General features: G+C 72.7%; 93 protein-coding genes and 1 pseudogene. 33 read left to right on the plus strand and 61 right to left on the minus strand.

What is annotated here, in order from left to right; all coding sequences use genetic code 11:
* From E1266_RS01130 to hflX, 4 genes are all read right to left on the minus strand, one after another.
* Positions 1-452: SLBB domain-containing protein (locus E1266_RS01130; protein WP_207945357.1), on the minus strand; the 452-nt coding region annotated here is incomplete at its 3' end.
* A 69-nt stretch (positions 453-521) separates the two neighbouring features.
* The gene (locus E1266_RS01135; protein ID WP_132042748.1) at positions 522-1,364 is read right to left on the minus strand and encodes a DegV family protein; all 843 of its coding nucleotides are present in this window, start codon (positions 1,362-1,364) and stop codon (positions 522-524) included.
* Positions 1,365-1,385: 21 nt separating this feature from the next.
* Positions 1,386-2,600 (minus strand): imidazolonepropionase, encoded by a 1,215-nt coding sequence (hutI, locus tag E1266_RS01140; protein ID WP_131974101.1) that lies wholly within the window; start codon positions 2,598-2,600, stop codon positions 1,386-1,388.
* A gap of 449 nt (positions 2,601-3,049) precedes the next feature.
* Positions 3,050-4,426: a GTPase HflX gene (hflX, locus tag E1266_RS01145; protein ID WP_243718171.1), complete on the minus strand. Its 1,377-nt coding sequence runs from the start codon at positions 4,424-4,426 to the stop codon at positions 3,050-3,052.
* 305 nt (positions 4,427-4,731) lie between these two features.
* Between hflX and aceB the strand changes: the two genes are divergently transcribed.
* The 5 genes from aceB to E1266_RS01170 all read left to right on the plus strand — a co-directional run bounded on the left by aceB (position 4,732) and on the right by E1266_RS01170 (position 11,200).
* On the plus strand, positions 4,732-6,339 hold the full coding sequence (gene aceB, locus E1266_RS01150) for a malate synthase A (RefSeq protein ID WP_132042752.1): 1,608 nt from the start codon (positions 4,732-4,734) through the stop codon (positions 6,337-6,339).
* Between the two features lie 97 nt (positions 6,340-6,436).
* Positions 6,437-7,885 (plus strand): FAD-linked oxidase C-terminal domain-containing protein, encoded by a 1,449-nt coding sequence (locus tag E1266_RS01155; RefSeq protein WP_243718172.1) that lies wholly within the window; start codon positions 6,437-6,439, stop codon positions 7,883-7,885.
* Positions 7,885-9,081: an FAD-binding oxidoreductase gene (locus tag E1266_RS01160; protein WP_132042756.1), complete on the plus strand. Its 1,197-nt coding sequence runs from the start codon at positions 7,885-7,887 to the stop codon at positions 9,079-9,081. The genes E1266_RS01155 and E1266_RS01160 overlap by 1 nt, the downstream gene beginning before the upstream one ends.
* A complete protein-coding gene (locus tag E1266_RS01165; RefSeq protein WP_132042758.1) occupies positions 9,081-10,367 on the plus strand; it encodes a heterodisulfide reductase-related iron-sulfur binding cluster in 1,287 nt (428 codons plus the stop codon). The genes E1266_RS01160 and E1266_RS01165 overlap by 1 nt, the downstream gene beginning before the upstream one ends.
* A gap of 107 nt (positions 10,368-10,474) precedes the next feature.
* A complete protein-coding gene (locus E1266_RS01170) occupies positions 10,475-11,200 on the plus strand; it encodes a hypothetical protein (RefSeq protein ID WP_132042760.1) in 726 nt (241 codons plus the stop codon).
* Here E1266_RS01170 and E1266_RS01175 read toward each other — a convergent pair.
* The 4 genes from E1266_RS01175 to E1266_RS01190 form a co-directional block, all read right to left on the minus strand.
* Positions 11,197-12,735, minus strand: a complete 1,539-nt coding sequence (locus tag E1266_RS01175) for an ABC transporter family substrate-binding protein (RefSeq protein WP_243718158.1) — start codon at positions 12,733-12,735, stop codon at positions 11,197-11,199. The genes E1266_RS01170 and E1266_RS01175 overlap by 4 nt on opposite strands.
* Before the next feature lie 110 nt (positions 12,736-12,845).
* Positions 12,846-14,699 carry an ABC transporter ATP-binding protein gene (locus E1266_RS01180; protein ID WP_132042764.1) on the minus strand — a complete coding sequence of 618 codons (1,854 nt, stop codon included), beginning with the start codon at positions 14,697-14,699 and terminating at the stop codon, positions 12,846-12,848.
* Positions 14,696-15,523 carry an ABC transporter permease gene (locus E1266_RS39180; RefSeq protein WP_243718159.1) on the minus strand — a complete coding sequence of 276 codons (828 nt, stop codon included), beginning with the start codon at positions 15,521-15,523 and terminating at the stop codon, positions 14,696-14,698. Before E1266_RS39180 ends, E1266_RS01180 begins: the two co-directional genes overlap by 4 nt.
* A complete protein-coding gene (locus E1266_RS01190; protein ID WP_132042766.1) occupies positions 15,520-16,503 on the minus strand; it encodes an ABC transporter permease in 984 nt (327 codons plus the stop codon). Before E1266_RS01190 ends, E1266_RS39180 begins: the two co-directional genes overlap by 4 nt.
* Before the next feature lie 502 nt (positions 16,504-17,005).
* Between E1266_RS01190 and E1266_RS01195 the strand changes: the two genes are divergently transcribed.
* A complete protein-coding gene (locus E1266_RS01195; RefSeq protein ID WP_132042768.1) occupies positions 17,006-18,970 on the plus strand; it encodes a sensor histidine kinase in 1,965 nt (654 codons plus the stop codon).
* A gap of 285 nt (positions 18,971-19,255) precedes the next feature.
* On the opposite strand, the gene dapF is transcribed toward E1266_RS01195, so the two are convergent.
* Positions 19,256-20,074, minus strand: coding sequence for a diaminopimelate epimerase (gene dapF / locus E1266_RS01200; protein ID WP_132042770.1), 819 nt, complete (start codon positions 20,072-20,074; stop codon positions 19,256-19,258).
* Positions 20,075-20,104: 30 nt separating this feature from the next.
* Positions 20,105-20,995, minus strand: coding sequence for a tRNA (adenosine(37)-N6)-dimethylallyltransferase MiaA (gene miaA, locus E1266_RS01205; protein ID WP_243718173.1), 891 nt, complete (start codon positions 20,993-20,995; stop codon positions 20,105-20,107).
* Positions 20,996-21,155: 160 nt separating this feature from the next.
* Between miaA and E1266_RS01210 the strand changes: the two genes are divergently transcribed.
* On the plus strand, positions 21,156-21,452 hold the full coding sequence (locus E1266_RS01210) for an antitoxin (RefSeq protein ID WP_132042774.1): 297 nt from the start codon (positions 21,156-21,158) through the stop codon (positions 21,450-21,452).
* On the opposite strand, the gene E1266_RS01215 is transcribed toward E1266_RS01210, so the two are convergent.
* On the minus strand, positions 21,440-22,147 hold the full coding sequence (locus E1266_RS01215) for a class III extradiol dioxygenase subunit B-like domain-containing protein (RefSeq protein ID WP_132042776.1): 708 nt from the start codon (positions 22,145-22,147) through the stop codon (positions 21,440-21,442). The two genes, E1266_RS01210 and E1266_RS01215, sit on opposite strands and share 13 nt — an antisense overlap.
* A gap of 75 nt (positions 22,148-22,222) precedes the next feature.
* Positions 22,223-23,764 carry a tRNA (N6-isopentenyl adenosine(37)-C2)-methylthiotransferase MiaB gene (gene miaB / locus E1266_RS01220; protein WP_132042778.1) on the minus strand — a complete coding sequence of 514 codons (1,542 nt, stop codon included), beginning with the start codon at positions 23,762-23,764 and terminating at the stop codon, positions 22,223-22,225.
* Positions 23,765-24,034: 270 nt separating this feature from the next.
* Between miaB and E1266_RS01225 the strand changes: the two genes are divergently transcribed.
* The 5 genes from E1266_RS01225 to E1266_RS01245 all read left to right on the plus strand — a co-directional run bounded on the left by E1266_RS01225 (position 24,035) and on the right by E1266_RS01245 (position 29,750).
* Complete coding sequence (locus tag E1266_RS01225; RefSeq protein ID WP_132042887.1) at positions 24,035-24,757, plus strand: amino acid ABC transporter ATP-binding protein; 723 nt, start codon at positions 24,035-24,037, stop codon at positions 24,755-24,757.
* Between the two features lie 106 nt (positions 24,758-24,863).
* The gene (locus tag E1266_RS01230; RefSeq protein ID WP_132042780.1) at positions 24,864-25,733 is read left to right on the plus strand and encodes a glutamate ABC transporter substrate-binding protein; all 870 of its coding nucleotides are present in this window, start codon (positions 24,864-24,866) and stop codon (positions 25,731-25,733) included.
* A gap of 146 nt (positions 25,734-25,879) precedes the next feature.
* Positions 25,880-26,563: an amino acid ABC transporter permease gene (locus tag E1266_RS01235; protein ID WP_132042782.1), complete on the plus strand. Its 684-nt coding sequence runs from the start codon at positions 25,880-25,882 to the stop codon at positions 26,561-26,563.
* Entirely contained in the window at positions 26,560-27,555 is a 996-nt protein-coding gene (locus E1266_RS01240) for an amino acid ABC transporter permease (RefSeq protein ID WP_132042784.1), read from the plus strand. Before E1266_RS01235 ends, E1266_RS01240 begins: the two co-directional genes overlap by 4 nt.
* Before the next feature lie 167 nt (positions 27,556-27,722).
* Positions 27,723-29,750, plus strand: coding sequence for a prolyl oligopeptidase family serine peptidase (locus E1266_RS01245; protein WP_132042786.1), 2,028 nt, complete (start codon positions 27,723-27,725; stop codon positions 29,748-29,750).
* Between the two features lie 82 nt (positions 29,751-29,832).
* Here the strand turns inward: E1266_RS01245 and rny are convergent, their stop codons facing one another.
* From rny to recA, 3 genes are all read right to left on the minus strand, one after another.
* Entirely contained in the window at positions 29,833-31,404 is a 1,572-nt protein-coding gene (rny, locus tag E1266_RS01250; RefSeq protein WP_132042788.1) for a ribonuclease Y, read from the minus strand.
* 341 nt (positions 31,405-31,745) lie between these two features.
* Positions 31,746-32,297, minus strand: a complete 552-nt coding sequence (locus tag E1266_RS01255) for a regulatory protein RecX (protein ID WP_243718161.1) — start codon at positions 32,295-32,297, stop codon at positions 31,746-31,748.
* Positions 32,298-32,465: 168 nt separating this feature from the next.
* Complete coding sequence (recA, locus tag E1266_RS01260) at positions 32,466-33,578, minus strand: recombinase RecA (protein WP_132042790.1); 1,113 nt, start codon at positions 33,576-33,578, stop codon at positions 32,466-32,468.
* Positions 33,579-33,823: 245 nt separating this feature from the next.
* Between recA and E1266_RS01265 the strand changes: the two genes are divergently transcribed.
* On the plus strand, positions 33,824-34,693 hold the full coding sequence (locus tag E1266_RS01265; RefSeq protein WP_132042792.1) for an ATP-grasp domain-containing protein: 870 nt from the start codon (positions 33,824-33,826) through the stop codon (positions 34,691-34,693).
* A 33-nt stretch (positions 34,694-34,726) separates the two neighbouring features.
* Here the strand turns inward: E1266_RS01265 and E1266_RS01270 are convergent, their stop codons facing one another.
* Together E1266_RS01270 and E1266_RS01275 are read right to left on the minus strand one after the other, a co-directional pair.
* Positions 34,727-34,921, minus strand: a complete 195-nt coding sequence (locus E1266_RS01270) for a DUF3046 domain-containing protein (RefSeq protein ID WP_132042794.1) — start codon at positions 34,919-34,921, stop codon at positions 34,727-34,729.
* Positions 34,922-34,949: 28 nt separating this feature from the next.
* On the minus strand, positions 34,950-36,248 hold the full coding sequence (locus tag E1266_RS01275; RefSeq protein ID WP_132042796.1) for an alpha/beta hydrolase: 1,299 nt from the start codon (positions 36,246-36,248) through the stop codon (positions 34,950-34,952).
* Between the two features lie 128 nt (positions 36,249-36,376).
* Here E1266_RS01275 and E1266_RS01280 point away from each other — a divergent pair, with 128 nt between their 5' ends.
* Positions 36,377-40,969 (plus strand): ATP-dependent helicase, encoded by a 4,593-nt coding sequence (locus tag E1266_RS01280; RefSeq protein WP_132042798.1) that lies wholly within the window; start codon positions 36,377-36,379, stop codon positions 40,967-40,969.
* 26 nt (positions 40,970-40,995) lie between these two features.
* On the opposite strand, the pseudogene E1266_RS01285 reads toward E1266_RS01280, so the two are convergent.
* Positions 40,996-41,937: pseudogene (locus E1266_RS01285) on the minus strand (DMT family transporter); the annotation flags it as partial.
* On the opposite strand from E1266_RS01285, the gene E1266_RS01290 reads away from it, so the two are divergent.
* Positions 41,924-42,568 carry a TetR/AcrR family transcriptional regulator gene (locus E1266_RS01290; RefSeq protein WP_243718162.1) on the plus strand — a complete coding sequence of 215 codons (645 nt, stop codon included), beginning with the start codon at positions 41,924-41,926 and terminating at the stop codon, positions 42,566-42,568. The pseudogene E1266_RS01285 and the gene E1266_RS01290 overlap by 14 nt on opposite strands.
* Before the next feature lie 4 nt (positions 42,569-42,572).
* Here E1266_RS01290 and secA2 read toward each other — a convergent pair whose 3' ends face one another.
* Positions 42,573-44,924: an accessory Sec system translocase SecA2 gene (gene secA2, locus E1266_RS01295; protein ID WP_132042800.1), complete on the minus strand. Its 2,352-nt coding sequence runs from the start codon at positions 44,922-44,924 to the stop codon at positions 42,573-42,575.
* Positions 44,925-45,157: 233 nt separating this feature from the next.
* Between secA2 and E1266_RS39800 the strand changes: the two genes are divergently transcribed.
* A complete protein-coding gene (locus E1266_RS39800; protein WP_279436293.1) occupies positions 45,158-45,289 on the plus strand; it encodes a hypothetical protein in 132 nt (43 codons plus the stop codon).
* A 71-nt stretch (positions 45,290-45,360) separates the two neighbouring features.
* On the opposite strand, the gene E1266_RS01300 is transcribed toward E1266_RS39800, so the two are convergent.
* On the minus strand, positions 45,361-46,587 hold the full coding sequence (locus tag E1266_RS01300; RefSeq protein WP_132042802.1) for an ROK family transcriptional regulator: 1,227 nt from the start codon (positions 46,585-46,587) through the stop codon (positions 45,361-45,363).
* A 254-nt stretch (positions 46,588-46,841) separates the two neighbouring features.
* Between E1266_RS01300 and E1266_RS01305 the strand changes: the two genes are divergently transcribed.
* From E1266_RS01305 to E1266_RS01330, 6 genes are read left to right on the plus strand one after another with little or no spacing between them, the layout of a single operon-like run.
* Positions 46,842-48,110 carry an extracellular solute-binding protein gene (locus E1266_RS01305; RefSeq protein ID WP_132042804.1) on the plus strand — a complete coding sequence of 423 codons (1,269 nt, stop codon included), beginning with the start codon at positions 46,842-46,844 and terminating at the stop codon, positions 48,108-48,110.
* A 36-nt stretch (positions 48,111-48,146) separates the two neighbouring features.
* The gene (locus tag E1266_RS01310; protein WP_132042806.1) at positions 48,147-49,118 is read left to right on the plus strand and encodes a sugar ABC transporter permease; all 972 of its coding nucleotides are present in this window, start codon (positions 48,147-48,149) and stop codon (positions 49,116-49,118) included.
* Between the two features lie 50 nt (positions 49,119-49,168).
* Positions 49,169-50,008 carry a carbohydrate ABC transporter permease gene (locus E1266_RS01315; protein ID WP_243718163.1) on the plus strand — a complete coding sequence of 280 codons (840 nt, stop codon included), beginning with the start codon at positions 49,169-49,171 and terminating at the stop codon, positions 50,006-50,008.
* Positions 50,005-51,462 carry a glycoside hydrolase family 3 N-terminal domain-containing protein gene (locus E1266_RS01320; protein ID WP_243718164.1) on the plus strand — a complete coding sequence of 486 codons (1,458 nt, stop codon included), beginning with the start codon at positions 50,005-50,007 and terminating at the stop codon, positions 51,460-51,462. Before E1266_RS01315 ends, E1266_RS01320 begins: the two co-directional genes overlap by 4 nt.
* Positions 51,463-51,512: 50 nt before the next feature.
* Entirely contained in the window at positions 51,513-51,977 is a 465-nt protein-coding gene (locus E1266_RS01325; protein ID WP_131950202.1) for an Rrf2 family transcriptional regulator, read from the plus strand.
* 16 nt (positions 51,978-51,993) lie between these two features.
* Positions 51,994-52,776 (plus strand): DNA-formamidopyrimidine glycosylase family protein, encoded by a 783-nt coding sequence (locus E1266_RS01330; protein WP_132042808.1) that lies wholly within the window; start codon positions 51,994-51,996, stop codon positions 52,774-52,776.
* A 14-nt stretch (positions 52,777-52,790) separates the two neighbouring features.
* Here E1266_RS01330 and E1266_RS01335 read toward each other — a convergent pair whose 3' ends face one another.
* The 13 genes from E1266_RS01335 to E1266_RS01395 form a co-directional block, all read right to left on the minus strand.
* Entirely contained in the window at positions 52,791-53,321 is a 531-nt protein-coding gene (locus E1266_RS01335; protein ID WP_132042810.1) for a hypothetical protein, read from the minus strand.
* A gap of 135 nt (positions 53,322-53,456) precedes the next feature.
* Positions 53,457-53,924 carry a DNA starvation/stationary phase protection protein gene (locus tag E1266_RS01340; protein WP_132042812.1) on the minus strand — a complete coding sequence of 156 codons (468 nt, stop codon included), beginning with the start codon at positions 53,922-53,924 and terminating at the stop codon, positions 53,457-53,459.
* Between the two features lie 128 nt (positions 53,925-54,052).
* Positions 54,053-54,406, minus strand: coding sequence for a helix-turn-helix transcriptional regulator (locus tag E1266_RS01345; protein WP_131950198.1), 354 nt, complete (start codon positions 54,404-54,406; stop codon positions 54,053-54,055).
* A 111-nt stretch (positions 54,407-54,517) separates the two neighbouring features.
* A complete protein-coding gene (locus tag E1266_RS01350; RefSeq protein WP_132042814.1) occupies positions 54,518-55,813 on the minus strand; it encodes a CinA family nicotinamide mononucleotide deamidase-related protein in 1,296 nt (431 codons plus the stop codon).
* A 500-nt stretch (positions 55,814-56,313) separates the two neighbouring features.
* Positions 56,314-56,913, minus strand: coding sequence for a CDP-alcohol phosphatidyltransferase family protein (locus tag E1266_RS01355; protein ID WP_132042816.1), 600 nt, complete (start codon positions 56,911-56,913; stop codon positions 56,314-56,316).
* The gene (gene rimO / locus E1266_RS01360; protein ID WP_132042818.1) at positions 56,910-58,316 is read right to left on the minus strand and encodes a 30S ribosomal protein S12 methylthiotransferase RimO; all 1,407 of its coding nucleotides are present in this window, start codon (positions 58,314-58,316) and stop codon (positions 56,910-56,912) included. Before rimO ends, E1266_RS01355 begins: the two co-directional genes overlap by 4 nt.
* Positions 58,317-58,389: 73 nt before the next feature.
* The gene (locus tag E1266_RS01365) at positions 58,390-59,199 is read right to left on the minus strand and encodes a helix-turn-helix domain-containing protein (RefSeq protein ID WP_279436294.1); all 810 of its coding nucleotides are present in this window, start codon (positions 59,197-59,199) and stop codon (positions 58,390-58,392) included.
* A 120-nt stretch (positions 59,200-59,319) separates the two neighbouring features.
* A complete protein-coding gene (locus E1266_RS01370) occupies positions 59,320-61,962 on the minus strand; it encodes a DNA translocase FtsK (protein ID WP_132042822.1) in 2,643 nt (880 codons plus the stop codon).
* Between the two features lie 113 nt (positions 61,963-62,075).
* Positions 62,076-63,761: a ribonuclease J gene (locus E1266_RS01375; protein ID WP_132042824.1), complete on the minus strand. Its 1,686-nt coding sequence runs from the start codon at positions 63,759-63,761 to the stop codon at positions 62,076-62,078.
* Positions 63,758-64,696: a 4-hydroxy-tetrahydrodipicolinate synthase gene (gene dapA, locus E1266_RS01380; RefSeq protein ID WP_132042826.1), complete on the minus strand. Its 939-nt coding sequence runs from the start codon at positions 64,694-64,696 to the stop codon at positions 63,758-63,760. The genes E1266_RS01375 and dapA overlap by 4 nt, the downstream gene beginning before the upstream one ends.
* Before the next feature lie 201 nt (positions 64,697-64,897).
* A complete protein-coding gene (locus tag E1266_RS01385; RefSeq protein ID WP_131950191.1) occupies positions 64,898-65,119 on the minus strand; it encodes a hypothetical protein in 222 nt (73 codons plus the stop codon).
* Positions 65,120-65,255: 136 nt separating this feature from the next.
* Positions 65,256-66,305, minus strand: coding sequence for a hypothetical protein (locus tag E1266_RS01390; protein WP_243718166.1), 1,050 nt, complete (start codon positions 66,303-66,305; stop codon positions 65,256-65,258).
* Positions 66,306-66,322: 17 nt separating this feature from the next.
* Positions 66,323-67,273 carry a DMT family transporter gene (locus tag E1266_RS01395; protein ID WP_132042828.1) on the minus strand — a complete coding sequence of 317 codons (951 nt, stop codon included), beginning with the start codon at positions 67,271-67,273 and terminating at the stop codon, positions 66,323-66,325.
* On the opposite strand from E1266_RS01395, the gene E1266_RS01400 reads away from it, so the two are divergent.
* A complete protein-coding gene (locus tag E1266_RS01400) occupies positions 67,272-68,666 on the plus strand; it encodes a PLP-dependent aminotransferase family protein (protein WP_132042830.1) in 1,395 nt (464 codons plus the stop codon). The two genes, E1266_RS01395 and E1266_RS01400, sit on opposite strands and share 2 nt — an antisense overlap.
* Before the next feature lie 25 nt (positions 68,667-68,691).
* On the opposite strand, the gene E1266_RS01405 is transcribed toward E1266_RS01400, so the two are convergent.
* Complete coding sequence (locus E1266_RS01405; RefSeq protein ID WP_132042832.1) at positions 68,692-69,054, minus strand: VOC family protein; 363 nt, start codon at positions 69,052-69,054, stop codon at positions 68,692-68,694.
* Positions 69,051-69,338: a hypothetical protein gene (locus tag E1266_RS01410; RefSeq protein WP_132042834.1), complete on the minus strand. Its 288-nt coding sequence runs from the start codon at positions 69,336-69,338 to the stop codon at positions 69,051-69,053. The genes E1266_RS01405 and E1266_RS01410 overlap by 4 nt, the downstream gene beginning before the upstream one ends.
* A 100-nt stretch (positions 69,339-69,438) precedes the next feature.
* Between E1266_RS01410 and E1266_RS01415 the strand changes: the two genes are divergently transcribed.
* The 4 genes from E1266_RS01415 to E1266_RS01430 are packed head-to-tail and all read left to right on the plus strand — an operon-like array spanning position 69,439 to position 73,197.
* Positions 69,439-69,990, plus strand: a complete 552-nt coding sequence (locus E1266_RS01415; protein ID WP_132042836.1) for a CGNR zinc finger domain-containing protein — start codon at positions 69,439-69,441, stop codon at positions 69,988-69,990.
* Positions 69,991-70,045: 55 nt separating this feature from the next.
* The gene (locus tag E1266_RS01420) at positions 70,046-70,612 is read left to right on the plus strand and encodes a GNAT family N-acetyltransferase (RefSeq protein WP_132042838.1); all 567 of its coding nucleotides are present in this window, start codon (positions 70,046-70,048) and stop codon (positions 70,610-70,612) included.
* A 34-nt stretch (positions 70,613-70,646) separates the two neighbouring features.
* A complete protein-coding gene (locus tag E1266_RS01425) occupies positions 70,647-72,296 on the plus strand; it encodes an MFS transporter (RefSeq protein WP_243718167.1) in 1,650 nt (549 codons plus the stop codon).
* Between the two features lie 34 nt (positions 72,297-72,330).
* Positions 72,331-73,197, plus strand: coding sequence for a 1,4-dihydroxy-2-naphthoate polyprenyltransferase (locus tag E1266_RS01430; protein WP_132042840.1), 867 nt, complete (start codon positions 72,331-72,333; stop codon positions 73,195-73,197).
* A 29-nt stretch (positions 73,198-73,226) separates the two neighbouring features.
* Here E1266_RS01430 and E1266_RS01435 read toward each other — a convergent pair whose 3' ends face one another.
* Positions 73,227-73,901: a uracil-DNA glycosylase gene (locus tag E1266_RS01435; RefSeq protein ID WP_132042842.1), complete on the minus strand. Its 675-nt coding sequence runs from the start codon at positions 73,899-73,901 to the stop codon at positions 73,227-73,229.
* Between the two features lie 112 nt (positions 73,902-74,013).
* Between E1266_RS01435 and modA the strand changes: the two genes are divergently transcribed.
* Complete coding sequence (modA, locus tag E1266_RS01440; protein WP_132042844.1) at positions 74,014-74,802, plus strand: molybdate ABC transporter substrate-binding protein; 789 nt, start codon at positions 74,014-74,016, stop codon at positions 74,800-74,802.
* A gap of 36 nt (positions 74,803-74,838) precedes the next feature.
* Here the strand turns inward: modA and E1266_RS01445 are convergent, their stop codons facing one another.
* The 18 genes from E1266_RS01445 to rimP all read right to left on the minus strand — a co-directional run bounded on the left by E1266_RS01445 (position 74,839) and on the right by rimP (position 93,284).
* On the minus strand, positions 74,839-75,684 hold the full coding sequence (locus E1266_RS01445) for a hypothetical protein (protein WP_132042846.1): 846 nt from the start codon (positions 75,682-75,684) through the stop codon (positions 74,839-74,841).
* A gap of 59 nt (positions 75,685-75,743) precedes the next feature.
* Positions 75,744-76,274: a transglutaminase family protein gene (locus tag E1266_RS01450; RefSeq protein WP_132042848.1), complete on the minus strand. Its 531-nt coding sequence runs from the start codon at positions 76,272-76,274 to the stop codon at positions 75,744-75,746.
* Entirely contained in the window at positions 76,274-77,011 is a 738-nt protein-coding gene (gene dapB, locus E1266_RS01455) for a 4-hydroxy-tetrahydrodipicolinate reductase (protein WP_132042850.1), read from the minus strand. The genes E1266_RS01450 and dapB overlap by 1 nt, the downstream gene beginning before the upstream one ends.
* Positions 77,012-77,048: 37 nt before the next feature.
* Complete coding sequence (locus E1266_RS01460) at positions 77,049-77,672, minus strand: NAD(P)H-dependent oxidoreductase (RefSeq protein WP_132042852.1); 624 nt, start codon at positions 77,670-77,672, stop codon at positions 77,049-77,051.
* An 80-nt stretch (positions 77,673-77,752) separates the two neighbouring features.
* Positions 77,753-78,127 carry a phage holin family protein gene (locus E1266_RS01465; protein ID WP_132042854.1) on the minus strand — a complete coding sequence of 125 codons (375 nt, stop codon included), beginning with the start codon at positions 78,125-78,127 and terminating at the stop codon, positions 77,753-77,755.
* A 63-nt stretch (positions 78,128-78,190) separates the two neighbouring features.
* Positions 78,191-79,504 (minus strand): pitrilysin family protein, encoded by a 1,314-nt coding sequence (locus E1266_RS01470; RefSeq protein WP_132042856.1) that lies wholly within the window; start codon positions 79,502-79,504, stop codon positions 78,191-78,193.
* Positions 79,505-79,580: 76 nt separating this feature from the next.
* On the minus strand, positions 79,581-81,911 hold the full coding sequence (locus tag E1266_RS01475) for a polyribonucleotide nucleotidyltransferase (RefSeq protein WP_132042899.1): 2,331 nt from the start codon (positions 81,909-81,911) through the stop codon (positions 79,581-79,583).
* 315 nt (positions 81,912-82,226) lie between these two features.
* Positions 82,227-82,496 carry a 30S ribosomal protein S15 gene (gene rpsO / locus E1266_RS01480; RefSeq protein ID WP_067792110.1) on the minus strand — a complete coding sequence of 90 codons (270 nt, stop codon included), beginning with the start codon at positions 82,494-82,496 and terminating at the stop codon, positions 82,227-82,229.
* A 324-nt stretch (positions 82,497-82,820) separates the two neighbouring features.
* Entirely contained in the window at positions 82,821-83,759 is a 939-nt protein-coding gene (locus tag E1266_RS01485; RefSeq protein ID WP_132042858.1) for a bifunctional riboflavin kinase/FAD synthetase, read from the minus strand.
* Between the two features lie 98 nt (positions 83,760-83,857).
* Positions 83,858-84,529: a hemolysin III family protein gene (locus E1266_RS01490; RefSeq protein WP_229808143.1), complete on the minus strand. Its 672-nt coding sequence runs from the start codon at positions 84,527-84,529 to the stop codon at positions 83,858-83,860.
* A 106-nt stretch (positions 84,530-84,635) separates the two neighbouring features.
* Complete coding sequence (truB, locus tag E1266_RS01495) at positions 84,636-85,517, minus strand: tRNA pseudouridine(55) synthase TruB (RefSeq protein WP_132042860.1); 882 nt, start codon at positions 85,515-85,517, stop codon at positions 84,636-84,638.
* Positions 85,518-85,533: 16 nt separating this feature from the next.
* Positions 85,534-86,859: a bifunctional oligoribonuclease/PAP phosphatase NrnA gene (locus tag E1266_RS01500; protein ID WP_243718168.1), complete on the minus strand. Its 1,326-nt coding sequence runs from the start codon at positions 86,857-86,859 to the stop codon at positions 85,534-85,536.
* The gene (rbfA, locus tag E1266_RS01505; RefSeq protein ID WP_132042862.1) at positions 86,856-87,401 is read right to left on the minus strand and encodes a 30S ribosome-binding factor RbfA; all 546 of its coding nucleotides are present in this window, start codon (positions 87,399-87,401) and stop codon (positions 86,856-86,858) included. Before rbfA ends, E1266_RS01500 begins: the two co-directional genes overlap by 4 nt.
* 82 nt (positions 87,402-87,483) lie before the next feature.
* Complete coding sequence (locus E1266_RS01510) at positions 87,484-87,792, minus strand: DUF503 domain-containing protein (RefSeq protein ID WP_229808145.1); 309 nt, start codon at positions 87,790-87,792, stop codon at positions 87,484-87,486.
* Positions 87,793-87,990: 198 nt separating this feature from the next.
* Positions 87,991-91,029, minus strand: a complete 3,039-nt coding sequence (infB, locus tag E1266_RS01515) for a translation initiation factor IF-2 (RefSeq protein ID WP_132042864.1) — start codon at positions 91,027-91,029, stop codon at positions 87,991-87,993.
* 108 nt (positions 91,030-91,137) lie between these two features.
* Positions 91,138-91,479 (minus strand): YlxR family protein, encoded by a 342-nt coding sequence (locus tag E1266_RS01520; RefSeq protein ID WP_347876697.1) that lies wholly within the window; start codon positions 91,477-91,479, stop codon positions 91,138-91,140.
* The gene (gene nusA, locus E1266_RS01525) at positions 91,445-92,494 is read right to left on the minus strand and encodes a transcription termination factor NusA (RefSeq protein ID WP_132042905.1); all 1,050 of its coding nucleotides are present in this window, start codon (positions 92,492-92,494) and stop codon (positions 91,445-91,447) included. Before nusA ends, E1266_RS01520 begins: the two co-directional genes overlap by 35 nt.
* A 25-nt stretch (positions 92,495-92,519) precedes the next feature.
* A complete protein-coding gene (gene rimP / locus E1266_RS01530; protein WP_132042866.1) occupies positions 92,520-93,284 on the minus strand; it encodes a ribosome maturation factor RimP in 765 nt (254 codons plus the stop codon).
* A gap of 214 nt (positions 93,285-93,498) precedes the next feature.
* Here rimP and E1266_RS39185 point away from each other — a divergent pair, with 214 nt between their 5' ends.
* The 3 genes from E1266_RS39185 (at position 93,499) to E1266_RS01550 (ending at position 96,113) form a co-directional block, all read left to right on the plus strand.
* Positions 93,499-94,497, plus strand: coding sequence for a ferritin-like domain-containing protein (locus tag E1266_RS39185; protein WP_243718169.1), 999 nt, complete (start codon positions 93,499-93,501; stop codon positions 94,495-94,497).
* 84 nt (positions 94,498-94,581) lie between these two features.
* Complete coding sequence (locus tag E1266_RS01545; protein ID WP_132042868.1) at positions 94,582-94,917, plus strand: hypothetical protein; 336 nt, start codon at positions 94,582-94,584, stop codon at positions 94,915-94,917.
* Between the two features lie 86 nt (positions 94,918-95,003).
* Positions 95,004-96,113, plus strand: a complete 1,110-nt coding sequence (locus E1266_RS01550) for an SAM-dependent methyltransferase (RefSeq protein WP_243718170.1) — start codon at positions 95,004-95,006, stop codon at positions 96,111-96,113.
* On the opposite strand, the gene E1266_RS01555 is transcribed toward E1266_RS01550, so the two are convergent.
* Positions 96,110-96,805 (minus strand): HAD family hydrolase, encoded by a 696-nt coding sequence (locus tag E1266_RS01555; RefSeq protein WP_132042870.1) that lies wholly within the window; start codon positions 96,803-96,805, stop codon positions 96,110-96,112. The two genes, E1266_RS01550 and E1266_RS01555, sit on opposite strands and share 4 nt — an antisense overlap.
* Before the next feature lie 130 nt (positions 96,806-96,935).
* Between E1266_RS01555 and E1266_RS01560 the strand changes: the two genes are divergently transcribed.
* Both E1266_RS01560 and E1266_RS01565 read left to right on the plus strand, forming a co-directional pair.
* Positions 96,936-98,492 carry a hypothetical protein gene (locus tag E1266_RS01560; protein ID WP_132042872.1) on the plus strand — a complete coding sequence of 519 codons (1,557 nt, stop codon included), beginning with the start codon at positions 96,936-96,938 and terminating at the stop codon, positions 98,490-98,492.
* Between the two features lie 61 nt (positions 98,493-98,553).
* On the plus strand, positions 98,554-98,823 hold the full coding sequence (locus E1266_RS01565) for a hypothetical protein (protein ID WP_132042874.1): 270 nt from the start codon (positions 98,554-98,556) through the stop codon (positions 98,821-98,823).
* Positions 98,824-98,853: 30 nt separating this feature from the next.
* On the opposite strand, the gene E1266_RS01570 is transcribed toward E1266_RS01565, so the two are convergent.
* The 6 genes from E1266_RS01570 to E1266_RS01595 all read right to left on the minus strand — a co-directional run bounded on the left by E1266_RS01570 (position 98,854) and on the right by E1266_RS01595 (position 105,159).
* Complete coding sequence (locus E1266_RS01570; protein ID WP_132042914.1) at positions 98,854-100,077, minus strand: ROK family transcriptional regulator; 1,224 nt, start codon at positions 100,075-100,077, stop codon at positions 98,854-98,856.
* The gene (locus tag E1266_RS01575; RefSeq protein ID WP_132042876.1) at positions 100,077-100,835 is read right to left on the minus strand and encodes an ATP-binding cassette domain-containing protein; all 759 of its coding nucleotides are present in this window, start codon (positions 100,833-100,835) and stop codon (positions 100,077-100,079) included. The genes E1266_RS01570 and E1266_RS01575 overlap by 1 nt, the downstream gene beginning before the upstream one ends.
* A 240-nt stretch (positions 100,836-101,075) precedes the next feature.
* Complete coding sequence (locus E1266_RS01580; protein WP_132042878.1) at positions 101,076-102,359, minus strand: ABC transporter permease; 1,284 nt, start codon at positions 102,357-102,359, stop codon at positions 101,076-101,078.
* 11 nt (positions 102,360-102,370) lie between these two features.
* A complete protein-coding gene (locus E1266_RS01585; RefSeq protein ID WP_132042880.1) occupies positions 102,371-103,156 on the minus strand; it encodes an ATP-binding cassette domain-containing protein in 786 nt (261 codons plus the stop codon).
* A gap of 114 nt (positions 103,157-103,270) precedes the next feature.
* Positions 103,271-104,350, minus strand: coding sequence for a sugar ABC transporter substrate-binding protein (locus tag E1266_RS01590; protein ID WP_132042882.1), 1,080 nt, complete (start codon positions 104,348-104,350; stop codon positions 103,271-103,273).
* A 512-nt stretch (positions 104,351-104,862) separates the two neighbouring features.
* A complete protein-coding gene (locus E1266_RS01595; RefSeq protein ID WP_131974024.1) occupies positions 104,863-105,159 on the minus strand; it encodes a hypothetical protein in 297 nt (98 codons plus the stop codon).
* Positions 105,160-105,466: the final 307 nt, after the last annotated feature.

Genomic DNA, 105,466 nt, shown 5'->3' on the forward strand with positions numbered 1-105,466 from the left:
GGTGTGGGGTGGGGGATGCCCACTGGGATTTGTTCGCCGTCCACCAGGGGGCGGGCCAGGTTCAGCGGGCCCGTGCCGGCACCTTTGCGCACTCCCCCGGCGGCTTTGATCGCCTCCGCTACGCGGGAGCCGGACGGGAGGGTGATCACGCCGGGCTTCTTCACCTTGCCGAGGACGTGCACGACCACCGGGGAGGCGGCCGTGACCGGTTTCGCGGACGCGGTGGGCCCCGCGTCGGTGAGGGTCGCCTTCGCGGCGGGCGGCGGGGACGGCTGCGGGCGCGCGAGCCACAGGTAGCCCGCCGCCACCAGGGCGGCGACCACGCCGATCAGGACGAGGACGCGGACGTTCGAGCGTTCGGGGGTCGCGCGTAAGCGGGCGGACGGGGGCGTCTCGGGCGGGCGAAGGCGGCCCATGAGGGACTGCAGGCGGTCATGGGTGTCGGGCTTCATGCCGCTTGACGCTAAGTCGCGTCAAGCCGTGACCGTCAGCGCATCGGCGATTGTGGATAACCCAGGGCGCTACTGGGGCGCCACGACCACGCCCAGCATTCCGGGGCCGACGTGGGCGCCTATGACGGGGCCCACCTCACCGACGTAGACGTCCGCGATGTCCGGGACGCGTTCGCGGAGGCGTGCGGCGAGGGATTCGGCGCGGGAGGCGGCGGCGAGGTGCTGGACGCCCAGGTCGACGCGGCGGTCCCCGGCCTCGGTGACGGCCAGCTCCTCCAGGCGGGCGAGGGCGCGTGCGGAGGTGCGGACCTTCTCCAGCGGCGCGAGGCGCCCCTCCCTGATGTCGAGGAGGGGCTTCACCATGAGCGCGGAGCCGAGCAGGTTGGCCGCGGCGCCGATGCGGCCGCCGCGGCGGAGGTGTTCGAGCGTGTCGACGTAGATGAGGGAGCGGGTGAGGGCGGCCCGGCGGGAGGCGGCCTCGGCGACCTGTTCGGCGGTCCCGTCCGAGAGGGCGGTGGCCGCGGCGGAGAGGGCGGCGAAGCCGAGGCCCATCCCGATGGTGCCGCTGTCCACGACCGTGACCGGGACGGGCGCGTCGCCGGCCGCGAGGCGGGCCGCCTCGACCGTCCCGGACATGGCGGCGGAGAGGTGCACGGAGACGATCTCGCGGGCGCCGGAGCCGGCGATGGCGCGGTAGACGTCCGCGAAACGCTCGGGGGCCGGGCGGGACGTGGTGACGGGCTGCCATTCCCGCAGCGCCTGGGCGGCCTCGGCGGTGGTGATGTCGTCCTCGTCCCGCGTGGTGCCGCCCACGGCGATCTGCAGCGGGACGACGGTCAGCCCGTGCCGTTCGGCGAGGCCCGGCGGAAGGTAGGCCGTGGAATCGGTGACGACCGCGACCGCGCTGCCCATGGGGAGGACATTACCGGCACGTCACGGCTGGACGGGCACTCCGCCGCGCCAGATCCGCAGTGCGCGCAACCCGAAGGCCCAGGCGAAGGCGCCCTCGTGGTCGGCGTCCCACAGCACGATGTCGGCGAGCATGCCGGGCGCCAGGGATCCGCGGTCGCCGACGCGCAGTGCCGCGGCGCCGCCGAGGGTGGCGGCGCGGAGGGCCTCGGTGACGCTGAGGCCGAACATGGCGACCGACAGCCCGATGACGAGCGGCATGGACGTGATGCCGCACTGGCCCGGGTTGTGGTCGGTGCCGAGGGCGACGGTGACGCCGCGGTCGAGCATCTGCCGGACGGGGGCCGGGGCGCGGCTGCTGTTGAGGGCGCTGCCGGGGCAGACGGTGGCGGTGACGCCGGCGTGGGCGAGGGCCTTGATGTCGTCGTCGTTGGCCTGGGTGAGCAGGTCGGCGGACGCGCAGCCGACCTCGGCGGCGACCTGCGCGGCGCCGATCCGCTCGTTGGCGCAGGCGTGCATGCGGGCCTTCAGGCCGGCGCGCTTGCCGGTGAGCAGGAGGGCGCGGGCCTCTTCGGCGGTGAAGTGCCCCTCGTCGCAGTAGACGTCGATCGAGTCGGCGCCGGCGACGGCAGCGTCCCCGGCCCACAGCCGGACGGCCTCGATGTAGTCGCGGCGGCGGCCGAAGAACTCCGGCGGCAGGATGTGCGCGGCGAGGAAAGTGGCGTGGATGCGCGGCATGGACGGCTCGCCCTCAAGCGACCGCAGCATCCGGATGTCGGCGAGTTCGCCGTCGCGGGTGAGGTGGTACCCGGTCTTGGCCTCGACGGTGGTCGTCCCGGCGAGGATCCACTGGCGGAGCCGTTCGCGGACGCCGTTGCACAGCGTCCAGGGGTCGGTGCCCCGGGTGACGGTCACGGTGGAGTTGACGCCGCCGCCCGCGGCGGTGATGGCGGAGTGCGACGACCCGCTGGTGCGCATCGCGAGTTCCGCCCACCGGTTCCCCGCGTAGACGGGGTGGGAGTGCGCGTCGATGAGCCCTGGCGTGACGAGGCCGCCGCCCAGGTTCTCGACGTGGTCGACGTCGACGATGTCGTCGATGATGCCCGGGACGCGCTGCGGGAGGTCGGAGGCGGGTCCGGCCCAGACGATCCGGTCGTCGTGGATGAGCACCGCCGCGTTGCTGCAGACGTCGGTGCCCGTCCAGAGCCTGCCGATGTTCGTCAACAGCCGTACGGTCATGGCGTCACCGACCCGGCCGGGGCCGTGGAGCGCGTCTCAGCGCGGTACCGGACGCCGTGGCGCGTCGCTGCGGGGCACCTGCTCTCGCTCGCGAGTTCGGACCTGCCATGGAATGGGCCACCTGCTCTCGATCCGAACCGCCGACCGGATGCCGGCGATCCACCGTCGGTGAATCGGGTGGTCGGGCGACCACCAATGGCAACGAGACCGGAGATATCGGTTTCGTCACGGTAGTGCACTGAAGGCCCGTCCGACAACCTCTGATCGCAGCGCATCGACAGCCATCACCCCGCCCCTAGCTCTACGACCGTACGGATTTCAACCGAACCGTCAAGCCGATTGGGGAAGCTGTCACCGTTCGGGGACCGGCGGCGGCTTCCAGACGCACCCGAAACACGTCCCGAACAGCCCGAAACCCCGTCCAGTCCTCGGTGGACCGGACGGGGCCGTCAGACGGTCGGGGCGACGGCCTCGAACCTGGCCAGTTCCCCGGCGAGGTCGGCCGGGACCCTGGCGTGCAGCATGGTGCCGTCGGCCAGGTGCTCCTGCTTGAGCACCTCACCGCGCTGGTGCACCTGCGCGACGAGGTCGCCGCGGTCGTAGGGCAGCAGGGCGCGGACCTCGGTCTCCAGGCCCGGCAGGTCCGCCTCGATGGCCGCGCGGAGCGCCTCGATGCCGAACCCGGTGCGGGCCGACACGACGACGCTGTGCGGCTCCCGGCGCTGGAGCCGGGCGATCGTGAGGTCGTCGGCGGCGTCGGCCTTGTTGATGACGACGATCTCGGGGATCCCGTCGGCGCCGATGTCGCGCAGCACCTCGCGGACCGCGTCGAGCTGCGCCTCGGGGTCGGCGTCGGAGCCGTCCACGACGTGCAGGATCAGTCCGGCGTCGGTGACCTCCTCCAGCGTCGAGCGGAACGCCTCGACGAGCTGGTGCGGCAGGTGCCGGACGAAGCCGACGGTGTCGGCGAGGGTGTAGGCGCGGCCGCCGGGCGTCTCGGCGCGCCGGACGGTCGGGTCCAGGGTGGCGAACAGCGCGTTCTCCACCAGCACCCCGGCGCCGGTGAGCCGGTTCAGCAGCGACGACTTGCCCGCGTTGGTGTAGCCGGCGATGGCGACGGCGGGCACCGCGTTGCGGCGGCGCTCGCCGCGCTTGGTGTCGCGCGACTTGGACATGCCCGCGAGCTGCCGGCGCAGCTTGGCCATCCGGGTGCGGATCCGCCGCCGGTCCAGCTCGATCTTGGTCTCACCGGGGCCGCGGCCGCCGATCCCGATGCCGCCGGCGGCGCGCCCGCCGACCTGCCGGGACAGGTTGCCGCCCCAGCCGCGCAGCCGCGGCAGCAGGTAGTCGAGCTGCGCGAGCTCGACCTGCGCCTTGCCCTCGCGGCTCTTGGCGTGCTGGGCGAAGATGTCGAGGATCAGCGCGGTCCGGTCGATCACCTTGACCTGGACGGTCTCCTCCAGGTGCCGCAGCTGGCTCGGGGTCAGCTCGCCGTCGCAGATGACGGTGTCGGCGCCGGTGGCGATGACGATGTCGCGCAGCTCCGCGGCCTTGCCGGAGCCGATGTAGGTGGCCGGGTCGGGGCGGGAACGGCGCTGGACGAGCCCTTCGAGCACCTCCGAGCCGGCGGTCTCGGCGAGGAGCGCCAGCTCGCGGAGGGAGTTCTCGGCCGTCTCGGCCGTGCCGTCCGTCCAGACGCCCACGAGGACGACCCGCTCCAGCCGCAGGGCGCGGTACTCGACCTCGGTGATGTCGGTGAGCTCGGTGGAGAGACCTGCTACGCGGCGCAGTGCCTTCCGGTCCTCAAGGTCGAGCTCGCCCGTCATGGGGTCGAACTCGGCCGCGTCCCGGTTCTCGAACTCGTCCGTGGCGTGGTCCTGGTCTGCAGAAAAAGGTTGAGTCATATGTCCTCTGTGGAACGCCGCGATGCGGCCGTATCTTCCCGGCGATCGTCTCACGGGCGGTCCCCGGTGGTCACGTGCTTATCGCCCGGGGTTGACGCAAGCGCGCGCGGGGAGGTCTGCGGGGAAAGGTGTACGGACGGGCGAACCCGCTTTGACCGGGCTCGGCGCCGCCGAGTACCGTCTCCACATAACAGAACTGGAATTTCGCTATACGAAAGGGCAGGCAGATGGCTGGACTGGAAGGCATCGAGGTCACCGGGCCCCTCGGCGAGCGGTACGAGGAGATCCTGACCCCCGAGGCGCTCGGCCTGCTCGCCGCCCTGCAGCGCGCGCTCGGCGCGCGGCGCAAGGAGCTCCTCGGCGCGCGGGCCGACCGCCAGCGCGCGCTCTCCGAGGGCGGGACGCTCGACTTCCCGCCGGAGACCGCGGGCGTCCGGGAGGACGACTCCTGGCGCGTCGCCGCCCCCGCGCCCGGCCTGGAGGACCGCCGCGTCGAGATCACCGGCCCGACCGACCGGAAGATGACCATCAACGCCCTCAACTCGGGCGCGAAGGTGTGGCTGGCCGACTTCGAGGACGCCAACACGCCGCTGTGGAACAACATGATCGAGGGGCAGCTCAACCTCAGGGACGCCCTCGACCGCACCATCGACTTCACCGACCCGAAGAGCGGCAAGTCCTACGCGCTGAAGGACGACGGCGAGCTCGCGACGATCGTCGTCCGGCCCCGCGGCTGGCACCTGGAGGAGAAGCACCTCCTCGTCGACGGCGAGCCCATGTCCGGCTCCCTGGTCGACTTCGGGCTGTACTTCTTCCACTGCGCCCGCCGCCAGCTCGACAAGGGCAAGGGCCCCTACTACTACCTGCCGAAGATGGAGAGCCACCTCGAGGCGCGGCTCTGGAACGACGCGTTCAACCTCGCCCAGGACCGCCTCGGCGTCCCGCGCGGCACCATCCGCGCGACCGTCCTGATCGAGACGATCCCGGCCGCGTTCGAGATGGAGGAGATCCTCTACGAGCTGCGCGACCACTCCGCCGGGCTGAACGCCGGCCGCTGGGACTACCTCTTCTCGGTCATCAAGAAGTTCCGGGACCGCGGCGCCGACTTCATCCTCCCCGAGCGCAACGCCATCACGATGACCGCCCCGTTCATGCGGGCCTACACCGAGCTGCTCGTCCGGACGTGCCACAAGCGCGGCGCGCACGCGATCGGCGGGATGGCGGCCTTCATCCCGTCCCGCCGCGACGAGGAGGTCAACAAGATCGCCCTGGAGAAGGTCCGGGCCGACAAGACCCGCGAGTCCGGCGACGGCTTCGACGGCTCCTGGGTCGCCCACCCCGACCTCGTCCCGATCTGCCGCGAGGTCTTCGACGGCGTCCTCGGCGACAAGCCGAACCAGCTCGACCGGCTCCGCGAGGACGTCGACGTCTCCGCCGCCGACCTCCTCGACATCAAGGCGACCCCGGGCGAGATCACCGAGGCCGGCCTGCGCAACAACATCGACGTCGCGCTGCGCTACCTCGCCACGTGGCTGGACGGCGCCGGCGCCGTCGCCATCCACAACCTCATGGAGGACGCCGCGACCGCCGAGATCTCCCGCTCGCAGGTGTGGCAGTGGATCTACAACGGCGTCTCCACCGCCGAGGGCCGGAAGATCACCAAGGAGTGGGTCGAGCAGCTCCTCGACGAGGAGCTCGGCAAGATCCGCGACGAGCTCGGCGACGCCTACAACGAGCCCCGCTACAACCAGGCCGTGACCCTCTTCAAGGAGGTCACCCTCGCCGACGAGTACGCGGAGTTCCTGACGATCCCCGCCTACCAGCAGTTCCCGTAGGGCCTGGCGGTTCTCGCGGGCTTCGACCGCCGGACGGCCGCGGGCCGTCCGGCCAGGAGCTTGCGGCGGGTCCGCGGGCGGGAGGATGGTGGAGATGATGGAACCGCAACTCACGACGCTCGCGGCCCGGCTGGAGGAGATCCTCGGGAGCGAGGGCGTCATCACCGATCCGGTGCGGCTTCGCACGTACGAGTGCGACGGGCTGACGAACCATCGGGCCACGCCCGCGATCGTGGTGCTGCCGAACGACGCCGAGCAGGTCGCGGCGATCGTGCGGGAGTGCGTGGCGGCCGGTGTCCCGTACGTCGCGCGGGGGTCGGGGACGGGGCTGTCCGGCGGGGCGCTGCCGCGGGCGGACGGGGTGCTGATCGTCACGTCCCGGATGCGGCGGATCCTGGAGATCGACATCCCCGGGCAGCGGGCCGTGGTGGAGCCCGGCGTGATCAACCTGGACGTCACGCGGGCCGTCCGGCCGGACGGGTACTACTTCGCGCCCGACCCGTCCAGCCAGCAGATCTGCTCGGTGGGCGGGAACGTCGCGGAGAACTCCGGCGGCGCGCACTGCCTGAAGTACGGGTTCACCGCGCACCACGTGCTGGCCTGCGAGGTGGTCACGCCGGACGGCGAGCTGGTCGAGCTGTCGGCGGACGCGCCGGGCTACGACCTGCTGGGCGTGTTCGTCGGGGCGGAGGGCACGATCGGCATCACCACCAAGATCACGGTGCGGCTGACGCGGGTCCCCGAGACCGTGCAGACGCTGCTGGCGGCGTTCGACTCGATCGAGGCGGGCGGCACCGCGGTGTCGGCGATCATCGGGGCGGGCGTGGTGCCGGCGGCGATCGAGATGATGGACGCGCTGTCGATCGAGGCGGCGGAGGCGGCGGTGCGGTGCGAGTACCCGCCGGGCGCCGGGTCGGTGCTGATCGTGGAGCTGGACGGCCCCGAGACGGAGGTCGCGGCCCAGTTCGCGGAGGTCCGGCGGTTGTGCGAGGACGCGGGAGCCTTCGAGATCCGCGTCGCCGCGGACGACAAGGAGCGGGCGCTGATCTGGAAGGGGCGCAAGTCCGCGTTCGCCGCGGTCGGGCGCATCAGCCCCGCCTACATCGTGCAGGACGGCGTCATCCCCCGGACGGCGCTGCCGCAGGTGCTGGCGCGGATCGACGCCCTGTCGGCGGAGTCGGGCGTACGGGTCGCGAACGTGTTCCACGCGGGCGACGGCAACCTGCATCCGCTGGTGCTCTTCGACGACGCGGAGGAGGGCGCGGAGGCGCGCGCGGAGGAGGTGTCGGGCGCGATCCTCGACCTGTGCATCGAGCACGGCGGGTCCATCACGGGAGAGCACGGCGTGGGCGTGGACAAGTCCCGCTACATGACGCGCATGTTCACCGACACGGACCTGGACACGATGCAGATGGTCCGCTGCGGCTTCGACCCCGGGAACCTGTGCAACCCGGGCAAGGTTTTCCCCACTCCGCGCCTGTGCGGTGAGGTGCCCGGCGTCCGCAAGGGCCCCCATCCGTTCGAGGGAAAGGCGGACCTCTTCTGATGCGGCCCCTCGACGCCCTGGCGAAGGTGTGCGCCGACGTGCGCCCCGGTGAGCCGGCGGACGGCGTGCTCGGTGTCGAGCCGTCCGTCGTCGCCGCGCCGAAGAACGTGGCCGAGGCCGCCGACGTCATGCGGGCGGCCGCCGAGCAGGGGCTGGCCGTCGTCCCGCGCGGCGCCGAGACCCGGCTGGACTGGGGGACGCCTCCCGAGCGGTGCGATCTGCTCGTCGACACCCACCGGCTCGACGCGCTCATCGAGCACGCCGAGGGGGACCTGGTCGCGAAGGCGGAGGCCGGGCTGCCGCTGGAGCGGCTCGCCGAGCGGCTCGCGGAACGCGGGCAGCGCCTCGCCCTCGACAACCCCCTGCCCGGTTCCACGGTCGGGGGGACGATCGCCACGGGCGCGGCCGGCGCGCTCCGCACGCTGTACGGGACGCCCCGCAACCTGGTCATCGGGCTCACGATCGTCCGGGCGGACGGCCAGGTCGCGCGTTCGGGCGGCAAGGTCGTCAAGAACGTCGCCGGGTACGACCTCGGGCGGCTGTTCTCCGGCTCGTACGGAACCCTCGGCCTGATCGTCGAGGCCACGTTCCGGCTGCATCCCCTGTCACCGGCCAACGCGTACGTCACGTGCGCCGTGAGCGGCCCCGAAGAGGCGCATGACGCCGTGCAGAGCGTCCTGCACTCCCCCGTGGCGCCCAGCGCGGTGGAGTACATCAATCCCGGGACGGTCGCCGTCCTGCTGGAGGGCGTCCCAGACGGTGTGGACACGCGCGCCCAACAAACCAAGGAGCTCCTCGGCGAGCGCACGGAGATCTCCGAAACGGCACCGGAGGGCTGGGGGCAGTACCCGGACGGCACCACCCTCATCGGCATCAGCGCACCGCCGCCCGCCCTCCGCGACCTTCTCTCCCTGCTCGGCCCCGAGGCCGCTGCCACATGGAGTGGAAGCGGCCACGGTCATGTGGGGCTCCCCGCCGGGATGCCCCCGGACGAGGTGGCCGCCACCCTGGACCGCCTCAGGGAATGCCTGAGCAGGTACCGTGGCAACGCCGTCGTCCGCTACGCCCCCCAAGAGGTGCGCGACGAGATCGACGTGTGGGGCCCGGTTCCGGCACTCGCGTTGATGCGGCGTGTGAAGGACCAATTCGACCCGGATCATCGGCTTTCCCCCGGCCGTTTCGTTGGAGGCATCTGATGAGCGCCCACGACGACCTGCCGAAACTGCTCGATGACTGCGTGCACTGCGGTTTCTGCCTGCCGACGTGCCCCACCTACGTCCTGTGGGGCGAGGAGATGGACTCGCCCAGGGGCCGCATCCACCTCATGCAGCAGCACGTGGACGGCGAACCGCTCAGCGGCCCGATGGTGGAGCATTTCGACGCCTGCCTCGGCTGCATGGCCTGCGTGACGTCCTGCCCTTCCGGCGTGCAGTACGACCGGCTCATCGAGATGACCCGGGCCGACGTCGAACGCGAGCACGAACGTCCGCTCAAGGAGAAGGCCATCCGGGAGATGGTCTTCCATCTGTTCCCGTACAGGCGCCGGCTCCGTGCGCTGCGCGGCCCCCTGCGCGCGTACCAGAAGTCGGGGCTGGAGCGGCTCGTCCGGCGCAGCGGCGTCCTGGAGCGCATCTCGCCGTCCGTGGCGGCGATGGAACGGCTCACGCCGCCGCTCGGCAAGGCCCGGCGGCTGCCGGAACTGGTCGCCGCCCGCGGCGAGCGCCGCGCGACGGTCGGGATGCTGACCGGGTGCGTGCAGGGCGAGTTCTTCCCCGGCGTCAACTCCGCCACCGCGCGCGTGCTGGCCCTCGAAGGCTGCGACGTGGTCATCCCCAAGGGCCAGGGGTGCTGCGGGGCGCTGTCCCTGCACTCGGGCCGCGAGGACGAGGCCCGCGCCTTCGCCCGCCGGACGGTCGAGACGTTCGAGTCCGTCGACGTCATCGTGGTCAACTCCGCGGGCTGCGGGTCGGCGATGAAGGACTACCGGACGCTCCTCGCGGACGACCCGGCCTGGGCGCGGCGCGCGGAGGCGGTCGCGGCCAGGACCCGGGACTTCGCCGAGTTCCTCGTCGAGCTCGGCCCCCGCGCGGAGCGGAGTCCACTTCCGGTCACGGTCGCCTACCACGACGCGTGCCACCTCGCCCACGCGCAGGGCGTGCGCTCCCAGCCACGTGCGCTGCTGGAAGGGATTCCGGAGCTGACCGTCCGGGAGATCGCCGAACCCGACATCTGCTGCGGTTCCGCGGGAACCTATAACCTTTTCCAGCCTGCGGCCGCCGGTGAACTCGGCGACCGCAAGGCGGTGAACGTGGACGCCACGGGAGCCGAACTACTGGTCGCAGCCAACCCCGGCTGCTCCATGCAGATCGCCACCGCGCTGCGCCGGCGCGGCGCCGGCATCGCGATCGCGCATACCGCGCAGGTGCTGGACGCCTCCCTCAGGGGTCTCGGCCGCGACACCGTCGTCGCACGCCGTTCGTAACCCCGTGACCTGGACCGCCGCCGATCCAGGCGTCGGGTATCGTGTCCGACTGCTTCAACGGGATGCGCGACCGAGCCTGGAGTGGGCCCTAGGGAGCACGCAGAACCATGGCCAACGACTACCACCCCTACCGCACGCACCGCCGGAGGAAGAAGACCCGGGCCGGGAGGCTCGGGCTGGCCGGGGCCCTCACCGGGGCGCTCGGGATCACCGCGGTGGCGGCCACGATCGTGATCATCCGGCCGGGCGGCGACCCCGGCGGGGAGGCCCGGCCGACGCTGGCCGGCCAGGGCAGCGTCGAAGCGGGCCCGTCCGTGCCGTCCCCGGACGCCGGCCCGCCGCTCAACTTCACCACCCCCGAGGGTTACGGCTACAGCCTCGCCGCGGTCGAGGCCGGGACGGACCCGGCGCCCCTCGGCGCCACCAAGCCCCCGCCGCCGGGGACGACGTACGCCTACGCGGACTACATCCTCACCAACAACCAGCGGCGTCCCGTGCTGCTGGACTACCCCGCCGACCTGTTCATGCCGAAGGCGCAGGTCCCGTCGTCGGCCCGGGAGCGGTGCATGCCGCAGGCGGGCATCCCCGACGACATGTGCACGCTCCCGAACCGGAGCGAGGTCACCGCCAGGATCGGCGGGGCCGAGCCGCCCGTTGACGAGAACGGCACGATGATGATCCCGGCGGGTGCCACGTACCTGGTGCGGATCGCCTCCGAACTCCCGGTCGAGGACGGCGTTTCCGCGGACGACCTGCGGCTGTTCGTGTGGAACGCCCGCTACACCAGCGACCTCACGGGCATCGAGCTCGCCTTCCCCGACGACGCGGGCTAGGGCGCGTCCGTGAAGCCGATGTCCTCGTAGTCGGGCTCGAAGAAGCCGCAGGCCCCGAGATTGGCCAGGTCCGCGCGCGCGGCGACGAGCTGGGGACGCTGATACAGCGGCAGGACCGACGCCTGCCGCCAGATGAGCCGGTCGGCCGCGTTCACGAGGGCGTGGACCTTCATCTGGTCGACCTCTGCGATGGCGGCGTCCAGAGCCGTGTCGATGGCCTCGCTGCCGACGCGGGAGAAGTTCTGCTGGACGCGCTCACCGTCGGGCCGCGCGAAGACCGACCTCATCGTCGACACCGGGTACGACGTGCCCAGCCAGGAGAAGGGGACGATGTCGAACCTCCCGGGCGTCACGTGGCGGGCGAACACGTCGTCTGCGGGCACGGGCTCGATGTCCACCCGGACACCGATGCGTTCGAGCATGGCCCGCGCCAGTTCGCCCTCGCGTTTGCTGATCGGGACGCCCGCCGGGACGACGAAGCGCAGCGCGAGCGTCCGTCCGCCCTTGGTGCGGTACTCGCCGTGGTGGTGCCAGCCCGCCTCGTCCAGGAGCCGCCTGGCGCGGCCCAGGTCGTACACGCCGAACTTCCCCGAGTTGTCTCTGTAGCCGTCCTGGGCGGCGACGTAGAAGTGGTTGCCGAGCGTCCGCACGGGAACCCCGAGACCGGACAGGTCGGAACGGGCGATGGCGCGCCGGTCGATGCCGAGCATGACGGCCCGCCGCACCCGCGCGTCGGACAGGACGGGCGACGCCGCGTTCAGCGTGAAGTGCCGCCAGTCCGGCCCGGCCGCCTTGCGCACTGCGGCGCCGCGGACGCTCTGGACACGCCGCAGTGCGCCCGCGTCCAGGCCGACGTCCATCAGGTCGATCTCACCGTTGGCGAACGCGCCGGGCGTCGCGGCCGGGTCCATCGCGCGGTAGACGATGCGGTCGAGCCTCGCCCGCGGACCCCACCAGGCGCGGTCGCGGACCAGGGTGACGGTCTTGCCGGTCCGGTCGATCTGCTGGACCCGGAACGGGCCCGCCGTGACGGGCATCCGGTTCCGCCAGCCGCCGTTGAACTCGCGCGGCGTGGAGTAGGCGGCGGCCGGGTACAGCGGGCTGAACAGGCCGCGCCAGTCCGCGTACGTCCCGTCGAAGACCACCTTGACCTCGTGTTCGCCGGCACCTCGTTCGATGCTCTTGATACGGCGGTAGCCGGTGACGGTGGAGACCTCGTAGCGCGCGTCCCGCCCGGACAGCGCCCGCGCCTGCGCGGCGAAGTCGGCACGGCCGATGGGCCGGCCGTCCGACCACCGGGCGCGCGGGTTGAGCCGGTAGGTGATGATCTGGCCGCGTCCGGTGCGCCGGAGCGTGGCCGACCGCAGGTACTCGGGGACGGGCCGCGGCACGGCCTTCTCGTCGGCGCGCATCAGATGCGGCAGGACGCCCTGGACGACGCGCTCGACCGCTCCCGTGGTGCCGTTGACGTGGTTGAAGTTCCACTGGGAGGGGAACTCCGGCAGCGGCCAGCGCAGCGTTCCGCCCTCCGCCACACGGTCACGCGGGACTGGGTTGACGTCGAAGGCGGGCAGCTCCTCCGACGAGCGAGCCGTGGACTCCGGCGCGGAACCGCTGCATCCCGCCCCGGTCAGCAACCCGACGCTTAGGAGCGCGGCGCCGGATACTCGTGTCGGGGTGCGCCCTGGCCTGCGGCAAGGGGATGGTGACAGGCGACCGAATGGCCGGCGCCCTCCCCTGGCCGGATGGGACGGGACTCGGGATCGTCTTCCTCGCACAGGACTCCCTCGGCAGCGGTAAGCGTGACGTAGCGCGGGCAACGGGAACGGAAGCGACACCCCGCGGGCGGGGACGCAGGGTCGGGCGGGTCTCCCCGCAGAACGACGCGGGGGCGGCGCTGCTCAAGGCACGGGTCGGCCAAGGGCACCGCGTCCAGAAGTGCGCGTGTGTACGGATGGGCGGGGCCGCCGCAGACGCCGTCCGCCGGCCCGATCTCAACCAGGCGACCCGCATGCATGACGGCGACCTGATCGGCCAGGCCACGGACGACCCCGATGTCATGGGTAACGAGCAAGCACGCCATGCCCAACCGCTCGCGCAGACGTTCCAGCAGCCCCATCACCTCCGCCCGCGCAATGACGTCCAGGGCCGCGACAGGTTCGTCCAGAAGGAGCAACCGGGGCTCCAGGGCGAGCGCTCTGGCAATGCCCACACGTTGCCTCTGTCCACCCGACAGCGCGTGCGGGTAACGCTGAGTATGAGCGGGCTCCAAGCCCACCAGCTCTACCAGTGCCTTGACACGTGCCCTGGCTCGCGACGTCGGCATCCCATGCGCGGTCAACGGCTCAGCGAGGATGTCGGCCACGCGCATCCGCGGGTTCAACGACGAGAACGGGTCCTGGAACACCACCTGGACGTCGCGCCGCAGGGCCTTGCGGTCACCGGTGCGCAGGGTGGCGGTGTCCCGGCCGAAGAGGGCGACGCGTCCGCCCTGCGGGCGTGAGAGGCGAAGGATCTCCATCAGGGTCGTGGTCTTGCCGGACCCCGACTCCCCCACCAACGCGAGGGTCTCCCCCTCGCCGATCCGGAATCCGATGCCGTCCACGGCGCGCACGGACCCGGCCTGGCGCAACCGCAATGGCCCTTTGCAGAGGGCGTGGTGGCGGACAAGACCGTCCACCTCCAGCACGGCTGGACGCTCTGGTCGGGACAAGGGCACCGACGACTCGCGGACAGGAGAGATAGCCCCCAGCAAGTCGTTCGTGTACGACGTGCGGGGGCGCCGGAAAAGCTCCTCCACCGGCCCCGACTCGGCGAAGCGTCCCGCGTGCATCACCATGACCCGGTCGGCGAACCCTGCGACGACCCCCGGATCGTGCGTGATCAGCACGATCGCGGCGCCGGTGTTCTCCTTCGCGACTCTCAGCACGTCCAGGACCTGCGCCTGGACGGTCGCGTCTAGCGCGGCCGTCGGCTCGTCCGCGATGACGACGGCCGGGTCGTTGGCGATCGCCATGGCGATCATCACGCGCTGCCGCATGCCGCCGGAGAGCTCGTGCGGGTACGCGCGAGCCCGCCGCCGCGCCCCCGGAATCCCGACCAGATCGAGCAGGGCGACGGCCCGTGCCCGTGCCGCCGCACGCGAGACGCGGGTGTGGATCCGCACCGTTTCGGCGATCTGGTCGCCCACCGTGTGGACGGGAGTGAGCGCCGAGAGCGGGTCCTGGAAGACCATGGCCAGGTCCTTGCCGCGCACCCGCGACAGCTCGGCGTCCGATCGTCCCAGCAGCTCCCGCCCGCGCAGCCGCACCGAGCCCGTCACATGGGCGTCGTCAGGCAGAAGGCCCATCACGGCGAGTGCGAGCGCGGTCTTGCCGGAGCCCGACTCGCCCACGACGCCGAGCACCTCCCCGGCCCCCACCGTCAGTCCCGCGCCCCGGACGGCGCGCACGCCGGGCGCGTACCGAACCGTCAGATCCGCGACCCGCAGAACGCTCAACGCCCGCCCCGGGCGGGGTCGAAGGCGTCCCGCAGCCCGTCGCCCAGGAGGTTCACCGCGAGGACGGCGAGGACGAGCAGGCCCGCGGCGAACGCGAACGGCCACAGATGGGCGGCGGCGGTCCCCTGGCCCTCGGCGATCAGCGTGCCGAGCGACACGTCCGGCGGCCGCACCCCGAACCCGAGGTAGGACAGCCCGCTCTCCGCGACGATCGCGACGCCGACGTTGAGGCTCGCGTCCACGGCCAGCAGCGACGCCAGGTGCGGCAGGACGTGCCGGGCGACCACCCGCGGCGCGCCCACCCCGAGGTACCGGGCGGCCAGCACGTGCTCGCGCCGCCGCAGCGAGACCGTCATCGCCCGCACCGCCCGCGCCGTGACCATCCACATGAGCGCGGCCAGCACCGCCATGAGCACCGGCAGGCCGCCCGGCATGCGGGGCGCCAGCACGGCGGCGACGAGGAAGGACGGCAGGACGAGCAGCAGGTCGGCGCCCCACATTAGGACGCGGTCCACCCGGCCGCCCGCATAGCCCGCGGCGGCGCCGATGACCGCGGCCAGGCCGGTCGAGGCGGCGGCGACGAAGAGGCCGACGAGCAGCGACGTCCGCGCGCCGCGCAGGGTGAGGGCGAAGACGTCCCGCCCGCTCTGCGTGGTGCCCAGCCAGTGCCGGGCGGACGGCCCCTCGTGAAAGGCGGTGAAATCCGTCTCGTCCCACCCCGACGGCGACACGAGCGGCCCCAGCAGCACCAGCGAGAACAGCAGGGCGAGCAGCAGCAGCCCCGCCGCGGCCCGGCGGCTCACCCATATGTGCCCGCCGGTCACGCCGCCTCCCGGACGCGCGGGTCGAGGGCGCCGTGCAGGACGTCCGCGACCAGCCCCGCCAGCAGCACTCCGCACACGGCGACGCACCCGATCGCGGCGACAACGTTGACGTCGCCGCGCGCGACGGAGCCGGCCAGCCACTCCCCCATCCCGTGCCGGCCGAAGATCTCCTCGGTGAACACGGCGCCGAGGACCAGCAGGCCGCACGCGTAGGAGAGGTAGGTCGTCATCGGGACGAGCGCGGTCCGCAGCCCGTGCCGCAGCAGCGCGCTCCGGCGCCGCAGCCCCCGGGCGCGGGCGGTGCGCACGAAGTCGGCGTGCAGCACGTCCAGCATGAGGCCGCGCTGGTAGCGGCAGTAGACGCCCAGCTGCGCGAGCGCGATCGTGACGGTCGGCAGGAGCAGGTGCCGCGCCCGGTCGGCGAGACCGGCCACTCCGCCGGGCGCTCCGGGCGTGGACTCGCCGACCCACACGAAGACCCGCACGCCCAGCGCGTCGTTCACCCTGCTCGCGAGCATCTGCAGCAGGACCGCCAGGACGAACACGGGGACGGCCGGAAGCAGGCACGCCCCGAACGTCACGAGCCGGTCGGCCGTGCGGCCGCGCCGCACCGCCGCCCACGCGCCGAGCAGCAGGCCGCCCGCGCAACCCAGGACTGCGCCCGGCAGGACGAGCCGCAGGCTGACGCCGAGCCGCCGCCGCAACTCGGCGTTGACCGGTTCGCCGTCCCACGTGCGCCCGAAGTCACCGTGCAGAACGTCCCCGGCCCAGATGCGGTAGCGGTCGGCCAGGGGCGTCCGGTCGTTGAGGTTGAGGGCAGTGAGCCGGGCGTCGACGACCGCTTCGGGCGGACGCGGCGTACGGTCCTCGTACGCCGCGCGGGGATCGAGCGCGGCGGCGGCGAGCAGGTAGGCGAGGCTCACGCCGAGGACGGCCAGGACCAGGTGGTTCGCCAACCGGCGCAGCACGAACGCCGCCATCTCCCTCCTCCGGGCAGCCCGACATGAGCACAGGATGCTACTGCCTGATTACACACGGCGTCGGGAAAAGCCCGGAGTTAGCGCTGGATATCAGGTGTGGGCGGGATCGCGGCGGCGCACGGCGAGTATGTTGACTCGACCGGCCTGACCCGGCCGGTCGGCGCGGGCGTTCTGAATGCGCGACCCGTTTCGGTCGTCCGGCGCCGGCGGCGATCCGAACCCGCCCCTGTGAAGGGCTCAGAGCCGCCGCCCGCACCGCGGTGCCGGACCCGGCGGGCGGCGCGGCACGGGGCGTCCGGTACCTCCCACCGGACGACTGTGACCTGCACCTTCGGTTCTCTCCGCCGGAATCCGCGGTTACCATCACGGCACGCGCCACCGCGCCGCGACGGAGACAGTGTCGGGGGAGGGGGGTCCCGGTGTCCTGAGGCGGACGCCCCGATGTCTGCAGGACAGGGGGCCAGACGCTTTAACATTCCATTACTTTTGGTCTGGGGTGGGCATGGACGAGACGGTGAGAAGGAACCGCGGCGCGGGACGCTTCGCGGTCGCCGTCGCGTTCAAGGCCGTCCTACTCGTCGCCGCGTCGCTCGTCGTCGGCGGCCTGCTCCCCGCCGACCTGCGGATGGTCTGGTGGCACCCGGAGATCCTCGTCGCCACCGCATGGACCCTGGTGGCCGCCGTCCTGCTGCGGCACCGGCCGGGGCTGAAGGTCGGCTGGCTCATGCTCGCGGCCGGCTTCAGCGCCGCCGTGTACGTCCTGTCGCTCAATCTGGCCCCGTGGTTCGAGCTCCGCGGCTGGGCCGGAACCGGCTTCCTCACCTGGCTCGGCACCTGGCTGTGGGCCGTTGACACCTACGCCCTTACGCTCGTCCTCCCGCTGATCTTCCCGGACGGCCGGCTGGTGTCGCGGTGGTTCCGGCCGGTGCTCGCCCTCGCCTTCCTCATCCCCCTGGTCGTCTGCGTCCACCTGACGATCGACCCGGACGTGCGCAAGTGGCACAACGGGGTCTCGGTCTACCCGTTCGGTGACATTCCGCTGGCCATCACCGTGCTCATCCTCGGCACCCTGGCGGCGGCGCTGTGCTCGATCCTGGTGCGGTTCGTCAAGTCGCCCCCGGACGTCCGGCGGCAGATCGCCTGGGTCGTCTACCCCGGCCTGGTCGCCATCGCGGTGATCTACGCGGGCGAGAACACGATGATCGGCGACCCGGTGCGCAACATCACGATCGTGGCCGTCCCCGTATGCGTCGCCATCGCGATCACCCGCTACCGGCTCTACGACATCGACCTCGTGATCAGCCGCACGCTGGTGTACGCGGGCCTCCTCGCCCTCGTCACCGGCCTGTACTTCGCGTTCGTCGGCGGGGCGAGCCTGCTCGCCCACGGCGAGGGGACGATCTCGGGGCTGGCCGCGGCGATCCTCGCGGGCGCGGTATTCGAGCCCGTCCGGCGGCGCCTGCAGCGCACGGTGGACGGGTTCATCCACGGCGAGCGCGACCCGTACCGGATCGCGGACCGCCTCAACCGGCGGCTGCAGACCGCCGCCGACCCGTCGGCCGCGCTCGCGGTGGCCGCCGAGGTGGCCCGCTCCGCCCTGCACGCCACCGGCGTCACGATCGAGGTGCTGGACCGCGACGGCCGCACGATCTCCGCGGAGGACGGCGTGCTCGGCGACCGGCCGCAGCTCATCCCGCTGGTGTGGCACGGGGAGCCGGTGGGCCGGCTGCTGTTCGGCGTCACCCGGTCGCCGGACGCGCGGCTGTCGGGCATCCTCGCCCGCAACCTCGCCGAGCTGGCGAACGCGGTGCGGCTCGCCGCGGACGTCCAGCGCTCCCGCGAGCACATCCTGCGCACCCGCGAGGAGGAGCGGCGGCGGCTGCGGCGCGACCTGCACGACGGCCTCGGGCCGACGCTCGCCAGCCTCGCGATGACGGTCGACGCCGCGCGCATCACGCTGAAGACCGACCCCGAGGCGGTGGACGCGCTGCTGGAGGAGCTCCGCGCGACGATGGGCAGCACCATCGGCGACATCAGGGAGCTCGTGTACGGGCTGCGGCCGCCCGCGCTGGACGACCTCGGGCTGGAGGGCGCGATCCAAGCGCTCGGGGGGGTCGTCGCCACGGGCGACGGCCCGAAGGTGGACGTCCAGGTGGAGGGCGACCTCAACGGCCTGCCCGCCGCCGCCGAGGTGGCCGCGTACCGGATCGTGCAGGAGGCGCTCACCAATGTGCACCGGCACGCCAACGCGTGCTCCGCGGTGGTCCGCCTGCATCTGAACGGCGATCTGCACGTCACGGTCGACGACGACGGTGTCGGGCTGCCCACGCGGGTGCGCTCGGGCATCGGGATGTCGTCCATGCGCGAACGTGCGGCCGAACTCGGCGGTTCCTGTACCGTCGGCCCCGGTCCCAAGGGCGGGACGCTGGTCCGGGCCAAGCTGCCCGTCAACGGCGTCCGCCGGTAGGACGTCTTCCGCGTTCCCCGGTCCCCCGGTTCCGCGCTCTCCGGCCCGCTCCCGGACATCACCCGGTGGGAGGGCCGGTGACCGCCCCCCGCCAAGAAGGTCGCCACCGGCCCTCAGGCTCCGTACGGCACCGGGGCTCCCATCCCGATCCGTACGGGCCATTCACCAGAGGGTGTGCATGAATGAAAGTATGCGGCGGAAGGTCCCGGTGGTGAGGGACAGTTGTCCCGTTCGTGCCGGGACGAGGACGGACGCCGCTCCGCCCCTGGTCGCCGGGGGTGCGCGCTAGATCCACCCCGGGCGGGTCTCGCCCTCGGCCACCAGGACCGCCGGACCGGTGAGCCGGCTGGTCCCCCGGCCGAGCGACACGGTGACCCGGCCGCCGGGCACGTCCACGGTCCATTCGCCCGCTTCGTCCATGCCCTGGGCGGCGACGGCGGCCACGGCCACCGTGCCGGTCCCGCACGAACGGGTCTCGCCGGAGCCGCGCTCGTACACCCGCATCTCCAGGTGCCGCTCGCCGACGGTGCGGAAGAACTCGACGTTCACGCCCTCGGGGAAGACGGCGGGATCGAAGCCGGGCGCCCGCGAGAGGTCCAGCGCCGCGAGCGGCCCGTCCACGCGGCACGCCAGGTGGGGGTTGCCGACGGAGACGCGCTCGCCCTGGAACACCGCGTCCGCGATGGTCGCCTCGCCGGGGCCGAGGACGTCGGCCGGGCCCATCTCGACGCTGACGTCCCCGGACGCGCCCAGCGTCACGCGCCGCAGGCCCGCACGGGTCGCCACGTCCCACTCGCCGGGCGCGGCGAGGCCGGCGTCGACCAGGTAGCGGGCGAAGACCCGCATCCCGTTACCGCACATCTCCGCGATGCCCCCGTCGGCGTTGCGGTAGTCCATGAACCACTCGGCGCCCGCGTTCTCGATGCCCGCGTTCTCGATGCCCGCGGCCTTGGTGCGGACGACCCGCAGGACGCCGTCGGCGCCGATCCCGGCCCGCCGGTCGCACAGCCGCGCCACGGCCTCCGGTGTGAGGTCCAGGGCTCCGTCCGGATCGGGCAGGATCACGAAGTCGTTCTCTGTGCCGTGCCCCTTGACAAACCGCATCTCCCGATCATATTGCGTCCGCCGGACCGCTCAGCCGATCAGCGCGAGCGCGCGGCCGACCAGGTCAGGGGCGTCATACGGGAGCCACTGGACACGCTGGTCCCGGCGGAACCACGACTCCTGGCGGCGGGCGAAGCGGCGAGTCGACCGGATGGTCTCCTCCTTCGCCTGCTCCTCGGTCCACTCCCCCGACAGGAACCGGAGCACCTGCGCGTAGCCGAGCGCGCGTCCGGCGGTCAGGCCGTCGCGCAGGCCCGCGCGCTCCAGTCCCCGGACCTCGTCGACCAGCCCCGCGTCCCACATCCGCGCCACCCGCACGGCGATGCGCTCGTCCAGTTCCGCGCGGGGAACGCTCAGGCCGATCTGCACGACCGATCCGTAGCGGTACCGGTGCTCGGGCAGGGTCGCGGTGAACGGGCGCCCCGTTATCTCGATCACCTCCAGGGCGCGGACGATCCGGCGGCCGTTGCTCGGCAGGATCGCCTCCGCCGCGGCCGGGTCCACCGCGCGCAGCCGCCCGTGCAGCGCCGCGGGCCCGGCGTGCGCCAGTTCCCCCTCCAGCCGCGCCCGGACGTCCGGGTCCGTGCCCGGGAAGTCCATGTGGTCGAGCGCTGCCCGCACGTACAGGCCGGAACCGCCGACGAGGACGGGCGTCCGGCCCCTGCCGCGGATGTCGGCGATCACCGCTTCGCTGAGCCGCTGGTACTCGGCGACGCTCGCGGTCCGGGTCACGTCCCAGACGTCCAGCAGGTGGTGGGGCACCCCGCGCATCTCGGCGGGGGTGAGCTTCGCGGTCCCGACGTCCATGCCGCGGTAGAGCTGCATCGAGTCGGCGTTCACCGCCTCCCCGTCCAGCGCCAGGGCCAGCTCCACGGCGAGGTCGGACTTTCCGGCGGCGGTCGCGCCGACGACCGCGAGCACGCCGGGGGCGGTGGGACGCGGCGCCGGGTGCGCGGCATCGGACGCATTTCGTGAGGTCACGGGCTTAATTGTGGCAACAGTATGGGTATGGGCGGACTGTACGGGTGTCCCGCGCCAAGCGGGCACCACCGACAGGACGAGGGATCCGGGGGGATTTTCGATGTCCATCGTCGACAAGGTGAAGCAGATGCTCGGGCAGCACCCCGACAAGGCACGCCACGGTGTCGAGCGGGGCGGGGACATGATCGACGAGCGCACGGGCGGGAAGCACGCCGACAAGGTCGACCGGGTCCAGGACAAGGCCGGCGAGTACGTCGACCGCGAAGGCGGCCAGGGCGGCGGCCCCGGCGGCGGCCCCGCTGGTGGGGCGCCCGGCGGTGGGACTCCCGGTGGCGGCGGGCCCGGCGGTGGCGCTCCGGGTGGCGGCGGTCACGAGGGACCCGGTCAGCAGCCGTAAGGCGGGCGTGACCAGGCCGCGACGAAGTAGCCGACTCCGTACGGCGCCTCGTCCGCGAGCAGGCCGGCGCTGAAGCCGTCCCCGCCGGCCGCGCCGGCGAGCACCTGCCATGCCGCCCGCCCGGCCACCTGGAGCTCCCGGGAGAGATCCGGATCCAGGTCGGCCAGGGCGGCGGTGTCCGCGCGTCCGAGGGCGCGCGCCACGGCCCCGTCGTAGGGGGCCGCACGCGCATCGAGGTACCCCGGCGCCTTCTCCGAGCGGCACGCCGTGCCGTCGCCCATCACCAGGAGGGCGACCCGTTCGGCCGACTCGGCCAGTCGCCGCCCGAGACCCAGGCATTCCTCCGGCGGCGCGTCGAACGCGATCGCCTCGTAACGGGCATCGGTGTCGGCGTCCTGCCTATGCAGGAGCCAGCGCCCGATGCTGAGGGAGAGCGGCAGCGCCTCCGCGTCGTCCTTGGGGTGGTCGGGGACCGTCCAGGAGAGTCCGTACGGCTGGAGCGTCGCGTACGCGTCCGGCCCGTAGGTCCGGGTCTCCGGAGCGCCGCCGACGACGACCAGTACGTCTGCCTCGCCCAGGCGCTGGACGGCTTCGTCGCACGCGGCGCGCAGCCCGTCCAGCTCAGGCGCCGCCTCCCCCGCCACCGCGGGCACGAGGAGAGGCGGATGCGGGCACACCGCCGCCGATACGAGCACACTTCCTCCCTGACGCCGGGCCCGCGACCGCCACCGTGGGCGGCACGCGGGATCGACCCTCGATCATGCCCGAGTTCAGGAGACGGTGGCGCAGCCCGGCGCGGGCGTGTCGGCCTGCGCCGGACGCCCGATCGACGGCATTCCGAGCGAAACGCCCTGCCGGCCGTCCGTCCCGGCCCGGCGGGCCTCCCACGCGTCGCCCGCCCGCGTCCGGCGGACGGCCGGCGCGGGCTTGTCGGCGACGAGATGGTGCGGCGCGGCGTAGGTGACCTCCACCGTGACCATGTCGCCGGGGCGGACCGGCTCCTCCGGCACGGCGAAGTGGACGAGCCGGTTGTCGGGCGCCCGGCCCGACAGCCGGCGGGTCGCCTGGTCCTTGCGGCCCTCGCCCTCGGCCACTAGGACCTCCATGGTCCGGCCGAGCTGCTTCTTGTTCTCCTCCCAGGAGATCTCCTCCTGGAGGGCGACCAGCCGCTCGTACCGCTCCTGGACGACCTCCTTCGGCAGCTGGCCGTCCATGGCCGCCGCCGGGGTGCCCGGACGCTTGGAGTACTGGAAGGTGAACGCCGACGAGAACCGGGCCTCCCGCACCACGTGCAGGGTCTCCTCGAAGTCGGCCTCGGTCTCCCCGGGGAAGCCCACGATGATGTCGGTGGTGATCGCCGCGTCCGGGATGGCGGCCCGGACATCGTCGATGATGCCGAGGTAGCGCTCCTGCCGGTACGAGCGGCGCATCGCGCGCAGCACCGCGTCCGACCCCGCCTGCAGCGGCATGTGCAGCGACGGCATCACGTTCGGCGTCTCGGCCATGGCGGCGATGACGTCGTCGGTGAAGTCCTTGGGGTGCGGTGAGGTGAACCGGACCCGCTCCAGGCCCTCGACGTCCCCGCACGCCCTCAGCAGCCCCGCGAACGCGGACTCCCCGCCCGCCGTCATCGCGCGGACCTCGTCCGGCGCGGCGGCGAGGGCGCCGAAACCGGAGCCGTACGCGTTGACGTTCTGGCCGAGGAGGGTGACCTCCAGGACGCCCTCGCCGACCAGCGCCTCGATCTCGGCGAGGATCTCCCCGGGGCGGCGGTCCCTCTCCTTGCCGCGCAGCGAGGGGACGATGCAGAACGTGCACGTGTTGTTGCAGCCCACGGAGATCGACACCCACGCGGCGTAGGGCGACTCACGGCGCGTCGGCAGCGTCGAGGGGAAGGTCACCAGCGACTCTTCGATCTCGACCTGCGCCTCGCTCTGCACGCGCGCCCGCTCCAGCAGCGCGGGCAGCGACCCGATGTTGTGCGTGCCGAACACGACGTCCACCCAGGGGGCGCGCTGGACGATGGTGTCGCGGTCCTTCTGCGCGAGGCACCCGCCCACGGCGATCTGCATGCCGGGATGGCCGTCCTTGACCGGCCGCAGATGGCCCAGGTTGCCGTAGAGCCGGTTGTCGGCGTTCTCCCGCACCGCGCAGGTGTTGAACACCACCACGTCGGGCTCGGCGTCGCCGGCGCGGACGTACCCCGCCGCCTCCAGGAGACCGGACAGCCGCTCGGAGTCGTGAACGTTCATCTGGCACCCGTAAGTACGGATCTCGTACGTACGGGGAGCCGTATTCATAGGCGCACTCATGACGGTTACCAAGGGTACGGGCCTTACGCGATATCACCGAACCGGCCATTGCGACGCGGGCGACCTCCGATGATCACTCTCCGCCACGGCGGACCCCGCCCGACATGGGGATTCGTGATCGTATCGGTACCGCGCGGCAACTTTCGCGCCGTCGCGCATGACGTAAAGTCCGACCGCATGACGGACAGCGAAGGCGGACCCGACCTCACCAAGGACGGGCCTGGGGACTCCGCCCCGGAGCCGGGCGCCGAGGGCGGCCGGCCCCTCGTGGTGGCCGAGAACGTCAACAAGCATTTCGGGGAGCTGCACGTCCTCCGGGACATCAACCTGACCGTGAACTCCGGAGAGGTCGTCGTCGTCATCGGCCCCTCCGGCGGCGGGAAGTCGACCCTGTGCCGGTCGATCAACCGGCTGGAGCCCATCGACAGCGGGAAGATCCTCCTCGACGGCAAGGAGCTGCCGAAGGAGGGCAAGGAGCTCGCGAAGCTCCGCGCCGACGTCGGCATGGTGTTCCAGTCGTTCAACCTCTTCGCGCACAAGACGATCCTGGACAACGTCACGCTCGGGCCGATCAAGGTCCGCAAGCAGGGCAAGCAGGAGTCCGAGAAGCACGCGATGGAGCTGCTGGACCGCGTCGGCATCGCGAACCAGGCGCAGAAGTACCCCGCCCAGCTGTCCGGCGGCCAGCAGCAGCGGGCCGCGATCGCGCGCTCCCTCGCGATGCGGCCGAAGGTGATGCTCTTCGACGAGCCGACCTCCGCGCTCGACCCCGAGATGGTCAACGAGGTCCTCGACGTCATGACCGGCCTGGCCCGCGAGGGCATGACGATGATCGTCGTGACCCACGAGATGGGCTTCGCCCGCCGGGCGGCGCAGAAGGTCGTCTTCATGGCGGACGGCCAGATCGTGGAGGAGAACACGCCGAACGAGTTCTTCACCAACGCGCGCACCGACCGCGCGAAGGACTTCCTTTCCAAGATCCTCACCCACTGATCCACTTTTCCCCGATGTATCCAGAAACCTGAGCTGTTCGGTCCACAGCGGACGTGAATGGTCCACAGAGCCACGGGGCTCCGGCAGAGTAGAGGTAGGACGAGAAATGCGAGTACGTCGTTTCGGCGCCCTCATCGGGGCGGGGATGGCATTGTCACTGGCGCTTTCCGCGTGTGGCAGCGACACGGAGAAGACCGAGGCCAAGACGGTCCTGCAGAAGGCGCAGGACGACAAGAAGCTGACCATCGGCATCAAGTTCGACCAGCCGGCCCTGGGCCTGAAGAAGCCCGACGGCACCTTCGACGGCTTCGACGTCGACGTCGCCAAGTACATCGCCAAGGAGCTGGGCGTCCCCGAGGACGGCATCACCTTCAAGGAGACGACCTCCGCGAACCGCGAGTCGTTCATCGGCGGCGGCCAGGTCGACCTGGTCGTGGCCACCTACTCCATCACCGAGGCGCGCAAGCAGCAGGTGACGTTCGGCGGCCCGTACTACGTGGCCCACCAGGACACGATGGTCAACGCCGACAACAACGACATCAAGAAGGCCGCGGACCTCAAGGGCAAGCGGCTGTGCAAGGCGGCGGGGTCCAACTCCTTCCGCCGGATCACCGACCCGCCGCCGGACGGCAAGCTCGACATCGACGGCGTCAAGCTGGTCGACGCGCAGAGCTACTCCGAGTGCGTGAGCAAGCTGAAGTCCGGCGCCCTCGACGCGGTCAGCACCGACGACCTGATCCTCGCCGGGTTCGCCAACCAGCAGAAGGGCTCCTTCAAGGTCATCAACGACCCCTTCACCGACGAGAAGTTCGGCGTCGGCATGAAGAAGGGCGACACCGAGACCTGCGAGGCCGTGAACAAGGCCATCGCCAAGATGTACTCCGACGGCGCCGCCGGGCAGTACCTCGACAAGCACTTCGCCGGCACCGGGCTGAAGCTCGTCAAGGAGGTCCCGGCGGTGGAGGGCTGCGCCTGACCGCAGGCGGCGCGCCCGGCCGCGGGCGCCGCTCCTGACCCAGGCCGAGCCCGACCGGTCGCGCCGGTGCGTCCCCGCGAGGACGTGTCCCCCGGGGACGCACCGGCCCGCCCCGACCCCTTGGAACGCCATGGAACAGCTGAGCAATGTTTGACTTCACCCCGTTCTTCGAGAACTCCGGGGAGATCCTCCGGGGGTTCTGGGCGACCCTGCGCCTGGCGGGCGCCGCGGCGGTGCTCTCCCTGATCATCGGCACGGTCATGGTGAGCTTCCGCGTCGCGCCCGTGCCCGTCATGCGCAAGTTCGGCACGGGCTACGTCAACATCGTCCGGAACACGCCGCTCACGCTGGTGCTGCTGATGTGCAGCCTCGGGCTGAACGACATCCTCGCCCTGAAGTTCTCCAGCGTCTCCTCGACGACCTACTACTGGTGGGCGGTCGTCGGACTGTCCGCGTACACCGGGGCGTTCGTGTGCGAGACCCTGCGCTCGGGCATCAACACCATCCCGCTGGGGCAGGCCGAGGCGGCCCGCTCGATCGGGCTGACGTTCAACCAGTCGCTCCGGATGATCATCCTGCCGCAGGCGTTCCGGTCGATCATCGCGCCGATGGGCAGCGTGCTCATCGCCATGATCAAGAACACGACGGTGGCCGCCGCGGCCAGCTACGGTGAGGTCGCGCTGGTGACCAAGACGATCGTCGACAAGCCGACGTTCTCCGACGGCGTGATCCCGCTGTTCCTCGGCGTCGCCATCGGCTTCCTGATCCTCACCCTGCCGACCGGCTACTTCTTCGGCTGGCTGGCCAAGCGGATGGCGGTGGCGCGGTGAGCAAGGAAGCGAACGTCCTCTTCGACATCCCCGGCCCCCGGGCGCAGAAGCGGAACAGGCTGCTGAGCGTCCTGGTGTCGGTCGTGCTCCTCGCGATCCTGGCGGCGCTATGCTGGCGGCTGCAGGACAAGGGCCAGTTCGAGAAGCATCTGTGGACCCCGTTCACCGAGTGGACGGTCTGGCGGCACCTGCTCCTGCCGGGGCTGCTGAACACCCTGAAGGCCGCCGCCGTCGCGACCGTGCTGGCGCTGGTGTTCGGGGCCGTGTTCGGCCTGGCGCGGCTGTCCGACCACTGGTGGATCCGCCTCCCCGCCGGCGCCGTCGTCGAGTTCTTCCGCGGGATCCCGCTGCTGATCCTGATCTTCCTGGCGTTCTTCGTCCCGAACAAGATCAGCCCGGCGATCGCCGAGTCGCAGTTCGGCCAGATCCAGCGGATGTCGGTCGACTACTTCTTCTTCATCTTCGGCGTGGAGAGCAACGCCGGCGTCGTCACCGTGCCCGCGTTCGCCGCGGTCGTGTTCGGCCTGGTGATGTACAACGGCGCGGTGCTCGCCGAGATCGTGCGGGCGGGCGTCCTGGCGGTGCCCAAGGGCCAGTCGGAGGCCGCCTACTCGGTCGGCCTGCGCAAGAACGGCGTCATGCGGCTCGTGCTGCTGCCGCAGGCCGTCACCGCGATGATGCCCGCGATCGTCAGCCAGATCGTCGTCCTGCTGAAGGACACCGCACTCGGGTTCATCATCGCCTACGGCGAGTTCCTCCAGGCCGGCTTCAAGCAGGTCCCCGCGAACTACCACAACAACGTCCTGCAGGCCGGGATCGTCGTCGCGATCATCTACATCGCGATGAACATGTCGCTGAGCCGGCTCGCGACGTGGCTGGAGGGCCGGAGCCGCCGGAGCCGCAAGACCTCGGCCAAGACCCTCGGTACGTCCGGGCCGCCCCCGGCGCCCGGAATGACGCGCCAGGCCACCGGCGAACCCGGGGCCGCCTGACGAGCGCACCCGCCCGCCCTGCGACACGGAGGAGGGCGCCGCCACCCCCCGGGCGGCGCCCTCGACCGTGTTACCGGCGAGTTGGCTGGTGGTCCGCTTGTATCTTTCCGAAGTCAAACGGCCCGTCATCACCCCAACACGTCCCCGTATGCGGGACGATTCCTGGTATGACCGCTCGTGCGACCCTTCCCTATGGCTCATGGCCATCCCCCATCTCCGCGGCCGACGTCGCCCGCGCCCGGCTGCGCCTCAGCTTCCCCACCGTCGAGGGCAGCGACGTGTGGTGGCAGGAGACGCGGCCCGAGGAGGGCGGGCGGACCACGGTCATCCATCTCAAGGGCGGGCACCGCACCGAGCTGCTGCAGGCGCCGTGGGACGCCCGCACCCGCGTCCACGAGTACGGCGGGCGGTCGTACCTGCCGGTCCGCACCGCCGCCGGCCGGTCGATCGTCTTCTCCAACTACGACGACCAGCGGCTGCACCGGCTCGACGAGGGCGACCCGAAGCCGTACCCGCTGACCCCCGAGCCGGCCGTCCCGGCGGGGCTCCGCTTCGCCGACTACGTCCTGTCCCCCGACGGCACGGAGATCTGGTGCGTCTGCGAGGGCCACATCGCCGCGCCGCGGGCCGAGCCCGAGGGCGCCGAGGGTGCGGACGCCCCCGCGGCCGGCGAGCCCGCCACGGGCATCAGGCGCGCGATCGTGGCCGTCCCCCTCGACGGGAGCGCCGCCGACGACGCGGGCGCGATCCGCGAACTGGTCACCGGCGCCGACTTCTACGCCTCCCCCGCCCCGTCACCCGGCGGCGGCCACCTGGCGTGGGTGCAGTGGAACCACCCGCGCATGCCGTGGGACGGCACCGAGATCCGCGTGGCGGCGCTCGAGGACGGCGCCGCGGTCGCGCCCCGCACCGTCAAGGGCGGCCTCAAGGAGTCGGCGCTCGCGCCGCTGTGGCGCGACAACGAGTCCCTCTACGTCATCTCCGACTGGCCCGGCTGGTGGAACATCTACCAGGTCGGCCTGCACGGCGAGTCGCCGCAGGCCCTGTACCCGGCCGAGGAGGAGTTCGCGGGCCCGCTGTGGCAGCTCGGCGGCATGCCGTACGCGCTGCTCGGCGACGGGCGCCTCGCCGTCCTGCACGGCGAGGGCGACCTGCGCCTCGGCGTCTACGACCCGGAGACGCTGGACCTCACCGACCTGGAGGTGCCGTACGGGCACTGGCAGCCGCAGCTGTCCACGGACGGCACGACGATCGTCGGCATCGCCGGCGGGCCCGACCTGCCCACGTCCGTCGTGCGGGTGGACACCACCACCGGCCGCGTCGAGGGGCTGCGCCGCGAGCTGGCCGAGCTGCCCGACGTCGCCTACCTGTCGCGGCCGCGCGCCGAACGGCTGGAGGGGCCGTTCGGGCGTCCCGTCCACGCCTACGTCTTCCCGCCCGCCAACCCGGAGGCCGCCGCGCCGGAGGGCGAGCTGCCGCCGTACGTGGTGTTCGTGCACGGCGGGCCCACGGGGCACGTCTCCACGACCCTCGACCTGGAGCGTGCGTTCTTCACCAGCCGCGGCATCGGCGTCATCGACGTCAACTACGGCGGATCGACCGGCTACGGCCGCGCCTACCGCGAGCGGCTGCGCCGCCAGTGGGGCGTCGTGGACGTCGAGGACGCCGTCGCCGCCGCGCAGGCCCTCGTCGACGGCGGGATCGCCGACCCCGCCCGGCTCGCGATCCGCGGCGGCTCCGCGGGCGGCTGGACGACGCTCGCCGCCATCACCCGCACCGACGTCTTCAAGGCCGCCACGTCCTACTACGGGATCAGCGACCTGCAGAGCTTCGCCGAGGCCACGCACGACTTCGAGTCCCACTACCTGTTCGGGCTGATCGGGCCGCTGCCCGGTTTCGAGCGGGCCTACGAGGAGCGCTCGCCGCTCGGCAGCGCCGACAGGACGGCCTGCCCCGTCCTGCTGCTGCAGGGCCTCAACGACCCGGTGGTGCCGCCCGACCAGTCCGAGCGCTTCGCGCTGGCGCTGGCGGGGAAGAAGATGCCGTACGCCTACCTCACGTTCGAGGGCGAGTCGCACGGCTTCCGCCGGGCCGACACCGTCATCCGCTGCCTGGAGGCCGAGCTGGCGTTCTACGGCCAGACTCTCGGCTTCGAGCCCCGCGGTGTGGAACCGATCCAACTGACGGTCGGCTGATACCCGCCCGTCCGCCCCCGCGCCGGCGGACGGGCCCGGCCGCCCTCAGCCGCCCGCGCCCCGGGGCCGGGCGTCCGCGGGGTCAGCGGGCGAACTCGGTGGCGCGCGACTCCCGGACGACGGTGACGCGGATCTGCCCCGGGTACGTCAGCTCGTCCTCGACCTGCTTGGCGATGTCGCGGGCGATGACCTGGGCCTGGATGTCGTCGACTGCGTCGGGCTTGACCATCACCCGGATCTCACGGCCGGCCTGCATCGCGAAGACCTTCTCGACCCCGGGGTGCTTGTCGCGGGCGATCTCCTCCAGACGCTCCAGCCGCTTGACGTACGCCTCCAGGGACTCCCTGCGCGCCCCCGGGCGGCTGCCGCTGACGGCGTCGGCGGCCTGCGTCAGCACCGCCTCCACCGTGCGGACCTCGACCTCGTTGTGGTGCGCCTCGATGGCGTGGACGACGTCCTCGGGCTCGCCGTAGCGGCGGGCGATCTCCGCGCCGATCAGCGCGTGGCTGCCCTCGACCTCGTGGGTCAGCGCCTTGCCGATGTCGTGCAGCAGCGTCCCGCGCTTGGCGATGTCCACCGGGAGCCGCAGCTCGCTCGCCATGATGCCCGCGATGTGCGCGGACTCGATCAGGTGCTTCAGGACGTTCTGCCCGTAGGACGTGCGGTAGCGCAGCTGGCCGAGCAGCGCGATGAGCTCCGGATGCATGTCGGCGATGCCGACCTCGACCAGCGCGTCCTCACCGGCGCGCACGCACAGCTGCTCCACGTCGCTCTTGCTGCGCTCGTAGATCTCCTCGATGCGCTGCGGGTGGATCCGGCCGTCCAGGACGAGCTTCTCCAGCGTCAGCCGCCCGACCTCGCGCCGCACCGGGTCGAAGCAGCTCAGCAGCACCGCCTCGGGCGTGTCGTCGATGATCAGGTTGACGCCGGTGGTGGTCTCGAACGCGCGGATGTTGCGGCCCTCGCGGCCGATGATGCGGCCCTTCATCTCGTCGCTCGGCAGGTGCAGCACCGACACGACCGACTCGGCCGTCTGCTCGCTGGCGACCCGCTGGATCGCCAGCGTCACGATCTTGCGGGCGCGCTTGTCGCCCTCGGCGCGCGCCGCGTTCTCGATCTCGCGGGTGATCGGGATGGCCTCCCGCTTGGCCTGGTTCTCGATCGCCGCGACGAGCTCCGCCCTGGCCTGCCCGGCGGTGAGGCCGGCCGCGCGCTCCAGGACCTTGCGGCGCTCCTCGGCGACGCCGTCCAGTTCCCTTTCGCGGACTTCGAGGGCCTTCTTGGTCTCGGTGAGCCGCCCCTGCCACTCCTCCAGGCGCCGCAGCTCCCCGTCCAGCCGCTGCTCCCGCTCGGCGAGCCGCGCCTCGCGGCGCTCCAGGTCCTCACGGACGTTCCGCAGGTCGTCGCGGAGGGCCTGGCCCTCCTCCTCGGCCTTCGCGCTCGCGTCGGACGCGATCCGCTGCGCGTCGCGTTCGGCGTTCCCCAGGACCTCTTCGGCGTCCCGTTTGGCCTTGGACCGGATCTCGTCGGCCTCGCTCTGCGCGCGGGCCAGCTCCGCCGCCGCCTTCCCCGCCGTGCCCGGACGCCATAGAACGATGATCACGAGAGCGACCAGGGCCACCAGCAGCGCTGCACCCAGCAGGACGCTCTCCATGAGGTCGATCCTTCCTCGCCGCGGGCCCGTCAGGAGTCCGGACCCTGCCTAGCGAGGATTTACCCGCGCTCATCGGACGGCCGGATGCATGACACCGCCGGGCAGCGCGCTACGCGCCCCCGGTGATTCGGCCGTATCCGGTCGACGAACGTGTCCTGTATGCCTCTCAGCTGCTGGAACGTGCTCGGTCGTATGGCAATCCGCGAGACGCGGAGTAACTCCTCACTGCCGTAACGGTAAGCGGCACGGAGGCAATGAGCAAGCGGTGCTTACTTGCCTTGCCCTTGGCGGGCGGGCTTTGTAAGGCCGGGCGCATCGCGGGGCCGGTGCCGCGGGGCGGGTCAGTCGAGCGGCTCGGGGAGGTCCTCCAGCTCCGCGCCTTCTTCCGCGAGGGCCTCCTTGACGACCCGGTAGGCGAGGGCGGGCGGGTAGCCCTTGCGGGCGAGCATGCCGACCAGGCGGCGCGTGCGTTTGGCGGGGTCGACGCCCCTCGTGGACGGGAGTCTGCGGGCCACGAGGGTGCGGGCGGTCGCTTCCTCCCGGTCGGTGTCGAGGGACTCGACGGCGTCGTTGACGGTTTCGTCCGCGACGCCGCGGCGGCGGAGTTCGTGGGCGAGGGCCCGCCTGGCCAGGCCGCGGCCGGTGTGGCGGGACTGGACCCACGCCTTCGCGAACGCCTCGTCGTCGATGAGGCCGACGTCGGTGAAGCGGCCGAGGACCCGTTCCGCGACGTCGTCCGGGACGTCCTTGCGGCGCAGGGCGTCGGCCAGCTGCGCGCGGGTGCGCGGCGACCTGGACAGCATCCGCAGGCAGATGTCCCGCGCGGCCCCCTCGGGATCCGCCGCGTGCCCGCCCCGCTCGCCGCGGGGCGCCTTGGCGTCGGGGTCATCCACCGGTGGTCGTCCTCACCCGGAGGTGCGGCGGGCGGGCCGTGGGAGCGGCGGCGCCGTCGGGGAAGGTCCGCGCACCGATCGTGCGATGCCGGATAAGGCGCCGCCGCCCTGCATACGAGATCATCGCCCACTCTTCGTCAGGAGTCACCCTTATCGTGGGATTCCCCGTCAGGAATCACCCGGCTTGGCCTTGGCCGTCTTCCGGCCGGCGGTCTTGGCGGGGGCCTCCGGCGGCGCGGGCGCCGCGGCGGCGTCCGGGGCGGCGGGCTCGGCCTCCCGGTCGACCTTCGGGCCGATGCCGAGCTTCTCCTTGATCTTCTTCTCGATGCCGTCGGCCATGTCGGGGTTGGCCTTGAGGAAGTTGCGGGCGTTCTCCTTGCCCTGGCCGAGCTGGTCGCCGTCGTAGGTGTACCAGGCGCCGGACTTGCGGACGAAGCCGTGCTCCACGCCGAGGTCGATCAGGCCGCCCTCGCGGCTGATGCCCTGGCCGTAGAGCAGGTCGAAGTCGGCGACGCGGAACGGCGGGGCCATCTTGTTCTTGACGACCTTGACCCGGACGCGGTTGCCGACGGCCTCGGTGCCGTCCTTGAGCGTCTCGATGCGGCGGACGTCCAGCCGGACGGAGGCGTAGAACTTCAGCGCCCGGCCGCCGGTCGTCGTCTCGGGGCTTCCGAACATGACGCCGACCTTCTCGCGGAGCTGGTTGATGAAGACGGCGGTCGTCTTGGTGGTGTTGATGGCGCCGGTGAGCTTGCGCAGGGCCTGCGACATGAGGCGGGCCTGGAGGCCGACGTGGCTGTCGCCCATCTCGCCCTCGATCTCGGCGCGCGGGACGAGCGCGGCGACGGAGTCGATCACGACGATGTCGATCGCGCCGGAACGGATCAGCATGTCGGTGATCTCCAGTGCCTGCTCGCCGGTGTCGGGCTGGGAGACGAGCAGGGCGTCGATGTCCACGCCGAGGGCGGCCGCGTACTCGGGGTCGAGGGCGTGCTCGGCGTCCACGAACGCGGCGATGCCGCCCTTCTTCTGGACGCTGGCCACGGCGTGGAGCGCGATGGACGTCTTGCCGGAGCCCTCCGGGCCGTACACCTCGACGACGCGGCCGCGGGGCAGGCCGCCGATGCCGAGCGCGATGTCGAGGGAGATCGCGCCGCTGGGGATCACCTCGACCGGCGCCCGCGCCTCCTCGCCCATCCGCATGACCGACCCCTTGCCGAACTGCCGCTCGATCTGGGCGAGTGCGGTTTCGAGAGCCTTCTCCCGGTCGTTCGCTGCCATGTGAGATGTCCTTCTCGTCGTGACTGTCGGCTCTCGGCCGCTGACTGCGATGTCGAGGGCGACGTTACGGCGGGCCTCCGACACTTTGCGAGGCCCGGGCGCGATTGTGGACGACGCCGCGGTACCGGGCCAGCTTACCGAACATAAGTTCGATCATCGGCCGGTTGGGCGATTCGGGTGGGAATCTCCGTGCGTTCCATGGTCCCGACCCCGTACGCTGGCGCCGTCCACGGAGGGTTCCAATCATGACGCTGACCGTTCTCTTCTGCGTCGATCCGATCCACCCTCGGCGCGTTGACCCGCACTTTCTGCGCGAGGCCGCGGCCGTGCGCGACCACTACGGCGAGATCGCCCTGCTCGATCACGACGCGCTCCGCCGCGGCGACGTGGACGACGCGGTCCGGGGAGTGCCCGACGACCTGGGGCCGATCTGGTACCGCGGGTGGATGCTCACCGGAGACGAGTACGCCGCGGTCTTCGCCGCGCTGAAGCAGCGCGGGACGGTGCTGCTCACGCATCCGGACGACTACAGGCGCGCGCACGAGCTGCCGGGCTGGCACGACACGTTCGCCGGGCTGACCCCCCACAGCGTGTGGCGGCCCCTGCGCATCGGCCAGAGCCCCGGCGAGCTGAGCGAGCTGAAAGAGCTCGTACGGCCGCTGCGCGGTGGGCCGGGCGTGGTGAAGGACTATGTGAAGTCGTGCAAGCACGAGTGGGAGGAGGCGTGCTTCGTCCCCGACGTGAAGAACCTCGGGCAGCTTCACGACGTCGCCTCGAAGATGGTCGCGCTGCGGGACGACCATCTGGCGGGCGGTCTCGTCGTGCGCGAGTTCGAGCAGTACGACGGCGAGGGCGAGGCCCGCGTGTGGTGGGTGGACGGTGAGCCGGCGCTGGTCGGCCCGCACCCCGACAGTCCGGGCGTGGAACTGGACCCCGACCTGGACACGGTCGCCCCGGCCGTGCGCGCGCTGGGCTGCCGGTTCATCACGACCGACCTGGCGCGGCGGACGGACGGCGTGTGGCGCGTCGTCGAGGTCGGCGACGGCCAGGTCAGCGACCTGCCGTCGTCCGTGGACGCGATGGACCTGTACGCCCACCTGCCCGTCCCGGACTGACCCGCGCGGAGTCAGGCCACCGCCGCGCGCCGCCTACTGGAGTTTCGAGGGGACGTCGAAGGTGGCGACGACCGCCTGCCAGACCCTCTTGGCCGGTTCCCCGTCGGCGAGGGCCTGTTCGATGGTGCGGCCGTTCAGCTCGGACATGACGTAGTCCTTGGCCACGCTTTGGGCGTAGGTGGCGCCGAACTGCTGGTTCATCCGATCCCAGAACACTGTGAGCCGCACGGTTCCACGCTATCGGACGGCAGGGGGCTCATTCCGCCGCCGTGGCCCGGGGCCGGCCGGACGCACCGTCCAAGGATTCCGAGACCTCTCCTGGGACGGCCGGCGGGGTCCCCTGGCGGTACTGCCGGTGGAGCCCGGTCAGGTAGCGCTCCACGCCCTCGATGACACGGGCCGTCCGGTAAGAGGGGAAGACGTCGAACGCGTGCTGGGCGCCCTTCATCTCGGCGTAGATGACGGGTGCCTCTGAGACTTCCCGGAGGCGTTCGACGAATCGGTGGGCCTCCGCCACGGGGATGAGCGAGTCGCGGTCCCCGTGGATGACAAGGAAGGGCGGCGCGTCCTTGCCGATGTACGTGACAGGGGACGCCTTGGCGTACGCCTCCTGGTTCTCTGCGAAGGGCTTCTTGATGACCATGCGTTCCATGAGTCGAGTGGCGCCCATTGGGCGCGGCCACGGCCCTGGCTCGAAGAGGTTGTAGACGCCGTAGAACGGAACTGCCCCCTGGACGGTGGTGTCGACGTCCTCGAAGCCGGGCTGGAACTCCGGCACGTTCGCGGTCAATGCCACCAGGGCCGTGAGGTGTCCACCGGCTGAACCACCCGTCACGCAGAGAAAGTCAGGGTCGGCCCCGTACTCCTCGGCGTGGTCCCTGTACCAGGCGAGGAAACGCTTGAGGTCGATCAGATGGTCGGGAAAGGTGGCGCGTGGGCTGAGCCGGTAGTTGACGTTGAAGCCCACCCATCCTTGGAGCGCCATGTGGTTGAGCAGCGGCAGGCCCTGCTCACGTTTGTCCCCGATCACCCAGGCGCCGCCATGAATCTGCATGAGCCCGGGGCGCGGCTCACCGTCGGGACGCTCGGCAGCGGGCTGGAAGACGTCCAGCTTCAACCGCAGCCGGCCGTCCTCGTGGAACACGACGTTGCGCTCCACCCGGACGCCCTTGCGGGGGATCAGGCACAGCTGCGGCACGATCAGGTGTGCCAGCGGGTACCGGGGCGCGCCTTCGGGGTCCAGGTCGAGGGGCGCGCCGCTGTCCCGGAGGGTGACGACCGTGCGGCGTGAGGCGAAGATGGTCGCGGCGACGCCCGCGATGCCGAGGATCGCCAGGGCGAACCCGACCCGGCCCGGCCAGCCGTCCAGTCCGCCGAACGCCGCCGTCAGCGCGGTCGCGGCCGCCCAGGTGACGACGACGTGCGGCGCCATCTCGATCGTCAGCCAGCCGCAGAAGAAGCTCGGCGCGAGCAGGAGCGGACTGCGCCGGGGGGCGTGCGCGTTGACGGCGACCAGGGCGAACAGGATCCCGAGGGCGAGCATGACGTAGGGCATGGAGACTCCGGCGGCGGCGAGCGTCTACCCGTAGACCTTGCCCGTACAAGCGCTTGCTTACAATGTGACGCACGCCACGTCCCGGCTCGAACCGTCGAACTGTCGTACCGAGGGGGCACTATGGCGGCATGGGCGGTGACGTGCTCGAACGCTTCTCCCCGGCGACCCGTGAGTGGTTCTCCGGGGCGTTCGCCGCGCCCACCCCCGCCCAGGCGGGCGCCTGGGAGTCGATCGCGAGCGGCGACAACACGCTCGTCGTGGCGCCGACCGGCTCCGGCAAGACCCTGGCCGCGTTCCTGTGGTCCCTCGACCGGCTCGCCACGGGTCCGGTCCCGGAGGAGGCCCTGCGGCGCTGCCGTGTGCTGTACGTATCGCCGCTGAAGGCCCTCGCAGTGGACGTGGAGCGCAACCTGCGCGCACCGCTGGCCGGCATCCGGCACGCGGCGCGCCGCCTCGGGCTGCCCGAGCCGGGCGTCCGGGTGGGGATGCGGTCGGGCGACACCCCCGCCGACGAGCGCCGCCGGCTGGCCGTCAAGCCGCCGGACATCCTGATCACCACGCCGGAGTCGCTGTTCCTGATCCTCACCTCGCGGGCGCGCGAGTCGCTCCGCGGGGTCGAGACGGTCATCGTGGACGAGGTGCACGCGGTGGCGGGCACCAAGCGGGGCGCGCACCTGGCGCTGTCCCTCGAACGCCTCGACGCCCTCCTCGAACGGCCCGCCCAGCGGATCGGCCTGTCGGCGACGGTGCGGCCCACTGACGAGGTGGCGGCGTTCCTGGGCGGGCCGAGGCCCGCGGCGGTGGTCCAGCCGCCTTCCGACAAGGTCTTCGACCTCGACATCGTCGTCCCCGTGGAGGACATGGGCGAGGTGGGGCGGTTCGTCGACGACTCGGGCACGGCCGACCCCCGCCAGCGCAGCATCTGGCCCCACGTCGAGGACCGCCTGCTCGACCTCATCGAGGCCCATCGCTCGACGCTCGTGTTCGCCAACTCGCGGCGGCTGGCCGAGCGCCTGTGCGGCCGCCTGAACGAGCTCGCCTACGAGCGCGCCACCGGCGACGCCCTCCCCGAGGACCACGCCCCGGCGGCCACCATGGCTCAGGCGGGCACGGCCAGGGGGGCGCCCCTGGAGATCGCCCGCGCGCATCACGGTTCCGTCTCCAAGGAGGAACGGGCCGGTATCGAGAACGCCCTCAAGGAGGGCCGGCTACCGGCCGTGGTCGCGACGTCGAGCCTCGAACTGGGCATCGACATGGGCGCCGTCGACCTCGTCGTCCAGGTGGAGTCGCCGCCGTCGGTGGCCAACGGCCTCCAGCGGGTCGGACGCGCGGGCCACCAGGTCGGCGCCGTGTCCAAGGGCGTGATCTTCCCCAAGTACCGGGGGGACCTCGTCCAGACGGCGGTGGTGGCCGAGCGCATGCGGGGCGGCGAGATCGAGGAGCTGCGCTACCCGCGCAACCCGCTCGACGTCCTCGCCCAGCAGATCGTCGCCATGGTCTCCATGGACGAGTGGACCGTCGACGATCTGGAGTCGCTCGTCAAGCGCGCCGCCCCCTACGCCACGCTCCCCCGCTCGGCACTTGAGGCGACGTTGGACATGCTGGCCGGGCGCTACCCGAGCGACGAGTTCGGTGAGCTGCGCCCGCGCCTGGTGTGGGACCGCGTCACCGGCGTCCTGCACGACCGCCCAGGGGCGCAGCGCCTCGCCGTGACCAGCGGCGGGACGATCCCCGACCGCGGCCTGTTCGGCGTCTTCCTGGTCGGCGAGAAGGCGTCCAGGGTGGGGGAGCTCGACGAGGAGATGGTGTACGAGTCGCGCGTCGGAGACGTGTTCGTCCTCGGTGCCAGCTCGTGGCGCATCGAGGACATCACGCCCGACCGCGTCCTCGTCTCGCCCGCTCCGGGCCAGCCCGGGAAGCTGCCGTTCTGGCACGGCGACACCCTCGGGCGCCCCGCCGAGCTGGGGCGCGCGCTCGGTTCGTTCACCCGCGAGCTGGCCGGGCTCCCCGCCGGCGACGCCCGCGAGCGCGTCTCCGCCGCCGGCCTCGACGCGTGGGCGTCCGCCAACCTCGTGTCGTACGTGGGCGAGCAGCGGGAGGCGACCGGGCACGTCCCCGACGACCGGACGATGGTGGTCGAGCGGTTCCGCGACGAGCTCGGCGACTGGCGGATGGTCGTCCACTCCCCGCTGGGCGCCCGCGTGCACGCGCCGTGGGCCCTGGCCATAGCGGGCCGCCTGCGCGAACGGTACGGCGTCGACGCGCAGGCCATGCACGCCGACGACGGCATCGTCATCCGCATTCCCGACATGGACGAGCCCCCGGGGCTCGACCTGGCCGTCTTCGACGCCGACGACATCGAGCGCATCGTCGTGGACGAACTGGGCGGCTCGGCCCTGTTCGCGGCCCGGTTCCGCGAGTGCGCGGCGCGTTCGCTGCTGCTCCCCCGCCGCCGCCCTGACCGGCGCATGCCGCTCTGGCAGCAGCGCCAGCGCGCCGCGCAGCTGCTGGCCGCCGCGAGCAAGTACCCGTCGTTCCCGATCGTGCTGGAGACGATGCGCGAGTGCCTGCAGGACGTGTTCGACGTCCCCGGCCTGGTGCAGCTGATGCGCGACGTGTCCGGACGCAGGATCCGCATGGTGGAGGTGGAGACGCCCGAGCCGTCCCCCTACGCCCGCTCGCTGCTGTTCCACTACGTCGGCGCGTTCATGTACGAGGGCGACTCCCCCCTCGCCGAACGCCGCGCGCAGGCGCTCGCGCTCGACTCGGCGCTGCTGTCCGAGCTGCTCGGCCAGGCCGATCTCCGCGAGCTCCTCGACCCCGAGGCCGTGGCCGACACCGAACGCGAACTGCAGCGCCTCGCCGCCGACCGCCGCGCCCGCGACCTGGAGGGCGTCGCCGACCTCCTGCGCGGCCTCGGCCCGCTCACGACGGCGGAGGCGGCCGAGCGCACCCTCCCCGCGGACGCGCCGGACGGCGCCGCCGACGTGCTCGTGCAGGTGTCGCGGTGGCTGGAGGAGCTGGAGGCGACGCGGCGGGTCATCCGCGTCAGGATCGCCGGGGAGGAGCGCTGGGCGGCCGTCGAGGACGCGGGCCGGCTCCGCGACGCGCTCGGCGCGCCGCTGCCCGTGGGCGTCCCCGAGGCGTTCCTCGAACCGGTGGACGACCCGCTCGGCGACCTGGTCTCCCGGTACGCGCGCACGCACGGCCCGTTCCGCGCGGGCGCGCCGGCCGCGCGCTTCGGGCTGGGCGTCGCCGTGGTCGCCGAGACGCTGCGGAGGCTGGCGGGCGCGGGACGCGTCGTCGAGGGCGAGTTCCTGCCCGTCGAGACCGTGACGGGCCCGCTGACGAGCGAGTGGTGCGACACGGGTGTGCTGCGGACGCTCCGCCGCCGGTCCCTGGCCCGGCTGCGCGCCGAGGTGGAGCCGTCCCCGCCGGAGTCGCTCGGCCGTTTCCTGCCCGCCTGGCACGGCATCGCGGGCGGGTCGCGGCTGCGCGGCATCGACGCGCTCGTCCAGGCCGTCGAGCAGCTGCAGGGCGCCGCCGTGCCCGCGTCGGCGCTGGAGTCGCTGATCCTGCCGTCGCGGGTCCCGGGCTACACCCCGGCCATGCTGGACGAGCTGACCTCCGCGGGCGAGGTCGTGTGGGCGGGCCAGGGCGGCCTGCCGGGTGGTGACGGCTGGGTGGCGCTCTACCTGGCCGACACTGCCCCCCTCCTCATGCCGGAACCCGCCGAAATCACCCTGACGCCCGCCCACCAGGCCGTGCTCGACGCGCTCGGCGACGGCGGCGCGCTGTTCTTCCGCTCCCTGTCCGACCGGGTGAACGCGCACGTGACCGCCGCCGACGCCGATCTCGTCACCGCCGTGTGGGACCTCGTCTGGGCCGGGCATCTCACCAACGACACGCTGGCCCCGCTGCGCGCCGCGCTCGGCTCGGGCCGTCCGACGCACCGCTCCCGGACGACCCGGCGCGGCCGTCCCGTCCTGCCGTCCAGGACGGGACCGCCCACGGTCGCGGGACGCTGGTGGACCCTCCCCGGACGCGAGGCCGCCGCGACCCTCCGGTCGCACGCGCTCGCGGAGGCGCTGCTGGAGCGGTACGGCATCGTCATCCGCGGCGCGGTCGCGGCGGAGCGGACGCCGGGCGGGTTCTCCGCCGTCTATCCGGTCCTGCGCGCGTTCGAGGAGACCGGCCGCTGCAGGCGCGGCTACTTCGTCGAGGGCCTCGGCGCGGCCCAGTTCGCGCTGCCGGGCGCCGTCGACCGGCTCCGCGCGCTCCGGCCGGCGCAGCCCGCTCCCCCGGACGACATCTCCGCGCTCTGGGAGACGCCCTCCAAATCTGACGGCCGTGCCCTCGTCCTGGCGGCCGCCGATCCGGCGAACCCGTACGGCGCGGCGCTGCCCTGGCCGGAGCGCGACGACGAGGTCGCGAGCGGGCACAAGCCGGGCCGCAAGGCGGGGGCGCTGGTCGTGCTCACCGAGGGCCGGCTCGTCCTCTATGTCGAGCGGGGCGGCCGTTCGCTGCTGACCTGGGACGACGATCCCGGCATCCTGCAGCCGGCGGTGGACGCGCTCGCGCTCGCGGTCCGGGAGGGCGTCCTCGGGAAGCTGACGGTCGAGCGCGCCGACGGCGCGGCGATCGCCGACTCGCCGCTGGCCGCCGCGCTGGAGTCGGCGGGCTTCCACCCGACGCCCCGCGGGCTGCGGCTGCGCGCCTGATCCGCCGGGCCCCGCAGCGCGACGGCGACGGCGGCGCCGCACACCAGGACGCCGAGGAGCGAGAGCGGGGTCAGGGTGCTGCCGAACAGCAGCCAGCCGAAGACCATCGTGGTCGGCGGGGTGAGGTACAGCAGCGCCGAGACCCGGGTGACGCCGGTCCGGCGGACGTTGACCCAGTACAGCCCGTACCCGCCGAACATCGCGACGGCGACCAGAATGGCGATGGCCGCCCAGAAGACCGGCTCGGCGGGCGGGACGAGCGTGCCCTCCGCGCCCGCGAGACCGGAGAACAGGACCGTGGCGACGACGGCCTGCACGGCGAGGGCCTCGGGCAGCGCGATGGCCGGGCGGGCGCGCCGCTCCACGAGGGTCGCGGCGACCAGCGCGAGCATCGCGCCGAACGGGAGCAGGTACGCCCAGGCGGGGGCGCCGCCGCGCAGGTCGCCGCCGACGACGAGGGCCACCCCGGCGAGGCCGGCGGCGAATCCGGCGAGCTGCCGCCGGGTGATCGGCTCGCCGAGGAGCGGGACGGCGACGGCGACCGCGACGAGCGGCTGGAGGGCCGCGATCAGGCTGCTGATGCCGGCGGCGACGCCGTGGTCGACCGCCGCGAAGACGCCGTACAGGTAGCCGCCCTGCCCCAGCGTCCCGATGACGGCGTGCAGGGCGAGGTCCCGGGGCGGGATCCGGCGGCGGCGCCAGGCCAGCAGGGCGGCGAGCAGCACGGCGGCGACGATCATCCGCCAGGCGAGCAGCGCGCTCGCGGGGGCCGCGCCGGTGCCGAGCTCCGCGCCGATGAAGCCGGAGCTCCAGGTGACGACGAAGGCGGCGCCGAGCAGGGTGTCCGGATGGCGCACTGCCATGATCTCTCCCCCAGGTATACATACCGGTATAGATACATGGTAGCTATACCGGTATGTATACTTGTGGTGTACTCCGAGGGAAGGGGACCGCATGCCCGGCACCATGCCCGCCGGCACCGCGCAGGACCGGCCGCTCACACCCGCCGCCCGGCGCGTGCTCCAGGCCGCGAACGAGCTCTTCTACGAGCGCGGCATCGGCTCGGTCGGCATGGAGCTGATCGCCGCCCAGGCGGGGGTCACCAAGAAGACCGTCTACGACCGGTTCGGCTCCAAGGACGCGCTGATCCTCGCCTACCTGCGCGCCCGCGACGAGCGCTGGCGCGAGTTCCTGACCGGCCGGCTCGCCTCCGTCCCGGACGCCCGGGAGCGCGTCCTCGCCACGTTCGACGCCCTCGGCGACTGGCTGAGCACCGAGTCCGCGCGCGGCTGCTCGATGGTGAACGCCTGCGCCGAACTGCCCGACCCGGGCCACCCGGTCCACGCGGTCGCCGCCGGGCAGAAGGCATGGATCAGGGACCTCTACGCCGGCCTCACCGGCGACGCGGCCGGCGCCCTGGCCGACCAGCTCCTCATCCTGCACGAGGGCGCGGTGGTCGCGTTCAGCGTCGGCGGCGTCCGCGACGCCGCCGTGAAGGCCCGCGCCGCCGCCGACGCGATCCTCCCTGACACGGGCCTCCCTGACACGGGCCTCCCGAACACGGGCCTCCCTGACACGGGCCTCCCGAGCGGCCGCTGACGGGTCAGCGGCGGCGGCCCTTGAACATGTTGATCAGGCCGCGCAGGGCGCGTTCGTCCAGCGAGCCGAAGGGGTTGTCGTGGACGAGGTACGTCCACGTCGCCGACGGCCGCTTGAGCCCCGCGGAGTCGAGGTCGATGCCGTCCGCGGAGGCGGTGAGCGCCTCGAACGCGGCGACCGAGCGCTTCCGGGCGTCGCCGAGGAGCCGCTTGCCCGCCGGAACCGCCTCCCGGTTGAACTCGACCAGCGGGTCGAGGCCGCGGCCGAGCGACCGCAGGTGGATGCCCTCGCGGAGGTCCGCGAGGTAGGCCAGGTGCTCGGCCCAGCAGCGGTCCAGCTGGTACAGGACGATCTGCCGCGCCGCGGCCGCCACCGCGTCCGCGCCCGCGATCCCGGTCAGCTCGGCGTGGTGCCCGGCGGCCTCCGCCGCCATCGTCCGGTCGGCGGCGTCGCCGTGCAGGACGGCGTCGCGCTCCGCGAGCAGCTCGCCGCGCTGCAGGCCGATCAGGTGGTTGTACCGCCAGGTGTTGCGGTGCAGTTCGAGGTCGACGCCCTCGGCGACGCGCTGGGCGTGCCCGACGATCCAGTGGGCGCCCTTGTCGGTGATGAGCCCGTCGTCGTCCGAGGCCGCCTTCGGCCGCTCGTCGGGCGCGTAGCGGGTGACGAGGTCGTCCTGGAGGCTGGTGAAGAACACCGAGCCGCCGGGGTCGCCCTGGCGTCCGGCGCGGCCCCGGAGCTGGTCGTCCAGGCGGCTGCTGTGGTAGCGGCCGGTCCCGATGACCAGGAGGCCGCCCGCCGCCGCGACGCGGTCGTGGTCGCTCCCCCCGGCCTCGGCGGAGGCGGTGCCGGGGGCCGCGGGCGCGCCGCCGGTCCCCCGCGCGGGGCTGCCGCCGAGGCGGATGTCGGTGCCGCGCCCCGCCATCTGGGTGGAGACGGTGATCGCGCCGTACGCCCCGGCCTCGGCGATGATCGCGGCCTCCTCGGCGTCGTTCTTGGCGTTGAGCACGACCGGGTCGAGGCCGGCGCGGCGCAGCCGGCGCGCCAGCCGCTCGGACTCGGCGACGTCGCCGGTGCCGATCAGCACCGGGCGGCCGCCGGCGTGCGCCGCGGAGATCTCCTCGACGAGCGCGACCTCCTTGTCGGCGGAGGTCGCGTACAGGCGGTCGGGCCGGTCCTCGCGGACGCAGGGCGTGTTCGGCGGGATCACCGCGATCTGCAGCGAGTAGAACTCGGTGAGCTGCGGCGCGACGGCCATCGCCGTGCCGGTCATGCCGCACCGGACGGGGTAGCGCCCGATCAGCTCCTGGACGGTGATCGAGTCGAGGATCTCGCCGCTGGGCGACGCCTCCAGGGCCTCCTTCGCCTCGACCGCGGCCTGCAGGCCGTCCGGCCAGCGCTGCAGCAGCGCCACCCGTCCCCGCGACTCGCTGATCAGCTTCACCGCGCCGTCCCGGACGATGTAGTCCACGTCCTTGTGGAGCAGGACCTCGGCGTGCAGGGCCACGTTCACGGCGGTGAGGGTGCGCAGGTGCTCGGGCGCGTAGAGGTCGACGTCCAGGACCCGCTCGACCTCGCGCGTCCCCTCCGCCGTGAGCTGGACGTTGCGGGCCTCCTCGTCGGTGGAGTAGTGCAGGCCGGGACGCAGCCGGCGGACGAGGTCGGCGTACCGGGGGTCGGCGGAGTCGAGGTCGGCGGCGCCCGCGAGGACGAGCGGCACCATCGCCTCGTCGACCAGCACCGAGTCGGCCTCGTCGATCAGCGCGACGGCGGGCTCGGGCTGCACGATGCCGTCCGGGTCGGTGGCGAGCCGGTCCCGGAGCAGGTCGAAGCCGATCTCGCTGACCGGCGCGTACGTCACGTCGGCCCGATAGGCCGCGCGCCGCTCGGCCGGCGTGGACGACTGGCCCACCCAGCCGGCCGTCACGCCGAGCAGCTCGTACAGCGGGCCCATCCACTCGGCGTCGCGGCGCGCGAGGTAGTCGTTGACCGACATGACGTGGACCTGGCGGCCGCGCAGCGCGTACCCGGCCGCGGCGAGGGCGCCGGAGAGCGTCTTGCCCTCGCCGGTGGCCATCTCCGCGACGTGCCCGGACAGCAGCGCGAGCGTCCCGATGAGCTGCACGTCGAACGGCCGCTCGCCCAGCGCGCGGCGGGCGGCCTCCCGCCCGAGCGCGCAGAGTTCGGCGAGGTCCTCCTCCTCGCGGAGGACGGCCACGGCGGCGGTCAGCTCGGCGTCGGTGAGCTCCTGGACCCGGGACTCGCGCCGGCCGGCCTCCGCGACCAGGGCGCGGAACGGCGCGAGGTCGATGCTCCCCGGCTTCTGGACGAGCCGCCGCAGCCGGTCACGCAGCGCCATGGCGCCGCCTCAGTTCGTCGGTCACGGGTTCTCCCACGGCGGGTACGGTACTGCGGTCCCCTCCATGATCCCAGGGCGCCGCCCCCGGGTCGCCCCGGTGTGCTCTCCGCACTTGGTCTGATCCCGATTTCATTCCTCAGACGGATCCGCCGGCCCCCTCCCGTTTGGAAGCATGAGTGCATCACGGGGTTTGCGGTGGCAGGGCGAGACGCCACCGCGGAACGGGGTTTCGCATGACACCTACGGCACGCAAGGCGGCCGCGATCCGGCGCAAGCGCCAGGTCATCAGCCGGACGGTCCTCGACCGTGCGATCACCGACCCGCGGCGGCACCCGCCGCGGCCGGTGGCGGCGGCAGCCAAGTAGAACACCGCCAAGGAGCACGACAGGAACGTTCCATCGAGCGCCCCCACAGGGTGGGGGCGCTCTTCGCTTCCCTAGGACTCCCCCGACGCCGAGAAGACGTCGTCGCGCGCCCGTTCGAGCGCCGCGTGCAGGGCGCCGCGCAGGACCGGATTGCCCTCCACCTCGGTCACCGCAACGGTCGGGCGGGTCGGGCTCATACGTCCGACGATCTCCTCGATGCGGGTGGCGAGGGGCTCCCCGCCGGCTCGGCCGAGGCTCCCGGACAGCACGACGAGCCCGGGGTCGAGGACGATGTTGACCGACGTCACGCCGTAGGAGATGCGGCGGGCCAGGTCGTCCAGGAACGCGCCGCCGCGGTCCTCGTCGGCCGCGGCCGCGCGGACGCACTCCACCGCGGTCGGCTCGGTGATGCCGTGCTCGTGGGCGAGGGCGCGGACCCCGTCCGCGCCGACCAGCGCGCCGTAGCCGCCCGCGAGGGTCGGGATCCCCCAGGACGTCGACTCGGTCACGCCCTCGTCGGCCGGGCCGCGCCGGGCGGCGCCGAGCGGCAGCGGCGCCCCGGGGACCGGCAGGTAGCCGATCTCCCCGGCGCCGCCGGAGCGGCCGCGGTGCAGCCGCCCGCCGAGCGTCACCGACATGCCCATGCCGCGGTCGAACCACATGAGGGCGAAGTCCTCGGCGTCGCGCGCGGCGCCGTACGCGCGCTCGGCGATGGCGGCGAGGTTCACGTCGTTCTCTATCGTCACCGGCCGCCGCAGGTCGGTCCGCAGGGCGGCGAGGACGCCCTCGTGCCAGGCGGGAAGGTCGAAGGAGAACTGGACGTCGCCGGACCTCGGGTCGACGACGCCGGGGGTGCCGATGACGAACGCGTTCAGCTTCGACAGCGCGACCTTCGCCGAGCGGCACGCCTTGACCACGGCGCTGTGCACCATCTTCACCGGCTCGTCGGCGCCGTTCGGGTCGACGGTGACCTGGGCGGCGATGTTGCCGGTGATGTCGGCGACGCCGGCGGTGACCCCGTCCGGCCCCACCTCCAGGCCCGCGACGTAGGCGCTGGACGGGACGACGGCGTACAGGGCGGCGTTCGGCCCGCGCCCGCCCGCCTGCGAGCCGACGACCGCGACGAGCCCGCGGTCCTCCAGCCGGGACAGCAGCTGGGACGCGGTCACCTTGGACAACCCGGTGTGCTCGCCGATCTGCGCGCGGGTCAGCGGCCCCTGCTCAACGAGCAGGTCCAGCGCCGCGCGGTCGTTGAGTTCACGCAGCAGCCTCGGCGTTCCCGGGCGGTTGGCGGCCATGCGATACCCCTCGAAGTCTCAATCCGCTAACGAGCAGTTTTGTTTAGGAAAGTTTCTTGTTAGTTTACGCCCAAGCGCCAACTGGTCCGCACCCCGGGCAGGGGGCGCTCGCAGAGCGCCGACTGGCGAGCAGGGCGCCCGCGTGCGATGCGAACGCGAGAGGGGCATGGCTGGGACCCTAAAGGGTCCGGGCCGTCCCCACTCGCACCGCAGGCCACCAGGCCGCGCGAGGCGATGCCGGAAAGGATCCCCCAGTGAAGTTCATCAAGGTTGCGGCCGCGGCGGCCGCGATCGCCCTGGCCGCCACGGCCTGCGGCGGCGAAGACGGCGACGGGGCGGACGCGGGCAAGGACCCCGCGCAGCTCAAGGTCTGGATGATGGGCGAAGGAACCCCGGAGCAGACCGAGTTCCTCGACGCCGTCGAGGCCGACTTCAAGGCCGAGCACCCCGACACCGACGTCCAGATCAAGTACGTGCCGTGGCCGCAGGTCGCCACCACGTTCCAGAAGGCGGCCGCCGGGGGCGAGGGCCCCGACGTGACCGAGATCGGCAACACCGACGTCCAGTCCCACATCGCCCAGGGCAACCTCGCCGACATCACGGACGAGTTCAAGGGCTGGGCCGACGGCAAGACGCTCAACAAGACCGCCCTCGGCAACGACCAGGCGGACGGCAAGACCTACGCGGTGCCGTGGTACGGCGGCGTGCGCGGCGTCTGGTACCGCACCGACTGGTTCCAGGAGCTCGGCATCCAGCAGCCCAAGAACTGGGCCGAGCTGACCGCAGCGGCGAAGAAGATCCAGGACGAGAAGAAGGTCCCGGGCATCGGCGTCCCGAGCGACCAGACCAACGCGCTGCTCAGCTTCATCTGGGGCAACGACGGCACCGTCGCCGTCCAGGACAACGGGCAGTGGAAGGGCCGGCTGGACCAGCCGCAGGCCGTCGAGGCGGTGAACTTCTACGCCGGGCTCGTCGCCAAGGAGAAGGTCGCCCCCGAGAAGTACATCGGCAAGAACGAGCTGGACGGACCCCAGCGCGACTTCGCGCTCGGCAAGCTCGGCATGTACTTCGACGGCAGCTGGGCGCTCAAGGAGATGAAGAAGATCGCCGACAAGGACGCCGAGAAGTGGGGCGTCTTCCCGATCCCGACCAAGGCGGGCGGCAACGCGCCGGTCATGGCGGGCGGGTCCGACCTCGGCGTCTGGGCCGACAGCGAGGCCAAGGCCGCGGCCTTCGACTACATCACGATCCTGAACAACGCCAAGCACGCCAAGGCGTGGGCCGACTACAGCGGCTTCTCGTCCATGCGCTCGGACGTGAAGTTCTCCGACCCGAAGCTCGCGGTGTTCACCGACATCGCCGCCAACACCCAGTTCCCGCCGATCAGCGCCGGCTGGGGCGAGTTCGAGCAGGCCAAGAAGGTGCTGCCGAACGCGGTCAAGGCGATCATGCAGGGCGCACCGGCCGAGGCGGAGCTGAAGAAGGCGAACGAGCAGGCCAATACGCTGCTCAACGCGTCGTAGCCCGCCGCCTCGTCACCTCGGCTGATCGGACCGTCCATGCTCGACACCGCTCCCGCGGTGCGGAAGCCGCCCGGCCGGAGAACCTCCGGCCGGGTGCGCCTCCGCCGCAGGCCCCGACTCGGGCCCTACCTGCTGATCGCGCCCACCGTCGCCGTGATCGCCGTCCTGATGTTCTGGCCGATGATCCAGATCGGGATCATGTCGTTCCAGAAGGTCGGCAACCGCCAGCTGCGCGGCGAACCGGCCGAGCAGGTGGGCACCGGGAACTTCGAGAAGATCCTCAACGACCCGTTCTTCTGGCAGACCCTCAAGCACACCGTGCTGTTCGCCGCCGTCGCGGTGACCCTCACCCTGGTCATCGGGACGCTGGTGGGGCTGCTGCTCAACAAGCTCGGCAAGCGGATGTCGGCCTTCGTGGCCGGCGGCGTGATGATCGCGTGGGCGACCCCGCCGGTCACCGCCGCGATCATCTTCTCCTGGCTGTTCGGCTCGACCGGCGGCCTCGTCAACTGGACGCTGGACCTGCTGCCCGACGCCCTCGTCGGCGGCGGGTGGAGCGACCACAACTGGTTCGCGACGCCGCTGTCCACCTACACGGTCCTCACCGTGTGCGTCGTCTGGCAGGCGTGCCCGTTCATCGCCGTGTCGGTCCTGGCGGGGCTGAAGAGCGTGCCGGGCGAACTGTACGAGGCGGCCCGGGTGGACGGGTCGGGGGCGTGGCGGACGTTCTGGAGCATCACCTACCCGATGCTCAAGCCGATCTTCCTCGTGCTGGTCGTCATGTCGATCATCTGGGACTTCAAGGTCTTCACCCAGCTGTTCATCATGTCCGGGATGGCGAACCGCGACGCGTTCAACCTGTCGCTCTACGCCTACTCCGAGGCGTTCGGCTCGCTGAATCCGAAGCTCGGCATGGGCTCGGCGATCGCGCTGGTGCTGACGGTCATCCTCCTCGTGGTGACCGCCCTGTACGTGCGCGTCATGGTGCGGCAGGGAGAGACCAAATGAGACTCACGACCGCGAAGCGGCCGGGGGGTGCGGGGGGTCGTCCCCCCACAATGAGACGGCTGACCCGCAAGATCCTGCTGAACGGGACGGGGCTGCTCGTCTTCGCCCTCGCGGTCTTCCCCGTCTTCTGGATGGCGTCGACCGCGTTCAAGCCGAACACCGAGATCTTCAGCACGACACCGAAGCCCTTCCCCGTCAACCCGACGCTGGAGCACTTCGACCTCGTGCTGAACGGCCGCATCGCGGAGGTCTCCTTCTGGGAGTACTTCCGCAACAGCGCACTGCTGGCCGTCGCCACCGTCCTCGTGTCGGGCCTGCTCGCGCTGATGGCCGCGACCGCCGTGGCCCGCTTCCGCTTCCGGTTCCGCACGACCTTCCTCGTCATGCTGATCGTGGTGCAGATGGTGCCGCTGGAGGCGCTGGTCATCCCGCTGTTCCTGGACCTGAAGACGCTCGACCTGCTCAACAGCCTCGGCGGGCTCACGCTCGTCTACATCGGCTTCGCCGTGCCGTTCGCGATCTGGATGCTGCGCGGGTTCGTCGCCGCGGTGCCGCGCGAGCTGGAGGAGGCCGCCGCGATCGACGGCGCCGGTCCGGTCCGGACGTTCTTCACCGTCATGCTCCCGCTCGTCGCCCCCGGACTGGTGGCGACCAGCATCTTCTCCTTCATCACCGCCTGGAACGAGTTCATCTTCGCCTACACGTTCCTGAACGACCAGGACAAGTACACCCTCCCGATCATGCTGCAGTTCTTCTTCGGCCGCAGCGGCAACGCCTGGGGGCCCATCATGGCAGCGTCCACGCTGCTCACCATTCCCGTCATCGCCTTCTTCCTCCTCGTCCAGCGCCGCATGGTGTCCGGCCTCACCGCCGGGGCGGTGAAGGGGTGACGACCGACGACATCGCGACCGCGCCGGACATCGCCCGGCTGGCGCGCGGCACGCTGCTCCCCTCCTTCCCCGGCGCGACCGCGCCCCGCTGGCTGCTGGACGAGCTGGAGGCCGGCCTCGCCGGCGTCACGCTGTTCGCCCTCACCGGCAACGTGCCGAGCCCGGAGTCGCTCGCCGCGCTCACCGCGCGGCTGCGCAAGGCCGGCGACCCGTTCGTGGCGATCGACGAGGAGGGCGGCGACGTCACCCGCCTCGGCGGCCACCGGTCGGGCAGCCCCTACCCGGGCAACGCCGCGCTCGGCGCCGTCGACGACCCGGAGCTGACCCGGCGGGTCTACCGCTCGCTGGGCGCCGAGCTGGCCGAGGTCGGCGTCAACGTCAACTTCGCGCCGTCGGTGGACGTCAACACCGCCGACGACAACCCCGTGATCGGCACCCGCTCGTTCGGCTCCGACCCCGGCCTCGTCGCGCGGCACGCCGCCGCGTCCGTCGCCGGGACGCAGGAGGCGGGCGTCGCGGCGTGCGCGAAGCACTTCCCGGGCCACGGCGCCACCGTGGACGACTCCCATCTGTCCGTCCCGCTCGTCGACGCCGGCCTGGACCTGCTGGAGCGCCGCGAGCTGGTGCCGTTCCGGGCGGCGATCGAGGCCGGCACCGGCGCGGTGATGACCGGGCACCTGAACCTGCCCGCGATCACCCGCGGGGTCCCGGCGACGCTGTCCCCCGAGGCGATCACCGGGCTGCTGCGCGAGCGGCTCGGCTACCGGGGGGTGATCGTCACCGACGCGCTCGACATGGCGGGCGCGAGCGGCGCGATCGGCATCCCGGAGGCGTCGGTGCGGGCGCTCATCGCGGGCGCCGACCTGCTGTGCCTCGGCCCGAACGAGCACGCCGAGACCGTCCGGGCGACGCTCGCCGCCATCGGCGCCGCCGTGCGGGCCGGGCGGCTGTCGCCGGAGCGGCTGCGGGACGCCGCGGAGCGCACCGGCCGGCTCCGGGAGTGGCTCGCCGGTCGGCCGCCCGCCGCGGTCGACCGCGCCGCCGGGCTGGAGGGCGCCCGCCGCGCCGTCCGGGTGCGGGGGTCGCTGCCGGGCTGGAACGGGGCGCCGCTGGTCGTGGAGACGGAGTCGGCGGGGAACATCGCGGTCGGGCCGACCCCGTGGGGCCTGCACCCGTGGGCGCCCGACGCCGTCCGGGCCGACGGGGCGGACGGGACGGCCGAGCGGGTGCTCAAGGACGCCGTCGGGCGCGGCCTGGTGGTCGTCCTGCGGGACGCGCACCGGCACGCGGGCCAGCGGGCCCTCACCACGGCGCTGCTGACCGCCCGGCCCGACACCGTGGTGGTGGAGATGGGCCTGCCCATCTGGCGCCCCGAGTCGGCCGTCTACGTCGCCACCTACGGCGCCGCCGCCGCGAACGCCCAGGCGGCGGCCGAACTGCTGGGGCTCTGCTAGCGGACGGCGGCCGAACCCGAGTGGTCCGATCGGCAAGGGATAATGCTCATATGCGATTGTCCGCCCGGGTCGACTACGCGTTGCGCGCCGCCGCCGAGCTGGCGGTCGCCGGGAGCCGCCCGGTGACCGCCGTCCAGCTCGCCGAGGCGCAGCAGATACCGCCCAAATTCCTCGAGAACATCCTCGGCCAGCTGCGCCGGTCCGGTCTCATCCGGAGCCAGCGCGGCCCCGAGGGCGGCTACTGGCTGGCGCGGCCGGCCGACGAGATCTCCCTCGCCGACATCATCCGCGCCATCGACGGGCCGCTGCTCGGCGTCCGCGGGGAGCGCCCCGAGCACGTCGGGTACCAGGGGCCCGCGCGGTCCCTGCAGGAGGTGTGGATCGCGCTGCGCGCCAGCGAGCGCGCCATCCTCGAGCGGGTCAAGCTCGCGCACATCGCCGCCGGCGAGCTGCCCGAGCCCGTCCGCAAGCTGACCGAGGACCCGGCCGCCTGGGAGAGCCCCTCGCTGATCTGAGCGCCGCGGAGGTGACATGCCGGAGGGCGATGTCGTCTGGCTGACCGCCCGACGCCTGCGCGAGGCGCTCGCCGGGCGGCGCCTGACGCGCTCGGACTTCCGCGTCCCCCGGTACGCGACCGCCGACCTGCGCGGGCGGACGGTGCTGGACGCCGTGTCCCGGGGCAAGCACCTCCTCGTGCGCGTGGAGGGCGGGCTGACCGTCCACACGCACCTGATGATGGACGGGCGCTGGCGGATCCGCCCCGCCGGCCCCGTGCCGCGCGACCACCGGGTGCGGCTCGTGCTGCAGAACGCGGAGTGGCAGGCCGCCGGCTACTCCCTCGGCCTGGTCGAGCTGCTGCGCACCGCCGAGGAGGACAAGGCCGTCGGCCACCTCGGCCCCGACCTGCTGGACCCGGCGTGGGACGCCGAGACGGCCGCCGAGGCGGTCGCCCGGCTCGGCGGGCAGCCCGCCCGGCCGATCGGCGAGGCGCTGCTCGACCAGACGCGGCTCGCCGGGATCGGCAACGTCTACAAGGCCGAGATCCTCTTCCTGCGGGGCGTCGGCCCGTGGACCCCTGTCGGGGACGTGCCCGACCTGCCGGCGCTGGTGGAGCTCGCTCACCGGCTGCTGGACGCCAACAAGGAGCGGCACGGCCACATCACCACCGGCGACCTCGGGCGCGGCCGCGAGCACTGGGTGTACGGGCGGGCGGGACGCCCCTGCCGGCGCTGCGGCACCCGCGTCGAGCGGGACCACCAGGGGGCGCAGGCGGGTGAGCGCGTCACGTACTGGTGCCCGCACTGCCAGCCGTGACCGCCCGGCCCGGGTCAGGCGGCCGTCACGGTGCCGTTCGCGACGGTCAGCACCACCTGCGGGGCGCCCTCATCGCAGTCCGGGCCGTTCGGGTACGTCGCCTTCGGGGTGACGTCGAGCCGCCGTTCGACGAGCACGCGGCCGCCGGTGTCGCGGAGTTCGAGCGTCACCCGCACGGGCGCCTTCGGGAGGCCCTCCACCACCGCGAATCCGGTCTTGCCTCCGTCGGGTGACGCGGAGGCGGCGCAGACCGCGTCCGGCTCCTCGCCCTCGCAGCCCAGCGGGACGCTCGTCGACGACGGCCCCAGCTCGATCCCGGGCTCCCGGCACGTCCCGTCCCAGCACACCCGCAGCGACGCGGACGCGACGCGCGCGGCGTCGGGATGCCGCACCATGACGCTCATCCCGGGCGACGAACCGATCATCGTGCATTCCGCGCCGGCGCCTTCCGCGCCGCAGGCGGCGACGGCGAGCAGCGCGGCGCCGAGCGCCCCGGACGCCAGCAGCGAGGACCTCGTGGGCGGAACCCTTCGCGTATCGGCCATCCCTCATGATCCCCGCAATCGGCACGGGCCGCACGGGGAGCCGCGAAAAGGCCCCGGCCCCGCCGGTGTCGGCGGGGCCGGGGCCTTCATTTCACGCGGGAGCCGTCAGGCGCACCGGGCCGGAGCCCGGGGATCTCAGGTCTGCGCCTGGAACATCCAGTGCTGCTTCTCCAGCTCGGCCGTGATGCTGATGAGCAGGTCCTGGGTGACCTGGTCCGGCTCGTCGGTCGCGGCGATGCGCTCGCGGAACCGCTCGATCATCTGCGCGAGGAGGTCGGTGATCGCGGCGACGACCTTGTCGTCGTCGAGGTAGCCGGCCTCCAGCTGCGGAACCTTGGTGCGGTCCGCGACCGTGCGGGCGCGGCCGTCGGGGTTCACGCCGACCGCGACGGCGCGCTCGGCCACGTCGTCCTGCCCGGTGCGGGCGAGGGCGACGACTTCGTCCAGGTGCTCGTGGACGACCTTGAAGTTGCGCCCCACGAGGTTCCAGTGCGCCTGCTTGGCCACCAGAGACAGATCGATGAGGTCGACGAGAGCGCCCTGCAGGGCCTCTCCGACCACCTTCAGGGATTCATCGGACAGCGGGCTCTTGACCGTCGCCATGGGTGGGCTCCTTCCGCATTGTTCCGGTTATCCGTTACAACACGGGACCCTCCCCGCGAATGCCGTGTTCATGCGTGAGGCCGCGCACACCCGCGGCCCGGTTCGGGCATGAACACGCCAAGTGCGGCTCAGGCGGCGACCATGTCCGGCCGGAGTTCGCCGGTGATCTCCTCGGGAGTCTCCGGAATGCTCTCGGCCGAGATGCGCTCGTGCTCGGGCGCGCCGGCCATGACGGGCTCGTGCTGCAGCTCGGCGAGCGCCAGCTGGTCCGCGACGTCCCTCAGGACGTGCGACAGCGGGACCCCCAGGGCCTTGCAGATCGAGGAGAGCAGCTCCGAGGAGGCCTCTTTCTGCCCCCGTTCGACCTCGGACAGGTAGCCGAGTGACACCCGCGCCGCCGCGGACACCTCACGGAGGGTGCGTCCCTGGCGCAGCCGCAGCTGCCGCAGTACGTCACCGAGCAGCTGGCGAAGCAGGACCATCGTCTCGCTCCCTCCCTCAGTTCGGACCATCTGCCGGTTCCACCGTACCCGGCTTGACGGCGAGCATGGCAGACCGTTGATTTCGTGTTCGCTGGGAACGTAACGCTGTAATCACCCCAGATCTTCCCGGTGCGCCCGAGCCTCCTCGCTCCCGCCCGTCACGTCAAGCCCGAGCAAAACGCGTCTCAGCAGGTCAAGAGCGTGCACGACCGTCATCCGCCTGATCACCGGGCGGACCTCGGGCCCGCCTTCCGGCACGGGGAGTTTCGGACTGACCACGATGCGCGAATCCCCGGGTCCGGCCACGCCGATATAGACCGTTCCCACCGGCCGGCCGTCCTGCGGATCCGGACCGGCCACCCCCGTCACGGCGAGGCCGTAGGTCGCGCCGAGGGCGTCCCGCACGCCCGCGGCCATCGCGGCGGCCACGTCCGGGTGGACGGCCCCGTGCTCGGCCAGCAGGTCCGCCGGTACGCCGAGCGCGCGCTCCTTCAGCTCGGTCGCGTACGTCACCATCCCGCCCGCGAACGTGGCGGACGCCCCGGGCGCCTTGGTGAGCTCCGCGCCGATGAGGCCGCCGGTCAGCGACTCCGCGGTGGCGACCGTCTCCGAGCGGCCGGCGAGCAGCCGGTGGACGACGAGGTAGAGCGTCTCGTCGCCGGCCCCGTACACCGCCGGGCCGAGCAGCACCCGCACGCGCGCCTCGACGCCCTCCAGCCGCGTCGCGGCGTCGTCGCCGGACACCGTGATCCGGACGCTCACCTCGGCGGGGTCGGGCAGGTACGCGAGTTCGACCTCGTCCGCCTCCTCGACCTCGGCGAGGAGGGTCGCGATCTCCGACTCCCAGATCCCGGCGGTGTGCACCACCCGGCGCGCGACCGCGGGCAGGCCGGCGGACCGGGCCAGTTCCGGCAGCACGGCCTCGTCCATGATCGTGCGCATCTCGAACGGGACGCCGGGCAGCGCGTAGACGACCCCGCCGGGCAGCTCGACGCGCAGGCCGGGGGCCGAGCCGGCCGAGTTGCCGAGGATCCGCGCGCCCTCGGGGACGTCGGCCATGCGCAGCGCGACGGGCTTCAGCTCGCGCCCGGCCCTGGCGACGCGGTCGCGCAGCCTCCGCTCCAGCGCCGCGTCCCGGACGAGCGCGACGCCCGCCGCCTTGGCGAGGGCGTCCCTGGTCAGGTCGTCGTAGGTGGGGCCGAGCCCGCCGGTGGTGATGACCGCGTCGGCCCGGCCGAGCGCGGCGTCCACCGCCTCGATGATCACGTCGAGCTCGTCGCCGACGACCACGCTGCGGGTGACCCGCACCCCGTGGTCGGCGAGCCTGCGCCCGAGCCAGGCGGCGTTCCCGTTGACCGTGTCGCCGAGGAGCAGCTCGTCCCCGACGGTGAGCAGTTCGACCCGCATCGCGCCCCTCTCGCCCTTCCCGCAGGCACGGCCCGGGCCCCCGGACCGGCGTCCCGAACCTACCGGCGACCACCCCGCGAATCCGACCCGGGCGGGCGCCGGACGACGATCCCGGCCCCTTCCCGGTTGACCGGGAAATCGACCGGTTGAGGACGCGGCCGCGCCGCCTCCATCGCACCGGTCCAAACGGTACTTCGTCCGATTTCCCCGTTTACTCAGCCGTGAAAAGCGGAGGCCGCGCATTGTGTTCCGCACCACGGCCGCCCCCGCCACTGCGCGCATCGGGGCAGGCGGCCGAAGCACGCATCGGCACCGCGTACCGTTGGCCCCGGATCCACCGATCGGCGGACGCGCAGGTCACGTTGTGAGTCATAACTCATTCGGCCGATTCGTCGGCTCGCCCTTTCGCAAGGGATAATCGACCATCGCGGCGCCCGCGAACGGGGCTGCGGGGCCACGACCGGGGTGGGCGTGGTCCCGCAGCCCACCTTCAATCCGGTTCAGCCGGCCCCGGGCGACTCGGCCGCGCCCCGCTGCTTCCACGCCTGCACCACGTAGTCGATGCCGGTGCCCACCGTGACGATCAGCGCGGCGGCCATCGCGGCCCAGCGGAGGTAGTCCAAGGGGCCGGGCAGCAGGTACAGGCCGATGGCGATCACCTGGAGCATCGTCTTCAGCTTCCCGCCCTTGCTCGCCGGGATGACGCTCCGCCGGATCAGCGCGAACCGCATTACCGTGATGCCGATCTCGCGGATCATGATGGCGGCCGTCACCCACCACCACAGCTCCCCCATCAGCGACAGGCTGATCAGCGCCGCCCCGGTGAGCGCCTTGTCGGCGATGGGGTCGGCGATCTTGCCGAAGTCGGTGACCAGCCCGCGGGCCCGCGCGATGTCACCGTCGATCTTGTCGGTGATGGACGCGGCGGCGAACACCGCGAACGCCGCGAGGCGCCAGCCGGTGCCGTCCAGGAACAGCAGCCACACGAACACCGGGACCAGCGCGATCCGGAGCAGCGTCAGCGCGTTGGCGATGTTCCAGACACCGGCGGGCGGCGGGCCGTGGGAGCCCGCGACCGGTTCCGGGGTGCCGGCGATCACGACACGTCCGCGATCAGGTCCACGCCCTCGCTGCCGGTGACGCGGGCCGTGACGATCTCGCCGAGCGCGAGCCCCGCGCCGCGGACCCGGACCGTCCCGTCCACCTCCGGCGCCTGGTGCTCGGCGCGCCCCTCGACGTCGCCATCCTCGGTCTTGTCCTCCAGCAGGACGCGCACCTCGGTGCCGACGCGGTCCTCGGCGCGCTGCGCGGTCAGCTCCTCGGCGAGGCTCGCCAGCTCCTCGACCCTGGCGGCGACCTCGGCCGGGTCGAGCTTGCCGTTCAGGTCCGCGGCCTCGGTGCCCTCCTCGTCGGAGTAGCCGAACACGCCGACCGCGTCCAGCCGCGCCGCGGTGAGGAACTCCGCGAGCTCCTCGAAGTCGTCCTCGGACTCGCCGGGGAACCCGACGATGAAGTTGGACCGGACGCCCGCCTCGGGCGCGAGCCGCCGGATCTGGTCGAGCAGCCCCAGGAACCGCTCCCGGTCGCCGAACCTGCGCATCGACCGCAGCACCGGGCCGCTCGCGTGCTGGAACGACATGTCGAAGTACGGGGCGACGCCCGGGGTGCCGCAGATCGCCTCGATGAGCCCCGGCCGCGTCTCGGCGGGCTGCAGGTAGCTGACCCGGACCCGCTCGATGCCGTCCACGGCGGCGAGGCCGGGGAGCAGCTTCTCCAGCGCCCGCAGGTCGCCGAGGTCCTTGCCGTAGGACGTGGAGTTCTCGCTGACGAGGACCAGCTCGCGGACGCCGTGCCCGGCGAGCCAGCGGGCCTCCTCCAGCACCTCCGCCGGGGGCCGCGACACGTACGCGCCGCGGAAGGCGGGGATGGCGCAGAACGTGCAGCGCCGGTCGCAGCCGGACGCCAGCTTCAGCGGCGCGACCGGCCCGCCGCCGAGCCGCCGCCGCAGCACCCGCGGCCCGGACGCCGGCGCCACGCCGTCGGGCAGCTCGTCCCCGTGCCCCGGGATCGCCGCCTGCGCCGCGGACCGCTCGACCGGGCTGATCGGCAGCAGCGTCCGCCGGTCGCGCGGGGTGTGCGCCTCCCGGCGGCGGCCCGCCAGGACGTCGTCGAGCCGCTCGCCGATCCCGGCGTAGTCGTCGAAGCCGATGACCGCGTCGGCCTCCGGCAGCGCCTCGGCCAGCTCCTTGCCGTACCGCTCGGCCATGCAGCCCGCGGCGACCACCTTCGCGCCGGAGTCGTGCGCGGCCAGCAGCGTGTCGATGGAGTCCTTCTTGGCCGCCTCGATGAACCCGCAGGTGTTGACCACCACCACGTCGGCGCCGTCCGCGCCCTCGGTCAGGTCCCACCCCGCGTCCTCCATGCGCGCGGCGAGCTCCTCGGAATCGACCTCGTTGCGGGCGCAGCCGAGCGTGATGAGTGAGACCTTGCGGCGAGTCGACATGACCCTAAGGTAATGGGCCCGGTAGCCAAGACCGACCAGCGACCCGATATCCCGCTCCGCCGCCGGGCGCCGGTCAGGCCGGTTCGGGGTCGTTCCTGTCGAAGCTCAGCCGCTGCACGCCCCCGCCCTCGCCGGGCGAGCCGAGTTCCTTGCCGTTGACGGTGAGGTCGACGCTGCCGCCGACGCCGATCACCAGCCGGATCCGCTTCTTCGCCGTCCAGTCCTTGACGTCGCCCTTGTTGAGCATGCCGCTGAACAGCGTCCGGCCCTTGTCGTCCTGGGCGTTCAGCCACGTCGTGCGCTTGGCCGCGACCTGCACCTCGACCTTGGTGCGCGGTGCCGCCGCGACCGGGTCGCTGCTCTCCGGCGACGCGGAGGGCGCGGGCGCCGCGGGGGCGGGGGTCCCGGCGACCTGCTGGGCGGTGCGCCGCTCGCCGCCGCCGTCGTGCCCGATCACCTGGACGACGCCGTACACCACCACGAACGCGAGGGCGAGCGCCATCGCGGCGCTCCAGTTCGGCGCCCGGCGCTCCCGGAACGCGACCGGCTGCTCCGGCTCGAACGCCGACACCGCCGAGACCGGCTGCGGCGCGCCGCCGTGCGTCGCGTCGAACTCGGCGACGAGCGGCTCCGGGTCGATGCCGATGACGCGGGACACGCTGCGGATGTGCCCGCGGGCGTAGAAGTTCCCGCCGCAGAAGGAGAAGTCGTCGGCCTCCATACCCCGGATCACGGTCTCCCGGATCCGCGTCTGGAGACTCACGTGTGTCACCGAGAGACCCGCCCGCTGACGCTCCTCCGCCAAGGTCTCACCGATGCTCACGCCGGGCCTCCAGGGCAGTCGTCCGCTGATCTCCTGCGACACCAGTCTAGAAACGGCCATGCCCGCTGGGCGACAGCCGACACGTTCGAAACAGGGCAAGATTTCGCATCATTCCGCCATGCGTCGGCATCCCGCCGGTCGTCGCGCTCCGGCCCCCGCCCGGCCGTCTCCCGCGCGGGGTCAGCCTTCGCCGCGCAGCTCCGCGAGCACCCCGGGGAGATCGTCCGGCTTGGTCAGCACGTCCCGCGCCTTGGACCCCTCGCTGGGGCCGACGATGTCGCGGCTCTCCATCAGGTCCATCAGGCGGCCCGCCTTCGCGAACCCGACGCGGAGCTTGCGCTGCAGCATCGACGTCGACCCGAACTGGGTGGACACGACCAGCTCGATGGCCTGGACGAGCAGGTCCATGTCGTCGCCGATCTCCTCGTCGATCTCCTTCTTCGGCGCGCCCGCCGCGGCGACGTCCTCCCGGTAGCTCGCCTCCATCTGCCCCTTGCAGTGGTCGACGATCCCGTGGATCTCCTTCTCCGCCACGTAGGCGTTCTGGATCCGCATGGGCTTGCTCGCGCCCATCGGCAGGAACAGCGCGTCGCCCTGCCCGACGAGCTTCTCCGCGCCGGGCTGGTCGAGGATGACGCGGCTGTCGGACAGCGACGACGTCGCGAACGCCAGCCGGGACGGCACGTTCGCCTTGATGAGCCCGGTGACGACGTCCACCGAGGGCCGCTGCGTCGCCAGCACCAGGTGGATGCCGGCGGCGCGGGCGAGCTGGGTGATGCGGACGACCGAGTCCTCCACGTCGCGCGGCGCGACCATCATCAGGTCGGCCAGCTCGTCCACGATGACCAGCATGTACGGGTACGGCGTGTAGACGCGCTCGCTGCCGGGCGGCGCGGTCAGCTTGCCCGCCTTCACCGCCTTGTTGAAGTCGTCGATGTGCCGGTACCCCGACGCGGCCAGGTCGTCGTAGCGGCGGTCCATCTCGCCGACGACCCAGTCGAGGGCCTCGGCGGCCTTCTTCGGGTTGGTGATGATCGGGGTGATCAGGTGCGGGATGCCCTGGTACATCGTCAGCTCGACCCGCTTGGGGTCCACCAGGATCATCCGGACCTCGTCGGGGGTGGCGCGCATCAGGATCGAGGTGATGAGCCCGTTGATGCACGTCGACTTGCCCGCGCCGGTCGCGCCCGCGATGAGGATGTGCGGCATCTTCGCCAGGTTCGCGACGACCGTGCGCCCCTCGACGTCCTTGCCGAGCCCGACGATCATCGGGTGGTGCTCGTTGGTCGCGGCGGGCGAGCGCAGCACGTCGCCGAGGCTGACGATGTCCTTGTCGGTGTTGGGGATCTCCACGCCGATCGCCGACTTGCCGGGGATCGGGGAGATGATGCGCACGTCGGCGCTCTTGACCGCGAGCGCGATGTTCTTGGTGAGCGCGGTGACCTTCTCCACCTTCACCGCGGGGCCGAGCTCGATCTCGTACCGGGTGATGGTCGGGCCGCGGGTGAATCCGGTGACCTGCGCGTCGATGTCGAACTGCTCCAGGACGCCGGTCAGCGCGTTCACGACCGTGTCGTTGGCCTTGGTGCGCGCCTTGGTGACGGTGCCGGGGCGCAGCGCCGACGGGTCGGGCAGCACATAGATCTCGCCGGACGACGACAGCGGCAGCTGCTCGGAGCGGCGCGGGCCGGGCGTCGGGTCCGGCACCTCGGGGAGCAGCGCGTCCCCGCCCGCCCCGTGCTCCGCGGGATGCTCGTCCACAGGGTGCTCGTCCGCCGGCGGCTCGTCGTCGGCGGGCGGCGCGGGCGGCGGGACGTCCGACCGGAACGGGTCCGGTTCGAACAGCTCGTCGGCGAGGTCGCGCCGCGGGCGGCCGGGCGGCTTCGCCTCGTCCTCCAGCAGCGGCGTGTCGTAGGGCCGGGAGTGCTCGCCGACCTCCAACTCGTCCGGGGCCTCGTCGTCGGGCTTCTTCTTCCGGCGGCGCTTCTTCGGCGCCTCAGGCTCGTCCTGGTCGCCGGAGCCGCTCTCGCGCTGCGGGCGCCCTTGCAGCGTGGCCACGGCCCACAGCTCCGCGCACCGCTCGGGGACGCGGTTGATGGGGGTCGCGGTGACGACGAGGAGCCCGAACCCGGACAGGAGCAGCAGCAGCGGCACGGCGACCCATCCGCTGAGCGCCGCCTCCAGGGGCGCCGACACCAGCCAGCCGACCACGCCGCCGGAATCGCGCACCCCTTCCATGTCCGCCGCGGGCGAGGGGACGCCCGCCGCGATGTGCAGGATGCCGAGCACGCCGACGGTGAGGGCGGTCATGCCGATGACGATGCGGCCGGTGTCCTCGTGGTGCTCGGGGTGGCGCAGCGTCCGCCACGCCAGCAGGGCCAGCAGCACGGGCAGCGCCATCGCGATGATGCCGAGGCCGCCGCGCGCCACCTTCTCCAGCGCGATCGTGACGACGCCGTCCGGCCGGAACCAGGTGACCGAGGCCAGCACGATGGACGAGCCGAGCAGCGCGAGCCCCAGCCCGTCGCGGCGGTGCTCCGGGTCGAGGTTGCGGGCGCCGTGCCCGTAGGCGCGGAAGATCGAGCCCACCGCGACGGCCGCCAGCAGGTACAGCTTGAACAGCAGCTTGAAGAACCCGAGGACCGCCTGGGAGATCGGGTCGGGCTTCTGCGGGGGGCGCCCCCGGCCCGTGCCGCGGCTCCCACCCTTCCCGGTGCCGCTCGGCCGCTTCCGGGGGGTGGACCGTGCCGCGGGCTTGCGGGCCGCGTTGCCCCCCGCACGCGAGGAGGACCGCTTCGCGCCCCCAGACGTACGTGTGGCCATGGTTATGAGAGTAACCAAGGACCCCGGAGGTTCCCGGGATGGCGGGCGGGCGTGTTGGGACCGGAGCACCCGATCCGGAGCAGCGGGTCCGGGCCGCCCGACCCCCGGCCGGGTCAGACCTCGACGACGACCGGGATGATCATCGGGCGGCGGCGGTAGTTGTCGCTCACCCACTTGCCGACCGTGCGGCGGATCAGCTGGTGGAGCTGGTGCTGGTCGTTCACGCCGTTGCCGGCGGCGTCCCGCAGCACGTCATCGATCCGGCCGATGACCTCGTCGAAGTCCTCGTTGAGGATGCCCGCGCCGCGGGCGTGGATCTCCGGCCCGGCGACGACCTTGCCGGACGTGGAGTCGATGCCCACGACGATGGAGACGAAGCCCTCCTCGCCGAGGATGCGCCGGTCCTTCAGCGACGTCTCGGTGACCTCGCCGACCGACAGGCCGTCCACGTACACGTACCCGGCGGGGACGGCGCCGACGATGCGGGCCCGCCCGTCCACGAGGTCGACGACCACGCCGTCCTCCGCGATGACGATCCCCTCGTCCGGGACGCCGGTGAGCGCGGCCAGCTTGGCGTGCGCGCGCAGGTGCCGCCACTCGCCGTGGATCGGCATGAAGTTGGCCGGCTTCGTCACGTTGAGGACGTACAGCAGCTCGCCGGCCGACGCGTGCCCGGACACGTGGACGAGCGCGTTGCCCTTGTGGACGACGCGGGCGCCCCACCGGGTCAGCCCGTTGATGACGCGGTTGACCGCGGTCTCGTTCCCCGGGATCAGCGACGACGCCAGCATCACGGTGTCGCGGTCGGTGATGCGGATCGAGTGGTCGCGGTTCGCCATCCGCGACAGCGCCGACATCGGCTCGCCCTGCGAGCCGGTGCAGACCAGCACCAGCCGGTCGCCGGGGATGTCGTCCAGCTCCTTCTGGTCGACCATGATGCCGTCGGGCACGCTGAGGTAGCCGAGCTCGCGGGCGACGCCCATGTTGCGGACCATCGACCGCCCGACGAAGCAGACCTTGCGGCCGTTGGCGACGGCGGCGTCGAGGACCTGCTGGACGCGGTGGATGTGCGAGGCGAAGCAGGCGACGATGAGCCGCTCCTGCGCGGTGCGGAACACCTCGTCGACGACCGGGCCGATGTTGCGCTCGCTGGTGACGAAGCCGGGGACCTCGGAGTTGGTCGAGTCCGACATCAGCAGGTCGATGCCCTCGGCGCCGAGCCGGGCGAAGCCGGGCAGGTCGGTGAGCCGGCCGTCCAGCGGCAGCTGGTCCATCTTGAAGTCGCCGGTGTGCAGCACGAGCCCGGCCGGGGTGCGGACCGCGACGGCCAGCGCGTCCGGGATCGAGTGGTTGACCGCGAGGAAGTCGCAGCCGAACGGCCCGAGGTCGCGCCGCTCGCCCTCCTTGACCACGTCGGTGACCGGTTTGATGCGGTGCTCGGTGAGCTTGGCCTCCAGCAGCGCCAGCGTCAGCTTCGAGCCGATGAGCGGGATGTCGCGGCGCTCGCGCAGCAGGTAGGGCACGGCGCCGATGTGGTCCTCGTGGCCGTGCGTGAGGATGACCGCCTCGATGTCGTCCAGGCGGTCCCTGATGTATTCGAAGTCGGGCAGGATCAGGTCGACACCGGGCTGCTCGGTCTCGGGGAAGAGCACGCCGCAGTCCACGACGAGCAGCCGTCCGGCGTACTCGAACACGGTCATGTTGCGGCCGATCTCCCCGAGCCCGCCGAGCGCGACGATGCGCAGGCCGCCGTCGGGCGGCGCGGGCGGGTCCGACAGGTCCGGGTGAGGATGACTCACCGGGCGACCTCCGGGATGGTTGCCTCCGGCACTTTGACTCCCCCAATCGTGAGGTCTTCACGCAGTCGCGCCGCGAACTCCGGCGAGGCCTCCACCAGCGGCGCGCGGAGCGGGCCGCCTCCGGGAAGGCCGAGCAGGTTCAGCGCTGCCTTGACGGCGATGGCGCCCTGCGTACGGGTCATGATGGCGGTGACCACGGGAAGCAGCCGCCGGTGTAGCTCGAGCGCGCGCCCGTGGTCGCCGGCGCGGTATGCGTCGATCATCTCATGGAGCTCGGTACCCACGACATGGCCGACGACGCTGACGAACCCCGCCGCGCCGACCGAGAGCCAGGGCAGGTTGAGGTTGTCGTCGCCGGAGTACCAGACGAGGTCGGTCTCCATCATCACCCTGGACGCGCCGAAGAGGTCGCCCTTGGCGTCCTTGACGGCGACGATCCGCGGGTGCTCGGCGAGCTGCACCAGCGTGTCGTTCTCGATCGGCACCCCCGCGCGCCCGGGGATGTCGTACAGCATGGCGGGCAGGCCCGTCGCGTCGGCCACCGCCGTGAAGTGGCGGACGAGGCCCTCCTGCGGCGGCTTGTTGTAGTACGGCGTCACCACGAGCAGGCCGTGCGCCCCGGCGGCCTCGGCCTGCCGCGCGAGTTTCAGCGTGTGCTCCGTGTGGTTCGTCCCGGCACCGGCGACGATCACGGCGCGGTCGCCGACCGCCTCGATGACCGCGCGCAGCAGCTTGCTCTTCTCGTCGTCGCTCGTCGTCGGCGACTCGCCGGTCGTCCCGTTGACGACCAGGCCATCGTGGCGCCGCTCGTCGACCAGGTGGGTCGCGAGGCGCGCGGCGCCGTCGTAGTCGACGCCGCCGTCCGGCAGGAACGGAGTGACCATGGCGGTCAGCATCCGTCCGAACGGAGCGTCAGGTGATGTGCTGGGTGCCATGCACCGAACGGTACCGCTCCGGCCCCTCAGCTTGGACCCGCAGGTCCAAGACGGCCCCGAACGGGCGCGGATCGGGCGCGGATCTGGCCGGGACCCGGTGCCCGGAGGGAGCATGGAAGAAGCCGCCGCCACACGCTCGGGGGTACGCGTGGCGGCGGCTCCCACATCCACATCGTGGCACGCAAATGCCGCGTTACGGGGTCAGTCCGGCCACTTCCCGGACTCGTTTGGATAACGTGACCCCGCGGTCATCTCGTGCAGCCGGACGCGCAGTTCCTCGACGTCGGGAGTGCGCACGAAGTCGTTGCCGCGGACGGCCCACCAGTGGCCGGACCCGCCCCGTCCGATCCGCCAGCCGGTGAACTCGGCCGACAGCTCGCCGAGCCGGTCGGCGACATGCCACGCGGTCTGCTGAGTGCCCATCGGCCTCGTCCCCTTCCCTTGCCTGCGTTGGCCCAACCCCGACTTCGCACGGTGCTCTACCCCCGCGGGTGCACCGCTACCCAACCCTTTGTACCTACGCGTCTGACCAGTTCGTCACCTCTGCGTGCCCGGTTCGTCAGGCGCCCGCTCCCGACACCGGGGCGGGCAGCCAGATGTCGCGATAACGTGCCCATTCGGCGGGCCGGGTCGTCCAGCCCGCGTACACGCCGACGCCGTACGGGCGTTCCGGTGGCCGCTCCAGGTCATCGATCCCCCGCCGGACGCCGCGCAGCGCGACCGGCAGCGTCTCGGCCCACTCGGCCAACGGGCGGTAGGTCGGGACGCCCATGATGACGGTCGTGCGGTCGCCGATGAGCTCCAGCGTCGCCCGGGTGTGCCGGGCGAAGTGCCATCCGGTCAGGGCCTGCGTCGGCAGGGCCACGTCGTAGGTCATGATCGCGACCTGGTCGGCGCGGTCCGCGACCCGGCGCAGGAAGTCGGCGGTCGGGCGGGCCGGGTAGCGGACCGGGCCCGTGCGCGGGATGAGGGCCCGGTAGACGGGCTGGGCCGCGTCCACGAGGGTCGGCTGCTCCAGCGCCACCGACAGCAGCCTCCCCCGCGAGCGGGTGAGTTCGCGGGTGCGGTCCATGAGCGTCAGGAACGCCTCGTCGTCGGGATAGATGGGTTCGAAGTCGTAGTGGATGCCGTCGAATCCGAGGTCGAGGAACTCCTCGTCGGTCTTGAGCACCCGCTCGCGCACGGCCGGGTCGTCCAGGTCGATGACCCCCTCGCCGTCCACCACCCGGATCTGCCCCAGGTACGCCTGGGCGCGGACGCCCGGCGCGTACTCGCGCATCGCCTTGATGAGGTCTCGGGCGTAGCGGTACTTGGCGGGGGGCACCGTTCCGTCCGCCTCGAACGGGCCCGTGTGGAAGTAGACGTCGGTGATCCGGTTTTGTTCCAGGAGATCCGCGAACGCGCGGTACTCCGCGTCCGTGTGCGGCTCCCCGACCCACTGGTGCCTCGCCCACAGCGCGTTCGCCTCGGTGCCCCGCGCCTCGGGCTCCTGCTGCCACCACACCCAGGCACCGGCCAGGACGAGGGCGGCGAGCCCGAGCACGTAGGCCGCGGCCCAGCACGTCCACCGGAGAATCCGGCCCAGTACAGCACGCCCCTTTTGCCTCATCGCGCCATGATCCCGGATCATCCGGGCGGTCGGGGAGCCTCCGGTGGTTCACGGCGCACCCGCGTCCGCTGGGTGAGGGCCACGCAGACCAGGACGGCGACGGCGGCGAGCGCGGTGGCCGCGTCGATCCGCTCGAAGAGGAGGATCCCCGACCACAGCAGCGTCAGCACCGGCTGGGCCAGCTGCACCTGGCTCGCGCGGGCGATCCCGGCCCGGGCCAGCCCCTCGTACCAGGCGAAGAAGCCGAGGTAGGCGGAGAACAGCGCGACGTACCCGAAGCCGAGCGCGGCGCGCCCCGTCCAGTCGGGGCCGGTCGTCGCCAGCAGCCACGCGGTCGCGGGGACGGTGACGGGCGCGCAGAGCACGAGCGCCCAGGAGATGACGCGCCAGCCGGGCATGTCCCGGGCCAGCCGCCCGCCCTCGGTGTACCCGATCGCGGCGGAGGCCAGGGCGGCGAACAGCAGCAGGTCGGCGGCGGTGAGGCGGCCGGCGCCGCGCAGCAGGCCGAAGCAGGTGACGCAGGCCGCGCCCGCCGCGCACGCGAGCCAGAACGCGCCGGACGGCCGCTCGCCCGCCCGCAGGACGCCGCACACGGCGGTGGCGGCGGGCAGCAGCCCGGTCACGACGGCCGCGTGGGCGGCCGAGGCGCCGTGGTCGAGCGCGAGCGTGCTCAGCACGGGGAACCCGAAGATCACGCCGCCGCCCGCGACCGCGAGCGCCGCCCACTGGCCGCGCCGCGGCGGCCCGGCCCCGGCCGCGAGCAGCGCGATGCCCGCGAGAACGCTCGCGGCGGCCGCGCGGCCGATGCCGACGAGGTACGGGTCGAGGCCCTCCAGCGCGAAGACCGTGCCGGGGAGGGTGAAGGAGAAGACCAGGACGCCGAGGGAGGCGAGCCAGAGGCCGGGCCCGGGGGCGGTGTCCGCCACCGGTATCGGCGGGGGGACAGTAGCGCTATCCTTTGCTCTCATGAAAAACGATAGCAGTGTGGCGGTGGTCGCCGACGCACTGCGGGCCGAGCTCCGCCGGCTGGGCCCGGGCGAGCGGCTGCCGTCGAGCAGGGCGCTCGTCGAGCGGCACCGGGTCAGCCCGGTGACGGTGTCGCGCGCGCTGGGCCTGCTCGCCGCGGAGGGCCTGATCGTGACCCGTCCCGGCAGCGGCGCGTTCGCCGCCGACCGCCCCGCGGCCGCCGCCGAACCGGCCGATCTCGGCTGGCAGGCGGTGGCGCTCGGCGACCGCTCGGTGGACTCGGGCGGGGTCTCCTGGCTCCTCACCCCCGCTCCGGAGGGCGCGGTCGCGCTGAGCGGCGGCTACCTGGCCCCCGCCCTCCAGCCCGCCCGCGCGCTGGCCGCGGCGGCGGCGCGGGCGGCCCGGCGCCCGGACGCCTGGGAGGTGCCGCACACCAGCGGGATCCCGGGGCTGCGCGCCTGGTTCGCCCGGACGGTCGGCGGCGGCGTCTCCCCCGGCGAGGTGCTCGTCACCGGCGGGGGGCAGCAGTCGCTGGCGACCGTCCTGCGCGCGCTGCTGCCGCCCGGGGCGCCGCTGCTCGTCGAGTCGCCGACCTACCTCGGCGTCCTCTCGATCGCGCGGGCGAGCGGGCTGCACCCCGTCCCGGTCCCGGTGGACGCGGACGGCGTGCGCCCCGGCCTGCTCGCCGAGGCGTTCGCGATGAGCGGGGCGCGGGCGTTCTACTGCCAGCCCGCCTTCCACAACCCGACCGGCGCCGTGCTGGCCGCCGACCGGCGCGCGAAGGTCCTCGACGTGGCCCGCGCGGCGGGCGCGTTCGTGATCGAGGACGACTTCGCGCGGCACCTCGGCATCACCGCGTCCCCGCCGCCCCCGCTGGCCGCCGGGGACGCCGAGGGCCGCGTCGTGCACATCGCGTCGCTGACCAAGGCCACCGCGCCCGGGCTGCGGGTCGCGGCGGTCATCGCCCGGGGCCCGGTCGCCGAGCGGATCCGCGCCGCGCAGCTCGTCGGGGAGTTCTTCCCCGCCAGGCCGCTGCAGGAGACGCTGCTGGAGCTCGTCAGCTCGCCGGGCTGGCCGCGGCACCTCCGGTCCGTCCGCACCGCGCTCCGCGCCCGCCGCGACGCGACCCTGGCCGCGCTGGCCCGCGAACTGCCGGACCTCCGCGTGAACCGCCCGTCCGGCGGCCTGCACCTGTGGGTGCGGCTGCCGGACGGCACGGACGACGCCGCGCTGGCGGAGGCGGCCCTGCGGGCCGGGGTGCTGGTCAGCGCGGGACGCCCCTTCTTCCCCGCCGAGGCGTCCGCCCCGCATCTGCGGATCAGCTACGGGACGGCGGCCTCGGAGGCGGAGCTGGTGGAAGGCGTCCGCCGCCTCGCGGGCGTCCTGCGTCCGTAAGGCGCCGCACACCCGGTTCCGCGTCTCAGGACTCCGTGCAGAAGCAGAACTCGTTGCCCTCCGGGTCGCGCCAGACGCGGAAGGACGCCGCCGGGTCGCCCAGCGGGGCCGTGGCCGGCGTGGCGCCGAGGGCCGCGGCACGCTCCCCCGCGGCCTGGACGTCGGGCACTTCCAGGTCCAGATGCAGGCGGTTCTTCTTCGTCTTGCGCTCGGGGACGCGCTGGAACGACAGGAGCGGCCCGTTCTCACCGAGCGGCTCCAGGTCGAGCCAGTCGTCGCTCGCCTCCGTCGTCTCCATGCCGAGCAGCTCGCCCCAGAACTCCGCCATGGCCGCCAGGTCGGAGCAGTCGATGACGAGGTTGGTCACCTTCGGAACGGCGCCGCTCATCGCGCACCGCCCGCCGGACGCGCGGCGGCGCGCGCGCAGTAGAGCTCGGGCCGGCGGGAGCGGCGCGGCCGGCGCACCGCGCGCAGCCCGCCGAGCCGGTCGAGCCGGTCGCGGAGCAGCGCGCGCCTGCGGGCGGCGCGTTCGGCCGCGCGGGCGTGGGCGGTGAGGCGGGCTTCGACGATGTCGGCCGTGAGCCGGGCGTACTCGCGCCCCGCCCACTCGTGCCGCTGCGCCAGCGCCGCCATGTACGGCAGCTCGTTCATGGTCTCTCCGTTCGTTGACACCACCTAAACGGTAACGACGGTGTCGGGAAAGTGCAACCGGTCAAGACTGAACACTGGTGTTGCAGGTTGGTAGACTGCCCGTGTACAGGCAGGAGGGGTGATGACCGGCGCCCACGACGACCCCGCGCTGCTGCTGAGGGACTTCGTCAACACCTACGACGTCGAGCCCGGCAGGGAGGACCTCCCGGCGCCCGAGCGGCTCGCCGGGTGGCTGGCCGGGCACCGGCTCGTCCCCGACGGCACCGCGGCCACCCAGGCCGACCTGGCGACAGCCATCGCGCTGCGGGAGGGGCTGCGCGAGGCCATGGCCGCCCATCACACCCGCCGCGAGGCCGACCTCCCGGAGGATCTGGAGGACGCCCTCGCCGCGCTGCCCCTGCGGCTCACGCTCGCCGGCCCGCGGCCCGGCCTCGTCCCGCTCGACCCGCCCGCGACCGCCGCCGCCGGCCTGGCCCGCATCGCCGCCGCGATCTCCGACGCCGCCGCCGCCGGGACCTGGCCGCGGCTCAAGGTCTGCCAGGAGTCCACCTGCCGCTGGGCGTTCCTGGACACCTCCAAGAACCGCTCCCGGGCCTGGTGCTCCATGAGCACCTGCGGCAACCGCACCAAGACCCGCGCCTACCGGGCGCGCCGCCGTCCGCCGGCCGGATGACGCGCGCCGCTCGCTAGGGTGGGCGGTGACTTCCGGAGGAGAGGACGGGGACGCAATGGCCGATGCCGGAGTGCGGCCCGCGCGGCGGGCGGACGCCGCCGCCGTCGCCGACATCCAGGTGCGCGCCTGGCGGCAGGGCTACCGCGCCCTGCTCCCCGAAGGCGTCCTCGACCGGGTCACCGGGCCCGAGGCGGCCGAGGCGTGGCGCGACCGCTGGGCGGAGGCGGCGACCGATCCGCCGAGCCCCCGGCACCGGCTCCTGATCGCGGTGGCGTCCGACCTCGTCGTCGGGTTCGCCGCCCACGGCCCCGCCGAGGACCCCGACCTCGACCCCGGCGACACGGCCGAGCTGATCACGCTGCTGGTCGACCCGATGCACGCCCGCGCCGGGCACGGCAGCCGGCTGCTCGCCGCCACCGCCGACCTGCTCCGCGAGGACGGCTTCGGCGTCCTGACCACCTGGACGTTCGAGGCCGACGAGATCACGCGGACGTTCCTCGCCTCCGCCGGATGGGCGCCGGACGGCGCGTCCCGCACCCTCGACATGGGGGAGCCCGTGCGGCAGATCCGGCTGCACACCGACATCGGCGCCGGGCAGGACGAGTTCGGCAGGGGTCGGTGAAGGACATCGGCGCCGCGGCCATATCTTTGAAGCCGTGCCCGAATCCACGTCCCTGACGCCGCCGCGCGCCCCTGTGGCGATCCCCGCCGCGGGCCGCCGCCGCTGGATGGGCATGGTCGTCATCAGCCTCGGCGTCTCCCTCATCGTCGTGGACGCCACGATCGTGGGCGTGCTGCTGCCCAGGATCATCACCGACCTGGGGCTCACGACCACGGACGCCGAGTGGGTCACGTCGGTGTACGCGCTGGTGTTCGCGGCGCTGCTGATCCCGTTCGGCCGGGCCGGCGACCTGTTCGGGCGCCGCCGGATGTTCGTGACCGGCATGGCGGTGTTCACCGTGGCGAGCGTCGCCGCCGCGCGCGCGGGCGACGGCTCGGCGCTGATCGGCGCGAGGGCGCTGCAAGGCGTGGGCGCATCGATGATCCTGCCCGCGACGCTGTCGACGGTGAACTCGGTGTTCACCGGCCGGGAGCGCGCCGTCGCGTTCGGGATCTGGGGATCGGTGATCAGCGGGATGGCCGCGCTCGGGCCGCTGGCCGGCGGGGCGCTCGCCACCGCCGGCGGCTGGCGCTGGGCGTTCGGGGTCAACCTCCCGCTCGGCGTCGCGCTGATCGCGGCGGCGCTCGCGCTGATGCCGGAGACGCGGGCTGCGCGCGCGGGGAGCGCGCGGCGCGACATCGACTGGCCCGGCGGCGTGCTGTCGGCGCTCGGGCTCGGCGCGCTGGTGTGCGGGATCATCGAGGGCCAGACGTACGGCTGGTGGACCGGGACGCGGCCGTTCACGCTGGCGGGGCTCGAATGGCCGGCGGGCGGGCTGTCGCCGGTCCCGGTCGTCCTCGCCCTCGCGGCGGTGCTGATCGTGGCGCTCATCGTCGTGGAGCGGTCCCGGGCGGCCGCGGGACGCGCGGTGATGCTCGACCTGGAGCTGTTCCGGATCCCCAACTTCCGCCGCGGGAACATCGCGTCGGCCCTCATCAACGTCGGGGAGCTCGGGCTGCTGTTCGTCCTGCCGCTGTTCCTGCTGGGCGTGCACGGCACGAGCCCGCTGCAGATCAGCGTGGCGATCCTGCCGCTCGCGGCGGGCGCCTTCCTGGCCGGCGGGTTCGCGGGCAGGCTGGCCAACCGGCACGGCCCGCACCGGGTCGTGCAGGGCGGCATGGTGCTGGAGGTCGCCGCCGTCCTCGCGCTCGCCCTCACCGTCTCGGCCACCACCGGCGGGCTCGGGCTCGCGCCGTGGATGCTGCTGTACGGGCTCGGGCTCGGCCTGACCTCGGCCCAGCTGACGAACGTGTCGCTCGCGGACGTCCCGCCGGAGCAGTCGGGGCAGGCGTCCGGCACGCAGTCCACGGCCCGGCAGGTCGGCGCGGCCCTCGGCATCGCCGCCATCGGGACGGTGTTCGCGACCAGCCTCGGGCACACGATGACCGACCGGCTGTCCGGCTCCGCCCTCCCGCCGGAACGGCAGGCCGCCATCGCGCACGACCTGCGGGAGAGCGCCGGGACCTCCGGGCGCGACCTGCACGCCGCCCCGGGGATGGCCGCCGAGGCCCGCGCCGCGGACGAGAGCCTCGCCGCCGCCACCCGGCACGCCTCGCTCACCACGGCGGCGATCCTCGCGCTCGGACTCGCCATGTCGCTGCGGCTGCGCCCCGGCGGTGACCATCGGCGAGAATCGAAGCGCTAGCCCCCCTGTCGTCCCACGAGAACAAGCGGTAACTGTGGCCACGCTCTCCCAATGGGTCGCCGGATCCCGGCCCCGCACCCTGCCCGCGTCCCTCGTCCCCGTCGTCGTCGGCACCGGCGTCGCCGCCGGAGAGGGCGGGGCCGTCTGGTGGCGCGCCCTGCTCGCCGCGTTCGTCGCGCTCGTGCTGCAGATCGGGGTGAACTACTCCAACGACTACAGCGACGGCGTCCGCGGCACCGACGAGGACCGCGTCGGCCCGCTCCGCCTCGTCGGGTCGAAGGCGGCGCCGCCGAAGCAGGTCCTCGCCGCCGCGCTCGGCAGCTTCCTCGCCGCCGCCGTCGCCGGCCTCGTGCTCGCCGCCGTGACGACCTGGTGGCTGCTGCTGGTCGGCGCGCTGGCGATCCTCGCGGCCTGGTTCTACACCGGCGGCAGCACCCCGTACGGCTACCGGGCGCTCGGCGAGGTGTCGGTGTTCGTGTTCTTCGGCCTCGTCGCCGTCGTCGGGACGGTGTACGTGCAGGTCGAGGCGCTGCCCTGGGTGGCGTGGGCGGCGGCCGTGCCGATCGGGCTGCTGGCGTGCGGGCTGCTCGTCGCCAACAACCTGCGCGACATCCCCACCGACCGCGAGTCGGGCAAGCGGACCCTCGCCGTCCTCCTCGGCGACCCCTGGACCCGGATCCTGTACGCGGCGTGCACCGCGCTGCCGTTCATGTTCGTGCTGGCCCTGGCGGCGCCGCGCCCGTGGGTGCTGATCACTCTGCTCGCGGCGCCGCTCACGCTGCCGCCCACGCAGAAGGTGCTGGGCGGCGCGACCGGCGCCGACCTGGTCCCGGTGCTGGGCGAGACCGGGCGGCTCCAGATCGCCTACGGCGTCCTGCTGGCCGTCGGCCTGGCGCTCTGACGCCGGGCACGGACCGCGCCGCCGGCGGCCTACCCCCAGTCGATCTCGGGGAGGCCGGCGTCGACGAGGGCCTTGTTGGCGGCGCTGAACGGGCGCGTCCCGAAGAACTTCTTGGCGCTGAGCGGACTCGGGTGCGCCGACTCGATCACCGTGTGGTGCGCCCCGGTGATCAGGCGCGCCTTCTTGCGCGCGTAGGCGCCCCAGAGCACGAACACCACGCGGTCGGACTTGTCGTTCAGCGCGCGGATCGCGGCGTCGGTGAAGTCCTCCCAGCCCTTGCCGGCGTGCGAGCCCGCCTCGCCGCCGCGGACGGTCAGCACCGCGTTCAGCAGCAGCACGCCCTGGTCGGCCCACCGGGTCAGGTCACCGGACTTCGCCACCGGCACGTCGAGGTCGGTGGCCAGCTCCTTGTAGATGTTGCGCAGCGACGGAGGCAGCCGCACCCCGTCGCGCACGCTGAAGCTGAGCCCGTGCGCCTGCCCGGGGCCGTGGTACGGGTCCTGCCCGAGGATCAGGACGCGGGCGTCGTCGAACGAGCAGTGCCGGAACGCGCTGAACAGGTCCTCGCGCGGCGGGTAGACGGTGTGCGCCTCGTACTCCCCCGCGACGAACGCGCCCAGTGCGGCGGTGGCGAGCGGGTCGAGCAGCGGGTCGAGCCGCCGCCGCCAGTCATCGGGCAGCATCTCCAGCAGGTCGAGGGACATCGTCGGGCCTCCGCGGAAGTGATCTCCAGTTGCCGGAAACACTAGTGCGGGCCACTGACACGCCAGGCCGAATCCCGCGACCCCGGGGGCGCCGACCTTAGGATGACGCCATATGCCCGATTCCCCCCGTCGGCGGCGTCTCCGCGCGTCCACCGCGCCTCTCGCGTCCCTCGCGCTCCTCCTTCCCGTGCTCGGCGCGGGCTGCGGCGGCTCCTCCGGGCCGGCGACGCTCACCGTCCTGGCGACCTCGTCGATGAAGGAGGTGTTCGGCGAGATGGGGACGGCGTACCGGCACGCGCATCCCGGGGTGCGGCTGAAGTTCGAGTTCGGCGCCGTGCCCGAGATGGCCGACCGGCTGGCCGGCCAGGACCGGGGCGACGTCCTCGTGACCGCGGACATGGCGAGCATGAAGGAAGCCGACGACTACCTGGTCGGACGCCGCCGGGTCGTCGCCCACGACTCGCTCACGATCGCCGTCGGCCCCGGCAACCCCTACCGCATCCGCGGCCTGCCCGACCTCGCCAGGCCGAGGCTGCGGGTGGTCGTCGGCGCCGAGACCGTCCCGGTGGGCCGCTACACGGGCCAGGTCTTCACGAAGGCGGGCCTGACCGTCCGGTCCAGCTCGAAGGCGATCAGCGCGCGGGCCGTGCTCGACCGGGTGCGGGCCGGCGAGGCGGACGCGGGGCTCGTCTTCCTCACCGACCTGCGCTCTGCGGGCATCGCCGTGAGCAGCGTCCCGATCCCTGCGAACCTGAACGTCACCGCGGCCTTCGCCGCCGCGACCGTCCGGGAGACCGACCACCAGGAAGAGGCGGACGCCTTCGTCGCCTGGCTGACCACCGCGCCCGCACAGGCCGTGTTCCACAAACACGGCTTCGCCCTCCCGCCCGCCTCGCGGTGACCCCGGGTCGCCGGAACCGGGTGGACGGCCGGTGGTCTAGGACCGCCTGAGGCGGGGCAGGCCGATCGGGTTGGGGAAGGGCATCTCGTTCGCCAGCGCCATCGCCGCGGGGACGAGCGCCTCGTGGAGCGCCTCGGGTGCGTCCAGGACGTCGTACGGAGGTGCGGCGAGCTCGTCGGTGAGCCGCTCGATGCGCGCTCTCAGCGCCTTCCCCTCCTCGGTGGCCTCCCCGTCCGCCAGCAGGCCGCGCTCGGCCAGCGCGCCGGCCGCCGCGTCCCACTCCTCCGGTGACCAGCCGCGGCTCTCCCGCAGCCACTCCCCCGAGACCGTCCCGACGGCGGACGCCAGGACGTTCGCCTCCAGGCCGCTGAGCCCTTCCGCGACGAGGAGGGCGACGTGCCCGTCGCCGCGGTGCTCCCGCAGCGCCGTCGCCGCCTGCCAGAGCGCCTCCACGGGGTCGTCCGGGACGGGAAGGCCCCGGTTGGCGGCGAAGAGCGCGCGCCCGCCGCCGTCCGCCGCCAGCACGACCTCGTGCAGCCGCGGCGCCGCGGCGGCCGCGACGTCCTCGATCCCGGGGAAGGCCCTGCGCATCGCCCGCGCCGCCGCCTCGCCCCGCACCGCCAGGATGCGCTCCGGCGGCGCGAACCCCCACGCGTCCGGGACGGCCCGCCGCACCCGCGCCGGATGGAAGCCGAAGAACGTCGCCTCGATCGTCCCGGCGGACACGGCCCCGAGCGGCGCGCCCCGGCTGCCGAAGTAGCCCATCCAGTAGCCCTTGAGGCCGGCCTCCTTGTTCGCCGTCCGGCACTCCTCCGAGAAGTACGTCACCGCGTGCAGCGGTTCGACGACCTTCCACATGTCCCGCGCGAGCTTGGCATCCATCCGCCGAACGCTAAGCCCACCGCGACCGGCGCACAAGGCCGTCCCGCTCAGCGCCGTCCTCACACGGCGGGGATCGCCGAGGGGGTGCGCATCTCCTTCAAGGCTTCCAGGATGTGCGGGGGCGGCTCGGCATGGACGGTGGGGTCGACCGGGTCGCCGGGGTAGGCGAGGCGGTTCTCCGACGCGGAGAACTGGACGTCTACGCCGGGCTTGTTGCCCCGCGGGTCGAGGTGGACCCAGCGGTCGTCGACCAGGACGGCGGTGAGGCCGTGCAGGACGCCCGAGCAGCGCTGGTAGCACAGGCCCGCCTGGATGCCGCCCGCGCGCAGGAGGGCGACGTAGGCGTGCGACTTGGCGTAGCAGAGGCCGGTGCGCTGGTCGAGGACGTCGGAGGCGCGCCAGGGGACGCGGGGGTCGCCGGCGTCCATCGAGTGGGCGACCCGGTCCCGGACGTGGTCGAAGGCGGCGTGCGCGTAGGCGATGTCGTCACCGGTGCGCAGCTCCGAGGCGATCGACTGGACGAGCGGGTGCTCGATGTCGATCGCCTCGGAGGCGGCGAGGTAGTCCCAGGGTTCGCCGGCGAAGTCCATCAGAGGCCGAGGAGGGTCTCGATGCCGAGGGTGAGGCGGTCGAGCTCCGGGACCTTGCGGACGGCGAGGAGGACGCCCGGCATGAACGACTCGCGGTCCATCGCGTCGTGCCGGATGGTGAAGATCTCGCCGTGGCCGCCGAGGACGACCTCCTGGTGGGCGATGGCGCCGGAGAGCCGGACGGCGTGCACGCGGACGCCGTCCACGTCGGCGCCCCGCGCGCCCGCGACCTCCGTGGTGGTGGCGTCCGGGGGCGGGGGGGTGCCCGCCTCGGCGCGGGCGGCGGCGACCAGCTCGGCGGTGCGGTAGGCGGTGCCGGACGGGGCGTCGACCTTGTTCGGGTGGTGCGTCTCGACGATCTCGACGGAGTCGAAGAACGGCGCCGCCTTCTGCGCGAAGTGCATCATCAGGACGGCGCCGATGCCGAAGTTGGGGGCGATCAGGACGTTGCCCGCCGAATCGTCGGTCAGCCAGGACCGCACGGTGTCGAGGCGGGACGGGTCGAAGCCGCTGGTGCCGACGACGGCGTGCAGGCCGTGCTCGACGCACCACCTGAGGTTGTCCATGACGACGCCGGGGTGGGTGAAGTCGACGACGACCTCGGCGGCGGTCAGCGCGTCGAGCGCGTCGCCCTCGTCGACGGCGGCGACGAGCTCCATGTCGCCGGCCCCCTGCACCGCGCGGCAGACCTCGGCGCCCATGCGGCCCCGAGCCCCCAGCACCCCGACCTTGATCACGTCTTCCTCCCGGTTCGCGTCCCGCCCGAGCCTATCGTCAGAAGCGCTTTCCCAGTTCGCGCGCTTCGGCGTGCGCGGTGCGGCGCCCGGTCTCGGCGTCGGCGGTCGCGAGGTTCGGCCGGAACGCGACGGTGCTGAGGTCGGTGACCCCCGCCCAGCGCAGCCAGCCCTCCAGGAACGGCGCCTGGTGGTCGGTGCCGAACGCGGGCGGGCGGCCGGCGCCGTACACCGCGCTGGTGTAGACGACGGCCGCCTTCTTGCCGCTCAGAAGGCCCGTGTACCCGGCCTCGGGGTCGAAGGAGAAGACCCAGCCGGGCTGTGACACGACGTCGATGAACTGCTTCAGGACGTACGGGACGCTGGAGTTCCACATCGGGACGCTGAACAGGTAGCGGTCGTAGGAGTCGAAGCGTTCGAAGACCCCGCGGGCGGCCCGCCAGGCGGCGGCCTGCTCCCCCGCGGGGTCCTCGCCGGCGAAGACGGTCATCTTGGCGCCGGCGCCCGCCGGGCCGAACGCGGGCAGGGTCCCGTCCCACAGGTCGAAGTGGTCGACGGCGTCGCCGTGGGTCTCGCGGTAGGCGTCCAGGAACGTCCCGGCGATGGCCAGCGACTCGGATTCCCCGCCCCGCGGCGAGGCGGAGATGTGCAGCAGGCGTGACATGAGGATCCCCTCGAAGAAGACATGCGGACCAGAGTCCGATTACTTCCCCGGAGATTAACGGACCTCAGTCCGCTTTGCAATCAGTCGTCGTCCGAGACGAACAGGTTGAGCAGCCAGCCCACGACGCCGACGATGATCGCGCCCCAGAACGCGGGCCAGAACCACTCGACGTGGAAGGGGAGATCGAGCTCGCCGGCCAGCCAGCTGGTCAGCATCAGCAGCCCCGCGTTCACCAGCAGGGCGAACAGGCCGAGCGTCAGGACGTAGAACGCGCAGCCCAGCACCTTGATGATCGGCTTGAGCACGGCGTTGACGATGCCGAAGATCGCGGCGACCGCGAGCAGCGTCAGCACCCGCTCCGCCGTGTCGCCGGCGGTCAGCTCGACGCCGTCCACGAGCATCTCGGCCGCCCACAGCGCGACCGCGGAGATGACAAGCCTGATGAGGATCTTCATCCCCCGGAACCTACCGGCCTGCGGACGTCCCGTACATGCCCGCCCCGGCCCCGCCGCCCCCGGTCAGCCGAGGCGGTCCCCGACCGGGCCGATCACGGTGAGGGCCTGCGGGGCGGCGAGGACCTCGCCGGCCACGGCGCGGACGTCGTCCAGGGTGACGGCCTCGATGCGGGCGAGCACCTCGTCCACGGGCAGCAGCGACTCGTACACCAGCTCGCTCTTGCCGATGCGGCTCATGCGCGAACCGGTGTCCTCAAGACCGAGGACCATCGCGCCGCGCAGCTGCCCCTTGCCGCGCTCCAGCTCCTCCTCGGTGAGGGAGTCCGCGGCGGCCTTGGCCACCTCGTCGCGGCAGATCGACAGGACCTCCTCGGCCTTGCCGGGCTGGCAGCCCGCGTAGACGCCGAAGATGCCGGAGTCGGCGTACTGCGCCGTGTAGCTGTAGACGGAGTAGGCGAGCCCGCGCTTCTCGCGGATCTCCTGGAACAGGCGGGACGACATGCCGCCGCCCAGCGCCGCGTTCAGCACCCCGAGCGCGAACCGGCGGTCGTCGGTGCGGGACACGCCGGCCCCGCCGAGGATGATGTGCGCCTGCTCGGTGTCCTTGTCGATCACCACGGTGCGCGGGTCGACGGGGGCGGGCGCTCCGTCCACCCGGGGCGCGGTGGGCGCGGCGTCGCCGGTCAGGTGCCCCTCGAACGCGCGGGACACCAGCCGGACGACCTCGTCGTGGTCGATGTTGCCCGCCGCCGACACCACCAGGTTGGCCGGGACGTAGTGCTCCCGGTAGTAGCCGTGGATCCGGTCCCGGGACAGCGCGTTGATCGACTCCTCGCTGCCGAGGATGGGCCGGCCCAGCGGGGTGTCGCCGTACAGCGCGGTCGCGAACTCGTCATGGATGAGGTCGCCGGGGTCGTCGTCGCGCATGTGGATCTCTTCGAGGATCACGCCGCGCTCGGCCTCGACGTCCTCGGGGCGGTTGACCGACTCCGCCACCATGTCGGAGACGACGTCCACGGCGAGCGGGAGGTCGGAGTCCAGGACCCGCGCGTAGTAGCAGGTGTACTCCTTGGCGGTGAACGCGTTGAGGTCGCCGCCGACCGTGTCGATCGCCGCGGAGATGTCCAGCGCGGACCGCCGCCGCGTCCCCTTGAACAGCACGTGCTCCAGGTAGTGGCTCGCGCCGGCGTCGGCGGGCGCCTCGTCGCGGGAGCCGACCGCCGACCAGATGCCGAACGCGGCGGACCGTACCGTCGGCATCGTCTCGGTGATGACGCGCAGCCCCCCGGGCAGGACGGTGCGGCGTACCGTGCCGGCGCCCTCGCCGCTGATCGTGATGGTGGTGCCGGGCTCCTGCGCCCGCGCGGGCAGGGTCACGTGTCGCTCGCATTCCGTCGATGGAGAACGATCCGGCCGGGCACCCTCGCGGGTGCCCGGCCGGTCGGTGGCACGGTCAGGAGTTGCGCTGGCCGGTGTCGTCACCGCCGCGGCGGGTGCGGCGGCGCCGCGGGCGGCGCTCCCCGTCGCCCCGGCGCTCCCCGGACTCGTCGTCGTCGGACGACGCCGAGGGCGCGGCGGGCGCGGCGCCGCCGTCGCCCGCGCCGTTCTCGGCCTCCTTCTCGATGACCTCGACCGGCACCAGCGACAGCTTGCCGCGCTGGTCGATCTCGGTGACCTCGACCTGGATCTTCTCGCCGACGCCCATCACGTCCTCGACGTTCTCGATCCGGGCGCCGCCGTGCAGCTTGCGGATCTGCGAGACGTGCAGCAGGCCGTCCTTGCCGGGCAGCAGCGACACGAACGCGCCGAACGTGGTGGTCTTGACGACGGTGCCGAGGAACCGCTCGCCGACCTCCGGCATGTGCGGGTTGGCGATCGAGTTGATCGCCTGCCGCGCGGCCTCGGCGGACGGGCCGTCGGTGGCCCCGACGTAGATCGTGCCGTCGTCCTCGATCGTGATGTCGGCGCCGGTGTCGTCCTGGATCGAGTTGATCATCTTGCCCTTGGGGCCGATGACCTCGCCGATCTTGTCGACCGGGACCTTGATGGTGATGATCCGCGGCGCGTTCGGGCTCATCTCGGCGGGCGCCTCGATGGCCTCCTGCATGACGTCCAGGATCGCCAGCCGGGCGCCCTTGGCCTGCCGCAGCGCGGCGGCCAGCACCGAGGCGGGGATGCCGTCGAGCTTGGTGTCGAGCTGCAGCGCGGTGATCAGGTCGCGGGTGCCGGCGACCTTGAAGTCCATGTCGCCGAACGCGTCCTCGGCGCCGAGGATGTCGGTGAGGGTGACGTACTCGCCGCCCTCGTGGATCAGGCCCATCGCGATGCCCGCCACCATCTGCTTGAGCGGGACGCCCGCGTCCAGCAGCGACATGGTGGACGCGCACACCGACCCCATCGAGGTGGAGCCGTTGGACCCGAGGGCCTCCGACACCTGCCGGATCGCGTACGGGAACTCCTCGCGGGTCGGCAGCACCGGGAGCAGCGCGCGCTCGGCGAGCGCGCCGTGCCCGATCTCGCGGCGCTTGGGCGAGCCGACCCGGCCCGTCTCCCCGGTGGAGTACGGCGGGAAGTTGTAGTTGTGCATGTAGCGCTTGGTGCGCTCCGGGTTCAGCGTGTCGATCATCTGCTCCATGCGGAGCATGTTCAGCGTGGTCACGCCCAGGATCTGGGTCTCGCCCCGCTCGAAGATCGCCGAGCCGTGCACGCGCGGGACGACGTGCGCCTCGGCGGTCAGCTGGCGGATGTCCTTCGGCCCGCGGCCGTCGATGCGCAGCCCGTCGCGGACGACCCGCTCGCGGACCAGCTTCTTGGTGACCGCGCGGTAGGCGGCGGAGATCTCCTTCTCGCGCCCCTCGAACGTCTCGGCGAGCTTCTCCGCGGCGGCGGCCTTGATCTCGTCCAGCCGGGCCTCGCGCTCCTGCTTGCCGGCGATCGTCAGCGCCTGCGCGAGGTCGCCGCTGACCTCCGCGGTCACGGCGTCGAACACGTCGTCCTGGTAGTCCAGGAAGATCGGGTACTCGGCGGTCTCCTTGGCGGCGACGGCCGCGAGGTCGCTCTGCGCCTTGCACAGGACCTTGATGAACGGCTTGGCCGCCTCCAGGCCCTCCGCGATGGTCTCCTCGGTCGGCGCGGTCGCGCCGTCGCCGACGAGCTTGAGGGTCTCGCGGGTGGACTCCGCCTCGACCATCATGATCGCGACGTCGCCGTCCTCGAGGACCCGGCCGGCCACCACCATGTCGAAGGTGGCGCGCTCCAGCTCGGGGTGGGTCGGGAAGCCGACCCACTGGCCCTCGATCAGCGCGACGCGGACGCCGCCGATCGGGCCGGAGAACGGCAGCCCGGCCAGCTGCGTGGACAGCGACGCGGCGTTGATCGCGACGACGTCGTACAGGTGGTCCGGGTGCAGCGCCATGATCGTCTCGACGACCTGGATCTCGTTGCGCAGCCCCTTGGCGAACGACGGGCGCAGCGGCCGGTCGATCAGCCGGCAGGTGAGGATCGCGTCCTCGGACGGGCGGCCCTCGCGGCGGAAGAACGAGCCGGGAATGCGGCCGGCCGCGTACATCCGCTCCTCGACGTCGACGGTCAGGGGGAAGAAGTCCAGGTTCTCCTTGGGCTTCTTGGACGCCGTCGTCGCCGACAGCACCATCGTCTCGTCGTCGAGGTAGGCGACGGCGGAACCGGCGGCCTGGCGGGCCAGCCGGCCCGTCTCGAAGCGGATGGTGCGGGTGCCGAAGCTGCCGTTGTCGATCACGGCTTCGGTGGTCTGCGCACCGTCGATGCGCACGGCTTCTGTCACGGGAAACCTCCTCAGGGTTCCATGTCGGTCCTCGCGGCCGTTTCCCGTTGGTCTCGTACGCTGCCGGTCTTCGATCGAAGCACCCGGATCCAGGATCGCGCCGATGCGGCGGAACGGATCCGGAAGCCACTACCGAGGACCGGCCCGCACCAGCGGTGTCCGCGAGGCTTGTCTGCAGTTTTGCGGCCCGCCCGCGGCTTCACGGCCCCGGGCGGCCGGTGTGCCGGGGGCCGGCCCGTACGGCCGGGCCCCGGCATGAACGGAGGGAGCGGCCCGGCGGGCCGCTCCCTCACCCGTCTAGCGGCGCAGGCCGAGGCGCTCGATCAGCTGCCGGTAGCGGTTGATGTCCTTGTTCGCGAGGTACTTCAGGAGGCGGCGACGACGGCCGACCAGCAGCAGGAGGCCGCGGCGGCTGTGGTGGTCGTGCTTGTGCTCCTTGAGGTGCTCGGTCAGATCGTTGATGCGGCGCGTCAGCAGCGCGACCTGGACCTCCGGCGATCCGGTGTCACCCTCAGTGGTCGCGTACTCGGCGATGATCTGGTTCTTCGTGGCGGTGTCGAGCGACACGTGGCTCCTTCGATGAAATCGTCACCCGCAGATCCGGGCCCGGTGGGCGTGCGGGTCCGCATGGTGCGTGTTAAGAGGGTGGCCGCATGAGGGTGCAGCCAGCCGCGCCGGGGCCCTTCCCGGCGACTATTCACCGTACCATGTTGGCCGCAAGCCCGGCTCCGGCCGCTCGCCTGGCGGCTCGCGACCGGCCCGGTCTTGTGCGGGCGCGAATCGCTTCGCGATCTTCCCGGTGGGCTCGCCTTCGGCTTCGCCCCACCGGTCAGGTCGCGCGCCCGCGTGCCGGTTGAGGTCTGCTTCGGGCGACCGGGCCTCGTGGTGCGCTTAGGCCGTTATTTCGCGGATCTTGGCTACATCTCGGTGCATTTGGTCTACCAGGGCCTCGACCGAGTCGAACTTCAGGGTGTCGCGGGTGCGGGCGGTGAAGTCCACGGCCATGTGCTCGCCGTAGAGGTCCAGGTCGTCGCGGTCCAGGGCGTATGCCTCGACGGTGCGCTCCACGCCCTCGAACGTCGGGTTGGTGCCGATGGAGATCGCGGCGGGCCAGCGGAAGTCCGGGTAGCGGTCGGAGTCGCAGACCAGCCAGCCGGCGTAGACGCCGTCCGCGGGGATCGCGCTCTGCGGCGGGGTCTCGAGGTTGGCCGTGGGGAAGCCCAGCGCGCGGCCCCGCTGGTGGCCGCGCACGACGACGCCCTCGACGCGGTGCGGGCGGCCGAGCGCCCGCGCCGCCGCCTCGACCTCGCCCGCTTCGAGCCGCCCGCGGATGTAGGTGGAGGAGATCGTGTCGTCGTTGGCCACCAGCGGCATGCCCTCGGCCGTGAAGTCGTACTTGTCGCCGAGTTCGCGCAGGAGCGCGACGTCGCCCTTGGCCTTGTGGCCGAAGCGGAAGTCCTCGCCGACGATCACGTGGGCCGCGTGGAGGCGGTCCACCAGGACCGACTGGACGAAGTCGTCCGGGGCCATCTTCGACAGTTCGAGCGTGAACGGCACGACGACGACGGCGTCGGCGCCGAGGCCCTCCAGCAGCTCGATGCGGCGCCTGGTGCCGGCGAGCAGCGGCGGATGGGTGCCGGGGCGGACGACCTCGTCGGGGTGCGGGTCGAAGGTGATGACCACCGAGCGCAGGCCGCGGCGGCGCGCCTCCTCCACGGCGGTGCCCACGATCCGCTGGTGTCCGCGGTGGACCCCGTCGAACACGCCGATCGTGATCACTGAACGGCCCCACTCTGCGGGAACCTCGTCGAGGCCATTCCAGCGCCGCACCATTCTCTCCCTGCGTAGGACGTCCGTGCCCGGTCTTTGCTGTCGTCCTTAAGGGTGCCATGCGAGGGCGGGCACCGTCGCATTCAGGGGTCCCCGTGTCAGCCCGACTGGTATACGACCAGAGACACCGCGATGTACTGCAGGATGTAGGCCGCGAGCGTGCAGGCGTGGAAGACCTCGTGGAACCCGAACCAGTCCGGCGAGGGGTTGGGGCGGCGCAGCCCGTACACGACTCCCCCGACGCTGTAGCAGATGCCGCCGGTCGCGACCATGAGGCAGGCGACGACGCCCGCACCCGACAGGAACTGCGGCAGGAAGAGCACCGCCACCCAGCCCAGGACGATGTACAGCGTCACGTAGAGGGCGCGGGGGGCCTCGACCCAGAGCGTCCGGAAGAGGACGCCCGCGACGGCGCCCGTCCAGACGATGGCCAGGACGGCGACGCGCACGCCGCCCTCCAGCGCGAGGACCGCGAACGGCGTGTAGGTCCCGGCGATGATCAGGTAGATGTTGGCGTGGTCGAAGCGGCGCAGGATCTCGATGATCCGGTGCGAGGTCTGCCGGTGGTACGTGCCCGAGATCCCGAACAGCATCGCCGATGTCGCCACGTACACCGCCGACGCGAGCCGGGCCTGGACGCTCGGGCCGAGCGCGACGAGCACCAGCCCGGCGACGAGCACCGCGGGGAACGCGCCGATGTGCAGCCAGCCGCGCAGCCGCGGGCGGGTCGGGGACGCCACCGGGGGGTGATGATCGTTCAGAGTGGTCACGGACACCTCCTACCCAACCAACCTACGGTTACGTAGGTTACTTGGCCGTAGGTTCAGCCGTCACCGCTTTGGTCCCGTGACGCGCACCACGTGGGCGGCGCGGCGGTCAGGACGCGAAGACCGCCAGCGGCCTGGCGACGCCGCCCTTCTCCTCGACCAGCGCCAGCAGCGAGCCGTCGGGCGCGAAGACGCCCACCGGCCCCGGGCCGAGCCCCGCCGCCGGGAGGCGGCCGCCGTGCGCGACCTTGCGGGCGTCGTCGGCGGAGACGTCCCGGCGCGGGAACACCGCGGCGACGGCGCCCGCCATCGGCAGGATCTCCAGCTTCTCGCCGAGCCGGTCGAGCGTCCGCGCCATGCCGAGATCGTAGGGCCCGACGCGGGTGCGGCGCAGCGCCGTGAGATGGCCTCCGCAGCCGAGGGACGCGCCGAGGTCCCGCGCCAGCGCGCGGATGTAGGTGCCGGACGAGCAGGCGATGGACGCGTCGACATCGATCACGTCGCCGTCGCGGCGGATCGCGGTGACCGTGAAGTCGTGCACGGTCACCGGCCGGTCGGTGAGGGCGACCTCCTCGCCCTTGCGGGCCATCTTGTAGGCCCGCTCCCCGTTCACCTTGATCGCGCTGACCTGGGGCGGAACCTGCCGGATGGGGCCGGTCAGCTCCGCGATCCCCGCGTGCAGGGCCTCGTCGGCGACCCGCGCGGCGGACGCGGTCGCGGTGATCTCGCCCTCGGCGTCGTCGGTGTTGGTCGACTCCCCCAGCCGGATCGTGGCGTCGTAGCCCTTCTCGGTCAGCGCCAGATGCCCCAGCAGGCGGGTCGCCTTGCCGATGCCGAGGACGAGGACGCCGGTCGCCATCGGGTCCAGCGTCCCCGCGTGCCCGACGCGCCGGGTCTTCGCCAGCCGCCGCATCCGGCCGACCACGTCGTGCGAGGTCCAGCCGGCGGGCTTGTCCACGATGACGAGCCCCGAGTTGTCCGAGTTGTCCACACGCGCTCCGAGAAGGTCAGTCGGCACGGTCTCCGGGCACGCGCAGCGCGGCGCGCAGCCGGTCGATGATGCAGGCGGGCTCGCCGCCCATGGTGAACGCGGCGGCGGTGCGGTGCCCGCCCCCGCCGAGCTCCACGCAGGCGCGGCCGACGTCGACCGAGCCCTTGGAGCGGGTGGAGACGTACCAGTCGCCGCGGTCGTCCTCCTTGCACACGACGGCGACCTCGGCCTCGTCGGTGCGCCGGAGCTGGTCGATGACCCCTTCGAGCTGGTCGTAGGGGACGTCGCGGGCATCCCGGTCGGAGCGCGCGATCGTCGTCCAGACCAGGCCGCGGCCGCCCGCGGCGTCGCGCTCCAGCCGGGCCCGCGCCAGCGCGCCCGCGAGGACCTGGAGGTAGCCGAACGGCGCCCGGTCCCACAGCTCCCGGCTGACCGCCTCGGGCCGGACGCCCGCGGTCAGCAGCCGTCCCGCCAGGTCGTGGACCTCGGGGGTCGTGCACGGGTACTTGAACGAGCCGGTGTCGCTGGCGAGCCCCGCGTACAGGCCCTGAGCGATGTCGCGGTCGAGCGGGACGCCGAGCCGGCGGATCAACTCCTCGACCAGGACCGCCGTTGCGGCGGCGTCCGGATCGACCAGCCGTACCCCGCCGAAGTCGGTGTTGGACGCGTGGTGGTCGACGACGATGAGGGCGCCGGCGCGCGCCGCGGGCTCGGCGAGCGAGCCGAGCCGCGCCTGCCCGGCCGCGTCCAGCGAGATCATCAGGCCCGGGGCGGCGGGCATCCGGGCCGGCTCGACCAGCAGTTCCTGACCGGGCAGGAACCGCAGGATCGCCGGGACCGCGAACGGTTCGCCGAAGGACGCCAGGCAGCGCTTGCCCAGCGCGCGGAGGGCCTGCGCCAGCGCGAGCATGGAGCCGAGCGCGTCGCCGTCCGGCGCCACGTGGCAGGCGAGGCAGACCTCTCCGGCACCGCGGATCAGCTCGACCGCCCGGTCCCATTCCAGGTCGGCGGCCTGCATCGCGGGTCCGCCCGCCGGGTCGGAGCCCGGGTCGGCCGCGGCGGAGTCCACGGGCGCGCCCCGGCCGTGCGGTCCCCTGGGTTCGGACGGCGCCGGGGGTTCGGACGGCACTGGGGGCGCGGACGGCACGGCGGGCTCCGGCGGCAGGGCCGGTACGGGCCCGCCGCCGCCGAGTCCGCCACCACGTCCGCCGGCGAGCCCGCCGCCCACGCCGCGCGGAACGATGTCGTGGCCGCTCGCGGAATGGCCGTCAGCGTCGTGCAGCAGCCACTCCGCGGGGCGGCCGGCGCCCGGCGCCTCCGCGCGCCTCTCCGTCCCGCTCACGACGACGGGCGTCCGGGACGGCCGTCCTCACCGTCCTCCGCGATGTCGTGGCCGTCGAAGTCCTCGTCGTCCTCGTCGTCCTCGTCCTCGTCGTCGAGGTCGTCGTCGACGTCCTCGTCGTCGGAACCGGGCACCCGGTAGGGATTCGCCTCACCGGCCGGGGAAGCGCCCTGCGCCGCCTTCGCGACCTCGGCGTCCTTGGCGCGGGCCTTGGCCAGCAGGTCGTCGATGTGGGCGGCGTTCTCCATCAGGGAGTCCATGACGAAGGTGATGCTGGGCGTGTGCCGGACACCGGTCTTCCTGCCCACCTCGGACCTGATGACGCCCTTGGCGCTCTCCAGCGCGGCGGCCGTCTCCGCGCGCTCGCCGTCGGACCCGTACACCGTGTAGTACACGGTCGCGTCGCGCAGGTCGTTGGTGATGCGGGTGTCCGTCACGGTCACGAAGCCGAGCCGCGGATCCTTGATCCGCCTCTCCAGCATCTCGGCCACGATCTGCTGGATGCGGTCGGCGAGCTTGCGCGCCCGAGCTGCGTCCACCATGATCGCACTCCCTTTCTATGGTTACGTGAGGGCCGAGCGGCCTCGGCCGGCCTGCGGCCGCCGCGGGGGGCGGACCCGCCGCTCAGTCCTCATCATGGAACAGCCGCTGCCGGGCGGACAGCAGCTCGATCTCCGGCCGCCCGGCGACCAGCCGTTCGCACCGGTCCAGCACCTGGGTGCAGTTGGCCGCGGTGCCGGACACCACCGCCACCCCGATCTCCGCCCTGCGGTACAGGTCGTTGCCGCCGGTCTCGGCGACGGCCACCGCCGGGAAGTGCTTCTGCACCTCGGCGATGATGGGCCGGAGGACGGACCGCTTCTGCTTCAGCGATTGGACGTCCCCCAGCAGCAGGTCGAGCGTCAGCGCACCCACGTACACCTGGTCGATCACCTCGGCATTCTCGATGATGAAACGACGGTGGTCACCCGCCGTGTTCCCGGCCCGCGGCGCCGCGCGCCGGGGCCGGTGCGGCGGCCGGCGGCGGAACGGGCCGGGCATGACGGACGCCAGGCTAGAAGATCCGCCTGGCGTCGTGTCACCTGATTAAACGATCATTTGTCGAAGACGGCCGGCCGCCCGCGCCGGTGCTCAGGTGCGGGGCTTCTCCCGCATCTCGAAGCACTCGATGACATCGCCGAGCTTGATGTCGTTGTAGCCCACGCCGATACCGCACTCGAAGCCCTCGCGGACCTCGGTGGCGTCGTCCTTGAAGCGGCGCAGCGACGACACCGTGAGGTTGTCGGCGACCACGACGCCGTCGCGTACGAGTCGCGCCTTGGCGTTGCGCTGGATCGTGCCCGAGGTGACCATCGACCCGGCGACGTTGCCGATCCGCGGGACCTTGAAGATCTCCCGGACCTCGGCGGTGCCGAGCTGGACCTCCTCGAACTCCGGCTTGAGCATGCCCTTGAGGGCCGCCTCGATCTCCTCGATCGCCTGGTAGATGATCGAGTAGTACCGGATGTCGACGCCTTCGCGGTCGGCCAGTTCCTGCGCGTTGCGCTCGGGCCGCACGTTGAAGCCGAGGATGACCGCGCCCTCCTCGGACGCCAGCGACAGGTTGACGTCGTCCTGCGTGATCGCGCCGACACCGCGGCGGATGATCCGCAGGCTGACCTCGTCGCCCACGTCGATCTTGAGGAGCGAGTCCTCCAGCGCCTCGACCGAACCGGACACGTCGCCCTTGAGGATGAGCAGGAGCTCTTCCCGCTTGCCCTCCTGGAAGTCCTTGAACAGTTCCTCGAGGGAGCTGCTCTTGCGGCTCTTGAGCAGCTCGGCGTTGCGCTTGCGCGCCACCCGCTTGTCGGCGATCTGCCGGGCGACCCGGTCGTCGTCGACGACCAGGAAGTTGTCCCCGGCACCGGGCACGGCCGCGAGGCCGAGCACCATCACCGGACGGGACGGGCCCGCCTCCGTGACGTTGTTGCCGTTCTCGTCGAGCATCGCCCGGACGCGGCCGTTGGCCACGCCGCAGACGATCGAGTCGCCGACCTGCAGCGTGCCGCGCTGCACCAGCACGGTCGCCACGGCGCCCCGGCCCTTGTCCAGGTGGGCCTCGATGGCCGAGCCCTGGGCGGGCATGTCGGGGTTGGCCTTCAGGTCGAGCTCGGCGTCGGCGGTCAGGATGATCGCCTCCAGCAGCCCGTCGATGTTCTCGCGCTGCTTGGCCGACACGTCCACGAAGATGGTCGAGCCGCCGAACTCCTCGGCGACCAGGCCGTACTCCGTCAGCTGGGCCCGGACCTTGTTCGGGTCGGCGCCCTCGACGTCGATCTTGTTGACCGCGACGACGATCGGGACCCCCGCCGCGGTGGCGTGGTCGATCGCCTCGGTGGTCTGCGGCTTGACGCCGTCGTCCGCGGCGACCACCAGCACCACCAGGTCGGTGGTGTCGGCACCGCGGGCGCGCATGGCGGTGAACGCCTCGTGACCCGGGGTGTCGATGAAGGTGATCTTGCGGTCCTCGCCGTCGACCTCGGTCTCGACCTGGTAGGCGCCGATGTGCTGGGTGATGCCGCCGGCCTCGCCGGCCTGCACGTTGGCGGACCGGACGGCGTCCAGCAGCTTGGTCTTACCGTGGTCGACGTGGCCCATGACGGTGACCACCGGCGGCCGGGGCAGCAGGTTCTCCTCGCCGCCCTCGTCCTCGCCGTACTCGATGTCGAACGACTCGAGCAGCTCGCGGTCCTCGTCCTCGGGGCTGACGACCTGGACGTCGAAGTCCAGCTCCAGCCCGAGGGCCAGCAGGTCGTCGGGGTCGACCGACTGGGTCGCGGTGACCATCTTGCCGAGGTGCATCATGATCGCGACGAGCGACGCCGGGTTGGCGCCGATCTTCTCGGCGAAGTCGGTCAGGGACGCGCCCTGCGGCAGCCGGATCGTCCTGCCGTTGCCGCGCGGAGCCGAGACACCGCCGACGGCGGGCGCCTGCATGTTCTCGAACTCTTGACGACGCGCCCGCTTCGACTTGCGTCCGCGTGCGGGACGTCCGCCGGGACGGCCGAACGCGCCCTGCGTACCGCCGCGACCGCGGCCGCCGCCACCGGGACGGGGACCGAAGCCACCGCCGGGACGGCCGCCGGCACCCGTGCGGGGACCGCCGAAGCCGCCGCCGGGACGGCCGCCGCCACCGGGCCCGCGGCCACCGCCGCCGGGACCGCGACCGCCGCCGCCCGGACCGCGGCCACCGCCGCCGCCACCGCCGGGACCGCCCCGGCCGGGAGCGGCCGGCCGCGAGGACGGCATGTTCATCGGGCTCGGACGCGGGCCGCCCGGCCGGGGCGGCATGCCGCCCGGGCTCGGCCGCGGGCCGCCGGCACCGGCGGGACCGCCGGGACGCGGGCCACCGGGACGCGGGCCGCCGGGACGGTCGCCACCGGGGCGGTCACCCCGGTCGGGACGCTCGGCGCCCGGACGCGGACCGGGGCGCGGGCCGGGCTTGGGCGCCTGGCCCATGCCGCTGGCGTTGGAGCTGAACGGGTTGTTGCCCGGACGCGGGCCACCGGGGCCGCGGCCGCCGCCTGCGGGGCGGGGGCCGGGACGCGGACCCGGCTTGGGCGCGCGGGGACCCGGCTTCGGGCCGCCGGGCGCACGGCCGCCGGGACCGGCGGTACCGGTTCCTGCGCCGCCCGAGGCGGAACCGCCCGGACCGGCCGGACCGGCCGCGGGCGGGGCGCTCGGGCCCTGCGCCGCGGGGGCGTCCACCTGCGTGCCCGGCGCCGGCGGGACCGGCGGGCGCGGGCCCGGCTTCGGGGCGCCGCCCTGGCCGCCGGGGCCGCCCTGGCCGCCCTGGCCGCCGGGGCCCGGCCGCGGCGCGGCCGGACGCGGCGCCGCGGGCCGCGGGGCCTGCGGACGGGCGCTCTGGGAATCGGATGCGCCGCCGCCGGACGGTCCCGGACGCGGCGCGGCGGGCCGCGGCGCCGAAGGCTTCTTCGGCGCGGCCCGCTTGTCCCCCTGCTTGGGAGAGGAAGAATTTGAGAAGGCTTCTGTCAGCCTGCGAACGACCGGCGCCTCAATCGTGGAGGACGCCGACCGTACGAACTCGCCCATTTCCTGGAGCTTGGCCATGACGACCTTGCTCTCTACACCGAACTCCTTGGCGAGTTCATAAACCCGGACCTTCGCCACTGCACTCCCTACTCGGTCCGGGGGTGCGGCCTCCGGACCGTCGCTAACTTGCCGTACTCATCGCGGCGTGCTCATCGAGCGCTCATAGCAATCTCGACCTGCTTCCGACTAGACGTCGCTTACCATTTGGCCATCCTGCTGCCGCGCGGCGTGTGCCGCAAGCCGCGCTCGCAGCGCACCGGCGTCGAGCGGGCCCGGGACGCGGAACGCCCTCGGGAACGCCCGACGTCGCTCTGCGAGCTCGAGGCATCCCAGGTCGGGATGCAGATGCGCACCCCGCCCCGGCAGCCGCCCATGGGGATCGGGGACGATGACGCCCTCGACCACCACCAGGCGCAGCAAGCCGGATTTGACCGTGCGAACCCGGCAGCCAACACACGTGCGCATAGAGGCCGCCCGGCCACGTTTCATGAGTCTACCGCGCCGACGCGTCGGCGGGGCCGGTCGCATGCGCCTCCGGAGCAGAAGATCCAGAATCGCCGGCCTCGCCGGACTTCGCCGCGGCCTGCTCCGGCTCGGTGTCGGACCGGATATCGATCCGCCAGCCGGTCAGCCGCGCGGCGAGACGGGCGTTCTGCCCCTCCTTGCCGATGGCGAGGGACAGCTGGTAGTCGGGCACGACGACCCGGGCGACCCGGGCGTCGGCGTCGACCACCTCGACATTGGAAACCCGCGCGGGCGACAGGGCATTCCCGACGAACTCCGCGGGGTCCTCGGACCAGTCCACGATGTCGATCTTCTCGCCGTGCAGCTCGGCCATCACGTTGCGGACCCGGCTGCCGAGCGGGCCGATGCAGGCGCCCTTGGCGTTCACGCCCGCCTTGCGCGAGCGCACCGCGATCTTGGTGCGGTGGCCGGCCTCGCGGGCGATGGCCGCGATCTCCACCGTCCCGTCGGCGATCTCCGGGACCTCCAGCGCGAACAGCTTGCGCACCAAGTTCGGGTGCGTCCGCGACAGCTGCACCGACGGGCCGCGGTGGCCCTTGCGGACCTGCACCACGTAGGCGCGCAGCCGGTCCCCGTGGTCGTAGTGCTCGCCGGGGACCTGCTCCTGCGGCGGCAGCACGGCCTCGATCTTGCCGAGGTCGACCAGCACGTTCCGCGGGTCCTTGCCCTGCTGGATGATGCCGCTGACGATGTCGCCCTCGCGGCCGGCGTACTCGCCGAACGTCAGCTCGTCCTCGGCGTCCCGCAGCCGCTGCAGGATGACCTGCTTGGCGGTGGTCGCCGCGATGCGGCCGAATCCGGTCGGGGTGTCGTCGTACTCGCGGAGGGCGTTGCCCTCCTCGTCTGTCTCGGTCGCCCAGACCGTGACGTGCCCGCTCTGCCGGTCCAGCTCGACGCGCGCCTTCGCCGCCGCGCCCTCCGTCCGGTGGTAGGCGATCAGCAGGGCGTCCTCGATGGCCTTGACGGCCACCTCCAGCGAGATGTCCTTCTCGCTCTCCAGGCCCCGTAGGGCCGTCATGTCGATGTCCACGAGGTTCCCCCCTCTAGTCCGGCTCAGCCGGAGAACGCGTTCCCTCAGCCCCAAGTGGCGAGTCCTTCTGGGGGGACTGCCCCGCAGACCGCCCGGAAAGAGGTTTGAACTCCACCTGCATGCGGCCGCGCCCCAGCTCGCCGAGGCGGAACCGGCGCCGCACGGTCTCCGCCCCGGGGGTCTTTCCCTTCTGGCGCGACTTCCCCCCGGACCCGCCGGAGGGGGTTCCGGACCCGGCGGACCCGCCGCCGCCCTTCGCCCCGGCTCCCTTGCCCCGGCGCTTCTGGACGACGTCGATCTCGACGCTCTCGTCGTCGGCCGCCACCACGCGGCCCTCGATCTGGCCTCCCTCGGCCAGCGGCGCGACGACCAGCCGGCCGACGGCGCGGCGCCAGTGCCGCGGCTCGGTGAGGGGGCGGTCGACGCCGGGGGAGGTCACCTCCAGCACGTAGGGCGAGGTCCCCATGACGTCGGACTCGTCGAGCAGGGCGGAGGCCGTCTCGCTCAGCCGGGCGACGTCGTCGAGGCCGACCCCGTCGTCACCGTCCACGACGATCTTGACCAGGCGGCGGCGCCCGGCGGGCCGCACGTCGACCTCCTCCAGGTCGAAGCCCGCCTTCCGCACCGCCGGCGCGAGGAGCCGGGTCAGCTCGGTGACGGCGGTGCCGCGCGCCGGGCGCGCCGCGGAGTGCTCGCGCGGGCCCCGGTCCTGCCGGGCCTGCCGCCCCTCCTGCTCGCGCCCCCCTTGAGCGCGGCCACCGCGGGACTCGACGCTCATGGGACCCTCCTCCTGTTGTTGTCCGCCTGCGGTCGCGGGCGTCGCCGCTCATCCGTTGACAACTCAAGACTATCGACAGCCGGAGACCGCGGCGGTTTTTCGGACGCGTCACCGGCGCGCCGGATATGGAATGCTTGAGCTGGCCTGATGGGCGCGTCCGGGACCGGGACCGCAGCGGGCCGCCACCACCACACCGTCGGGTGAGGAGACTCCCTTGCCAGAGGCCGTGCCGCGCTTGCCGGGAGCCGTGTCCCGCCGCGCGCTGCTGGGCCGGGGCGCCGTGCTGGGCGGCGCCGCGCTCCTCCTGCCGGCGGCGGGCTGCGCCGCCGAGACCCGCCCGCACAAGGACGTGCCGACGCTGGCCGGGGCGATCGCGTCCGAGCAGAACCTGGTCGCGACCTACGAGGCGGCCAAGGCGGCGGACGCCTCGCTCGCCGCGCGGCTGGACCTCGTCCTCGCCCATCACCGCGAGCACCTCGCCGTGCTGAAGCGCCACTACGTTCCCGGTTCCGGCGACCGGGCCGACGAGGGCGGCGCGATCCCGGCGCCGAGCGCGCTCCCGCTCCCGGACGGCGGCGGGCTCCTGGACGCGCTGCGCGACGCGGAGGACCGGGCGGCGCAGGCGCGGACGGCCGACGCGGCGAAGGCGGCCCCCGCGCTGGCGCAGCTGCTGGCCAGCATCGGCGCCTGCGAGGCGGGGCACGCGATGCTCGCGTCGGGCGAGCCTCCGCCCGTCCGGTCGAAGTCCGGTGCCGAGGCGGTCCGGACGGCGCTCGGGGCCGAGCACGCGGCCGTCTACGGGTACGGGGTGCTCGGCGCCCGCCTGCGCGGATCGCTCAGGATGACGGCGACGGCCGTCTGGAACGACCACCGCGCCCGGCGGGACGCCCTGGTCTCGATCCTGTCCGACGACTCCGGGGAGCCCGCCGAGCCGATCGCCGGCGCGGCCGCCTACCGGCTGCCCGTCAAGGTCACGTCCGCCCGCAGCGCGGCCCGGCTGGCGGCGGCGCTGGAGGACGATCTCGTGCCCGCCTACGTCGCCCTCGCCGGCGCCTCCTCCCCCGACCTGCGGGCCTTCGCCGCGGACGGCGCGCGGCGGGCCCGGGCGCGGTCCGCGGCCTGGCGTTCGAAGACGGGCCTTCCGGCGCCGGCGGACGCGTTCCCCGGACTGCCGCCGGCGGCGCGGTCGCCGCGTCCCGTGCCGGGTGAGTGATCTTCCGCACCCCGGGAAGGAAGCGTCCGATCAGTGACGTTTGTCCCTGCAGAGGGATCACTCGGGGGAGGAGTCCAGATCAGCATGAGCAACGTTCCAGAGGGAAACGCTCTCGACGAGCTGCGGGCCGCCTACCACGAACAGCTGACCCGGCTGGCGGCCGAGCGCGACGCGGCGCGCCGCCAGGCGCGCAGGGCCCAGGCGCAGGCCGATGTGGCGCGCGCCGACCTCGCCAGTCTCCGGAGCAGCGTCCAGCGGCTGCTGAACGCCGCCGCCCGCCACCTGCCCGACCTGCCCCCGGTGGAGGCCCCCGCCGGAGGTGCCGACGGGGCGACGCCGGAGCTTCCGGCGGGGCGGCGTGCCCTGCCCGCCGCGGCCGACGCCGCCGACGGGAAGGCGCGGCCGGCCCGGGCGGCCTGACCGGGCGGCCTGACCGAGAAGGGAACGGCCCGCACATGGGCCGTGCGAGACCGCCGGAACGCGTTCCGGCGGTCTCCGCTCTCGTCGTGACCCGCACCGCCGAGGTCGCCGCTGCTGTTAATGTCCAGCGGATGACCGCGTACGGCCTTCTCGTCTCCCCCTCCCACAACCGGGTCTATGCACAGGCCGCCGCCGGCCTGGTGAAGGCCGAGCTGGCGGTGTTCAGCGAACGGGCGCTGGGCGGGCGCGTCCGGGACATCGAGGAGACGGAGATCGGGGGCGTCCCGTATGTGACGTTCTCCGCCGACGACCTGACGGAACAGGACATCCGCCTTCTGTCGAACCTGTCGTCGCTCTATGCGCTGTTCCAGATGGAGGGCGACCTCCTGCGGCCGGTCGCGCTCAAGCCTCTCGACCTGTTCGGCAGTGACCTGCTCACCATCCAGAAGTACTCCGGCAAGACGAACGAGTACTTCACCAAGCTCCTGCTGAACGTCACCGCCATGGCGGCCGACTCCCCCATGGACCTGGTCACCGGCCGTCCCCGCGTGCTCGACCCCATGTGCGGCCGCGGCACCACCCTCAACCAGGCCATGATGTACGGCCTGGACGCTGCCGGGATGGACATCGACGGCAAGGACTTCGACGCCTACGCGGCCTTCATCAAGACGTGGCTGAAGAACAACCGGGTCAAGCACCGGGCGGAGGTCGCCAACGTGCGGCGGGAGAGGTCCGTCGTCGGACGCCGCCTGCACGTCACGCTCGGCGCGTCGAAGGAGCGCTACAAGGGCGGCGAGACGATGGAGATCACCGTCGTGCACGCCGACTCCCTGGAGGCCGGACGGTTCTTCCGCCCGGCCTCCTTCGACCTGATCGTCACCGACGCCCCGTACGGCGTGCAGCACGGCAGCCGTCCCAAGGGCGGACGAACGTCGGGCAAGGGGAAGCCGCAGCTTTCGCGGAGCCCGGTCGAGCTGCTGGCCGCGGCCGTGCCGGAATGGGCCCGGCTGCTCCGTCCGGGCGGCGCGATCGGCATCTCCTGGAACACCTTCGTGGGGCGCCGGGAGGACATCGCGGAGATCCTTGCCTCCAGCGGTCTCCACGTCCAGGACTCCGATGCCTACCGCGGCTTCCGGCACCGCGTGGACCAGGCCATCTCACGCGACCTGATCACCGCCCAGAGGCCGCCCGCCTAGATCCAGCGTTCGATGTGGGGAAGCAGCTCGTCGAGGCCGTGGATCACCGCGTCGGGCGGGGTGAGGCCGGGGCGTTCGAACGCGTGGGTGGTCTGGTGCCAGATCTGGACCGCGCGGAGCCCCGCCGACTTGGCGCCGTGGATGTCGTCGTAGGGCCGGTCGCCGACGAAGACGCAGGAGGCGGGGTCGGTGGCGCCGACCGCGTCCATGGCGGCGCGGAAGGCGTTGGCGTGCGGCTTGGTCCAGGGGATCTCGCTGGAGTAGACGGCGCCGTCGAGCAGGTCGAGGACGTCGTCGCGGGCGAACACGCGCTCGTGCCACTCGCGGGACCAGATGGTGTTCGACAGGACGCCGATCCGGATGCCCTGCTCGCGGAGGGTGCTGAACAGGCCGGGGACGGCGGGGTCGGTGTGCGTGTGCGGGGTCCACGTCTCGAAGTGCGTCGCCAGCAGCTCCTCGGTGGGCCGGACGCCGGCCATCTCGAACGCCTCGGCGAGCGTGGCGCTGCGGTGCTCGTCGGTGCCGCGGCGCCAGAGCTCCAGCTCCGCGTCGGCGAGCGCCGTCGCGGCCTTCTCGACGTCGTCCGGGGGGAGGTGGGCGGAGCAGATCGCGCGCCACATGTCGGCCAGTTCGAGGTCGTGCCACGGGGTCAGCGTGCCGCCCCAGTCGAAGATCACTGCTTGTACGCCCATGCCCGGATGGTAACCATCGGGGCACCGTGAACGATCACCCTTTGCGCGGAGGATTCGTCCCGGAGGGCGCGACCGGGGCCGCCCGAGCCCGTCCAGGAGCCCGCACTCAGCCCGCCGTCCAGGAGCCCCAATGCGCAGACCCTTGCTCGCCGCCCTCCTTTCCGTCGCTGTGGCCGCCGGTATGTCGGTGGCCGCCGTCCCGGCGGAGGCCGACCCGATCCCGGACGGTCCCGGCCGCGGTTTCGTCCCGGCCTACGTCGGCGGGCCCGCCACGCCGAAGCCGCTGGAGGGACGTCCCGTTCCGGCCAACCCGCACCAGGGGCCCGTGGGGTTGTCGTCCATGCACGCCGACAGTTACGCGTCGGACACGTACCCGTTCCTAGGACCGCTCGGTCGCAACCCTGAGGTTCTCAACGAGGCGAAGGGCGGCGGCCTGCCGGGCCTGTGCTCGACGGTGACGTTCGCCCGCAGGACGGGTCTGATCGTGGCGCAGTGCACGCGCGGGCAGAACTTCATGCTGCGGCTGATCGACCCCAGGACGCTGAAGGACCTCGCCACCCACGAGTTGCCGCCCAGGCCGTCCACGGTCCAGGCGGTCTTCTCGCTGAGCCTGGACAAGGTGCTCACCGACACGTCGGGCGGGGCGTACTACTACCTGGACCCGCAGGACCGCGCCGTCCTCGCGGACTCGGCGTTCCATCTGCGGCGGTTCGCCCACGAGAAGGGCCCGGACGGCAAGTGGCGCTTCACGGTGACCGATGACTGGGATCTCAGCCGGTACCTCCCGCACGACTGCGCCACCTGGACTAATCCGTGGCCCGCGGGCGAGTGCGACCCCGTCACCGCCGTCGGCCCGGACTGGAGCGGCCTCATCTGGTGGATCACGCGGAACGGGCGGATCGGCACCGTCGACCCCGATTCCGGCACCGTCCGGATGACGCGGCTCCAAGGCGAGAGCATCCAGAACTCGTTCGCGGCGTCCGAGGACGGCCTTTCGATCGTGTCCGACCACGCGCTCTACCAGATGCGGGCTGATGAGGACGGCACGCCCGAGGTCATCTGGCGCGAGCCGTACGACAGGGGAAGCGGACGCAAGCCGGGCCAGATCGACCAGGGCTCGGGGACGACGCCCACCTACTTCGGCGACGGATACGTGGCCATCACCGACAACGCCGACGACCGCATGCACGTGATCGTCCGCCGCAGGGCCGACGGCGGGCTGGTGTGCCAGATCCCCGTGTTCGGAAGCGGGGCGAGCGCCACGGACAACTCGCTCGTCGGGTACGGCAGCAGCCTTTTCGTGGAGAACAACTACGGCTACCGCAACTTCTTCGAGCTGCCGCCGGGCGGGTCGTCGGTGGGCGGGGTCAGCCGCGTGGACGTGAAGCCGGGCGGGAGCGGCTGCGAGACCGTCTGGACGAGCAAGGAGCGTTCGCTCTCCACCGTCCCGAAGGTGTCGGTCCCCGCCGGGCTGCTCTACCTGTACACGAAGGAGCCCCGCAACGACCTCATCGACGCTTGGTACCTGACGGCGGTGGACGTCCACACGGGCCGGACCGTCTACAAGGTGCTGACGGGCCCCGGGAAGTGGTTCGACAACAACTGGGCGCCCATCACCCTCGGCCCGGACGGGACCGCGTACGTGGGCGTACTCGGCGGGCTCGTCGCCGTCCGCGACCGCGAGTAGGCCGCGTCCCAGCGGGGATACCGGTCCGATCAGCGGAACCGAGACGGACCGAGGAGGAGGCATGCGGGCACGCGAGCCCGGTGAGAGCCGCGACTTCCGCGAGGACGTCGACGAGATGGGCGACGACGACCAGGACCTGGAGATCGGCCTGACCGAGGAGTACGTGACCGACCCGCCCGAGGGGCTGCGGATCGAGGAACCGGAGGAGAGCGAGGACGGCCTGGGCATCACCGAGTACGAACGGCAGCTGGCCGACGAGGACGCGCCCCAGCGGCCCCGCCCGGACACCCCCGCCGAGTCCGACGCCGTGAACCCCACCCGCAGGCCGTGAACCGGCGCGCGGGCGGCGGCCACGGGCCGTTCAGGGAACGGCCTCCGGGGCGCGCAGCCGGGTGAGGACCTGGACCGGGTCGGCCAGGACCTCCGCGAACGCGAACTCGGCGGCGCCGACGAGGGTCGTGTCGTCGCCGAGGGCGGCGGTGCGCAGCTTGACCCGCTCGCGCGGCGCCGCGAGCGCGCCGGTCGCCATGACGCTGCGGATCTGCGCGGCGGCGCCGAGGTAGATGTCGCGGAGCGTCCCGCCGAAGACGACCATCCCGGGGTTGAAGACGTTCACCAGGTTGGCGACGCCGAGGCCGAGCCAGCTGCCGACCCGCTGCAGCGCCTCCCGGGCGACGATGTCCCCGGCGTCGGCGGCGGCGACGACGGCGCGGACCGCGTCGCGGCCCGGCTGGTCGGGGGACTCCTCGCGGCCGGCGTGCGCGAGCAGCGTCCGCTCCCCCACCTCGGCCTCCAGGCAGCCCTTCGACCCGCAGGCGCAGAGCCGCCCGCCCGGATTGATGATCATGTGGCCGATCTCGCCGCCGAAGCCCTCGTCGCCGCCGAGCAGCCGCCCGTGCGCGATGATGCCGCCGCCGACGCCGACGTCGCCGTGCAGGTAGATGAGGTTGTCGCAGCCGACGCCCGCGCCGCGCTCGTGCTCGGCGAGGGCGCCGAGGTTGGCGTCGTTGCAGACCGACACGGGGATGCCGAGGCCGAGCCGGCGGGACAGGGCGTCGCCGAGCCGCAGTTCCCCGACGTCGAGGTTGGGGCCGAACATGATCGTGTCGTCGGAGCGGCGGACGGTGCCGGGGAAGCCGAGCGTGGCGCCGACGCAGACGGCGTCGCGCTCGGCCTTGCGGACGAGCGCGCGGGCCCCGGCGACCAGCACGCCGAGCAGCTCAGCGGGGTCGGAGCCGCGGGCCCGGACGCCCTCGCGGCGGTCCAGGACGACGCCGCCGAGCCCGACGCGCGCGACGACGAGCCGGTCGACGCCGACCTCGAACGCCAGCACGTAGACCCGGGTCGACTCGGGGCGGACGACGAGGGACGGGCGCCCGGCGCGGCGGCCGGGGCCGCGCGGCAGCTCCTCGCGGACGAGCCCGGCGGCGGTGAGGTCGGCGGTCAGCGCCATGATCGTGCTGCGGTTGAGCCCGAGCGACTCGGCGAGCACGGCGCGCGACGCCGGGCCGCGCAAATGCACGAAGCGCAGGAGCGTCCCGAGGTTGTGCCGCCGGATGTCCTCTTGTGACGGGCCGCCCTTCATCATCGGCGCAGCCCCAGCTCTCCGCTGGCACCCGAGGTGATCAGCTCGACGACCTGCCGGTGGGTGACGTCGGAGGTCCGCACCTGGGCGACCATCCGGCCGAGGTACATCGCGGCGATCCGGTCGGAGACAGCGAAGACGTCGTTCATGTTGTGCGAGATCAGCACGACGGCCAGGCCCTTGTCGGCGAGCCGGCGGACGACCTCCAGCACCTGCTGGGTCTGCGCGATGCCGAGCGCGGCGGCGGGCTCGTCCAGGATCACGACCTTGCTGTCCCACAGGACGGCGCGGGCGATCGCGACGGTCTGCCGCTGCCCGCCCGACAGCGTCGCGATCCGCTGCCGGACCGAGCCCATCGTGCGGACGGCGAGGCCGGACAGCGTCGTGCGGGCCATCTCCTCCATCGCGGTCTCGTCCAGCGTGAGGCCGCGGCGCCGCTCCCGGCCGAGGAAGAGGTTCTGGACGATGTCCAGGTTCTCGCAGAGCGCGAGGTCCTGGTGGACGATCTCGATCCCGAGGCGGGTGGCCTCGCGGGGCCCGCCGATCCGGACCGGGCGGCCCTCGAAGCGGTACTCCCCCGCGTCGAACGGGTGGATGCCGCCGATGCACTTGACCAGCGTCGTCTTGCCCGCGCCGTTGTCGCCGACCAGCGCGGTGACCTCGCCGGGGTAGGCGGAGAACGCGACGTCGTGCAGGACCTTGACGGAACCGAAGCTCTTCTCGATACCGCGCAGGTCCAGGGCTGGTGTCACAGACATGCCGAGGGGCTCCCGCCGTGCCGCACCGCCGCCGCGCGGCAGGCGGTCGTGAGCAGTGAGGTTATCAGCAGAGCTCCGCGGCCAGGAACCGCCGGACGGCCCCCGGAGGCCGTCCGGCACGGCCTGGGAGCCGACGGTGCGCGCCACCGGCTCCCAGGACTCCCCGGTCGTGTTCACGGGATCACCGCTCGCGCACCGGCCGCGGCGTCCGCCGCGCCACCGGCCGCGTTCATGGCGCCGTCACCGCCCCACGTTGGACCGCCGCCGTCTGGCCAGCGCGTCCATGCTGGCGGCGAGCAGCAGCACCACACCGGTGATGAGGAAGCTGAGGTACGCCTTGGTGCCGAGCAGGCCGAGCCCGTTCTCGATGGTGGCGATCACGAGCCCGCCGAACACCGCGTCGCGGGCCTTGCCCCGTCCGCCGAACAGGCTGGTCCCGCCGATGACGGCGGCGCCGACCGCGTACAGCAGCGTGTTGCCGGCCCCCGCGCTCACCGCGACCGAGTTGAGCCGGGACGCCGCCAGGATGCCGCTGATCGCGGCGAGCCCGGAGCAGATCATGAAGACGGAGATCCGGATGCGGATCACGTTGATGCCGGCCCGGCGGGCGGCCTCGGCGTTGCCGCCGACGGCGTAGATGTGCCGGCCGAACGAGGTGCGGCCCAGGATGAACGTGCACACGATCAGCAGGGTCCCGACGAGCGGCACGCCCCACGGGATGCCGGCCAGCTCGATCAGCGGGCTGGCGGCGCGGTCCAGGCTGAGCACGTACGTCGCGCCGAGCAGCACGGCCGCGACGACCCCGCACTGGATGAGCACGAGCTCGATCGGCTTGGAGTGCAGGTGGCGGGCGTGCTGGCGCTGCCAGCGCAGCAGCTGCGTGGCGGCGTAGCCGACCGCGCAGGCGACGGCGAGCGTCCAGCCGAGCCAGATCGGCATGTTCCTGGTGGCGAGCGCCACGATGACCTCGTCGCGGACGGGGACGGTCCCGCCCTCGCCGATCAGCCACAGCGTGAAGCCCTGCAGGCCGAGGAAGAACGCCAGCGAGACGACGAACGAGGGGATGCGCAGGACGGCGACAAGCCAGCCGATCGCGGTGCCGATGATGATGCCGGCCGCGATGGCGCTGATCACCGCGACGTACCAGGGCTGCCCGCTCTCGACGAGGAGCTTGGCCATCAGCGCCGCGCAGAGACCGCTCGCCACACCGGCCGAGAGGTCGATCTCCCCCACCAGCAGCACGAACACCAGGCCCATGGCGAGGATCGTGATCGGCAGCGCCTGCGTGGAGAGGTTCGCGATGTTCCCCGTGCTGAGGAACGTGTCGGGCTTCAGGAAGGTGAACAGGACGAACAGCGAGGCCAGGCCGATGATGGCGGGGAGCGCGCCCAGCTCACCCGCCTTGAGCCGGTACCAGTACTCCAGCACCGCGGACTTGACGTCGTGTTCGCGCCGGTCTGTTGCGAAATCCGAGTCCGCCAGCTTCAAGGCGGCCTCCTTGCCTTCGGGGATGTCGGTGGACACCTGGTCCCCCTTCAGATGCTCTCGGCGGCGGTCTGCGGCGCGAGGCCGAGATCGCCGGAACGGCCGGCGGTGATGAGTTCCACGACCTGGCCGTGGGTGACCTCGGTACGGGCGACGTCCGCCGCGACCCTGCCGAGGTAGAGCGCGGTTATGCGGTCGGCCACCTCGAACACGTCGTTCATGTTGTGCGAGATGAGCACGACGGCGTGCCCGGTGTCGGCGAGCCGCCGGACGAGGTCGAGCACCTGGCGGGTCTGCGCGACGCCGAGCGCGGCGGTCGGCTCGTCCAGGATCACGACCTTGGACTCCCACAGCGCCGCCTTGGCGATGGCGACGGTCTGCCGCTGCCCGCCGGACAGGCTCGCGACCTGCTGGCGGACGGACTTGACGGTGCGGACCGACAGCCGGGCGAGCGTCTCGCGCGCCGCCTCCTCCATCGACGGCTCGTCGAGCACGAGGCCCTTGCGCCGCTCGCGGCCGAGGAACATGTTCTGCACGATGTCCAGGTTGTCGGCGAGGGCGAGGTCCTGGTAGACGACCTCGATGCCGAGTTCGGACGCGGCGCGCGGCCCGTCGATGACGACCGGGCGGCCCTCGAACTCGATCTGCCCCGAGTCGACGGGGTGGATGCCGGCGATGCACTTGATGAGGGTGGACTTGCCGGCGCCGTTGTCGCCGACGAGGGCCATCACTTCGCCCAGCCGCACCGTGAAGTCCACGTTGTGCAGTACATGGACGGCGCCGAAGCTCTTGTTGAGCCCGGTCAGGCGGAGGACGGGGTCTCCGGTTTCAGCCACGTGGTTCCTTCCAGGTTCACGTCGTGCCCGTGGCGGGCCCCCGGCGTCCCGGGTTTCCGGGTACCCGGGGCGCCTTCAGCGGTGCGGGGCCCGCCACGAGGTCGGGGGGAGCGGCTACTGGATGCCCGCGTCCTTGCACTTGGCCGCGTAGGCCCCCTTGCAGAGGTCCTCGACCTTGACGAACCCGTCGTCCACGACCGTCTTCATGTTCTCCTTGTCGACGCCGATCGGGGTGAGCAGCACCGACGGCACGTCGCGCTTGCCCTCCGGGTCGTTCGTGGTGCCGTTGGTCTCGCCCTTCTCGCCCTTGATCAGGGACACGGCCAGCTTGGCCGCCGCGTCGGCCTCCTGCTTGACCGGCTTGTAGACCGTCATGCACTGGGTGCCGTCGAGGATGTTCTGCAGCCCCTGGACGGTCGCGTCCTGGCCGGTGACCGGGACCTTGCCGGCCTGCTTGTTCTTCTTGAGGATCGAGATGGCCGCGTTGCCGAGGTTGTCGTTGGCGGCGAGCACACCGTCGATCTTGCCCTGCTGCTCGGTCCACATCTGCTCGAAGAGCGTGGCGCCCTTCTCGGCGCTCCAGTCCGGAACGGGCTGCTCGGCGACCTTCGTGTAGTTGGCGTTCTTGTCGAGGATGTTGTGCGAGCCCTGGGCGAACAGGGTCGCGTTGTTGTCGGTGGGCGCGCCGTTCAGGTAGACGATGTTGGACTTCTCGTCACCCAGGCACTTCTCCAGGCCCTTGCCCATCTCCTCGCCGACCTTGACGTTGTCGAACGACACGTAGTAGTCGGCGACGCCGCCGAGCGTGAGCCGGTCGTAGTCGATGGTCTTGACGCCCTGCGACTGCGCCTTGCGCTGGACCGCGGCCGCCGAGTTGGAGTCGAGTCCGGTCAGCAGGAGGACGGTGGCGCCGCTGGTGAGCATCTGGTCGGCGATCGTCTGGAAGCGCTGGGCCGAGCCCTCCGCGTTCTGGATGTCGCTCTCGACGCCGGCCGCCTTGAACGCCTGCTCCAGGTACGGGCGGTCGAAGCTCTCCCAGCGGTCCGAGGAGGCGGTGTCGGGCAGGATCACGCCGACCTTGCCCTTGACCTCGCCGGAACCGCCGGCGTCGTCGGAGCCGTCGTCGCCGCAGGCGGTGAGTGTGAGCGCCCCGGCCGTCATGACGGCCATCAGGCTGAGGATCCCCTTGCGCATTGCCCGGGTCCTTTCTGGGGTGGGCCGCCGTGGCGCGGCCGAGGGGGTCGCAAGCCGGTGAGCGAGATCACATGCCCACCGGCGTGAATGTTGTGCCCCGCAACTTATGTCGGCCTTGCCCGGTGCGCCAGACCTGTCGCCCGACCAATTTGTTGTCAGGCGTAACAATCACGTAACGCGAGATCAACACGGGCGCGACACGGGGTTCCGCGGGGGGCGGGATGAGACGCGGCGGGCAAGGACGTCCCACCTCGGGAGGGCAGTATGTTCGGCGGCTCAACATTCCCCCGGACCGGGGATCGGCCGCCCGGAGAGGGCTTCGCGGCACGCCGGGGCCGGTTCGCGGGCGCGCGTGACGCGGGTTCCGGGACGCGCCGGGGGCCGGTCCGCGGGCGCGCAAGGGCCATGCCGGGGCGGCAGGAGACCACCCCGGCCGGTGGACGGACGGTTCCGTCGAGTGTTCGGCTCCGCGACCGCACTCGGCGGCTCGCGTCGCGGTCTGTCCGGCGGCCTCAGTTGACGGCGAGGACCAGCGCGACCCGGTCGGCCGCGGTGGCGACGTCGTCTGCGGCCGCGATCCGCTCCGCCCACGACCACCAGTACCACCAGCCGTCCGCGCCCTGCTCCGCCAGGATGTTCTCGGTGAGGGCGGACGCGTCCGGATTCAGCACGTGCAGGCTCGGCGACTGGCCGCGGGGCAGGGTGAGACGCACCCGGAAGCCACGCTTGACAAGCTCGTCGCCGAGTTCTTCCAGATATTCGATCCGCGTCTTCGACGGCGCGGCCGTTCCCGTATCGTCAGGCGTCATCCTCAGTTCCTCACGGACTCCGCGCGGCCCGACGAGACCTCAGCCTCCCGCTTCGCCCGCCCGTGCGCAAGCACTTCGGGCTGGTCAGCCGGGTGTCGGCGGTGCCCGGCCGGTGGGCCGGCCGGCGGGCGGCCGCGGTGGGCCGCCGCGTTTCGGAGCGCCAGGGCACCCTATCCGGGATATCTTGCGCGTAGCACACGAACCGCGATGTGGGGGGACGATGACGGTTGGCGCGGGGGCGGACCCGGGAGCCACGCCGGTCACCGGTTCCGGAACCGGCGGCGGGGCGGGCGGCCCCGGAGCCGGC

Origin of the sequence: Actinomadura sp. 7K534 (assembly GCF_004348575.1) — a bacterium.
GTDB lineage: Bacteria > Actinomycetota > Actinomycetes > Streptosporangiales > Streptosporangiaceae > Spirillospora > Spirillospora livida.

What these genes read in the sequence shown, in the direction of transcription:
- E1266_RS01135 (WP_132042748.1), bottom strand. Translation starts at nt 1,364, where the DNA reads ATGGGCAGCGCGGTCGCGGTCGTCACCGATTCCACGGCCTACCTTCCG.
- hutI (WP_131974101.1), bottom strand. Translation starts at nt 2,600, where the DNA reads ATGACCGTACGGCTGTTGACGAACATCGGCAGGCTCTGGACGGGCACC.
- hflX (WP_243718171.1), bottom strand. Translation starts at nt 4,426, where the DNA reads ATGACGGGCGAGCTCGACCTTGAGGACCGGAAGGCACTGCGCCGCGTA.
- aceB (WP_132042752.1), top strand. Translation starts at nt 4,732, where the DNA reads ATGGCTGGACTGGAAGGCATCGAGGTCACCGGGCCCCTCGGCGAGCGG.
- E1266_RS01155 (WP_243718172.1), top strand. Translation starts at nt 6,437, where the DNA reads ATGGAACCGCAACTCACGACGCTCGCGGCCCGGCTGGAGGAGATCCTC.
- E1266_RS01160 (WP_132042756.1), top strand. Translation starts at nt 7,885, where the DNA reads ATGCGGCCCCTCGACGCCCTGGCGAAGGTGTGCGCCGACGTGCGCCCC.
- E1266_RS01165 (WP_132042758.1), top strand. Translation starts at nt 9,081, where the DNA reads ATGAGCGCCCACGACGACCTGCCGAAACTGCTCGATGACTGCGTGCAC.
- E1266_RS01170 (WP_132042760.1), top strand. Translation starts at nt 10,475, where the DNA reads ATGGCCAACGACTACCACCCCTACCGCACGCACCGCCGGAGGAAGAAG.
- E1266_RS01190 (WP_132042766.1), bottom strand. Translation starts at nt 16,503, where the DNA reads ATGGCGGCGTTCGTGCTGCGCCGGTTGGCGAACCACCTGGTCCTGGCC.
- E1266_RS01195 (WP_132042768.1), top strand. Translation starts at nt 17,006, where the DNA reads ATGGACGAGACGGTGAGAAGGAACCGCGGCGCGGGACGCTTCGCGGTC.
- dapF (WP_132042770.1), bottom strand. Translation starts at nt 20,074, where the DNA reads ATGCGGTTTGTCAAGGGGCACGGCACAGAGAACGACTTCGTGATCCTG.
- E1266_RS01210 (WP_132042774.1), top strand. Translation starts at nt 21,156, where the DNA reads ATGTCCATCGTCGACAAGGTGAAGCAGATGCTCGGGCAGCACCCCGAC.
- miaB (WP_132042778.1), bottom strand. Translation starts at nt 23,764, where the DNA reads ATGAGTGCGCCTATGAATACGGCTCCCCGTACGTACGAGATCCGTACT.
- E1266_RS01230 (WP_132042780.1), top strand. Translation starts at nt 24,864, where the DNA reads ATGCGAGTACGTCGTTTCGGCGCCCTCATCGGGGCGGGGATGGCATTG.
- E1266_RS01235 (WP_132042782.1), top strand. Translation starts at nt 25,880, where the DNA reads ATGTTTGACTTCACCCCGTTCTTCGAGAACTCCGGGGAGATCCTCCGG.
- E1266_RS01245 (WP_132042786.1), top strand. Translation starts at nt 27,723, where the DNA reads ATGACCGCTCGTGCGACCCTTCCCTATGGCTCATGGCCATCCCCCATC.
- rny (WP_132042788.1), bottom strand. Translation starts at nt 31,404, where the DNA reads ATGGAGAGCGTCCTGCTGGGTGCAGCGCTGCTGGTGGCCCTGGTCGCT.
- recA (WP_132042790.1), bottom strand. Translation starts at nt 33,578, where the DNA reads ATGGCAGCGAACGACCGGGAGAAGGCTCTCGAAACCGCACTCGCCCAG.
- E1266_RS01265 (WP_132042792.1), top strand. Translation starts at nt 33,824, where the DNA reads ATGACGCTGACCGTTCTCTTCTGCGTCGATCCGATCCACCCTCGGCGC.
- E1266_RS01275 (WP_132042796.1), bottom strand. Translation starts at nt 36,248, where the DNA reads ATGCCCTACGTCATGCTCGCCCTCGGGATCCTGTTCGCCCTGGTCGCC.
- E1266_RS01280 (WP_132042798.1), top strand. Translation starts at nt 36,377, where the DNA reads ATGGGCGGTGACGTGCTCGAACGCTTCTCCCCGGCGACCCGTGAGTGG.
- E1266_RS01290 (WP_243718162.1), top strand. Translation starts at nt 41,924, where the DNA reads ATGCCCGGCACCATGCCCGCCGGCACCGCGCAGGACCGGCCGCTCACA.
- secA2 (WP_132042800.1), bottom strand. Translation starts at nt 44,924, where the DNA reads ATGGCGCTGCGTGACCGGCTGCGGCGGCTCGTCCAGAAGCCGGGGAGC.
- E1266_RS39800 (WP_279436293.1), top strand. Translation starts at nt 45,158, where the DNA reads ATGACACCTACGGCACGCAAGGCGGCCGCGATCCGGCGCAAGCGCCAG.
- E1266_RS01300 (WP_132042802.1), bottom strand. Translation starts at nt 46,587, where the DNA reads ATGGCCGCCAACCGCCCGGGAACGCCGAGGCTGCTGCGTGAACTCAAC.
- E1266_RS01310 (WP_132042806.1), top strand. Translation starts at nt 48,147, where the DNA reads ATGCTCGACACCGCTCCCGCGGTGCGGAAGCCGCCCGGCCGGAGAACC.
- E1266_RS01315 (WP_243718163.1), top strand. Translation starts at nt 49,169, where the DNA reads ATGAGACGGCTGACCCGCAAGATCCTGCTGAACGGGACGGGGCTGCTC.
- E1266_RS01325 (WP_131950202.1), top strand. Translation starts at nt 51,513, where the DNA reads ATGCGATTGTCCGCCCGGGTCGACTACGCGTTGCGCGCCGCCGCCGAG.
- E1266_RS01330 (WP_132042808.1), top strand. Translation starts at nt 51,994, where the DNA reads ATGCCGGAGGGCGATGTCGTCTGGCTGACCGCCCGACGCCTGCGCGAG.
- E1266_RS01335 (WP_132042810.1), bottom strand. Translation starts at nt 53,321, where the DNA reads ATGGCCGATACGCGAAGGGTTCCGCCCACGAGGTCCTCGCTGCTGGCG.
- E1266_RS01340 (WP_132042812.1), bottom strand. Translation starts at nt 53,924, where the DNA reads ATGGCGACGGTCAAGAGCCCGCTGTCCGATGAATCCCTGAAGGTGGTC.
- E1266_RS01345 (WP_131950198.1), bottom strand. Translation starts at nt 54,406, where the DNA reads ATGGTCCTGCTTCGCCAGCTGCTCGGTGACGTACTGCGGCAGCTGCGG.
- E1266_RS01350 (WP_132042814.1), bottom strand. Translation starts at nt 55,813, where the DNA reads ATGCGGGTCGAACTGCTCACCGTCGGGGACGAGCTGCTCCTCGGCGAC.
- rimO (WP_132042818.1), bottom strand. Translation starts at nt 58,316, where the DNA reads ATGTCGACTCGCCGCAAGGTCTCACTCATCACGCTCGGCTGCGCCCGC.
- E1266_RS01365 (WP_279436294.1), bottom strand. Translation starts at nt 59,199, where the DNA reads ATGGCCGTTTCTAGACTGGTGTCGCAGGAGATCAGCGGACGACTGCCC.
- E1266_RS01370 (WP_132042822.1), bottom strand. Translation starts at nt 61,962, where the DNA reads ATGGCCACACGTACGTCTGGGGGCGCGAAGCGGTCCTCCTCGCGTGCG.
- dapA (WP_132042826.1), bottom strand. Translation starts at nt 64,696, where the DNA reads ATGGCACCCAGCACATCACCTGACGCTCCGTTCGGACGGATGCTGACC.
- E1266_RS01385 (WP_131950191.1), bottom strand. Translation starts at nt 65,119, where the DNA reads ATGGGCACTCAGCAGACCGCGTGGCATGTCGCCGACCGGCTCGGCGAG.
- E1266_RS01390 (WP_243718166.1), bottom strand. Translation starts at nt 66,305, where the DNA reads ATGAGGCAAAAGGGGCGTGCTGTACTGGGCCGGATTCTCCGGTGGACG.
- E1266_RS01400 (WP_132042830.1), top strand. Translation starts at nt 67,272, where the DNA reads ATGAAAAACGATAGCAGTGTGGCGGTGGTCGCCGACGCACTGCGGGCC.
- E1266_RS01395 (WP_132042828.1), bottom strand. Translation starts at nt 67,273, where the DNA reads ATGAGAGCAAAGGATAGCGCTACTGTCCCCCCGCCGATACCGGTGGCG.
- E1266_RS01405 (WP_132042832.1), bottom strand. Translation starts at nt 69,054, where the DNA reads ATGAGCGGCGCCGTTCCGAAGGTGACCAACCTCGTCATCGACTGCTCC.
- E1266_RS01415 (WP_132042836.1), top strand. Translation starts at nt 69,439, where the DNA reads ATGACCGGCGCCCACGACGACCCCGCGCTGCTGCTGAGGGACTTCGTC.
- E1266_RS01420 (WP_132042838.1), top strand. Translation starts at nt 70,046, where the DNA reads ATGGCCGATGCCGGAGTGCGGCCCGCGCGGCGGGCGGACGCCGCCGCC.
- E1266_RS01435 (WP_132042842.1), bottom strand. Translation starts at nt 73,901, where the DNA reads ATGTCCCTCGACCTGCTGGAGATGCTGCCCGATGACTGGCGGCGGCGG.
- modA (WP_132042844.1), top strand. Translation starts at nt 74,014, where the DNA reads ATGCCCGATTCCCCCCGTCGGCGGCGTCTCCGCGCGTCCACCGCGCCT.
- E1266_RS01445 (WP_132042846.1), bottom strand. Translation starts at nt 75,684, where the DNA reads ATGGATGCCAAGCTCGCGCGGGACATGTGGAAGGTCGTCGAACCGCTG.
- E1266_RS01450 (WP_132042848.1), bottom strand. Translation starts at nt 76,274, where the DNA reads ATGGACTTCGCCGGCGAACCCTGGGACTACCTCGCCGCCTCCGAGGCG.
- E1266_RS01460 (WP_132042852.1), bottom strand. Translation starts at nt 77,672, where the DNA reads ATGTCACGCCTGCTGCACATCTCCGCCTCGCCGCGGGGCGGGGAATCC.
- E1266_RS01465 (WP_132042854.1), bottom strand. Translation starts at nt 78,127, where the DNA reads ATGAAGATCCTCATCAGGCTTGTCATCTCCGCGGTCGCGCTGTGGGCG.
- rbfA (WP_132042862.1), bottom strand. Translation starts at nt 87,401, where the DNA reads ATGGTGGACGCAGCTCGGGCGCGCAAGCTCGCCGACCGCATCCAGCAG.
- E1266_RS01520 (WP_347876697.1), bottom strand. Translation starts at nt 91,479, where the DNA reads ATGCGACCGGCCCCGCCGACGCGTCGGCGCGGTAGACTCATGAAACGT.
- nusA (WP_132042905.1), bottom strand. Translation starts at nt 92,494, where the DNA reads ATGACGGCCCTACGGGGCCTGGAGAGCGAGAAGGACATCTCGCTGGAG.
- rimP (WP_132042866.1), bottom strand. Translation starts at nt 93,284, where the DNA reads ATGAGCGTCGAGTCCCGCGGTGGCCGCGCTCAAGGGGGGCGCGAGCAG.
- E1266_RS01545 (WP_132042868.1), top strand. Translation starts at nt 94,582, where the DNA reads ATGAGCAACGTTCCAGAGGGAAACGCTCTCGACGAGCTGCGGGCCGCC.
- E1266_RS01555 (WP_132042870.1), bottom strand. Translation starts at nt 96,805, where the DNA reads ATGGGCGTACAAGCAGTGATCTTCGACTGGGGCGGCACGCTGACCCCG.
- E1266_RS01560 (WP_132042872.1), top strand. Translation starts at nt 96,936, where the DNA reads ATGCGCAGACCCTTGCTCGCCGCCCTCCTTTCCGTCGCTGTGGCCGCC.
- E1266_RS01565 (WP_132042874.1), top strand. Translation starts at nt 98,554, where the DNA reads ATGCGGGCACGCGAGCCCGGTGAGAGCCGCGACTTCCGCGAGGACGTC.
- E1266_RS01570 (WP_132042914.1), bottom strand. Translation starts at nt 100,077, where the DNA reads ATGAAGGGCGGCCCGTCACAAGAGGACATCCGGCGGCACAACCTCGGG.
- E1266_RS01575 (WP_132042876.1), bottom strand. Translation starts at nt 100,835, where the DNA reads ATGTCTGTGACACCAGCCCTGGACCTGCGCGGTATCGAGAAGAGCTTC.
- E1266_RS01590 (WP_132042882.1), bottom strand. Translation starts at nt 104,350, where the DNA reads ATGCGCAAGGGGATCCTCAGCCTGATGGCCGTCATGACGGCCGGGGCG.
- E1266_RS01595 (WP_131974024.1), bottom strand. Translation starts at nt 105,159, where the DNA reads ATGACGCCTGACGATACGGGAACGGCCGCGCCGTCGAAGACGCGGATC.